Annotated in this window: 93 protein-coding genes and 3 tRNA genes (2 of these 96 running past the window's edge); 36 read left to right on the plus strand and 60 right to left on the minus strand. The window is 61.8% G+C overall.

Annotation, left to right across the window (positions count from 1 at the left end; genetic code table 11):
* The 5 genes in view from BLT26_RS02885 to wecB are tightly spaced (at most 20 nt apart) and all read right to left on the minus strand, a layout consistent with a single transcriptional unit that may run on beyond the window.
* A protein-coding gene (locus BLT26_RS02885) for an O-antigen ligase family protein (protein ID WP_091507933.1) crosses the window boundary here: on the minus strand, positions 1-121 show its beginning. 1178 nt of this gene lie to the left of the window's left edge; only the first 121 of its 1299 coding nucleotides appear in the window; its start codon is at positions 119-121; the stop codon falls past the left edge of the window.
* Complete coding sequence (locus BLT26_RS02890; protein ID WP_139169367.1) at positions 102-1295, minus strand: MATE family efflux transporter; 1194 nt, start codon at positions 1293-1295, stop codon at positions 102-104. Before BLT26_RS02890 ends, BLT26_RS02885 begins: the two co-directional genes overlap by 20 nt.
* Before the next feature lie 20 nt (positions 1296-1315).
* On the minus strand, positions 1316-2347 hold the full coding sequence (locus tag BLT26_RS02895) for a glycosyltransferase family 4 protein (RefSeq protein WP_091507942.1): 1032 nt from the start codon (positions 2345-2347) through the stop codon (positions 1316-1318).
* Entirely contained in the window at positions 2344-3609 is a 1266-nt protein-coding gene (gene wecC, locus BLT26_RS02900; protein ID WP_091507945.1) for a UDP-N-acetyl-D-mannosamine dehydrogenase, read from the minus strand. The genes BLT26_RS02895 and wecC overlap by 4 nt, the downstream gene beginning before the upstream one ends.
* The gene (gene wecB, locus BLT26_RS02905; RefSeq protein ID WP_091507949.1) at positions 3602-4720 is read right to left on the minus strand and encodes a non-hydrolyzing UDP-N-acetylglucosamine 2-epimerase; all 1119 of its coding nucleotides are present in this window, start codon (positions 4718-4720) and stop codon (positions 3602-3604) included. Before wecB ends, wecC begins: the two co-directional genes overlap by 8 nt.
* Positions 4721-5503: 783 nt before the next feature.
* Between wecB and BLT26_RS02910 the strand changes: the two genes are divergently transcribed.
* The 4 genes from BLT26_RS02910 (at position 5504) to BLT26_RS02925 (ending at position 9398) form a co-directional block, all read left to right on the plus strand.
* Positions 5504-6055 (plus strand): transglutaminase-like cysteine peptidase, encoded by a 552-nt coding sequence (locus BLT26_RS02910; protein ID WP_217631361.1) that lies wholly within the window; start codon positions 5504-5506, stop codon positions 6053-6055.
* 113 nt (positions 6056-6168) lie between these two features.
* Positions 6169-6870 (plus strand): LapD/MoxY N-terminal periplasmic domain-containing protein, encoded by a 702-nt coding sequence (locus BLT26_RS02915; protein WP_091507955.1) that lies wholly within the window; start codon positions 6169-6171, stop codon positions 6868-6870.
* Positions 6871-7073: 203 nt separating this feature from the next.
* Entirely contained in the window at positions 7074-7520 is a 447-nt protein-coding gene (locus BLT26_RS02920; protein WP_139169369.1) for a hypothetical protein, read from the plus strand.
* 408 nt (positions 7521-7928) lie between these two features.
* On the plus strand, positions 7929-9398 hold the full coding sequence (locus tag BLT26_RS02925; RefSeq protein WP_091507962.1) for an O-antigen ligase family protein: 1470 nt from the start codon (positions 7929-7931) through the stop codon (positions 9396-9398).
* Positions 9399-9629: 231 nt separating this feature from the next.
* Here BLT26_RS02925 and galU read toward each other — a convergent pair whose 3' ends face one another.
* The 6 genes from galU to gltX form a co-directional block, all read right to left on the minus strand.
* Complete coding sequence (gene galU / locus BLT26_RS02930) at positions 9630-10544, minus strand: UTP--glucose-1-phosphate uridylyltransferase GalU (protein ID WP_091507965.1); 915 nt, start codon at positions 10542-10544, stop codon at positions 9630-9632.
* 981 nt (positions 10545-11525) lie between these two features.
* Positions 11526-12584: a UDP-glucose 4-epimerase GalE gene (galE, locus tag BLT26_RS02935; RefSeq protein ID WP_091507968.1), complete on the minus strand. Its 1059-nt coding sequence runs from the start codon at positions 12582-12584 to the stop codon at positions 11526-11528.
* Between the two features lie 433 nt (positions 12585-13017).
* Positions 13018-13326, minus strand: a complete 309-nt coding sequence (locus BLT26_RS02940; RefSeq protein ID WP_091507971.1) for a hypothetical protein — start codon at positions 13324-13326, stop codon at positions 13018-13020.
* Positions 13323-13850, minus strand: coding sequence for a hypothetical protein (locus BLT26_RS02945; RefSeq protein WP_091507974.1), 528 nt, complete (start codon positions 13848-13850; stop codon positions 13323-13325). Before BLT26_RS02945 ends, BLT26_RS02940 begins: the two co-directional genes overlap by 4 nt.
* Before the next feature lie 621 nt (positions 13851-14471).
* Positions 14472-14547 (minus strand) — tRNA-Ala (locus BLT26_RS02950).
* 488 nt (positions 14548-15035) lie between these two features.
* A complete protein-coding gene (gene gltX / locus BLT26_RS02955) occupies positions 15036-16517 on the minus strand; it encodes a glutamate--tRNA ligase (RefSeq protein ID WP_091507978.1) in 1482 nt (493 codons plus the stop codon).
* Between the two features lie 327 nt (positions 16518-16844).
* Here gltX and BLT26_RS02960 point away from each other — a divergent pair, with 327 nt between their 5' ends.
* The 3 genes from BLT26_RS02960 (at position 16845) to BLT26_RS02970 (ending at position 21018) form a co-directional block, all read left to right on the plus strand.
* Positions 16845-17393: a hypothetical protein gene (locus BLT26_RS02960; protein WP_091507980.1), complete on the plus strand. Its 549-nt coding sequence runs from the start codon at positions 16845-16847 to the stop codon at positions 17391-17393.
* A gap of 210 nt (positions 17394-17603) precedes the next feature.
* Entirely contained in the window at positions 17604-19964 is a 2361-nt protein-coding gene (locus BLT26_RS02965; protein WP_245720560.1) for a TcfC E-set like domain-containing protein, read from the plus strand.
* On the plus strand, positions 19951-21018 hold the full coding sequence (locus BLT26_RS02970; RefSeq protein WP_091507987.1) for a hypothetical protein: 1068 nt from the start codon (positions 19951-19953) through the stop codon (positions 21016-21018). The genes BLT26_RS02965 and BLT26_RS02970 overlap by 14 nt, the downstream gene beginning before the upstream one ends.
* Here the strand turns inward: BLT26_RS02970 and BLT26_RS02975 are convergent, their stop codons facing one another.
* Entirely contained in the window at positions 21019-21702 is a 684-nt protein-coding gene (locus tag BLT26_RS02975; protein ID WP_483869221.1) for a fimbria/pilus periplasmic chaperone, read from the minus strand.
* A gap of 173 nt (positions 21703-21875) precedes the next feature.
* On the opposite strand from BLT26_RS02975, the gene BLT26_RS02980 reads away from it, so the two are divergent.
* Positions 21876-22127, plus strand: a complete 252-nt coding sequence (locus BLT26_RS02980; RefSeq protein WP_091507993.1) for a hypothetical protein — start codon at positions 21876-21878, stop codon at positions 22125-22127.
* A 210-nt stretch (positions 22128-22337) separates the two neighbouring features.
* Here the strand turns inward: BLT26_RS02980 and BLT26_RS02985 are convergent, their stop codons facing one another.
* On the minus strand, positions 22338-22655 hold the full coding sequence (locus BLT26_RS02985) for a hypothetical protein (protein WP_139169371.1): 318 nt from the start codon (positions 22653-22655) through the stop codon (positions 22338-22340).
* A gap of 241 nt (positions 22656-22896) precedes the next feature.
* Here BLT26_RS02985 and BLT26_RS02990 point away from each other — a divergent pair, with 241 nt between their 5' ends.
* The 5 genes from BLT26_RS02990 to BLT26_RS03010 all read left to right on the plus strand — a co-directional run bounded on the left by BLT26_RS02990 (position 22897) and on the right by BLT26_RS03010 (position 27441).
* On the plus strand, positions 22897-23586 hold the full coding sequence (locus BLT26_RS02990) for a glycerophosphodiester phosphodiesterase family protein (protein ID WP_091508000.1): 690 nt from the start codon (positions 22897-22899) through the stop codon (positions 23584-23586).
* On the plus strand, positions 23570-24778 hold the full coding sequence (locus BLT26_RS02995; RefSeq protein WP_091508003.1) for a glycerol-3-phosphate dehydrogenase/oxidase: 1209 nt from the start codon (positions 23570-23572) through the stop codon (positions 24776-24778). Before BLT26_RS02990 ends, BLT26_RS02995 begins: the two co-directional genes overlap by 17 nt.
* 90 nt (positions 24779-24868) lie before the next feature.
* Positions 24869-25846 carry a tRNA dihydrouridine(20/20a) synthase DusA gene (gene dusA / locus BLT26_RS03000; RefSeq protein ID WP_091508006.1) on the plus strand — a complete coding sequence of 326 codons (978 nt, stop codon included), beginning with the start codon at positions 24869-24871 and terminating at the stop codon, positions 25844-25846.
* A 166-nt stretch (positions 25847-26012) separates the two neighbouring features.
* Positions 26013-26996 (plus strand): transaldolase, encoded by a 984-nt coding sequence (gene tal / locus BLT26_RS03005; RefSeq protein WP_091508009.1) that lies wholly within the window; start codon positions 26013-26015, stop codon positions 26994-26996.
* Positions 26977-27441 carry a tellurite resistance TerB family protein gene (locus BLT26_RS03010; protein ID WP_091508013.1) on the plus strand — a complete coding sequence of 155 codons (465 nt, stop codon included), beginning with the start codon at positions 26977-26979 and terminating at the stop codon, positions 27439-27441. Before tal ends, BLT26_RS03010 begins: the two co-directional genes overlap by 20 nt.
* A 506-nt stretch (positions 27442-27947) precedes the next feature.
* Here the strand turns inward: BLT26_RS03010 and BLT26_RS03015 are convergent.
* From BLT26_RS03015 to hrpA, 7 genes are all read right to left on the minus strand, one after another.
* A complete protein-coding gene (locus tag BLT26_RS03015; RefSeq protein WP_091508016.1) occupies positions 27948-28466 on the minus strand; it encodes an STAS domain-containing protein in 519 nt (172 codons plus the stop codon).
* Between the two features lie 216 nt (positions 28467-28682).
* Positions 28683-29864: a PP2C family protein-serine/threonine phosphatase gene (locus BLT26_RS03020; RefSeq protein WP_091508019.1), complete on the minus strand. Its 1182-nt coding sequence runs from the start codon at positions 29862-29864 to the stop codon at positions 28683-28685.
* Between the two features lie 36 nt (positions 29865-29900).
* Positions 29901-31127 (minus strand): MlaA family lipoprotein, encoded by a 1227-nt coding sequence (locus BLT26_RS03025; RefSeq protein ID WP_245720561.1) that lies wholly within the window; start codon positions 31125-31127, stop codon positions 29901-29903.
* Positions 31128-31278: 151 nt separating this feature from the next.
* Positions 31279-32091 (minus strand): HvfC family RiPP maturation protein, encoded by an 813-nt coding sequence (locus BLT26_RS03030; RefSeq protein ID WP_091508021.1) that lies wholly within the window; start codon positions 32089-32091, stop codon positions 31279-31281.
* Positions 32072-32971 (minus strand): HvfB family MNIO-type RiPP peptide maturase, encoded by a 900-nt coding sequence (locus BLT26_RS03035; RefSeq protein WP_091508025.1) that lies wholly within the window; start codon positions 32969-32971, stop codon positions 32072-32074. The genes BLT26_RS03030 and BLT26_RS03035 overlap by 20 nt, the downstream gene beginning before the upstream one ends.
* Before the next feature lie 81 nt (positions 32972-33052).
* On the minus strand, positions 33053-33385 hold the full coding sequence (locus tag BLT26_RS03040) for an HvfA family oxazolone/thioamide-modified RiPP metallophore (protein ID WP_091508029.1): 333 nt from the start codon (positions 33383-33385) through the stop codon (positions 33053-33055).
* 462 nt (positions 33386-33847) lie between these two features.
* Entirely contained in the window at positions 33848-37813 is a 3966-nt protein-coding gene (hrpA, locus tag BLT26_RS03050) for an ATP-dependent RNA helicase HrpA (protein WP_091508035.1), read from the minus strand.
* A gap of 494 nt (positions 37814-38307) precedes the next feature.
* On the opposite strand from hrpA, the gene BLT26_RS03055 reads away from it, so the two are divergent.
* Positions 38308-39783 (plus strand): peptide MFS transporter, encoded by a 1476-nt coding sequence (locus BLT26_RS03055; protein WP_091508038.1) that lies wholly within the window; start codon positions 38308-38310, stop codon positions 39781-39783.
* A 130-nt stretch (positions 39784-39913) separates the two neighbouring features.
* Here BLT26_RS03055 and BLT26_RS03060 read toward each other — a convergent pair whose 3' ends face one another.
* The 10 genes from BLT26_RS03060 to dnaX form a co-directional block, all read right to left on the minus strand.
* Positions 39914-41095 (minus strand): vWA domain-containing protein, encoded by a 1182-nt coding sequence (locus tag BLT26_RS03060; RefSeq protein WP_091508043.1) that lies wholly within the window; start codon positions 41093-41095, stop codon positions 39914-39916.
* Between the two features lie 14 nt (positions 41096-41109).
* Positions 41110-41955, minus strand: a complete 846-nt coding sequence (locus BLT26_RS03065; protein ID WP_091508794.1) for an AAA family ATPase — start codon at positions 41953-41955, stop codon at positions 41110-41112.
* A gap of 131 nt (positions 41956-42086) precedes the next feature.
* Entirely contained in the window at positions 42087-42788 is a 702-nt protein-coding gene (locus tag BLT26_RS03070) for a YEATS-associated helix-containing protein (RefSeq protein WP_091508048.1), read from the minus strand.
* A 246-nt stretch (positions 42789-43034) separates the two neighbouring features.
* The gene (locus BLT26_RS03075; protein WP_091508051.1) at positions 43035-43424 is read right to left on the minus strand and encodes a hypothetical protein; all 390 of its coding nucleotides are present in this window, start codon (positions 43422-43424) and stop codon (positions 43035-43037) included.
* 29 nt (positions 43425-43453) lie between these two features.
* A complete protein-coding gene (locus BLT26_RS03080) occupies positions 43454-43912 on the minus strand; it encodes a YcgN family cysteine cluster protein (RefSeq protein WP_425435265.1) in 459 nt (152 codons plus the stop codon).
* Positions 43913-44200: a YcgL domain-containing protein gene (locus BLT26_RS03085; RefSeq protein WP_091508059.1), complete on the minus strand. Its 288-nt coding sequence runs from the start codon at positions 44198-44200 to the stop codon at positions 43913-43915.
* A 9-nt stretch (positions 44201-44209) separates the two neighbouring features.
* Positions 44210-45340: a ribonuclease D gene (gene rnd, locus BLT26_RS03090; protein WP_091508062.1), complete on the minus strand. Its 1131-nt coding sequence runs from the start codon at positions 45338-45340 to the stop codon at positions 44210-44212.
* A gap of 7 nt (positions 45341-45347) precedes the next feature.
* Positions 45348-45953, minus strand: a complete 606-nt coding sequence (recR, locus tag BLT26_RS03095) for a recombination mediator RecR (RefSeq protein WP_091508065.1) — start codon at positions 45951-45953, stop codon at positions 45348-45350.
* A gap of 56 nt (positions 45954-46009) precedes the next feature.
* Positions 46010-46354: a YbaB/EbfC family nucleoid-associated protein gene (locus BLT26_RS03100; RefSeq protein WP_091508068.1), complete on the minus strand. Its 345-nt coding sequence runs from the start codon at positions 46352-46354 to the stop codon at positions 46010-46012.
* A 4-nt stretch (positions 46355-46358) separates the two neighbouring features.
* Positions 46359-48743: a DNA polymerase III subunit gamma/tau gene (dnaX, locus tag BLT26_RS03105; protein ID WP_091508072.1), complete on the minus strand. Its 2385-nt coding sequence runs from the start codon at positions 48741-48743 to the stop codon at positions 46359-46361.
* Between the two features lie 245 nt (positions 48744-48988).
* On the opposite strand from dnaX, the gene BLT26_RS03110 reads away from it, so the two are divergent.
* The 11 genes from BLT26_RS03110 (at position 48989) to BLT26_RS03160 (ending at position 69164) form a co-directional block, all read left to right on the plus strand.
* On the plus strand, positions 48989-49513 hold the full coding sequence (locus BLT26_RS03110; protein WP_091508075.1) for an RNA polymerase sigma factor: 525 nt from the start codon (positions 48989-48991) through the stop codon (positions 49511-49513).
* A 441-nt stretch (positions 49514-49954) separates the two neighbouring features.
* Entirely contained in the window at positions 49955-50998 is a 1044-nt protein-coding gene (locus BLT26_RS03115; RefSeq protein WP_091508084.1) for a FecR family protein, read from the plus strand.
* A gap of 136 nt (positions 50999-51134) precedes the next feature.
* Entirely contained in the window at positions 51135-54038 is a 2904-nt protein-coding gene (locus BLT26_RS03120; RefSeq protein WP_245720562.1) for a TonB-dependent receptor, read from the plus strand.
* A gap of 217 nt (positions 54039-54255) precedes the next feature.
* Positions 54256-57030 (plus strand): TonB-dependent receptor plug domain-containing protein, encoded by a 2775-nt coding sequence (locus tag BLT26_RS03125; RefSeq protein ID WP_175453001.1) that lies wholly within the window; start codon positions 54256-54258, stop codon positions 57028-57030.
* Positions 57031-57360: 330 nt separating this feature from the next.
* Positions 57361-60291 (plus strand): TonB-dependent receptor domain-containing protein, encoded by a 2931-nt coding sequence (locus tag BLT26_RS03130; RefSeq protein WP_091508097.1) that lies wholly within the window; start codon positions 57361-57363, stop codon positions 60289-60291.
* 73 nt (positions 60292-60364) lie between these two features.
* Positions 60365-61384 (plus strand): class I SAM-dependent methyltransferase, encoded by a 1020-nt coding sequence (locus tag BLT26_RS03135; protein ID WP_091508100.1) that lies wholly within the window; start codon positions 60365-60367, stop codon positions 61382-61384.
* Positions 61384-62952, plus strand: a complete 1569-nt coding sequence (locus BLT26_RS03140; RefSeq protein ID WP_091508104.1) for a tetratricopeptide repeat-containing sulfotransferase family protein — start codon at positions 61384-61386, stop codon at positions 62950-62952. The genes BLT26_RS03135 and BLT26_RS03140 overlap by 1 nt, the downstream gene beginning before the upstream one ends.
* A 5-nt stretch (positions 62953-62957) precedes the next feature.
* Positions 62958-64025: a hypothetical protein gene (locus BLT26_RS03145; protein WP_091508109.1), complete on the plus strand. Its 1068-nt coding sequence runs from the start codon at positions 62958-62960 to the stop codon at positions 64023-64025.
* A 110-nt stretch (positions 64026-64135) separates the two neighbouring features.
* Complete coding sequence (locus BLT26_RS03150) at positions 64136-65284, plus strand: TolB-like translocation protein (protein WP_139169373.1); 1149 nt, start codon at positions 64136-64138, stop codon at positions 65282-65284.
* Positions 65285-65445: 161 nt separating this feature from the next.
* Positions 65446-66030 (plus strand): MarC family protein, encoded by a 585-nt coding sequence (locus tag BLT26_RS03155; protein WP_091508115.1) that lies wholly within the window; start codon positions 65446-65448, stop codon positions 66028-66030.
* Between the two features lie 518 nt (positions 66031-66548).
* A complete protein-coding gene (locus BLT26_RS03160) occupies positions 66549-69164 on the plus strand; it encodes a TonB-dependent receptor plug domain-containing protein (RefSeq protein WP_091508119.1) in 2616 nt (871 codons plus the stop codon).
* A gap of 162 nt (positions 69165-69326) precedes the next feature.
* Here the strand turns inward: BLT26_RS03160 and BLT26_RS03165 are convergent, their stop codons facing one another.
* Positions 69327-70544 carry a tetratricopeptide repeat protein gene (locus BLT26_RS03165; RefSeq protein WP_091508121.1) on the minus strand — a complete coding sequence of 406 codons (1218 nt, stop codon included), beginning with the start codon at positions 70542-70544 and terminating at the stop codon, positions 69327-69329.
* A 348-nt stretch (positions 70545-70892) separates the two neighbouring features.
* Here BLT26_RS03165 and BLT26_RS03170 point away from each other — a divergent pair, with 348 nt between their 5' ends.
* Positions 70893-72425 carry a peptide MFS transporter gene (locus tag BLT26_RS03170; protein WP_091508125.1) on the plus strand — a complete coding sequence of 511 codons (1533 nt, stop codon included), beginning with the start codon at positions 70893-70895 and terminating at the stop codon, positions 72423-72425.
* A gap of 230 nt (positions 72426-72655) precedes the next feature.
* Here BLT26_RS03170 and BLT26_RS03175 read toward each other — a convergent pair whose 3' ends face one another.
* The 6 genes from BLT26_RS03175 to BLT26_RS03200 form a co-directional block, all read right to left on the minus strand.
* Complete coding sequence (locus BLT26_RS03175; RefSeq protein ID WP_091508128.1) at positions 72656-73477, minus strand: sulfite exporter TauE/SafE family protein; 822 nt, start codon at positions 73475-73477, stop codon at positions 72656-72658.
* Between the two features lie 82 nt (positions 73478-73559).
* Positions 73560-74327 carry an MBL fold metallo-hydrolase gene (locus BLT26_RS03180; protein ID WP_091508132.1) on the minus strand — a complete coding sequence of 256 codons (768 nt, stop codon included), beginning with the start codon at positions 74325-74327 and terminating at the stop codon, positions 73560-73562.
* Positions 74327-75502, minus strand: a complete 1176-nt coding sequence (gene bamC, locus BLT26_RS03185) for an outer membrane protein assembly factor BamC (protein WP_091508135.1) — start codon at positions 75500-75502, stop codon at positions 74327-74329. The genes BLT26_RS03180 and bamC overlap by 1 nt, the downstream gene beginning before the upstream one ends.
* 74 nt (positions 75503-75576) lie before the next feature.
* Positions 75577-76452 carry a 4-hydroxy-tetrahydrodipicolinate synthase gene (gene dapA / locus BLT26_RS03190; protein WP_091508138.1) on the minus strand — a complete coding sequence of 292 codons (876 nt, stop codon included), beginning with the start codon at positions 76450-76452 and terminating at the stop codon, positions 75577-75579.
* 105 nt (positions 76453-76557) lie between these two features.
* The gene (gene lpxL, locus BLT26_RS03195) at positions 76558-77523 is read right to left on the minus strand and encodes an LpxL/LpxP family Kdo(2)-lipid IV(A) lauroyl/palmitoleoyl acyltransferase (protein ID WP_091508141.1); all 966 of its coding nucleotides are present in this window, start codon (positions 77521-77523) and stop codon (positions 76558-76560) included.
* Positions 77524-77706: 183 nt separating this feature from the next.
* Positions 77707-77940 (minus strand): DUF2789 domain-containing protein, encoded by a 234-nt coding sequence (locus BLT26_RS03200; RefSeq protein ID WP_091508145.1) that lies wholly within the window; start codon positions 77938-77940, stop codon positions 77707-77709.
* 403 nt (positions 77941-78343) lie between these two features.
* On the opposite strand from BLT26_RS03200, the gene BLT26_RS03205 reads away from it, so the two are divergent.
* A complete protein-coding gene (locus tag BLT26_RS03205; RefSeq protein WP_091508147.1) occupies positions 78344-80989 on the plus strand; it encodes a TonB-dependent receptor plug domain-containing protein in 2646 nt (881 codons plus the stop codon).
* Positions 80990-81087: 98 nt separating this feature from the next.
* Here BLT26_RS03205 and BLT26_RS03210 read toward each other — a convergent pair whose 3' ends face one another.
* A complete protein-coding gene (locus BLT26_RS03210) occupies positions 81088-82131 on the minus strand; it encodes an NADP(H)-dependent aldo-keto reductase (protein ID WP_091508150.1) in 1044 nt (347 codons plus the stop codon).
* Positions 82132-82290: 159 nt separating this feature from the next.
* Complete coding sequence (gene fabV / locus BLT26_RS03215; RefSeq protein WP_091508153.1) at positions 82291-83469, minus strand: enoyl-ACP reductase FabV; 1179 nt, start codon at positions 83467-83469, stop codon at positions 82291-82293.
* A 466-nt stretch (positions 83470-83935) separates the two neighbouring features.
* Here fabV and BLT26_RS03220 point away from each other — a divergent pair, with 466 nt between their 5' ends.
* The gene (locus BLT26_RS03220; RefSeq protein ID WP_091508156.1) at positions 83936-84355 is read left to right on the plus strand and encodes an acyl-CoA thioesterase; all 420 of its coding nucleotides are present in this window, start codon (positions 83936-83938) and stop codon (positions 84353-84355) included.
* Between the two features lie 48 nt (positions 84356-84403).
* Here BLT26_RS03220 and BLT26_RS03225 read toward each other — a convergent pair whose 3' ends face one another.
* The 3 genes from BLT26_RS03225 to BLT26_RS03235 all read right to left on the minus strand — a co-directional run bounded on the left by BLT26_RS03225 (position 84404) and on the right by BLT26_RS03235 (position 87644).
* Entirely contained in the window at positions 84404-85138 is a 735-nt protein-coding gene (locus BLT26_RS03225) for a sterol desaturase family protein (protein WP_091508159.1), read from the minus strand.
* 98 nt (positions 85139-85236) lie between these two features.
* On the minus strand, positions 85237-86151 hold the full coding sequence (locus BLT26_RS03230; RefSeq protein ID WP_091508164.1) for a universal stress protein: 915 nt from the start codon (positions 86149-86151) through the stop codon (positions 85237-85239).
* Positions 86151-87644 carry a SulP family inorganic anion transporter gene (locus tag BLT26_RS03235; RefSeq protein WP_091508168.1) on the minus strand — a complete coding sequence of 498 codons (1494 nt, stop codon included), beginning with the start codon at positions 87642-87644 and terminating at the stop codon, positions 86151-86153. The genes BLT26_RS03230 and BLT26_RS03235 overlap by 1 nt, the downstream gene beginning before the upstream one ends.
* A gap of 387 nt (positions 87645-88031) precedes the next feature.
* Here BLT26_RS03235 and BLT26_RS03240 point away from each other — a divergent pair, with 387 nt between their 5' ends.
* The 7 genes from BLT26_RS03240 (at position 88032) to BLT26_RS03270 (ending at position 95908) form a co-directional block, all read left to right on the plus strand.
* Positions 88032-89312 carry an efflux RND transporter periplasmic adaptor subunit gene (locus BLT26_RS03240; protein WP_091508171.1) on the plus strand — a complete coding sequence of 427 codons (1281 nt, stop codon included), beginning with the start codon at positions 88032-88034 and terminating at the stop codon, positions 89310-89312.
* Between the two features lie 39 nt (positions 89313-89351).
* Complete coding sequence (locus BLT26_RS03245; RefSeq protein ID WP_091508176.1) at positions 89352-90053, plus strand: ABC transporter ATP-binding protein; 702 nt, start codon at positions 89352-89354, stop codon at positions 90051-90053.
* 11 nt (positions 90054-90064) lie between these two features.
* Positions 90065-91384, plus strand: a complete 1320-nt coding sequence (locus BLT26_RS03250; protein WP_091508178.1) for an ABC transporter permease — start codon at positions 90065-90067, stop codon at positions 91382-91384.
* A gap of 10 nt (positions 91385-91394) precedes the next feature.
* The gene (locus tag BLT26_RS03255; protein WP_091508181.1) at positions 91395-92603 is read left to right on the plus strand and encodes an ABC transporter permease; all 1209 of its coding nucleotides are present in this window, start codon (positions 91395-91397) and stop codon (positions 92601-92603) included.
* 74 nt (positions 92604-92677) lie between these two features.
* Positions 92678-94027 (plus strand): sigma-54-dependent transcriptional regulator, encoded by a 1350-nt coding sequence (locus BLT26_RS03260; RefSeq protein WP_091508184.1) that lies wholly within the window; start codon positions 92678-92680, stop codon positions 94025-94027.
* Positions 94027-95355: a sensor histidine kinase gene (locus BLT26_RS03265; protein ID WP_091508186.1), complete on the plus strand. Its 1329-nt coding sequence runs from the start codon at positions 94027-94029 to the stop codon at positions 95353-95355. Before BLT26_RS03260 ends, BLT26_RS03265 begins: the two co-directional genes overlap by 1 nt.
* Positions 95356-95638: 283 nt before the next feature.
* Positions 95639-95908, plus strand: coding sequence for a high-potential iron-sulfur protein (locus BLT26_RS03270; RefSeq protein WP_091508189.1), 270 nt, complete (start codon positions 95639-95641; stop codon positions 95906-95908).
* Positions 95909-95926: 18 nt separating this feature from the next.
* On the opposite strand, the gene BLT26_RS03275 is transcribed toward BLT26_RS03270, so the two are convergent.
* The 12 genes from BLT26_RS03275 to BLT26_RS03330 all read right to left on the minus strand — a co-directional run bounded on the left by BLT26_RS03275 (position 95927) and on the right by BLT26_RS03330 (position 109569).
* Positions 95927-96886 carry an AraC family transcriptional regulator gene (locus BLT26_RS03275; RefSeq protein WP_091508798.1) on the minus strand — a complete coding sequence of 320 codons (960 nt, stop codon included), beginning with the start codon at positions 96884-96886 and terminating at the stop codon, positions 95927-95929.
* Positions 96887-97197: 311 nt separating this feature from the next.
* A complete protein-coding gene (locus BLT26_RS03280; protein ID WP_091508192.1) occupies positions 97198-97566 on the minus strand; it encodes a hypothetical protein in 369 nt (122 codons plus the stop codon).
* 135 nt (positions 97567-97701) lie between these two features.
* Entirely contained in the window at positions 97702-98022 is a 321-nt protein-coding gene (locus BLT26_RS03285; protein WP_139169375.1) for a cupin domain-containing protein, read from the minus strand.
* Entirely contained in the window at positions 98012-98281 is a 270-nt protein-coding gene (locus BLT26_RS03290; RefSeq protein WP_091508200.1) for a hypothetical protein, read from the minus strand. The genes BLT26_RS03285 and BLT26_RS03290 overlap by 11 nt, the downstream gene beginning before the upstream one ends.
* Before the next feature lie 137 nt (positions 98282-98418).
* On the minus strand, positions 98419-98688 hold the full coding sequence (locus BLT26_RS03295; protein WP_139169377.1) for a hypothetical protein: 270 nt from the start codon (positions 98686-98688) through the stop codon (positions 98419-98421).
* A gap of 230 nt (positions 98689-98918) precedes the next feature.
* The gene (gene aceF, locus BLT26_RS03300) at positions 98919-100598 is read right to left on the minus strand and encodes a dihydrolipoyllysine-residue acetyltransferase (protein WP_091508206.1); all 1680 of its coding nucleotides are present in this window, start codon (positions 100596-100598) and stop codon (positions 98919-98921) included.
* Between the two features lie 27 nt (positions 100599-100625).
* A complete protein-coding gene (aceE, locus tag BLT26_RS03305) occupies positions 100626-103295 on the minus strand; it encodes a pyruvate dehydrogenase (acetyl-transferring), homodimeric type (protein WP_091508209.1) in 2670 nt (889 codons plus the stop codon).
* Between the two features lie 473 nt (positions 103296-103768).
* A complete protein-coding gene (locus tag BLT26_RS03310; protein WP_091508213.1) occupies positions 103769-104350 on the minus strand; it encodes a class GN sortase in 582 nt (193 codons plus the stop codon).
* Positions 104350-106716 (minus strand): marine proteobacterial sortase target protein, encoded by a 2367-nt coding sequence (locus tag BLT26_RS03315; RefSeq protein ID WP_091508802.1) that lies wholly within the window; start codon positions 106714-106716, stop codon positions 104350-104352. The genes BLT26_RS03310 and BLT26_RS03315 overlap by 1 nt, the downstream gene beginning before the upstream one ends.
* A gap of 211 nt (positions 106717-106927) precedes the next feature.
* A complete protein-coding gene (locus tag BLT26_RS03320) occupies positions 106928-108031 on the minus strand; it encodes a phosphoribosylaminoimidazolesuccinocarboxamide synthase (protein WP_091508217.1) in 1104 nt (367 codons plus the stop codon).
* Positions 108032-108154: 123 nt separating this feature from the next.
* On the minus strand, positions 108155-109282 hold the full coding sequence (locus BLT26_RS03325) for an AI-2E family transporter (protein ID WP_091508220.1): 1128 nt from the start codon (positions 109280-109282) through the stop codon (positions 108155-108157).
* A gap of 8 nt (positions 109283-109290) precedes the next feature.
* On the minus strand, positions 109291-109569 hold the full coding sequence (locus tag BLT26_RS03330; RefSeq protein ID WP_217631362.1) for a sulfurtransferase TusA family protein: 279 nt from the start codon (positions 109567-109569) through the stop codon (positions 109291-109293).
* 248 nt (positions 109570-109817) lie between these two features.
* On the opposite strand from BLT26_RS03330, the gene BLT26_RS03335 reads away from it, so the two are divergent.
* The gene (locus tag BLT26_RS03335; RefSeq protein ID WP_091508224.1) at positions 109818-111341 is read left to right on the plus strand and encodes a M48 family metalloprotease; all 1524 of its coding nucleotides are present in this window, start codon (positions 109818-109820) and stop codon (positions 111339-111341) included.
* A gap of 49 nt (positions 111342-111390) precedes the next feature.
* Here the strand turns inward: BLT26_RS03335 and nadA are convergent, their stop codons facing one another.
* The 6 genes from nadA to ybgF all read right to left on the minus strand — a co-directional run.
* Positions 111391-112449, minus strand: a complete 1059-nt coding sequence (gene nadA / locus BLT26_RS03340; RefSeq protein WP_091508809.1) for a quinolinate synthase NadA — start codon at positions 112447-112449, stop codon at positions 111391-111393.
* A 328-nt stretch (positions 112450-112777) separates the two neighbouring features.
* Positions 112778-112853 (minus strand) — tRNA-Lys (locus tag BLT26_RS03345).
* Positions 112854-112991: 138 nt separating this feature from the next.
* A tRNA-Lys gene (locus BLT26_RS03350) sits at positions 112992-113067 on the minus strand.
* A gap of 149 nt (positions 113068-113216) precedes the next feature.
* The gene (queC, locus tag BLT26_RS03355) at positions 113217-113897 is read right to left on the minus strand and encodes a 7-cyano-7-deazaguanine synthase QueC (RefSeq protein ID WP_091508227.1); all 681 of its coding nucleotides are present in this window, start codon (positions 113895-113897) and stop codon (positions 113217-113219) included.
* 42 nt (positions 113898-113939) lie between these two features.
* On the minus strand, positions 113940-114599 hold the full coding sequence (queE, locus tag BLT26_RS03360) for a 7-carboxy-7-deazaguanine synthase QueE (RefSeq protein WP_091508230.1): 660 nt from the start codon (positions 114597-114599) through the stop codon (positions 113940-113942).
* A 162-nt stretch (positions 114600-114761) separates the two neighbouring features.
* A protein-coding gene (ybgF, locus tag BLT26_RS03365; RefSeq protein ID WP_091508234.1) for a tol-pal system protein YbgF crosses the window boundary here: on the minus strand, positions 114762-115343 show its 3' portion. Its footprint extends 198 nt past the window's final position; only the last 582 of its 780 coding nucleotides appear in the window; its start codon lies beyond the right edge, outside the window — the gene reads right to left on this strand; it ends in the stop codon at positions 114762-114764.

A 115343-nucleotide genomic window follows, 5' to 3' on the forward strand; every position in this document is an offset into this window, starting at 1 on the left:
CTATCCCTCTCGAAGCCTGCTCGCCATAGGGGAGAGCTTTGATTAATGGATATAAAAGATACCAGCTGACAATGATATTAAGCAGCCACTCAACTAAATTGTCACCAACTTTTAAACGCATCTTTTTTCCACGTTACAATTAGTCCGAGGCTCAAACCGTAGGTTGCTATATACAGCGCTGCCGCGCCCAATAAACCATAGAACTGAATCACCATCGAAGTTAGTGAAGCGAGAATTGCTACCGCAATCAGCGATGAGACCATTACAACACGGTATGAGCCCATGCCGAATAAGTAACTAGAGAGAACGCCATAGAGAAAATCAAATACGGCACCCAAGATTAGGATCGCGAGGCAGGTAAATGCCATTTGATATTCGGTTAGTTCAAAGCGCTCAAGGAGAAACAAGAAGTTTTTATTGCCTTGTACGTAGTAGATGGTCAGTGACAAAAAAGCTGAAGAAACAATCATCCACAATAATTTTTTCCCATAACCAGATAACTTTAGAGCATTAGTTCCAGCCAAGGGAATAATCGCTCTAGAAACTGCAGAAAAAAGCATTTTGGGTAATGAATAAAATACGATTGCCAGATCGAAACTCGCTGCGTAACCTTTATCTACCAAATAGAGGCTTTCTCTTAGAAAAAAGAAATACGCTAAAAATATAATAGAGCAGGCTACAAATTTACCCCCATCCATGAGTAAAAGCCATATCGCGCTGAGATACGGACCACATATCGATATTGCAAGCGTACTTTTACGAACGATAAAAAATAGAGTTATGACAGAAGCGAGTAGCTGTGCTGAAAATAGATACAGAGCATCTAAATAGCCACAAGCCAATATTATCACTGTGACTATTAGCTTGCATATAGCGTCTATAGATTCTATCTTCGCCACCTCATATGATTCACCTCTTGACAGCGCGCCACCCGCATATATCGCGATAAGCCCTTGGAAAAGAAAACCAAAAAATAACACAAACAAGAGAGCTTGCTTCGGCTTACCAGCTTGGTCAATATCAAGTCGGCCAGTAAAAAGGAATGAGCAAATAGCAGACAGAAAGACTACTAATATAATAGCCGCGGGGACGTATGCGGCCAAGCCTCGTGCCCTATAGTGCCCGCGGGAAAGGGTGGCAGCCATATTAAATGTGGAGAGAGGTAATAGCGTTAAAAATAATGCGAACATAATACTGTAGTCGGCATAGCTGCTGACGGGCAAGCAAAACACCAATAACAGTTTGGTGGAAAGTGCTATCGCTCTTACTGCAATCGAGCCATAAATGAGAGGCACTACTACTCGGGAAATCATGCTTATGCAGTTAACGTCAAAATTCGCTTGGTTATTTCGGACCAAGAATGCTCTGCGCCAACTTTTGTAGCCTGCCCGCCATCCTGCAGAACTAATTTTATTTGATAAGCAATCTGATCAGCATCATTTTCCACAACATATAAGCCTTCCGCATTAATCTCCGGTATCCCGCCGAATTTTGATGCGATAACGTTTGTTCCACTTTCTAATGCTTCCAGTATCACCATCGGCATGGTATCTTGATAAGTAATATGACAGTGTATCAAAGAATTTCTGTATATAGTGGTAGGATCCTGGAGACCTGAAAACAGATGAATTCGACCAACTAACCCCTTCTCGGAAATTAACTTAACCACTCTTTCCGAGAGGGCTCCACCTCCAACAACTACTAGATCAACGTCCACGGCCGGGTTTTCGGCTAGCTTGGCATAAGCTTGAATCAGGAGTTCGAGCCCCCTTACTTTTTCAGCGTACTCCATAACCCCAACATAACTTATATAGCGCTCGGGAAGTCTCAGAGCTAATTCCGCGCTGGGATTCTCCGAAACTGTTACTCCGGTCATCAGAACTTCAGCGTTACTGTATCGCCGAGAGAGCTCCCTACAGTATTTATTTTTCAAATATTGAGAAATAAACAACACTTGAGAAGCTGACATGTCCAAGGCGAGGAAAATTAGATTCCGTAACTCATTATTACCCAGTGGAATGTCAGAGTGCTTATATGCGAATACAGATACTTTCTTAAAACTAAAAACCCTTGCGTATAAAATCGCTGCCAACTGTAGGTACCAAGCGCAGTGACAATGTACGCTATCCGGCCGTTCCCTTACTAGCTCCCGTAGTGCCCTGTAAGTCTTCCCTAGCCTAGAGCTGGGCCATTTAACCAGTTTATCTTCTTTGTCTGGAGAAATGACTTTAACTTTGCTCCTGAACCCTACGACCATTTCACGCTCTATAGCCTTCACATAGGTAGATATACCGCCTAAACGCTCATAAAATGTTGACAAGAGTACAATTTTTGCTGGCGTTCTCATCGAAACAAACCACACGTGTCGATCACATATTTTTGAGCGAGCTTTGTAAGATCTAAGGATTTGAATTCACGATGAGCTACTAGCCCCACGACAATATTGGATTGTTCGACAGCTTCGTCAGGGGTGACAAGGTTGACTTTGTCGGCTAGAGAGTCAGGCAGGCTGTCAATATTAGGCTCCGATACCAGGATCTCGGCTATTTCCGTTTTAACAAGATGCTCAACGATTCTTAAGGCCGGGCTCTCTCGTAGGTCATCGATATTTGGCTTAAAGGAAAGCCCCAAACAAGACACCACTGGCTTCTTAAATTCGTCGGCTGCTTTAGTGACCAAATCAATTACGTGAGCTGGCTTTTCGTCATTTGTATGCCTGGCTTGCTTTATGAGCCTAGCCTCGTCAGGACAACTATCAACAATAAACCATGGGTCGACGGCGATACAGTGGCCACCCACACCGGGACCCGGTTTGAGGATATTAACTCGAGGGTGGCGGTTAGCGAGGCTAATGAGTTCCCATACATTAATTTTTAGCTTGTCACATATCATCGAGAGCTCATTGGCGAAAGCAATATTCACATCCCGAAATGAGTTTTCGGTAAGTTTTGCCATTTCGGCAGTGCGAGCACTGGTGACGATACACTCCCCCTTTACAAAGGTCTGGTAGAGCTCAATCGCCTTGTCACTGCAAGCCTTTGTCATACCGCCGATTACCCGATCATTGGCGACCAATTCCTGAAGCACATAGCCGGGGAGTACTCGCTCTGGGCAATGAGCCACTTTGATATCGGCGCTATCACTTTTTGTCTGAGGGAAACTCAGGTCCGGGCGTTCTTCCTGTAGCCACGCGGCCATCTGCTCGGTGGCACCCACCGGCGAAGTGGACTCAAGAACAATCAGATTCCCTTTTTCCAACACCGGCGCGATGGACTTGGCTGCGGCCTGAATGTAAGAAAGGTCAGGCTCTTTGGAGCCCCCTTCCGGTGTTTCTTTAAAAGGTGTGGGAACAGCAATCATGAACGCATCTGCCGGCTCGGGTTCCAGGGTGGCACGCAGTTTTCCGGTATTCACCACGCCGTGCACGATGATATCCAGATCCGGCTCGACAATATGAATACTGCCGGAATTGATGGTATCGATGACTTTCTGGCTGACATCCACACCTATGACGTCAATGCCGCGAGAGGCAATGACGGCGGCAGTGGGCAGACCAATGTATCCCAAGCCAATTACAGAGACACGCTTGAATTCGGATGCCTTAGCCATTGTTCACAATTTCCTCGATAATTCTTTGACAGGCTTTTCCATCACCATATGGGTTATGGGCAAAGCTCATCTTTTCGTATTCTGATTGGTCATCCAGCAGATCAATGGTACCGGTGACGATTTTCTGGATATCTGTGCCGACCAGCTTGACCGTGCCGGCCTCGACAGCTTCAGGTCGCTCGGTGGTATCACGCATAACCAGTACTGGCTTACCCAACGACGGGGCCTCTTCCTGGACGCCGCCGGAATCCGTAAGGAGTATATGGGCCTGGTTCATCAGGTAGACAAAGGGCAGGTAGTCCAGCGGTTCGATCAGGTGCACATTGCTCAGTCCGCTGAGATGGCGATTGACTGGTTCCTGGACATTTGGGTTCAGGTGGACCGGGTACACCACCTGGACATCTTCCCGACCGGCGATTTCCCGGATGGCGTGGCAGATGTTTTCAAATCCTGCGCCGAAGCTTTCACGGCGGTGCCCGGTAACCAGGATCAGCTTCTTGTTCCGGTCCAGGAAGGGAAACTGTGCTACCAGCTCACCCTTGAGGTGATCATCAGCCTCAATTTTGGTCACAACCTCCAGCAGTGCATCGATGACGGTATTGCCAGTGACGACTATGCGCTCTGCGCTGATGCCCTCAGCCATGAGATTTTCGCGAGCCCCCTGGGTGGGCGCAAAATGGTATTGGGCGATGGCACCGGTGAGTTTGCGGTTGGCTTCTTCCGGCCAGGGGCTGTAGATATTGCCCGTACGCAGGCCCGCCTCCACGTGGGCAACCGGTATCTGCTGGTAATAGGCCGATAGGGTAGTTGCCAGGGTGGTAGTGGTATCGCCGTGAACAAAGACTCGTTCCGGTTGGAAGTCAGCGAGTACTTCTCTCAGGCCCAGAAGGATACGGGATGTGATGTCGTACAGGTCCTGCCCGGCCTTCATAATGTTGAGGTCGTATTCCGGTGAAATCCCGAACAGGTCCAGAACCTGGTCGAGCATCTCCCGATGCTGGCCGGTGACGCAGACCCTGGCTTCGAATCGGGAATCTTTCTGCAGAGCATTGACCAGCGGCGCCATCTTGATGGCTTCCGGGCGCGTCCCAAATACAACCAACACCTTCATTCTTATTTCTTCCGTTTTCAGTTCTGCATCTCAACACTGGCTGTCGGCGCTAGTGGTGAATATCACACCAGCGGCACTGTGCGAGCACTCTTAACCGGTAATACCGTGAGCGGTAAGGAGAGGAAATAAGATTGGCAGTCCCGCACGTAAACTCAGCGCGCGCGGCGTGGTGATAGGATCTCAGCGGTGTTTCCCCAAAAAACACCCGCAGGCACACAGCTCAAAGGCTGAGCGAAAGGCATCCCCCAATCTTACCTCCCTTACCTGTCACTCATCCTTTTTCGTCTTTTTTGTGGCTTTGAGCGACCAGCTCCCCAAGCAGATCTCACCACAACTGTGACAGGCTTTGCACTTTAGCGGCTCACCGTTTTATTTCAATACATAGTGAAAGGTTTTAGCCCAGTGGGCCATGTTTTTCGGTGACTGCGCGCCCACGCCGGTCACACTGTTCTTTTTTTATCCAGCGCTTCTTCTTTCCAGCGCTTCTTCTTTAAGGTTTCCGGCGCATGTTTTTTGGAGTGGCGCAGCGAGCATTGAGTAACCCCCACTCGCCCGGTACTCCAGTGCCAAACTTTACTCCGTTCATTGCCATTTGCCAGACCCGGGTGCTTACAGAGGATTACATCAGTGGGGACCTGTTCCTTTTACAGGCTATGTTCCTGTTTAGGCGTGCTGCGACAGGCCCGCGGGTTTGGATTGCCGGCCGTTTTTTGTTCGCTGCTGGCGACCGGAATGTTGTGGGCATCGAGGGAGGCACTGTTACCGGCGGGACTGGCAGAGAATATGAGCACGCGCTATGGCGCCGGGGCCAGTGAACGGCTGCACCGGTGGGAGGCGGTGGTGCTGGGCGAGCGCGGCAGCCATGGGGCGGAGCGGCTCGGCTCGGTGAATCGGTTTCTCAATCGGATGACGTTCGTGAGCGATCGGGAACACTGGCAGCTGGCGGATTACTGGGCCACCCCGGCGGAGTTCCTGGCCACCGGTGCCGGGGACTGTGAAGACTACGCCCTGGCCAAGCTGTTCAGCCTGTACCTGGCCGGCACGCCACTTTCACGGCTGCGGCTGATGTATGTGGAGGCACTGCCGCAAGGGGAGCCCCATATGGTGTTGCTCTACACGCCGGAAGGTGGCGAGCCGCTGGTGCTGGATAACCTCAACGGTGAGATACTGCCGGCGAGTGCCCGCACAGACCTGCGGCCGGTATACAGCTTCAACGGCGCGGGGCTGTGGCTGAACAACCAGCCCGGTGGTGAGAAGCCGGTACCCCGCTACCGGGGATCGCGGCTGTGGGACAACGTGGTGGCACGGATGCGGCGGGAGGGGTTCGACCTCTAGACCGGTTCAGGCCAGCCCGTACCCCCGGGGGCGAGCTTCCGCATAACTGATGTCATGCAGGCCATCCATAAAGGAAGAAGGAACAGGGCCAGGATGAGACAGGAGAACAGATTTTGACCAGCGGCAGACTTCGACTGTTCGGCGGGCCGGCCGGGCGCGTAACCCTGGTGATGACCGCGCTGGTGGCCGCCTGCCTGTGGTTTGTGCTGGATAGCAGCCGCCAGCACCTGCAGGGGCGCGCCCTGGCCGCAGCGCAGGATAGTGCCGCTACCCTGACGCTGGCGCTGCAGCCGGTGCTTGCGGAAGACAACCTGCTCGGCGCGGAAACGCTCATCACTGCGATGATGCAGACCGGCAATTTCGGTGGAATTGCCCTGTACAGCGCGGATGGGGAAATACTGCTGGAGCAATCGCGGCGGGAAGTACAATTCGGGATTAATGGAATACCGGGCTGGTTCCGGCAGCTGTTCCCGCTGGAACCGCCGGTTGCCCAGGCACAGGTGAGCCGCGGCTGGGAGCTGGCCGATACCCTGCGGGTTACGGCGGATACCACACCCGCCTACCGACAGCTGTGGCAGCTGGCCCGGAGCATACTGGGGCTGGGACTGGTTGCGCTGGTATTGGTGTATGCGCTGCTGTGGCAGTGGGCGCACAGGGCACGCCGGCAAGTGGCTGCCCTGGCTGGGCAGCCCGGGCGGGCAGCGCCCCCGTCGCAGGAGCCACTCGTCTACCCCGCCTCGGGCTCTTTTACGCCAAAGGACAGGAAACCTCAGCGCGGCAAGGAGAAACGGGAAATTACCGAGCCGGTGGACTGAGCATACCTGTCCAACCTGCCAAGCTTTCACGCTGGCGGGCTTTCACATAAGGGGTGCATGCCTGGCTGCAACCGTTCATCGCAAAATTGGCCCGGGAAATGCGAAGCAGCACGTTGAGCAGCCTTCCCATTTGCGCTAGGGGCTGTACAATCCCGTGACTGGAACTAAAAACTTCCGCACAAAAATATTGGGGAATATTAAGAATGAAGAAGACCATTTGGGGGATGGCACTGGGTACGGCCGTACTCAGTTCTGCGGCGCTGGCCGATGTAAAAGAATATATCCAGGCCGGCTACACCATGGACCAGGTGCTGGACTACGCGATCGAGCGCGACGGCATGAAGCTGGACAAGGCCATGATGAAGGCGCTGGACGAAGCTCCGCAGCAGGCTGATGCCATCATCGCCGCGGCCGTGGCTATTGACCCGGACCGCGCACAGGAGCTGATCGACATGGCCGCAGCGGCCGGCGTTGACCCGGAGCAGGCGTTCACCGCTGCGCTGGTTGGCGGTGCCGACCCGTCTACGATTTCCAAGCCGACTGCGGCCGGTTCTTCGCTGGCAGCCAGACGAGGCGCCCCTGAGAACCTGCCGGCTCCGCCGTGGAGCAATGCCGGTGGTGTGGGTAACGGCCCTGCCTCTGACAATTAATCCAGTCACCTGGAATAGAAAAGGCCCGCTAGGGCCTTTTTTTATGGGTGGGGGTTCGGTCTCTAGGGCCCTGAGATGCCGAGCGATGTACGTCCCGCCTGCGGAGCTGGAGAGCTTTGGGGGTTTCTGGATCCCGGCCTGCGCCGGTGTGCCGGCCCAGCGGGATGACGCCGGATGAGGAGCTGTTAGTGGCAGGCCATACTCGGCCCGATTGGCATTGGCTGTAGGAGCCTGCCTTGCAGGCGAATCAGGGTTGGGGTGTTCGCCTGCAAGCAGGCTCCTACGGGAGAGCGTGGAGCTGTTCGGTCACGGGTGGGCGGTGTAAGTGGTTACCGACCCCGGTACAATGGATGCTTTACGCCGGTATGGATACCGCGATAACAAGAACCTGAAGAACCACGTTTTTCCATGCCTGAATTGAGTCCCGGTATTGCGCGCCTGGAGCGCGGCCTTTTCTATGCCCTGCTGGCGCTGCTGTTCTGGCTGCCCATTCCGCTGGGTTCGCACCGGCCCTGGGCCTGGGCATTAATGGAGGTGTGGGTGTTTGTAATGCTGGCCGGGTGGCTGGTGGTGAATACCCACTCACCGCGCATGGCCCGGCTGCGGCCCTACCTGCCACTGCTGTTGATATTTGGCGTGTTCCAGCTGTGGGTGGCCTTCCAGCTGTTGCCACTGCCCATGGGCCTCCTGGAAGCCCTGTCCCCGGCGAAGGCCGGCCACTGGCTGGCGACGGATCCGGGCGCGGCCAGCGCCACCCTGTCGCTGGATCCGAACCAGACCCATATCGGCCTGCTGAAGGGCCTGGCCTACTGCGGCATTTTGTTCCTGGTGCTGGCACTGGTGGATTCCCCCGCGCGGCTGAAAACCCTTGCACTCACAATTGTGCTGGCCGGTACCTTCCAGGCGTTTTACGGCGTTCTCATGGCCCTGTCCGGGTCTGACAAGAGCTGGGTGCTGGGGATGCCAAACAGCTACGGTAAGGCCGCCGTTGGCGGTTTTGTCTATAAGAACCATTTCGGCAATTTCCTGGTGCTGTGCCTGAGCCTGGGCACCGGCCTGCTGATTGCAGGGCTGGGGAAGTGGCGGCACACCTCGGTGCGGGAGTTCCTGCGCAGCTTCCTGGCCACCATGCTGAGCGGCAAGGCGGTGGTGCGGCTGTGCCTGGCGATGATGGTGATCGGGCTGGTGATGAGTCACTCGCGCATGGCCAACACCGCCTTTTTTGCCAGCCTGTCGGTCACCGGTGTGCTGGGGCTGCTGCTGATCCGCAAGAAGAGCCGCAGCCTCACGGTGCTGCTGGCCAGCATGCTGGTGATTGATCTTTTCATTGTGGGGAGCTGGTTCGGTGTGGACAAGCTGCGCGACCGCATCGAGAACAGCAGCTTCGCCCAGGAGACCCGTGACGAGGTGAACCAGTACGGGACGGCACTGGTGGAACAGTATCCGTTCACGGGTACCGGTGGCGGCAGTTTCTATTCCTCTTTCCCGAGTGTGAAGGGACCGGGCATCAATACCTTTTACGACTTGGCCCACAACGATTACCTTCAGTTCGCCATCGAGTTCGGCCTGCCGGCGACGCTGCTGCTGGGTGTGGTGGTGCTGTGGAGCCTGGTGCTGGCCCTGCAGGCGCTGCGCCGGCGGCGCCAACCGCTGATGCAGGGGATGGCGTTTGCGGCGGTGATGGCGATTGTGGCGGAGCTGGTGATGCTGTTGACCGATTTCCACCTGCAGGCGCCAGCCACGGCGGTTTATTTTATGTTGTGCCTGGGGCTGGCGTGGATGGCGCGGTATATGAAAGTGGAAGATGGGGAGCGGGTGCCGGGGGTGCCGCGGCCAGCGGCCGCTCCTACGGGAGGGGTTTCAAATTTTACGACGTAGGGTGATTTGCGTTGCGGCTCGATAGCGCGGGGTTTGGTGTAACGCTGGTGGTTCGGGGGTTTCGCGGCCATGGGCCGCTCCTACAGGAAGGGCTCCCGGTTTTACAGGAAGGGTTCCAGGTTTAATGGCGCGATAATCGCGGCCAGCGGCCGCTCCTACGGGGTGTTGATCATTAGCGCACATAAAAAAAGCCCCGCGGTGCGGGGCTTTTTTGTTGCCGGCGGTGTTTTGTTAGGCCGCCACTTCTTCTTTCTTCACTGCCAGGCTGGCGGCGAAGGCGGCCAGGTCTTCGCCCAGCTGCGGGTGCTGCAGGCCGTAGACCAGCTGGGCCTTCATGTAGCCCAGCTTGTTGCCGCAGTCGTGGCTGCAGCCGACGATGCGGTAGGCGTCTACCGGCTGGCGCTTCAGCAGTTCGTCGATGGCGTCGGTAAGCTGGATCTCGCCGCCGGCGCCGGGCGCGGTGCTTTCCAGCAGGCCCCAGATTTCCGCCGGCAGCACGTAGCGGCCCACCACGGACATGTTCGAGGGCGCGGCGTCGACATCGGGCTTTTCCACCATGCCGTCAATCTTCGCGGTACCGCCCTCGTGCAGCTTGGCGCCGAGGCAGTCCACCACGCCGTACTTGCTCACCTCTTCCCAGGCTACCGCCTCCACCATAATCTGGCTGTGGCCGGTCTGCTCGAAATTCTTCACCATGGCGGCCAGGTTGTGGGTGGTCAGGTCCGACTGGAACTCATCCACCAGCACGTCCGGCAGCAGCACTGCGAAGGGCTTGTCGCCCACTACCGGGCGCGCGCAGGCGATGGCATGTCCCAGTCCCTTGGCCTGGGCCTGGCGCACGGAGATGACGGTAACGTCTTCCGGCACGATGGAGCGCACATCGTCCAGGATCTGGCGCTTGAGGCGGTTTTCCAGCTGGGCCTCCAGCTCGAAGGAGGTGTCGAAATGGTTGGCGATGGCATTTTTGCTGGCGTGGGTGACCAGCACGATTTCCTTGATGCCGGCTTTTACGGCTTCATTGACCACGTACTGGATCAGCGGCTTGTCGACGATCGGCAGCATCTCTTTCGGGATTGCCTTGGTGGCGGGCAACATGCGCGTGCCCAGACCCGCCACCGGAATGACGGCCTTTTCCACTTTGTTCATTCTTGTTGTCCTCAGAATTCTTGGTACACCTATTCCGTGCAAGATCCGGGCTAACCCGTCCGTCCCACAGGAAATTCCCCATTGCAGAGGGGCCTATGCTCTTTGGCCTCAATTATTGCAGCGATGGCCGGGCTTTCCCATGCCTCCCTGGCGAGCCAGGCGCTCTCTTTCACCCGCTGGCCTGGTCGCTGTAATCGCACCGACAGCAGGACCCTGGAAGGCCCCGATACGCACCAGTGGCCATGACACCAGGTCAATGAGAGGGTCGGCAATATCCCGGCCGGGTGTCCGCCGCCGGGGCGAAAGCCCCGAAGAAGTGCATCCCCCATGATTAGCCACCGCCCCGACCAGCCAGCGCCTGCGGAATCATCCCCAAATGACCCGTCAGGCGCTGATTAGTGCTGTACCGGAGCGGTGGCTTTCCCCAATATGCGGCATCAGTTGTGCCGCGATTCCCCTGTGTGTTGTTCTTGCTTCTTAGTCGGGATGCCAGAGTATTCGATTGGCTCGAGGCCTCCCGCTGACATCCAATGTTACCTGTCTCAGCCGCCCCAGACAGCCTTAACCGATTACATTCCATTACAGCAACCGACACCAGTAACCCGGTGATGGCCCCCGGAATAAAAGCCCGCATATGCTGCGGACAATGCAACCTGGTTCACATTAAGAATGAGAATTATGCCACTCTTGAGACGCCTGTTCCATCATTTGGTCGAACATGCTCCGGCTAAAACTTGATCGGAAAGCACAAAGTGCTGGTAAGGTCGGCAACTATGAAAACTTAATCCTGAAAAGCCGCTGGGTGAACGTATTGGGGAGTACGAAGTTGCCGGGGCGGGAAGAATTTTTACCGAGAGTGCACCTGCTCACCGACAGGCCCTGGCAGGGAGCCGGCCGGCGCCCGGCGGAAGGAACAGGAAGTGGCGCCCCTTACCCTAGCGCCTCAGCAGGCGAGACAGACCGGGGAGCGCCGAACACTTGCTAGGCCGGCTCGCTCTCAAGCTGCCCCTCTTCGGCAGCTGAGCGATATCCGTCTGGGTTGCGGCTCTGCCAGCGCCAGGTATCGACCATCATCTCCGCAAGCCCCAGCTCGGCTTTCCACCCCAGGATCCGCTCGGACTTGGAGGCATCTGCCCAGAAAGCCGGAAGGTCACCGGGACGACGCGGGGCAATGCGGAAGGGGATCTCCACGCCGGCTGCGTCTTCGAAGGCACGGATAATCTCCAGCACCGACGAGGCCCGTCCGGTACCCAGGTTGAAAGCTTCCGCGCCCGTATTATTCGCCACCCAATCGAGGGCCCGTACGTGCCCCTTGGCGAGATCTACAACATGCAGGTAGTCCCGGCGGCAGGTACCGTCGGGCGTCGGGTAATCATCGCCGAATACCGAAAGCTCGGGACGCTTGCCCACCGCAACCTGCGCGATATAAGGCAACAGGTTATTGGGAATACCGCGAGGGTCTTCACCGATCAGGCCGGAAGGATGAGCCCCAACCGGGTTGAAATAGCGTAGCAGCGCGACAGAAAGTCCCGCATCGGCTCTGGCGGCGTCGATGAGGATTTGCTCCACCATCCACTTGCTGGTGCCATAGGGGTTGCTGGTATTTCCAGTCTGGAGGGTTTCCACATAGGGAACCGGGGCGTCGGTCCCGTATACGGTTGCCGATGAGCTGAACACCAGCTGCTTTACCGAAGCACTGCGCATGGCCTCGAGCAAAACCAGTGTGCCCGCCACATTATTGCGGTAATACTCGAGCGGCTTTTCCGAAGACTCACCCACCGCCTTCAGGCCGGCAAAGTGAATGACTGAACTGATATTGTTATCTTTGAAAACCTGGTCGAGCAGGACCCTGTCCCCGACATCCCCCTGATAAAAGCGTACCGGCTTACCGGTGATCTCAGAGACCCTGGAAAGCGCGACCTCCGAGCTATTACAGAGGTTGTCGATAACCACTACATCCCTTGAGGAGTTACACAGTTCCACAAGAGCGTGGGAACCAATGTAACCTGCCCCCCCGGTTACCAATACTTGTTCACGCATGACTGACCTTCCAGATATCCCCATTGGCATCGCCAAAAAACAAAAGGGTGAGAAGACGAGCCGCGCAGCGGCTCCTGAACTCCAGTCACCGTTGCTGAAAAACGTTCTCTCACTGCCCCAGGCTCACTACAGGCCCCAAAACCCTGCAGTTACGGACGCGGTATGATGCCATATTTGAGCGCGGGGGACTCCAATTGTCGGCTCGCAGAGTGACTCATCGGTTTAGCGGTGGTCACTATGGAAGGGAGCTTGTTGGCGGGGAGCTTGGCCCCAGGCCACGATCGATAGCGAGTCCCTTCCCTCCCGCAAGCCCCGCGATCAGGTACGAACATGGCCCGCAAGGTCACCGGGACAATCCAGGCTTCCCTCGTTACGCCCGGGTTTGGGCGCCCCCCGAACGGCCAATACTGCGGACCACCAGGGTTACGGTGCCTCAGGTGGCCGAGGTGAACAGCCCAATACCAAATAACATGCACACGAATACGGTAACCAAGGTAAAGGTATCCATTCTGGCCTCGTAGCTTCTCGCCTTCCTGGATACCTGTGACACGAGCACAAATAAGCCCGGGATTACCAATGCGCCGAAAAAAACCTGGACGAGCGTGTAATTGAGGTTGCCACCTGATCGCGGGAACCAGAACAACGCTAGCACCGATATGTTCACAAAGAACAGCAACCAGAAGACCACAACTTTAGCAGCGGCCGGCGCGGCGGCTTTCTGCGGAATAGTTTCCTCGCTCATGGTTCACCTGCTCCTTCCTCTGGTGGCCAGATTTGCCGGGTAGTGGTTTTCTTGACGCTGGATGGTGGGCCCATACACATCAAGTCACTGAACTTTCGATTGCGTGCATACGCCTTGATCAAACCCAGGCAGGTATTGTTGGCGTTGGTCGTATCGAGACCATACAGCACACTGAAGAATTTGTGGGTTTCATTGGTCAGTTCAAGCTTCCTGGAGACATAGTAAGCATCCTTCAAACCGACGCCGGTTGTGATTGCACCAAACTCCGCCGGCAACTCCGTACGACAGTCTTGCCGACCCGGACGGACCGTAACCTCTGCATCGCTTTCTTTGAGCCTATCTGCATAGCCCTCTTTTATGCCAGCCAACAAGTCTTCACACATCTTTCGGTCGCCATCCACGATAACTATCTCAACCGTCCGTACACTGCCCGCGGCCCCGGTTATAGTGAATTCAAACAATGCGTAAAGAGGATCCGCAGACACCCCGCGGGATGCCGCCGGGATAACCAGCAGCAGCCACATGAAAAGATTCTTTAACTTCAAATCAGCCCCCGAAATTTCTATTTTTTATAGCTCGCCTAGCGCCGACACAATGTTGCACTAAAACGAAAGGCTATAGGAAATATTTCCTCAGGCCAAATGAATATGGAGGCGGGGCTTTAAGCTCACCGCACTGCCTCCAACTACAAAAAGGCCGCATCCTTTCGGATGCGGCCTGGTGGCTCGCCTGATGTTTGGTGCCTGCTGCTCGCTCAGCCTAGCGCGATGATTCTCGGGCTGCGCCCGCTCACCCCTCCGGGGTCGCTGGTGCGCCAGCCCGACCTCCGGGCGCTCTGCGGCAGCGCCAAGGCGGTGCCTTGTGAACCGGAGCTAAACCTCAATCACGTTACGTTTCTTCCAAATACAAAAAGGCCGCATCCGAAAGGATGCGGCCTCTAGCTCGAGTAAACATTGGTGCCTGCTGCGAGTCCTGCCTAGCGGGATGATTCGCGGGCTGCGCCCGCTCACCCCTTCGGGGTCGCCCTTATGGGCGCTCTGCGCCACCGCTTTGCGGTGGCTTGTGAACCGGGGCTATGCCTCGATTTCGCAGTGAATCAGCCAAACAAAAAAACCCCGCACCTTGCGGTGCGGGGTTTTTTTGTTTGGTGGAGCCTAGCGGGATCGAACCGCTGACCTCCTGCGTGCAAGGCAGGCGCTCTCCCAGCTGAGCTAAGGCCCCAAATTGGGTGCTTTCCGTCGAAAGCGAGGCGCATTTTAACAGTGCGCAGTCCCCTGTCAACTAGAAAAACAACTTTTTAATCAAACAGTTACGACCGGGGCGTCAAGACTGGTCTGCCGGCCCAGGCAGTCGCCTGCAAGCACGAGGTTATCTGGATGCCGGCCTGCGCCGGCATGACGGCGGAAGTGGTTGTAGGAGCCTGCCCTGCAGGCGAGGACCTCGGGGGTTCACCAGGCGCCGGATTCGCCTGCAAGGCAGGCTCCTACGGACGGGTGGTATTGGCCTCGCCTCCCGGGGAGAACCTATGCCCCAACGGCTCGCCTGCAAGCAGGCTCCTACGGAGCGGGGGTGCGGCAAAGTCCAGCGGCCCTGCCGATCCCCAAAAGCAGCCCTGCCCTCACTTCGTCATTCCGGCGGATGCCGGAATCCAGTCATCCGGGGGCGGGCCGCCCCCGGGGTTACCGCCCTGGTGCCGCTGACGGGACAGCTCAGGCCGGCAGCAGGTTCGCGTATTCCTTCTCCCAGCGCTTGAGCACCTTCTTGCCGGCGCCGCCGAGGACTTCCACGGCGTGGCGCAGGCGGGCGCGGCTGAGGTCGGGGCCGAGCAGGACCATGGCATCCATGACCGAGAAGGACGCGGTGGTGCCGCTGATGGCCACGAACAGCGGCGCGTTGAAGTCCTTGAGCTTGATGTCCATGGACTTGGCCAGCTCCTTCACGGCCTGGAAAATGCTGTCGCGGTCCCAGGTGCGCAGGACCTCCAGGCGCCATAGGGCGAACTGCAGCAGCTTCTTCTGCTCGTCCAGTTCCAGCTTGTTGCCACTGAAGCTGTCCTCGGTGAGCGGCAGCTGGCCGGCGGCCAGGAAGCTGACCAGCGGCGCGAAGTCGCCGAAGGTCTCCATGCGCTCCCGGGCGTGCGGCAGTACTTTGAGCAGGTTGTCGCGGTTGAACATCCACTGGGTCAGCCGGTCGGCCAGCTGCTCGTTCTCCAGCTCACGGATCCACAGGCCGTTCAGCCAGGACAGCTTCTCCACGTCGAACACCGGCCCGCCCAGGGAGACGCGCATGATGTCGAAGTGCTCCAGCATCTCGGCCAGGGTGAACTTCTCGCGCTCGTCCGGCATGGACCAGCCCATGCGGCCCAGGTAGTTCAGCAGCGCCTCGGGCATGAAACCCGCGCGCAGGTAATAGAGGATGGACGTGGGGTTCTTGCGCTTGGACAGCTTGGTCTTGTCCGGGTTGCGCAGCAGCGGCAGGTGGCACAGCACCGGCATGTCCCAGCCGAAGTACTCGTACAGCAGCTTGTGCTTGGGCGCCGAGTTGATCCACTCCTCGCCGCGCAGCACGTGGGTGATCTCCATCAGGTGGTCATCCACCACGTTGGCCAGGTGGTAGGTGGGCATGCCGTCGGACTTGAGCAGGATCTGCGCATCCACCTGGCCCCAGTCGATCTCGATGGGGCCGCGCAGCAGGTCTTCCACCACGCAGGTGCCCTCTTCCGGCACGGTCATGCGCACCACATAGGGCTCGCCGGCCGCGCGGCGCTTCTCCACTTCCTCGTCTGGCAGGGCCAGGTCGCTGGGCTTCAGGGCCGTGCGGCCGGCCTCGCGCAGCTCCTCGCGCAGCTGCTCTAGCTCGTCGGCGGTGCGGTAGCAGTGGAAGGCATGGCCCTTCTCCACCAGCTCGTCACAGTACTTCTTGTAGATGTCGCCGCGCTCGCTCTGGCGGTAGGGGCCGTGGGGGCCTCCCACGTCCGGGCCCTCGTCCCAGTCCAGGCCCAGCCAGCGCAGGCTGTCCAGGATCGCCTGTTCAGACTCCGGGGTGCTGCGCTGCTGGTCGGTATCCTCGATCCGCAGCACGAACTTGCCGCCCTGGGCGCGGGCGAAGCACTGGTTGAACAGGGCGATGTAAGCGGTGCCTACGTGGGGGTCGCCGGTGGGCGACGGCGCGATGCGGGTTCTTACGGTCATGACAAACCTGATTGGCTGGAACGGGTGAATTTGAGGCGCGGCATTATATCGTTGTCCACCCGCGACGCCCAGCGGTGCAATTTACCTGACAATCATGCCCTTCCGTAGAATATAACGACATTTTGACGCTGAATGCCGCAAAATCACCGTGACTTATGTCACAGAAGCGGTATCATTTGCGCCATCTGTAATAACCTGTAATTTTCCGCCAGACGGACTTGGTACAGGTGTACAGCGCGCCGATTCCTAAAAGACCAAATAAGATCCAGGCGCCTCCCTGCTGCGTAACTGCACACAACATATTTTTGAGCTTATAAGGAAACCGGTATGAAACAGAGATTTCAGCTACTGGCGGCAGTCGCGTTGGCTGCCGTTGCGTTCAATGCTTCAGCCGCTAATCAAGGCACGGTAGGAACCACCGCGTCTTCCGGCGATTTTTTGATCAATCTGACAATCAGCCCCGCCATAGTGGTGGGGATGCTCGATGACATGGACCTGAGCGTGGACGGCGCAACGCCGGGCACTCCTATTGTCGGTAGAGAGAACATTTGCGTAGGCGGCATTGGTGCAACCACTTACACTGTTGCCCTCGATAGCGCCAACGGCTCCGACGGTTTCACACTGCTAGGCAATGGCGGCGATACAATGCCGTACAAAGTAAACTACGCCAACGACACCGATATAGCCTCGACAGGTGACGCCGCGACAGATAACACCGCTATTGCTCCGGCTGGTGGCGATTACACCCTCAATGAAACACTGGCCTGCGACACGGAGACCTCCCAGGTCATTGTGTCTGTTCCCCATACTTCCTGGGAAGCGGCAACTGACAGCAGCTACACGGACACCCTGACTGTCACCGTAACCGCGCTCTGAACGTGAAGGCCCTTGATCAAAAAAATAATCGAGGGCCCCTTCATCGTCTCCAGAAGGATGAAACGGGCAGCCGCAAGCATTGTTATCGCGCTTGGTTTTAGCGGTCTAGGCTGTATACCCTTAAAGGGTTACGGCGCGACCAGTGCCGCCTTTACATTGGAAACGGCCGCTCCCCCCGGGTTTGACGAACTCACCGCACCCCAGCCCCTTGTGGCTGATCTCTACTACGGCAACCGCTCACTGGGTTCTGTCCAGGTCACTGTTAGCCCCCAGTCAGTGCATTTCAGCGATCCACAGGGTGTGCTGCAACTGCTGCCACCCACCCTCAACCCTGACGTGGTGCTGCTAGCCCTGATCGGAGAACTGCCGCGCAATTCCCATCATGTCTGTCGTATCCAGCAGCAGCGCGATTGCGGCGTACTGCAGCCGGAGACCGTGGGAGTCATCTACGATGCGAGCCGTTTCCGGATCGACCTGTTCATTGCCCCTGCCCTGCTGCCCCAGCAGGCCGCCATCGAGGATCCCTACCTGCCGGACGCCAGCAGCGACTTCTCCTTTGCGCAAAACATCACCGGTAGCTGGTCGGGCGTGCGCAGTGAAAATGGCCCGGATGCGCAGAGCGCGTCGCTGTTCGGGCAATCGATACTGAGCTTCGGGGCCAGCGGGCTGCACAGCCAGTGGTCTGCCGGTGACGGCGGCGAGAGCCAGGTTTACCAACTGCACTGGTCGCGCGACTACCGCGGCAAGGCCTACTCGGCGGGACTGATCCAGCCACAGTTGAGCTTCAGCAGCTTCTCGGCCGCACCATATTTTTACGGCCTTGAGTACCGCAGTTCCAACAACAGCCGCGTGGACAGCAGCTACCAGCAGGGCGCACCGCTGGAAGTGAACATGCCGGTGCGCGGGCGGGTGGAGCTACACCGGGATAACCGCCTGCTGCACAGTGAATTGCTGGAAGCGGGCAACCAGATGCTGGATACGTCCACCCTGCCCGGCGGCGCCTACGAACTGGAAATCCGTACCTTTGACGAGAGCGGGCGACCCCTGGCGCAGTACACCGAGTTTTTTGCCAAGGATTCCTTCCTGCCCGCACCTGGCGAGTGGCGCTGGAGCCTGCAGGCCGGCAAGCCGGCCCGCCTGGGTGCCGACACCCTCCTGCCAGACCAGGCCGACGGTTATTTTGCCCAGGCGGGCGTGGCGCGCCGGGTGTTCGACAATACGGGGTTTTTCGCCAACACGGCCACTACCGGCCAACAGCACCTGCTGGAGCTCGGCGGGCGCTGGATCAGCGAGCACGTGGAATTGTCACCCAGCCTGCTGCAGGCCAGCGATGGGCGCAGCGGCTATCGCCTGAATGCCCTCATGCGCAGCCCCTGGTTCAGTCTCAGCCTGACCGAGGCGCACCTGGATGCGCCCGCTACCGCAGAGGCGTCCAATACCTATTCGTTGCTGGGCCGCGGTTTTCACCAGCGCAGCGCCAGCATGAACACTACCCTGGCTGGCGGGCAGCTGGCGCTGCGCTACAGTGAGCGGGATCGCGGTGTCGGCCTGTCCTCACCCGAATTCAACCTGGACGAATTCGGCACTGCTGGCGACCGGCTCACGACACTGGAATATCGCCGCAATGTTTTCCGCAACCGGCACTGGCTGGGCGAGGTGACCCTTGCCCACAGCGATGCCGACGGACAACAGCTCACCAGCGCCACTTTCGAGTTCCGCCGGCGCAGCACCCACTGGCATCACAGCGCGCGCCTGCGCAACGATATGGACGATGCGGGCGAGCAGGTCCTCCGCGCCGGGATGGATTCCAGCTGGAACGATCGCGACCGGTGGGCGCTGGAAGTTGACCAGCAGCTCTCCGCGGAAACCGCTGAAGATGAATATTACCTGGGCAGCAATACCCGCATCGCCGGGCATCGCGGTTTCCTGGCCTCGACCCTGGGCTACCTGGCCGGCGAGAACGACAGCGCCTTCAATTACCTGGGCAGTTTCTCCACTAACCTGATGACCGACGGCGAGGAATTCGCCTGGGGCGGCGAGCGACCCTATGACAGTGCGGTACTGGTGTCGATTGACGGTAGTGAGGAGCAGGATTTTGAGATCCTGGTAAACGGGGCCCGCCGCGGCTATGCCAAGGGTGGTGCCCGCTCGCTGATCAACCTGCCCGCCTTCGACAGCTACCAGGTGACACTGCGGCCGTTGCAGGATGGCTTCTACGATTACCGGGAACAGGGGGAGACGGTTACCCTCTATCCCGGCAACGTGGCGCGGACACAATACGAGATCCACCCCCTGATCCTGGCTGTCGGGCGGATCGTGCGCGACGGGCAACCGGTGGCCGAGGCCAGGATCTCCATCGGGAATTTCACCGCCGTAACCGACGACATGGGTGTATTCCAGATGGAGATGCGGGCCGACCCGCAAAGCCTTTCCTTTCCGCCGGTGCGCTGGAACGGGTGCAAGGTCGCCATCCCCGAACAGAGTTCCGGCGAACACTGGGTAAACCTGGGCGTCATTAACCTGTCGCAGGCACAGTGCACCAAGGAGGGCCCCGGCAATGCTGCCGACTAACCGCCCGGCCCTGCTCGTCCTGTTGCTGTGCCTGATGCTGCAGGCCGGACTCGTGAACGCCGAATCCACCAATGCACGCCCCTGCGACAACGGTGCCGGGCCGCCCGACGATCCCACGGAGCCGGGTTACGACGAGCGGCTGATTGGCGTGTGCTCGCTGGAAAACACCTCCACGACCTTACCCTACCAGCCATCGGCCAGGCTCCAGGGCGAGGTAAACTTCTCGGTCCGCAGCTGCTCACCGGATGGGAGCAGCAGCGTGTGCGACTTCGCCACTCCCTACACCGTCATGCTCACGGGCACCAGCACGAAGAACGGCAACAAGTTTGTGCTCCTGGGTGAGAGCGGCCAGGGCGACGTCACGGTTAAGCTCGCGTACCGGAGCGGTGGCAGGTCGGAGGAACTGGATTCGGGCAAGGAGAGCGCGCTGTTCCCCGGCGGTGCGAACGGCCAGCAGGTGCCGGCTGCGATCGAAGTTTCATTGCAGAACCTGGGCCAGCTCAAGGAAGGGAGCTACAGCGGCACCTTCTCTCTGGCCCTGGTTCAGTGCGGCTCAAAGGGACTGAGTGGCAGTGTGCCCTGTGACGGCAGCAAGCCGACGACACGCATCGCTGCCGGCGAGGAAATCACGTTTACGATCAACCTGGCGGTAGCATCTGCAATCCGTATCTCGGGCCTGGCGGATATGCTGCTACAGGACGACGGCAGCGGCACCTACACCGACAGCCAGGATTTCTGCGTATTCAGCAGCAGCGGCACACCATTCCGGATCACCGCCGACAGCCTGACCGGCAACGGCAGCTTCCTGCTGCAAGGCGGGGCCCAGGCCCTCGCCTACGAGACTACGGTAACGAATCTTGCCAGTGGCGGCACGGAACAGCTGCGGGAGGGTGTCATCTCATCCAGTACCTGGCCAGGACACCCGCTTGAGGACTGCAATGGTTACACCGAGGAGAACATGTCGCTCGTGATCAGTGTCCTGCCGAGCGAGATAGGCAATGCCACCGAGACGAACTATGTCGACACACTGACGCTTACCGTTGAAGCGCAGTAGTCAGCGCACGGGCAGTTTTTCAGTGCTGGAATTCTCTCCAGACCTTGCCACCACAGACAGGTAGCCACCCTCCAGCTCCTGCGGGACGACAAGGCCCGCACCGGCATAGATACGCCCGCTCAGTCCGAGGTCGGTGCAACTGCCTTCATCCCGGCAGTGCTGAATCTCGGCAACTTCCACATTGACACTGCCAGTGTTCTGCAACTGCCACTGGTCGCCTGCCCTGCTGAGGCCAAGTCGATATCGCCCCTCAGGCGGCTGCACGAACACCAGCGCCTGGTAGGCCACCAGGATCTTGAGTGCGGTGCGGTCGGTCTTGACGTCCCCCACCACCGGCTTGAAGGTCACCCGGTAGACTTTCTCCGTTTCCAGGTCGCGCTCGAGCGACATCAGCCGGAAGCGCTTCTGCTCCCCCGGCGCCAGCACCGCCCGCGCCGGGTTGACCAGCAACTTGAATTCCTTCGGGTCAACCACCCGCACGCGCTTCTCGTCCGGCTGGCCGGGGTTGTCCACCCGGTAGATCTCGGTCTGCAGGTAGAGGTTTTCCGCATCCGGGTTAGAAACGACGATATCGTCGCGGGAATTGGGCTGGTCGGTCAGGTAGACGATGATTTTGTCCAGCGACATGGCAGCCAGCGCCGGCTGGGCCAGCAACAGGAGCAAAGCGGCAATGACCGGGCTGATACGGTCGCGGGATACTGGAGATGATCTGGGGAAGTTCATTGCGCCATTTTATGCCGATCGACAGGCCGCGCAAGCAAATGACGGGCCGCGGTATCGTAAACAGGTGAGAGTCAGGTGGCGATGATGGTCACGGACCTTATTTCACGCCGGGAGGAGACGGTAAAGCAACCGGCATGCCTGCCTGCTTCATGGGCCTGGTGCCGCCCATCCGCGTACTCCACCTCTACGGTTACGCCTCGCCGGGGGATCCCGGTGAAACACAGTCGCCGGCCCAGCCGCTTCAATTTACCGGATACCACTTTCACGGTGATGGGGATCCGCAGGAGGATTTTCAGCTGGCCACTTGCCGAACCACCCTGTGCCAAGACGACCAGCGGGCAGGCCATCACCAGCGCTATGACCAGAAGGGCTATTTTGGTGCGTGACGCCGCCCGTTTTTCCGGGTTAAACCGGGAAGCCTCCCGCCAGCGAGACTGAAGCCGGGTATGAGCAGACCAATCGGAATCGATACGAGGCACACCCATAAAAAGCACTTATTATCAATTTCTTTTGTCTCATATTACGCAGAATGGCGCCTAAAGCAACGCATGAGAGGGACATTCGGCCTGGCATTTTATTACACGTCATTACACCCGCTATTCAGCTATGACAGTCACAACTGTCGGCTCACTTCCCGTGACAACAGCGATACAGCCGTCCACGTATTTGCCGATCTCGCGCCTGGCGCTCGCCTCGCCTGCGCGCACAACCTCCAGGGAGTAGTGCTGTGCCGGTACCCGCACAAAGCACAGGCGCGGCGGGGCGCCGGCCTCCCCTGCCTGCGAAGGGACAACAGCGGCGGGCAGCCGCAGGGTGATGCGCAGCTGGCCACTGGCGGAGGCCTTATCCGCGGCAATACCGGGCAGGCACGGGAGAGCCAGCAGCGCGATCACAAGGGCGGCTGTCGTGCGCACGGAATATACCTCCTGCCCCGCTTCCGCGGCGTAACCCAGATACTCTGCCTGAGTCTAGACGGGTGTTGCGGCTCCCCCCTGCAGGTGGCTTCAGCCGCCAGCACAAGGGCTGCCATATGCTTGCAACCGCCACCGTAGGGTCTATTTTTTCAATGGGGCCGCTCCCCCGGAGCCAGCGCCCGGCCGGCACGCCAACGTCGCCAGCCACGGAAAATAACGCCGCCACTCAGGTCTGAAGCCCATGCTTATTGCCCATCGAGGCGACACTGCGCGCCAGCCGGCAAACACCATCGCCGCCTTTGAGGCGGCCCATGGCCTCGGCGCCTGTGCCATCCATACCGAGATCCAGTTCAGTGTCGATGGCACACCCTGGTGCCACCAGAGTGACCACCTGGCCGGCGAGAGCGAAGACGCTATTCCCATCAGCCAGCTCACCGACCGCGAGCTGCGCCGCCTGGCGCTCAACAGCCTCGCCGACGTGGTGGACTGGGCCAGCCGCCACCGTCACCTGGACTGGTTTGTGGAACTGGACCTGGCGCTGCTGGAACGCGCCGGCACCGAGTGGGCGGTGGAGAGGGTGGTGCGGATAATCCGGCCCGAGAGTGACTCCTTTGCCCTGCTGAGCCGCGATATCCGCAGCCTGCGGATGGCGCGGAGCCTCGGGTGTCACCAGGTAGCGCTGAAGGTGGGCAGCGTGGCCGAGTGCCTGTCCATGGGCGTGCTGACCCTGGCCCCCGACTACCTGCTGATACGCGACAGCCGGATCGACTGCCCGGAACTGCCTCCCGGCCCCTGGCAGTGGGTAGTTTACGAAATCAATTCCGCAGAGGAGGCCGTGCGCTGGCGTCGGCGCGGCGCGCACCATATCCTGACTGGCAACCTCCCACTGTTGATGCGTTCACGGGAAGCCAGTGATGTCTACGGATTTTGATGTACTCGTTGTCGGAGCCGGCATCCAGGGTGCCGGCACCGCCGAGGCCCTGGTGGAGGCCGGCTACAGCGTTGCCATCCTCGAGCAGTCCGGCATCGCCGCGGCCACCTCATCGCGCTCCTCGAAACTGATCCATGGCGGGCTGCGCTACCTGGAGACCGGCCAGTTCCACCTGGTGCGGGAGTGCCTGCGGGAGCGACAGTGGCTGCTGGACCACAAGCCGCACCTGGTGCGCATGGTGCCCTTCTACCTGCCGGTGTACCGCCACAGCCGGCACTCCCCCTGGCAGATCCGCCTGGGCCTTAGCCTGTATTCACTGCTGGCCGGTGTGAGCCGCGAGTACGCGCGCTTCCGCAAGGTGCCCCGGGAGCAGTGGCACACCCTGCAGGGGCTCGACCAGGAGGGCCTGCTGGCCGTCTACCGCTATTTCGACGGCCAGACCGATGATGCGGCCCTCACGCACGACGCCATCAACGCGGCCCTGCACGGGGGCGCGCGACTGGTCTGCCCGGCCAGCCTGGTGGGCGCCGAGGTGCACGCCGGCCGCGTGCTGGTGGATTACGTGGCCGACGGCCAGCTCAACACCCTGCATGTGCGCGCGCTGGTCAACTGCAGCGGCCCCTGGGTCGCGACTACCAACGAGCGCTGCAGCCCCCCAGCCCCGCTGCCGCCACTCGAGCTGGTGGCGGGCACGCACATCGAGCTGCCGGTGATGCTGGGCGACTGCATCTTCTACCTGCAGGCCGAGGACGGCCGCGCGATATTCGTGATGCCCTGGCGCGGCCGCACCCTGGTGGGCACCACCGAGCGCAGCTACAGCGGCGAGCCCCAGGACGTGGCCCCCACGGTTGAGGAAGAGCGCTACCTGCTGAATACGGTGCAGCACTACTTCCCCCGCACCCGCAACCTCTCCCTCAACGACATCTGCGACAGCTGGGCCGGCCTGCGGGTGCTGCCCGGGAGCAACGCCAGCCCCTTCTCGCGCCCGCGGGAGACCCTGATTGCCTGCGACAACGAGCGCCGCCCGCGGGTGCTCGCAGTCGCCGGGGGCAAGCTCACCAGTTACCGCGCCACCGCGCGCAAGGTGGTGCGCCGGCTGCGGCCAACCCTCGACGGTGACCAAAGCGGCAGCAACCCGCACACCGCGCGCAGCGATGCACCCAGCACCTCGGAGAAAGAGCGCAACCTCTGACCGCGCCGCTGGCACCGGGGTTTTACGCACTGGCGGCCGCTTCCCCTATAATGCGCGGTTTGACCATGCCGCAAACCGACACGCTGTTTTATGCCTGCAAGTTTTACCCACCGTTTCTGTACCGCACCGCTGCTCGACTGGAGCGATCGCCACTGCCGCTATATGTGGCGACTGCTGAGCAAGCGGGCGGTGCTGTACAGCGAGATGGTGACCACCGGAGCCATCATTCACGGCGACCGCCAGCGCCACCTGCAGTTCGATGCCGCCGAGCAGCCGGTGGCGCTGCAGCTGGGTGGCAGTAACCCGGCGGAGCTCGCCGAGTGCGCGCGTATCGCCGAGGACTGGGGCTATGGGGAGATCAACCTGAACTGCGGCTGCCCCAGCGACCGGGTGCAGTCCGGCCGCTTCGGCGCCTGCCTGATGGCGGAGCCGGAAGTGGTGGCCGAGGGGCTGGCGGCGATGCGCGCGGCAGTGTCCGTGCCGGTGACGGTAAAGCACCGCATCGGCATCGACGATATGGAAGATTACGCCGGGCTGACGCGCTTTGTGGAGGCACAGGCGGCCGTGGGCGTCACCACCTTTATCGTGCACGCCCGCAAGGCCTGGCTCTCCGGGCTGAGCCCGAAGGAGAACCGCGAGATTCCGCCGCTCAAGTACGAGATGGTGTACCAGCTGAAGCGGGACTACCCGCAGCTGGAGATAGTCCTGAACGGTGGCATCAACTCGATCGACGAATGCCTGCAGCACCTGGAGCAGGTGGACGGCGTGATGCTGGGGCGCGCGGCCTACCAGACCCCCAACCTGCTGGCAGAGGTCGACAGCGCCCTGTTCGGTGAGGCGCCGGGGCCGGGACCGGTGGAAGTGGTGCAACAGATGCTGCCTTACATCGAGCGCGAGCTGGTCTCCGGCCAGCGCCTGAATCACATCACCCGCCATATGCTGGGCCTGTTCCAGGGCCTGCCCGGCGCGCGCCGCTTCCGTCGCCACCTGAGTGAGAATGCCCACCGGCCGGGCGCCGGAATCGAGGTGGTGGAACACGCACTGTCGCTGGTGACCCAGGCGGCCTGAAGTGTGCCGCGGCATTGGCGCACCGGCGACCCCGCAGGGGTTGCCGCGCGGCCGAATCGCTTCCATGATGGTCGGCCGCAGAATTGCCTGTCCCGGCGCGGAACGCCGGGCCGCCATGCAACTCACGCACACGCACCAGGGAAAGAGTGACACAGGGAGAACGACCATGAACAAGCTTGAGCAACTCAGGCAGCGCAGCCAGGTGGTGGCCGATACCGGCGACATCGAGGCGATCCGCCGCTACCGTCCGCACGACGCCACCACCAACCCGTCGCTGCTTTACAAGGCGGCGCAGCTGCCGCAGTACCGTGGCTTTATCGACGACGCACTGCAGTGGGCCGACCGCCAGACAGGCGACCGGGAAAGGCTGGCGGCGATGAAGCTGGCGGTCAGTGTCGGCAGGGAAATCCTCAACCTGGTGCCCGGCGTGGTTTCCACCGAAGTGGATGCGCGCCTGTCCTTCGATACCCGCGCCTCCATCGAATACGCCCGCCGGCTGGTCGCCCTGTACGAGCAGGCCGGGGTCGAGCGCGAGCGGGTACTGATCAAGCTGGCCTCCACCTGGGAGGGTATTGCCGCCGCCTCCGTGCTGGAGCGCGAGGGCATTCACTGCAACCTGACCCTGCTGTTCAGTTTTTCCCAGGCGGTGGCCTGCGCCGAGGCGGGGGTTACGCTGATCTCGCCATTTGTGGGCCGCATCCTCGACTGGCACAAGGCCAGGAGCGGACGGGACGACATCCCCGCCGACGAGGACCCCGGTGTGGCCTCGGTGCGCAGGATCTACGATTACTACAAGTCCCGCGATTACCCGACTGTGGTGATGGGTGCCAGCTTCCGCAACACCGGGGAGATCGAGGCACTGGCGGGCTGTGACCGGCTCACCATCAGCCCACAGCTGCTGGACGAACTGGAGCAGGACCAGGGCCAGCTGGCCGCCGGCCTGCCGGCCGCTACCGCTCGGGAGCCCCGGCCGGAACAGGCACTGGATGAGGCCGCGTTCCGCTACCAGCTGAACGGCGATGCCATGGCCACGGAAAAGCTGGCCGAGGGCATCCGCAATTTCGTGCACGACCAGGAGCAGCTGGAGGCCATGCTCGCCGGGAAATCCACCACCGGAGAACGGAAAGAGAATGCTGCGACAAATTCGTAAGCTGTTCGAGCAGATCGGCCATGGTGACGACGTCGAGGTGCGCAACCAGAAGGACGTGCGCATGATCAGCGCCGCGCTGCTGGCCGAGGTGGCCACCGTGGACCACAAGCTCGACCAGCGCGAGCAGGACACCCTGGTGCGGGTGCTGCAGGAGCACTACCGGCTCGAGGAGGCGGAGGCCCGCGAGATGGTCGAGCACGCCCTGTCCCACCGCGAGCAGGCCACTTCACTGTACGAGTTCACCCAGGTGGTCAACGACCAGTTCGACGAGCGCAACAAGTACCTGCTGGTGCGCCAGATGTGGGAGGTGGCCTTCTCTGACGACGTCATCGAGGCATTCGAGGAGCACCTGATCCGCCGCGTGGCGGAGCTTATCTACCTGCCCCACGGGCTCTTCACCCGCGCCCGCGCCGAGGCCCGCGAGATGGGCCGCGGGGAGAGTTGAGGGGAGAAAGTTGAGCAGGGACGGCTGGCCCCTTTCCCGCACAAAAAACATCGGGAGATCGCGGCCAGCGGCCGCTCCTACGCGTTCCCCGCGCCGGCCATGCCCCCCCTCCCGTAGGAGCGGCCGCTGGCCGCGATGGGAAATAGTCCCGCACATGGGCCGCAGTGCCCAGCGCCCTCGCCTGTCGCGGCCAGCGGCCGCTCCTACGCGTTCCCCGCGCCGGCCATGCCCCCCTCCCGTAGGAGCGGCCGTTGGCCGCGATGGGAAATAGCCCGGACATGGACGGTAGTGTGCGACGCCCTTGCCTGTCGCGGCCAGCGGCCGCTCCTACCGGTTGTTCACGCCAAGTTCCCTCCTAACCACGCCCCTGTAGGAGCGGCCCATGGCCGCGACAGCCGGGCACCGGCGCGCTTCTGGGGCACCGAAAGCGGGTTTCAGCAGGTATCGGAATTACGAAATTGGGACGGGCTCGCGTGGAGAGGAACTTTCGAGAGGGAAAAAGGGAGTCAGTGCATGCGGGCGGAGGGCTTGCCGACGGGATCGCATTCGCGCTCGAGGGTGTGGACCAGGTCGCGGAAGGTCTCGGCATTCTGCTCGTTCATGCTCATCAGCACCCGGTGGGCCTCGAGCACTTTCTCGCGCGCGGCGCACTCGTCCGGGGTACTGCACTTCAGGGGCCTGGGTTCGGCGCCGTAGGCACGCTGCTCGTCACTGATCTCGATCAGGGCATCGAAGCCCATGGCATCGAGCAGGTGGCGGATGCCGGCATCGGCGCTCAGCGCCAGGGGTTTCTGGCAGCCCCGCTCGAGCGCGCGGATGGCCACCTTGGCCATCAGGCCGAGGGTCGTGCTGTCCACGCCCTGCGCGCCGTGCAGGTCGAACACCACATCACTGAAGTCATCGTGCGCGAACATTTTATCGATAAAGGTATCGAAAGATGTGCACAGGTTCAGCCGGACGTCGCCCACCAGCTTGATAACGTAAACACCCTCGTGGGCGCCGACCATAATTTGCCCGGACTGCATAAAAACCTCTGGCACGCCGGACCGGGGGGTACTAGACCCGCGCAACCTGGCGGCGAAAGTTCATTGACAGCGCATCATTGCCAGTGCCCTTTCACGGGAACGTAACCACAATGCAACTTTGGTGCATGAATCGAGCGGAGCTTACTCCTGCACACCGGCAGTGACAAGTTTTGTGCGCCTGCACAGCGGACCATATGGTCACCTGAGCGGAGGGGTTCAGTCCTGGCGAACCGTCAGGATGGTGACATCGTCCGGGAGATCATTGCAGGTATCCACGTGCAGGGCCGCGCAGAGGGTATCCAGGTCGCCTCGGCTTTCGTCTATCGACTGCAGTAGCTTGGCCTCACGCTGCAGCAGGTCACCCTGCAACAGCTCCAGCACACCATCGGAACAGGCCACCAGGCGCCAGCTGGCGGGCAGGCTGGCTTCCAGCACCTGCCAGTCACCCCGCTCGAACAGGCCCAGCGGGCGCCCCTTGCCCGGCAGCCACTCGGCGCCGCTGGAGGTGACGAGCGCCGGCATGGGGACCTGCCCGGCCACGGCGTAGTGCAGCTTGCGTGCGCGACTGTCGATCACCCCCACAAACATACTGGCGTGCTTGTCGAGGCTGGTGGAGAGCAGCTCCCGGTTGATCAGCTGCAGGATCTCCAGCAGGTCGCCGGGGACGGCGTCGAGGCTGGCGAACAGCGGTTTCTCCCGCAGCAGGTGCATGATGCTGTGCTTGATAAGCGCGGTCACCAGCGCCGACGAGACGCCGTGGCCGGAGACATCCACCAGGTAAAAAGCGATAAAACGCTCACCGAAGAGCCCGTAATCGACGAAATCGCCGCTCAGGTACAGGGAGGGGACCAGGCGGTATGCGGCCTCGATATGACCCGGGTATTCGTAGGGAGTGCGGGGTAACAGGTGCTGCTGCAACAGGCGCCCGGCCTGCTGGTCGCGCTGTAACACCTCGATATGCTCGTGCAGCTCGCGGTTGCGCGCCTCAAGCTGCTCGCGGTATTCGCGGTTCTCGCGCGACAGCGCCTGGGATTCGGTAATCCGCTTGAGGGCGTGTTCGATCACCGCCGCATCCTCAACCGGTTTCAGCACATAGTCGCTGGCGCCCAGGCGCAGCGCCTGGACCACATCGCTCACCTCGCTGTTGGAGGCGATAACCACCACGGCGGATTCCGGGGCCAGCTGCTTGATCTTGCGCAGCACCTCCAGACCGCCCATATCGGGCAGGTGCAGGTCGGTGACCACCAGGCGAAACAGCCCCGGGGCAAACACGCCGATGCCCTGCAGACCCGATTCCGCCTCTGTCACCTCGAAATTGAGGCGCAGGGCCGCGCGCCGCACGCACTCGCGCGACGCGGGGTCGGCTTCAATCAATAGCAGGCGCTGGCGCTCGGACATATTGCAGGAAGGTTGAGGGCCCGCCAAAAGCGGATTTTAATTGCTGAATACATCGGGCTCACTGTCGGAGTCGATGCCATCTTCGGTATCCGGGCTGTCGTTACCGGCATCATCGCCGGTAGCGGCCGGCTCCCCGTCGCCAGTGCCGGCATCACCGAAGGGATCGGCTTCGCCGCCGCCCAAGGGGTCGGCTTCGTCGGCATCCGTTCCGGCGTCACCGCCGCCACCGAACGGGTCTTCCTCACTGCCGAAATCGTCGGAAACGTCGCCGTCGCTGATCAGGTAGTCACGCCGCTGCAGGTAGGCGTCGCGCAGCAGCACGTAGCGATCCCCCTGCAGCAGGGCCTCGGTTTTCAGGAGGCTGGCCCGGGTCTGCACCAGGTCGGTTAACTTGAATGCATAGCGGGTCTGGTCGTGCTCGATATAGGTCAGGGGGTTGGTGTACCAGTCCACCACCTGGCCCGGCACGCCGCGCACGGTGGAGGGGCCCATGAACGGCAGCACCAGGTAGGGCCCGGAGGGCACGCCCCACACCGCCAGGGTCTGGGCGAAGTCCTCGCCCTCGGTCTGTTCCAGGCCCACGTGCTGGGCCACATCGAACAGCCCCGCCACCCCCACAGTGGAGTTGATCAGGAAGCGGCCGGCGCCGTTGCCCGCATGGTCCCACTTCCACTGCAGGACACTGTTGATGGTGGTGGTGACTTCACGCAGGTTGCCGAAGAAGTTACTGACGCCGTATTGCATGAAAATCGGCGTAACCTGGCGGTAGGTGGTGGCGACAGGCTTCAACACCCAGCGGTCCGCAGTGTCATTGAAACGGAAGACCGCGCGATTGAACCCCTCCCAGGGATCGCGCTCGCTGGAGTCCTGCCCCCCGGCGAACTCCTCCGCGGGGTCAAAACCGTATTCATCTTCCAGGCTGGTGCCGCCGGCGCTGCCCGCGGTTGCACCGTCCGTCCCGTCAGCTGCGCCGGACTCCGCAAAGGGGTCGGCATCGGCGTCGGCATCAGTCGCGTTATCGGCGGGGGCGGGTTCACTGCCGGCGGTTTGGGGATCGGCGGCCTGTGCATCGGTCCCTGCCGGGACCTGCCCGGCAGCCGTGGCGGGGGCGGCCTGTGCATCGGTCCCTGCCGGGACCTGCCCGGCAGCCGTGGCGGGGGCGGCCTCTGCAAACGGGTCCTCCTGGGCAGCCTGTACAACCAGGGGACTGGCCGCCAGCACAGCGGCCAGCAACCAAGGCGAATTCAATTTGCGTCCAAGCAAACCACAGCTCCTCTTTCGATCTCGATCACCTTGAAGTTGCGCAAATTCTACCGCCCCCCACTGGGGCAAACCACCCTTGGCAGCATAGCAGTTGCCCTGTTTTACCGTATCCGCCAACGATCGGGGAGTTTCGGGCAAGTACCCTGCCCGTTCACGCCCGGGGCCTGAGACCCGCGATCACCCCGGCTCGCAGCAATTGTTCCAGCAGCGACTGGCCGAACCCGAGCAGGGCATCCACGTCCCCGTGCCCGAGCTCCGCCGCCAGCAGCTCGAGCAGCTGCCGGCCGGTGTGCTCGCCGCCGTCGGCCAGCTGCAATAATCGCGCGGTCACCGCATTGATTTCCATGAACCCCACCTCATCCTGGCGATTCCGGTAGACCAGCAGGAAAGTGGGTGTTTCCGGGGGCTCCTGGGGCTGGAACGCCGGGCCAATTCTGTGCACGGGAAAGCGATAGCTGAGGCTCCAGGCCAGGGGCGAGACCACCGGCACCTGCTCGAGCACGTCGCCTTCGGCCGCCAGGCCCGTGGGAAGTTCCGCCGGATTCACATCCAGCGCCAGCTCTACCCATTCGTAGTGCGCCAGCTCCAGCAGGAAAGGGGGATCACCTTCCCGGGGGCCGCGCTCCTCCTGCAGGTAGTGCAGGAATTCCTCACTGATCTGCAGGAAGTAGGGGCTGCGGGAGGCATGGCGATGCACGAAATCCCGCACCATTGCGTGCCAGTCTGCATCCCGGTAGATACTGCGCAGCACCGGGAATCCATTGGCGATGAACGATTCGATATTGTTGTAGATGAGGTCGCGGTAGATGCCCATCCGGCGATCCTCGACGCCTGCGGGTGCCGGGTTGGTCTCGGGGCTGCGCAGGTGCGCGGCAAAGCGACGCTGATGCTCAGCGAAGTGCGACTTTTCCCCCGCGTCCCCCGCGGCTACCTGCCGGGACTTCTCACCGGTACGCGTGGACACGGGCCACCTCCGGCGCGGGTTCTTTGGCCGACCCACTGGGACGGGAGACAGTCGCTGCCTGCTCCTGCAGTTGGCGGATATGCCCTACTTCCCGCACCAGCTCGGGCAGCGGCGGGATATTGAAGTCCCGCTCGAGCAGGGTGGGGAAAACCCCGAAATGCGCGTAGGCTTCCTGTAGCAGCTGCCAGACCGGGTCGATCACCGGCGCGCCGTGGGTATCCACTTTCAGGTCGTCGGCCTCATTGAAGTGGCCGGCCACGTGCGCGTAACGGATCCTGTCCGCCGGCAATCCGCGCAGGAATTCCCCCGCATCATAGCGATGGTTGATTGAATTCACGTAGATGTTATTGACGTCCAGCAACAGGTCGCAGTCCGCCTCGGCCAGCACTGCGTTGAGGAACTCCAGCTCGCTCATTTCACGGGCGGGCGCCGCGTAATAGGAGACATTCTCCATGGCGATGCGCTGCTCCAGCACATCCTGTACCTGGCGGATACGGCCCGCGACGTACGCCACCGCCTCTTCAGTAAAGGGAATCGGCAGCAGGTCGTACAGGTGGCCGTGGTCGGAACAGTAGCTCAGGTGCTCGCTGTAACAGCGGATGCCGTGCTCCCTGATAAATCCTTTCACTGACTTCACCAGCTCCAGGTCAAGCGGCGCCGGCGAGCCGATGGAGAGGGAGAGACCGTGAATTACGAACGGGTAGCGCTCCGTATACTCGCGGAACCAGCGGCCGTAGCGCCCGCCCACATTGATCCAGTTTTCCGGCGCCACCTCGAGGAAATCCACCGCCCCGGTGGGCATCTCCTCTCCCATCATGGAGCGGCGCAGGCCGAGGCCTGCTCCTTCGACAGGGTATTCAACGGTTTTAGAAATCGTCATTTCGTTTCTTCTGCTGTCACCAGCGTCAGGCGACGGGGGCAGGGACCTCCACCCTACCCCCGCACCGGGGATACGAGGCTATCAAGCCCCGCACTTGCCCTCACCACATTTACCTTCGCCTTCCTTCATGCCTTCCATGCCTTCGTGCTCGCCTTCCTCGCCGCACTTCCCTTCGCCGCACTTACCTTCGCCTTCTTTCTTCTTGCCTTCTTCGCCGCACTTACCTTCGCCGCACTTGCCTTCTTTCTTCTTGTCGTCGCCGTGCTCACTGAGCATGGCCAGGTTGTAGCCGGAAGAAAGCTCTTCGGCTGCGAAGGGGTTGGCATTGCCCACGCCCGCAGACACGTTCAGGGAAGCAGACGCGATAAAGGCCGCACCGACCGCCGCAGCGAGGGGTAGATTCTTCTTAGTCATAACAGTTCTCCTCATTAATACTTTAGCTTCTATAAAGGCTCGCGCCGACTGGCGCTCCTCCGTCGCCTGCCAGCATTATAACGACCACGCGGGGCAGGCCGTCACAGGTTGAGACCGGCCGCATTCTCCCGGCGTTCAATACCGGAGAGTACGTTTTTCCGGCTCTCATGGATTTGGTCGCGCCCGGGCTGCAGTTATTACACATAACCATCGCAGTTGCACGGGCAGGAAACGTGCTCCAGTTCAAGTTTCGGCCGGAGGGAGGGAAGCGGCAGGAAAAAGGAAAGCCGGCGCGCCCAATGGACCAGGCGAGCCGGCCACCGGAAACCCGGTGGAAGCGGAAGGACTTGCCATGAAGAAAACCCACACACGGAGGGCGCGCCTGGGCCAGCGACACCCGCCTTCCCTGGCGGGTCACGCTATCTCGCCCGACGGCCGCCTGTCCGTCCCTGTTACCTACGCTCAGGCGAGCGGATTGGATTGATCGATTTCTGCCCAGAGTTTGTTCAGGCGCTTGCTGGACACAGGCATCAGGGTTTTCAGGGACTGGGCAAACAGGGAGACACGGAATTCCTCCAGCATCCAGCGGTACTGTGCCAGCTCTGCCTCGGCGGCGATGACCCGGGGACCGTATTTCTCCCAGAGTGCGAGGAGTGGGTCTGCGGCCTTGTGCCATTCCGCCTGCAGGCGGCGATCGCGGTTCGGGTCCAGCACCGCCTTTTCCAACCGCAGCTCGATGCCCTTCAGGTAGCGGGAGTACTGGCGCAGCCACTCGAGCGGCGTATCGAACAGGAGGCCGCGATAGAACAGCAGCTGCAACTGCTGCTGGATGTCGCCCACCGCCATGGCCACCGCCAGGTTTTTCTGCTGCTTCATCTGCTTGCGCAGGGGCACCAGCTGCGCCAGCGCCTTGACCAGCAGCGCGGCGATTTCCTGGGCCATGCCCACCAGCTCACCGCTGCGCTCGAGAGCCTGGCGGAATTCCGCCTCGCTGCGCGGCCACTGCTCGCCTGGCCAGAACAGCTCCCGCACCGCCGCCATCAGGATATCGTCGGCCACCTCTTCCCGCCGGCCGAGGTCCGCTGCACTGAGGCCCAGTTCCTTGCCGCGCAGCAGCTCCTTGCGCAGGTATTTCACCGGCTCCGGCAGGTGCAGCAGTGCCAGGCGGCAGGTACCGGCGCGCGACAGTCGCCAGGCCTCGCGGGGGTTGTCGAGGAGCTTCAGGGCTACGCTGTCCCCCTCATCCACCAGCGCCGGGTAGGCGCGCACCTTCAGCCCGCCCTGCTCCAGGGTATGGGTTTCCGGCAGGTCGCCGAAATCCCAGCTGGTGATGCCGCTGCGCTCGAATTCGTCGCCGGCGCTCGCCAGCTTCTGTTGTACCCGGTCCCGGTAGCGGGCCTGCAGGGTAGCCAGGTCCCGGTCCTGGTCGATCAGCTCACCCTCTTCATCCATCACCTGGATATTGAAGCGGTAGAAATCCTCCAGCGACTGCTCCGCGGACTCCCAGGCCGCTTCCGGCAATTCCTGTGCGGTCTGCCGCTTGAGTTCGCGCGCCAGTGCCTGCCACAACGGTGTATTGTCGGCGAGCATACGCGGCAGCGCGCGGTCCACGGCCGCCGGCACCGGCACAAAATATTTACGCCACTGCTTGGGCAGTGCCTTTACCAGTGCAATGCACTTGTCGCGCAACAGGCCGGGCACCAGCCAGCTGAGCCGCGCTGCCGGCACCTGGTGCAGGGCTCCCACCGGCACCTGGATGCTGACCCCGTCATCCACCGCACCGGGCTCGAAGTGGTAGCCGAGCGGAAACTCGATCCCACCCGCCTGCAACGTGTCGGGAAACTGCGCCTCGCCCACGTGATCGGCGCTCTGCTGCATCAGCAGCTCGCGGGGAATGAACAGTAATTCCGGATCTGCCGCCTCGGCCTTTTTCCGCCAGTGCTCGAAGCCGGCCAGGTTGACGATATCCGCGGGGACGCGCTCGTCGAAAAAGCGGAACACCACCTCGTCATCCACAAGGATGTCGCGCCGGCGCGACTTGGCCTCGAGATCGCCCAGCTCCTCCAGCAGGGCCTGGTAGTGCCGGAAGAACTTTCCCTTGCCGCGGCGATTCTTGTCGTAGCGCTGCTCCACCAGGGCCTGGCGGATAAACACTTCGCGCGCGGTTTTCGGGTCCAGCTTGCCGAAGTGGATACGCCGCTTCTCCACCAGCACCAGGCCGTAGAGGGAAATTTTCTCGTAGGCCATCACCTGCCCCGCACGGGCGTCGTAATGGGGTTCGAAATAGTTGCGTTTCACCAGGTGCTCGGCTGCACCCAGCGCCCAGTCGGGCTCGATCTTTGCCACCGTGTGCGCGAACAGCCGGCTGGTTTCCAGCAGCTGGCCGGCCACCACCCAGCGGGGCGGTTTCTTGAACTGGCCCGAGCCCGGGAAAATGTGGAAGCGCCGGTTGCGGCAGCCCAGGAATTCCTTGTTCTCGTCGCGCACGCCGATATTGCCCAGCAGGCCCGGCAGGATCGCGCGGTGCACCGCTGCGTAGTCGGCCGGCTCGCGGTTTTCCTTCAGCTTGATATCACTGCCCAGGTCGCGGCTGGCCACCCGCAACTGGTGGTGGATGTCCCGCCACTCGCGCATGCGCATCCACGAGAGGAAATTCTTCTGGCACCACTTGCGCAGCTGGTTCTGGCTGAGCTCCTGGCGCTGTTCCTCAAAGGCATCCCAGAGCTGCACATAGGAGAGGAAATCGGATTTTTCGTGCTGCCACTGCCGGTGCTTCTCGTCCGCGGCCTGGCGCTTTTCCGCCGGGCGCTCGCGCGGGTCCTGCACCGCCAGCGCACTGACAATAACCAGCAGTTCCCGCAGGCAATCGTGCTCGCGGGCGGCCAGTAACATGCGCCCCAGCTGCGGGTCCAGCGGCAGCCGCGACAGGGCACGGCCCAGGGGCGTCACCCGGCCGCGACTGTCCACCGCCTGCAGTTCCTCCAGCAGCTTGTAACCGTCGTTAATCAGGCGCTGGTCGGGCGGGTCGACAAAGGGGAATTCGCGGATATCGCCGATGCGCAGCTGCAGCATCTGCAGGATGACCGCGCCCAGGTTGGTGCGCAGGATCTCGGCATCGGTGAACTCCGGGCGCTGCAGGAAATCGCTCTCCTCGTACAGGCGCACGCAGACCCCGGCACTCACCCGGCCACAGCGCCCCGCGCGCTGGTTGGCGCTGGCCTGGGAGATGGCCTCCACCGGCAGGCGCTGGATCTTGCTGCGGTAACTGTAACGGCTGATGCGCGCAGTGCCCGGGTCGATCACGTAGCGGATGCCGGGCACGGTGATGGAGGTCTCGGCCACGTTGGTGGCCAGCACTATGCGCCGGCCCCTTCGCGAGGATGAAGAGTGGCCACTGAAGACCTTGTTCTGCTCCGCCAGGCTGAGGCGCGCATACAGGGGCAGCACCTCCAGTTGCGGGATATGGGCATCGCGCAACGCCTTCGCGCACTCGCGGATCTCGCGCTCGCCGCTCATGAATACCAGGATGTCGCCGCCGCGCCGGGAACTTTGCTTCTCCTCCTGCAGCAGTTCGTCCACCGCCGCTATGACCTGGTCGCTGAGGTCCGCATCGCTGTCCGCGGGCGGCCGGTAGTGGATCTCCACCGGGTAGGTGCGGCCGGAAACCTCGATGATGGGTGCGTCGTCGAAGTGGCTGGAGAATTTCTCCAGGTCGATGGTGGCCGAGGTGATGATCAGCTTCAGGTCGGGGCGTTTCGGCAGCAGGGTCTTGAGGTAACCGAGCAGGAAGTCGATGTTGAGGCTGCGCTCGTGGGCCTCGTCGATGATCAGGGTATCGTACTTGTTGAGCAGCGGGTCCCGCTGGATCTCGGCCAGCAGGATGCCGTCGGTCATCAGCTTGACGTGGGTGTGCTCGGTACTGTGGTCGGTAAAGCGCACCTGGTAGCCCACCGACTGGCCGAGCGGCTGCTGCAGTTCCTCGGCGATGCGATTGGCAACCGTGCGCGCGGCGATCCGCCGCGGCTGGGTGTGGCCGATCTGGCCATAGACGCCCCGGCCCAGTTCCAGGCAGATCTTGGGCAGCTGGGTGGTCTTGCCGGAGCCGGTCTCGCCCGCCACCACCACCACCTGGTTGGCCGCGATAAGCTCCGCGATTTCCTCCCGCCGCGCCACCACCGGCAACTCTTCCGGCCAGCTGGCCCGGGGCAGCTTCTCCCGGCGCGCCGCTGCCAGCGCCTGGGAGGCCTGCAGCTCTGTCTCCAGCTGTGCCAGCATCCGGTCCACGGGCTTGCCGTCCTGCAGGCGCCGGCGCGCGGTCCCGAGGGTCTTGCGCAGGCGGTGGCGGTCCCGCCCCATGCACTCGGCCAGGAGGGACTCAAACTGCGCGCTCAGGGCTTTGAGGGCGGCGGTGGTGTCGGTATGACTCATAATCCGGGGAACTGACTGCAAACCCGCGATTATACCTGCTGGGCGAGCCGCGGGCTAAATGCCCCCGGGACAGTCAAACGGAACGCACCGGTCCCCGTGGCCTATCGAGGCTCCTGGAACAACCGCAGAACCTGTCTCCGTGCCACACCTGGGCTTCACAACTCCCGTGGAGCGTACCGTGGCCACTGGATGCCGGCATGACAACAGAGATAGGGGGCCGACGGCCTGAGCGGTCAGGACGACCGCGAAGGCCTCCAGGTAACGAGCGGCACAGGAACGTGCCGCCGCCGGCAGGGCCGGCGCAAGCCCGGGGGGGCCAGCAGGTCCGCGCACCTGCGCCAGTATCCAACGGGCGACGGAGTGCCCCGGTCAGGACGACCGGGGCACTCCACTAGGTAAACTGGCGCTCAACTATACTCATGGAAATCCCGTCCCCAGTTCTGCTGGAGAGGCGGCACATTGTCCTATGCCCGAGGCTTGCCAGAGGTACCTTCATGCAAGATCTCAAGCCCAGACCGCCCTCCTCCGCCGGCGAGATGCTCGGCCACCCCAAGGGACTGTTCCTTCTGTTCGGCACCGAAATGTGGGAACGGCTGAGTTACTACGGGATGCGCGGCATTTTCGTGTTTTACCTGACCTCAGCGGCCGCCGCCGCGGCATTTGGCTGGGAGCAGCTGTCGGATGTGGAGCTGCAGTCCAAGGCCCTGAGTTACCTGGGCTGGTACGCGATGCTCGTGTACCTGACGCCCATCATCGGCGGCTGGATGGCCGACAACAGCTGGGGCCAGCGGCGCTGCATCATGTTCGGCGGCACCCTGATGATGCTGGGCCAGTTTGCACTCGGCTTTCCCCACGGCTGGCTGCCCGACGGTACCCAGATCTATATGCTGTGGCTGGGGCTCGGCCTGCTGATCGTCGGCAACGGCTTCTTCAAGCCCAACATCTCTACCATGGTGGGGGACCTCTACGAGGAGGGCGACCGCCGGCGCGACACCGCCTTCACGATTTTCTATATGGGTATCAACCTGGGCTCGATCCTGGGGTACCTGGTGATCGGCTGGATCGGCGAGAAGATCAATTACCAGCTGGCTTTCTTTACTGCGGGTGTGGGTATGCTGCTGGGCCTGCTGCTGCAGATGACGCAGGCGAAGAAATTCCTGGGCGATATCGGCGTGCAGCCCTCGGCCAAGCTCGGGCTCAAGAAGGAAGCCGGGGACAGGCACAAGCCACTCAGCCCGGAGGAGCGCGACCGCATCAAGGTAATCCTGATACTGGGTGTGTTCACGGTAATTTTCTGGGCCGGTTTCGAGCAGGCGGCGGGCTCGATGAACCTGTTCGCCAAGTACCAGACCGACCTGAATGTGATGGGGTACGAGATCCCGGCCAGCTGGCTACAGATGGTGAACCCGCTGTTTATCATCATCCTGGCCCCGGTCATGGCGAGCATCTGGGTCGGGCTGGGTGCCCGCGAGCCGAGCTCGCCCGGCAAGTTCAGTATGGGGCTGGTATTCCTGGGCCTGGGCTTTGTGGCCATGTGCGGCGCGGCGTTGCAGATCGGCGATTCGGAAACCATCAAGGCCAGCATCTGGTGGCTGGTGTTTGCCTACATCTTCCACACCATCGGCGAGCTGTGCCTGTCGCCGATCGGCCTGTCGATGGTGACCAAACTGTCGCCGCTGCGCTACCTGTCGCTGATGATGGGGCTGTGGTTCGCCTTTATCGGCATTGCCAACAAGGGCGCGGCGGAAATCGGTAAGCTGGTGGGCGAGACGGGTCCGCTGGCAACTTTCGGCGGCGTGGCCATCGCCGCGATCGGTGCCGGGATCATCCTGTTCTTCATCCGCGAGAAGCTGGTGGACTGGATGCACGGCGCCGAGGAAGCGCACGTGGAGCTGGGCCCGACCACCCAGGAGGAGTACGGCATCACTGCCGACCACGAGGGCGCCCCACGGCGGCACTTCAAGCAATAGGATGCCCTGGCCGGAGTGAGCTGTAGGAGCGGCCCATGGCCGCGACCGGGCCGACGGGTAATTCGGAATTACCGGACGGCCCGCGACCGCCAGCCCCGCTTCCAGGCCGGCGCGCCCGGGCGCCCTGGGCTCAGCGCCCCTTCACCAGCCGGGCAATGGCCCGGTCGAGCCCCTCCAGGGTCATGGGGTACATGCGGTCGCCGACGAGCTGCCGGGTCATGCCGATACTGGGCGTGTACTGCCAGTATTCCTCACCCACCGGGTTGAGCCACACCAGTTCCGGCCAGGTATCCGCCACCCGCTCCATCCAGGCCGCGCCGGGCTCCTCGTTCATATGCTCGACACTGCCGTAGCGGTGCGTGATCTCGTAGGGAGCCATGGAGGCATCGCCGACGAAGATTACCTTGTAATCGCGCCCGTAGGTTCGCAGCACTTCCAGCAGTGGGGTGGTTTCCCGGTAACGACGCTGGTTGTCCCTCCAGACGTGCTCGTAGATGAAGTTGTGGAAATAGAAATATTCCAGGTGCTTGAACTCCGAGCGGCAGGCGGAGAAGAGTTCTTCACACGACTGGATATGGGAATCCATCGAACCGCCGACGTCGAAGAAGATCAGTACCTTGATGGCGTTGTGGCGCTCCGGGACCATCTTGATATCCAGCAGTCCCGCGTTGCGGGCGGTGGAGGAGATGGTATCGTCCAGGTCCAGTTCCTCGGCGGCGCCACTGCGGGCAAATTTGCGCAGCTTGCGCAGCGCCACCTGGATGTTGCGCGTGCCCAGTGACACGCTGTCGTCCAGGTTGCGAAACTCGCGTTTCTGCCAGACCTTGGCAGCCGAACGATTGCGACTGCTACCGCCCACGCGGATGCCCTCCGGATTGTAACCGCCATTGCCGAACGGGCTGGTCCCCCCGGTGCCGATCCATTTGTTGCCGCCGCTGTGGCGCTCCTTCTGCTCGTCGAGCCGCTTCTGGAATTCCTCCAGCAGCTTTTCCAGCCCGCCGAGACTTTCTATTTTTGCCTTTTCCTCTTCGGAGAGCTGCTTGAGGAATTCGGCCCGCACCCACTCCTCCGGGATCATCTGCTCGAGCAGGTCATCCAGGGTTTCCAGGTCCTTGAAATAGGCATCGAAGGCGCGATCGAACTTGTCGAAGTGCTTCTCGTCCTTCACCAGGCAGGTGCGCGCGAGGAAATAGAACTCCTCCAGGTCGGCGAACACCAGCCGCTGCTGCAGGGCTTCCAGCAGGGCCAGCAGCTCGGTGATAGACGCCGGCAGTTTGTAGCGACGCAGGTTGAGGAAGAATCCAATCAGCATGGGAAAGGATCAGCTCAGCGATTTTCGCGACGCGCCATAAAGGCGAGACGCTCCAGCATGTGCACATCCTGCTCGTTCTTGAGCAGCGCACCGTAGAGCGGCGGGATGGCACTGGTGCTGTCGCGGTTCTTGAGCACCTCCTCGGGAATATCGTCGGCCATCAGCAGTTTCAGCCAGTCGATCAGCTCGGAGGTGGATGGCTTTTTCTTCAGCCCCGGCACCTCGCGCAGCTGGAAGAAGATATCCATGGCTTCTTTCACCAGCTGCTGCTTGATGCCCGGGTAGTGCACGTCGACGATACGGTGCATGGTGTCCCGGTCCGGGAAGCTGATGTAATGGAAGAAACAACGGCGCAGGAAGGCGTCCGGCAGCTCCTTCTCGTTATTGGAGGTGATGATGACGATCGGGCGGTGCCTGGCCCGGACGGTCTCGCCGGTTTCGTAAACGAAGAATTCCATGCGATCCAGCTCCACCAGCAGGTCGTTGGGGAACTCGATATCGGCCTTGTCGATCTCGTCGATCAACAGTACCACGCGCTCGTCGGAGGCAAAGGCCTCCCACAGCTTGCCGCGCTTGATGTAATTGGCGATGTCATGCACCCGGTCCACCCCCAGCTGGGAGTCCCGCAAGCGGGAAACCGCATCGTACTCGTACAGCCCCTGCTGGGCCTTGGTGGTGGACTTGATATGCCACTGGATCAGTTTCAGTCCCAGGCTGCCAGCCACCTCTTCGGCCAGCAGGGTCTTGCCTGTACCCGGCTCACCCTTGATCAGCAGCGGGCGCTGCAAGGTGACCGCCGCGTTCACCGCCATCTGCAGGTCATCGGTGGCGACGTAGTTGTCGGTGCCGGTAAATTTCATGGTCACTCCCATCGAGAAAATCCAGAGATGGGGAGCATGGTAAGGGATGGCGGCGGGAGATCAATGACAAATCAGCAGCTATGAATTGCCCGGAAAAAGCACGGCAGAAGGCGATGGCAGCGAACAGCCGGTCATTCACCCACGCGCTCGTCAGCGACGGCCTGGGAACTGCGCCGGCGCACCACCTGCCGGCCCTTGTCGGTGATATACCAGCGGATGCCCAGGTGGGTGTGGATCTTACCCACCATTTCCAGCACCAGCAGGCTGTTGAGTGCCCGTGCGGCAGAATTGGTCTCCATGCCACCCTCCTGGACCATGCCCCCCAGGGAGCGGAACACGCATTCGCCGGTGTTCAGCAGCTTCAGTACGTGGAGGGCATTCTCGTCCAGCTTGCGGATCTCGTTGAAGTCCAGCGAGGGCCCGCTGTCGGGGTCGCCCTCGATCTCGTGCTCGAGCAGCGGCATCATTTCCAGCTGCATGGCGCGCAGCTCCTGCTCCAGGTTTTCCACCCGCGCGCGGGCGATACTGGCGTCGCGCAGCTGCCGGCGCGCAGCGTTGAAGACAAACATGCGGGAGGCGATGGCAGCCAGCAGGCAGTAGCCGGTGAACAGCAGCAGGCGGGAGGGATCGCCCTGGATCTCGATGAGCAGGTCGCTCTGGGTAAACTTGAGGAAGATGGGCACCATCAGCGCACCGCACAGGCCCATGATCAGGCAGCGGGCCAGACCGGCGGGATCCTCTTCCGTAAACAGCATCTGGTAATAGTTCACCAGGCCGCCGAGGATACCGGAGACCAGCATGACAGCGGTGAGAATGAGCAGATGATCGAGCATCCGGATTCCTCTGCCTGGCATCGGCGCGCAAATCCTGTACTCCCGGAGGGCCGCTGGGCGGGTTGGAAGGGCACGGATTCCCGGATACCAGGCCAAATTCTTGTAGTGACGGGACCCCGCCTCGCCGGGGGGCCAGCCCTATAGATATAGCAGCTGTCCGCCCGACGCGGACCGACCCATGTGGAATTCGGTGTCTTTGCTCGAACGGCCGAGGCCCGGCGCCCGGGCCCGCCCGCCAGTCCGGCGCTACTGGTTGCTGTAGTAGGGATCGTCCTCGTACTTCTGGCGTTTTTCCCGACGGTGGCGCAGAACCAGGGTGATAAGGCCCCACAGGGATACCAGTACCAGTGCCCCCGCAGTAGCGAACACCAGGTTGGCTGTCACTTCGGGCGCCGGTCCCTCTTCCTCGAATAGCAGCTGGTAGACGAACATGGGCAGCACCGGCATCGCCGGCCCCTCGGGGGTGCGACCGACAGTGGGTACCAGCAGGGCGGCGGCGGCAACCAGCAACAGGCCGCGACGCGGCCACGACCAGCGCCACTTGCGCATAAACCACCAGCCCGCCAGCAGCAGCACGAGGGTGCCGCCGGTATAGATCATCCAGGCAATTCGAAATTCTTCCGCCATATCTGACATAGTTGTTCTGTACTTACTTGGTTACTTGTTTAGTTCGGATCGTCACCCACCCAGGTGACGATGTGTTCTTCAAAATCGTCCGGATGCACCAGGTCCTCGCTGACCACGCAATCCTGCACCGAGATCCCGGCCTCGTGCACTGATTCGGCTCGCCCCGATACCAGTGGATGCCAGTCCTCCAGCGACCGCCCCTCGGAAAGCGCCCGGTAGGCACAGGTGCGCGGCAGCCAGTGGAAATCGGCCAGGTCCGATACGCGCAGCTGGATGCAGTCCGGCACCTCCCGCTTGCGGTTCGGGTAGTCACTGCAGCGGCAACTGTGGGTATCCAGCAGGCGGCAGGCGACGTTGGTAGTGTGGATCTCGCCGGTGTCCGCGTCCTCGAGCCGGTGCAGGCAGCAGCGCCCGCAGCCGTCGCAGAGCGATTCCCATTCGCTGTCGCTCATCTCGGCCAGCGTCTTGCGCTGCCAGAAGGGTTGCCCGTCCACGATTCAGTGCTGCAACTTGCTGTTCTGGGCTGCAATCGCACGCATCTCGTCATCCCTGGCCGGCGGCATCTGCAGGTAAAAACCGCGCTCGCGGATTTCCTCGAGCACCTTGCCCGCCTCGGCGCGCGCCAGCCGCTTCTCCGGTGTCAGCACCATGGTCACCAGGTGCTGTGGCTGGCCAAACAGTTTCAGCAGCGCCTCCGGCACCCGCGCGGTACCCTCGCGCTTGTCCACGTAAAGATACATTTCCTCTTCCCGCGGGCTGCGGTAGATGTCACAAACCGTCTTCACTCTGGTTATCTAACCTGTTTTCTCTCCGCGAAGTTCCCGCAGCTCCTGCATCAGGGCCTCGCCGACTACATCACCGCGCCAGCCTTCGAGGCGCCCGTCCAGCCGGGGGTCCTCCGCTTGCACCAGCGCTTCCAGTTCTTTCTTGCGCACCAGGATCTCTGCCGGCAAGTCACTTTCCTCGGCGACTGCCCTGACCCGCTGCCGCAATTGCTTGAGCCACTCGCCCTCGCGCCGGCTCAGGGGCTGCGGCATGGCAGGCGGCGCATCCGGGCGTTCGGCGGCACGCTGGATAATCCCCAGCAGGGTATCGCCGTATTCCCGCAGGCTCCTGCCCTCCAGCCCCGGCTGTGCCATGGCGGCGGCATGCTGCGGCAACTGTTGTGCCAGGTTCAAGCAGACGCTCTCTTTCAGCAGGTGGTTACGCGGCATGTCGCGCAGCCGCGCCTCGCGCTCGCGCCAGGCGCAGAGGTCCTGCAGCGCGGCGAGCTGCGGGCCTTTCAGGCGCCAGGCGCCCTTTACCCGCTGGTAATAAAGTTCTGGGGGCTGGGGGTTGCGGGCGGAGCGGACCATGCCCGCACAGTCTTCCTCCAGCCACTCCAGCCGCCCCCGCTCCCGCAACCGCTTCAGCAGTACGCCGTAGACCATGGGCAGCCAGGCGACGTCCAGGGCCGCATAGTTTTTCTGTGCGTCGCTGAGCGGCCGCTGCAACCAGTCGGATCGGGTCTCGCTCTTCGGCAGCTCCACGCCCAGCAGCTCGCGCACTGTTGCCGCGTAGCCAAGCCCCGAGCCGAGGCCGGCCAGCGCCGCAGCCACCTGGGTATCGAAAATGGGCTCCGGCACCGCGCCCAGCAGGCGCTCCAGGGTTTCGAGGTCCTCACTGCAGGAATGCATGATCTTGGTAACGCTGGTATCCAGCAGCAGCTCGCGCAGCGGCTCCAGGTTGTCGATGGCCAGGTTGTCGATCAGGTAACAGCGCTCGCCGTCGCCCACCTGCACCAGTGCCGGCTGGGGGTAAAAGGTGCGGCTGCGCATAAACTCCGTGTCGAGTGCGACGGCTTTCTGGCCGCGCCACTTCTCACACAGGTGCGCCAGCTCTGCGCTGTCATCCACCCAGACGGGTGTGGTATCCACATTCAGCATCAGTGTCTCAGTTACCGGAGAAAAAAGCCGTACGGCTGTTGAAGGCGTGCGCAAGGGTACCGCCGTCAATATATTCGAGCTCACCACCGATGGGCACGCCATGGGCAATGCGGCTCACGGCGATGCCGCGCTCGCGGGCGCGCTCGGCGATAAACTGCGCGGTGGCCTCGCCCTCGACGGTCGGGTTGGTGGCAATGATCAGTTCCTTTACCGGCTCACCGGCAAGCCGCTGCTCCAGCAGGTCTATGCCCAGGTCCGCCGGCCCAACCCCGTCGATGGGCGACAGGTGACCGTGCAGGACAAAGTAGCGGCCATGGTAATTGCCCGCCTGCTCGATGGCGAGCACGTCGGCCGGGGTTTCAACCACGCACAGGGCGCTGTCGTCGCGCCGGCTGCTGCCACACAGGGCGCAGAGATCCTGCTCGGTGAGGGTGCGGCACTGGCTGCAGCGCCCGACTTTCTCTACGGCCATCTCCAGGGTGCGCGCCAGCAGGCCCGCGGCATCGCGGTCGCGCTCCAGCAGGTACATGGCCATGCGCTGCGCGGACTTGGGCCCCACGCCGGGCAGGCAGCGCAGCGCGCGTATCAGGTCTTCAATCAGGGGGCTGAACATCAGGTGCGCTTTCTCATGCTAAATGTCGTGAACCACTGGTCGTGCACCACTGGCCATCAAAACGGGAACTTGAAGCCTTCCGGCATGTTCATGCCGGAGGCGAGTCCACCCAGCTGCTCCTTCTGCAGCTGCTGCGCCTTTTCCTCGGCACGGCGCACCGCGTCGTTGACGGCTGCTGCCAGCAAGTCCTCGAGCATTTCCTTGTCCTCGCCCATCAGCTCCGGGTCGATCTCGACCCCGGTGACGTCGTGGCGACCGTTCATGGTGACCTTTACCATTCCGGCCCCCGCCTCGCCGACCACGCGGAGCTCATTGAGCTGCTCCTGCATCTTCTGCATCTTTTCCTGCATGTCGGCCTGCATTTTCTGGGCCTGCTGCATCAAATCGCCCAAACCTTTCATCGTCTCACTCACTCTCTTTCAGGTATTCAACTGACTCGGCCACTAACTCGGCACCGAGCTCTTGCTGCAGGTCCCGCACCAGCGGGTCCTGCGCCAGGGCGTCGCGGGCCGCCGCGGCGCGTGCCTCGCGGGTCGCCTGTATCAGCCGGGCCGGCGTGGTGCCCTGCACCGAGCCCACGTGGATGTTGACTGTGACCGGCTGCTGCACGAAGTCACTGATCACATCCGCCAGGCGACGCTGGTGCACCTCGTCGTACAGGCTGCTGTAGGACTCGTCGAGGGTAAAGGAAAGTATATTGTCCTGCCGTCCCACCAGTTCCAGGTGCAGGGCGATGGAATGGAGGATGCCCGCCACCCCCAGCTGCGGGTAAAGCGCCGGCCAGTTTCCGGGCGTCAGGGCCTCGAGGCGTGCCCGCGGGGCCTTCACCTCCTCCGCGGAAGGCCCGGAGGGGCGCCCGGCCGGGGGATGTTCAGCCGCAGGGGCCGATTCAACCGCAGCCACCTGCTGGCGAAGTTGTTCCCGCAGCAGCGCGCGCTGGTCGTCGCCGCTGCCCTGCGGGCTTCCGGCTGCCGTACCTCCCGCAGCCATTCCTGCAGACGCCGGTTGCGGATCCGGGGATGCGAGCCCGGCCGCGCCGCCGTGTGGTTGCGGGGCTTGTCCCGGGGCGGGATTGGCCTCCGGCTGGGGGCTTTCCATTTGCTGAGAGCTTTCCACCGGCTGGGTGCTCTTTTCCGGCTGGGTGCTCTTTTCCGGCTGAGGGCTCTCTTCCGGCTGAGGACTCCCTTCCGGCTGAGGACTCCCTTCCGGCTGAGGGCTCCCTTCCGGCTCAGGGATGACTTCAGGCTGAGGGCTGCCCATCCGCTGGGGACCGCCCATATGCTGAGGGCTCTCCTCCCAGGGAGGGGTATCGTCAACTGGCGGATGCGGGGCCACGGGTCGCGCGTGAGCCGGCTCGCCCTCACCTTCAGTATTTACTGCCGGCTGTGGCTGGGCGGCTTGCTGAACCACGGGGCTGTTTACCGGCTGAGGGCTGTTTACCGGCTGAGAGCTTTCCATGTACTGAGGGCTCTCTGCAGGCTGGGAGTCCACCCCCAGGGAGGGGACTCCTGGCGAAGCTGTGGCAGGTTGCCCGGGGCCGGCAGACTCCGGCGGCACACCGCCTGCCGGCTGGACAGGGGGCACGCCGGCATCAGCCGGCGCCGGGTCCGGGAGGGGCTTTTTTGCGGCGGGTCCCTCCCCTGCGGAAGCTGCCGGCGGGTTGCCGGCACCGGCATCGAGCCTGGCACGGGGAATTTCGGCTACCCCCTGCGGCCGGAAGGCCAGCATCCGCAACAGCGCCATTTCAAAGCCACTACGGGGGTCGGGCGCCAGCGGCAGGTCGCGCCGCGCCAGCAGCGCCATCTGGTAATAGAGCTGTATATTCTCCGGTGCCAGCTGGCCGGCATACTGCTGCAGCCGCTCACCGTCGCCCAGGGCATTGTCCACCGACTGGGGTAACACCTGGGCCACCGCGATGCGGTGCAGGCTGTTGGCCAGCTCCGCGAGGGCGGCACTGTAATCGGGGGCCTGCTCGGCCAGCTCTTCCACGGCGGCAAACAGCGCAGGGGCACTTTCCGTCGCCAGCGCCTCCAGCAGCTTCCATACCAGCCCGGTGTCGATACTGCCCAGCATGGCTCGCACCTCGGCCTCGGCCACCTTGCCACCGCCAAAGGCGATGGCCTGGTCGGTCAGGCTCATGGCATCGCGCATACTGCCATCCGCGGCGCGCCCCAGGTGCCACAGTGCGCCCTCGTCAAACGGGACCATTTCCTGCTCGAGCACAAAGCGCAGGTGTTCGACCACCCGCTCCGGGCTCATGTTCTTGAGATTGAACTGCAGGCAGCGGGACAGGACCGTGACAGGCAGCTTCTGGGGATCGGTGGTGGCCAGCAGGAACTTGACGTGGGGCGGGGGCTCTTCCAGGGTCTTCAGCAGCGCATTGAACGAGCTGTTAGACAGCATGTGCACCTCGTCGATCAGGTACACCTTGTAGCGCCCGCGTGTCGGTGCGTACTGCACATTTTCCAGCAGCTCGCGGGTATCCTCGACCTTGGTGCGCGAGGCCGCGTCGACCTCGATCAGGTCAACGAAGCGTCCCTCGGCAATTTCCGTACAGGCGGCGCACTGCCCGCAGGGTTCAGAGCTGACCCCGCTCTCGCAGTTGAGGCACTTGGCCAGGATGCGCGCGATGGTGGTCTTGCCTACCCCGCGGGTACCGGCAAAAAGATAGGCGTGGTGCAGGCGGCCATTATCCAGGGCGTTGATCAGGGCCTGCAGCACATGCTCCTGCCCTACCATCTCCCGGAACAACCGCGGCCGCCACTTGCGTGCCAGTACTTGATAACTCATCCGCTCTCCAGCGCCCCCGGGCGCCCTGTTGAAATCTGTCAGCTTCGGCGCCCCTGGCGCGCCCCCCCATTATACCGGCATAGTCGGCGACGCATAGCGCCGCGCCGACTAAGGCGGCCCGGGCCGCGACTACTCCCTTTTATTACCTCCGGGGCCTCGTCGCCGGGGAGAGGGCTGTGATATAAATGTGCGCCAGCCCGCAAAACAACAACCACAGCGAGCTCAGTTAGGAACCCCACTTATCGATGAATAAAGGTCGGAAAACGCTTCTGGAAAAGCTGTTTGCCGAACACGGCCAGGCACTGGTGCGCTTTGTGGCAAGGATCGTCAGGAACACTGAGGACGCCGAGGACATTGCCCAGCACGCCTACCTGCGCCTGCAGAAACTCAGCGACGAGAAGGAGCTGGAAAACCCCCGCGCCTACCTCTACCAGATCGCCAACAACCTGGCCGTGGACCAATTGCGGCGCGGCAGGCTGCACATGGACTATGTCAGCCAGGTCAGCCCTGCCGAGGGGGAAAGCCCGGCAGATGACCACGCGGACCATCAGTCCCCGGAACGGGTGCTCGCTGCCCGGCAACAGTTGCAGTCCATTTACGAAGCCATGGACAGCCTGCCCCTGAAGTGCCGCCAGGCCTTCCTGCTCCACCGCACCCGGGGCCTCTCCTACAGCGAAATCGCGCAGGAGATGAACACTTCGGTCAGCAGCGTGGAGAAGTACATTCTCCAGGCCCTGAAAGCCTGCCGGCGCAAGGTGAGCAGCCACTAGCTACCGCACACTGGCGCCCCCCTGCCTTATCGCGAATCGGGACCGAGTCCGTCAAACAACCTTCACTGTTAACCCCCATACTGCGACCCAGCAGTCTCTCCCACCGCGAACCGATGCCCTGACGCGAGCGAGCGCACAATGACAGTGCGTACCCGGTTGGATTTTTTGCAAAATTTGTTGAGGGATCGGAGCTGCCGGTCGTCTCATCTCAGAAGCCGGTCATCTGAACTAAAAAAACCGGTCACATGACGCAGGAAAAGCTAAGCTTGCGCAAAATTGATAGAAGTTATTGCGCGAAACCCCACCCTGTTGGGGAAAAACGCGCCAACGGGGCACTTTAGGGATAGAATGCGCCGTTTTTGGGCACCGGGGTGCCCGCACAGAAGCTGACAGAGTTCAGAGTAAAGCGACCAACAGGAACACGAATTAAGGTAACCAGCGGTGAATGCAACGGGCGGACATACATCCCCAGGCGATGACCAGCTCGACCAGGCCTGCGCCTGGATCGCGCGCTTGCGCTCGGATGCAATCTCCGCGACCGAGAAGCGCGAGTTTGCCAGCTGGCTGAATGCCTCCCCCCTGAATCGTCGCGCATTCGACGAGATGACTGAGCTGTGGGGCGACCTGGGTGCACTGGGACATATGCCCGTGGACGAGCTGTTCCCGGAGAGCCGCCCGTCCACTCCCCCTTCCCCCAGCCGTGCGCCACGCAAGACTGGCGACTTCAGCGGGTCGGGTTTCACCCAGTGGCTGCTGGGTGGCGGACTGGTAGCCGCCTGCCTGGTGGTGACACTGTGGGTAGGCAACCAGTGGCTGGCCGGCGATGCCCGCAGCCAGCAGGTCTACGCCACCGCGGTGGGTGAGACGCGCACCGTGACTCTCGCTGACGGAACCAAAGTCCAGCTCAATACCAACAGCGAGCTTAGGGTCTCCTACAGCCGCGACGAGCGGCAGACCGCCCTCCTGCGCGGCGAGGCCTACTTCGACGTTGTACGCCAGACTGCCCGCCCTTTCACGGTTACTGCCGGAAAGGCCAGCATTCGGGTACTGGGCACTGAATTCAATGTGGAGCGCAACCGGGACAACACCCGGGTATCCGTTACCGGCGGCGTGGTGGCCGTGAGCGAATCCTCCAGCGCCAGCGGCCTGCAGCCCGAGTCAGTGAAGCTGGCCAAGAACCAGAAGGTCAGCGTCTCCGGGCGGGGCATCAGCCCGGTCAGCAGCACCTCCGCCGACGAGGCCCTGGACTGGACCCGCGGCGTGCTGGTATTTGACCGCACTCCACTGAACGAGGCCCTGGAGGAACTCAACCGTTACCTGAAGGTACCCGCCGCAGCCGAAAGCAGCGTGCGCGAGCGTAAGGTCTCCGGCACTTTCGAATTGTCCGACCCGGACAACACCCTCACCGCAATTGCGGCAGCCATGGACCTGCGCGAGGACCGCAGCGATCCCAACCTGACTCTCTTGTCTCCCGCGTCTAACTGAGTTATAAACTCCCCCCCGGCGGACAATTATTGAACAGCACCCTCGCTGCAACCCGCCATTCCACAAATAAAACCAGATAAGGAACAGCAGCGGTCCCGGCACCCGCGATCCTGCTGGCGTGAAACGGGCGAGTAGATTGATTAGACGGCTCTGGGCCTCTCTTCCACTGGCGACACTGGCAGCGCTTCCCGCGACTGCAGCGGCTGCCGCCTGCCCGGAATCTGCCGTCCACCTGCCCGCCGGCAACCTCGCCAACGCCCTGATCTCTCTCGGCCGCGAGTGCAAAGTTTCCGTTCTGGTGGAGGCCTCTGCGGTCAGTGGCTACGTGGTCCCGGAGCAGCGGCTCGCAGCAACCGACGGGGACTTTACTGCCGCCCTCGCACAGCTGCTTGAGGATTACCCTTTCACCTATCGCCGTATCGGGCCGGCAGCCGTGGCAGTGATTGCCAGCAATGGCCAGCCGCAGGTGGACACCGACCTCACGCCACCCTCAGCGACCGAGGAGGTCACCGTAACCGGGCGCAGCCTGACCGGTACCCACCTGCGCCACAAGCGTCTCGGCAGCTATGCACCGATCGACATCCTCGCCCAGCCGGAGCTGGAGATCACCGGCGCACAGACAATTTCCGAGTTGCTTAAATTCCTCCCGGCCGTTTCCGGCAACTCTACCAGCACCTCGGTCAGCAATGGCGGCAACGGAACCGCCAACGTGACCCTGAGGGGCCTGCCCGCAAGCAATACCCTGGTGCTTATCAACGGCCGGCGTATTGTGAGCAACGGTTTCGGCGGCGAGACCGCAGACCTGAATACCATTCCGCTGTCGGCGGTGGACCGGATTGAAATCCTCAAGGACGGCGCTTCCGCCGTCTACGGCTCGGACGCCATTGCCGGGGTGGTCAATATCATCCTGCGGCGCGACTTCGAGGGACTGTCCGCAAACACCTACTTCGGTACCGCCGAGCGGGGCGACCAGCGAACCACCTCGAATCACCTGACCTGGGGACAGACCTCCGAGAGGGGGCACCTGATGCTGAGCCTGGCCCACTACCGGCAGGGCGAGCTGAAAAGCCGGGACCGGGAACTGTCAGCCACCGCGGACAACCGCAGCCGGGGCGGTACAGACCTGCGCTCCGCCGCATCTCCCAACGGCTACATCACCCTGGCCGACGGAGAGATCGTCACCAACAGCGAGGACGGCGGCTATCGACAGTGGAGCCAGGCGGACCGCTACGACTACAGCGAATTTACCACCGCCCTGGTACCTTCGGAGCGCTGGTCGGCCTACCTGGCGGGCGAGCTCGCCCTGAATGATGACAGCCTCCTGTTTGCGGAAGTCATGGGGGTACGCACCGAAGCCAACACCACCTTCGCACCAACGCCGGTTTTCACGCGGTTCGACAATGGCGACCTGGAAATCAGCGCGGACAACGCCTACAACCCGTTTGGGCAGCCCCTCACCGATGTGCGGAAACGGGTACTGGAGCTGGGCCCCCGGGTACAGTGGAACCTCACCAATACCTGGCGTGCCAACACCGGCCTCAAGGGCGCCTGGGACAGCTGGCAGTGGGAGCTAACCCTCGCACTCCACCACACCAGCGCCGAGGAATCCCTCAGCAACCTGATCGACCCTGACCGCCTGGGTGCCGGCCTGAAAGCCCCCGACAATTGCGATCCGCAACAGGGATGTGAGCCAATTAACCTGCTGGGCCCGAGCGGGAGCATGGACGAGCGCCAGCTGGACTTTATTCGCGCCCGCAGCCTGGTGCGGGGCGAGACTGAAATGCTTGCCATCACCTATATCACCGATGGCATCCTCGGCAGCTACCGCGCCGGTGATATTCCCGCGGCCGCAGGTATTGAGCTGCGCAGCGAGGCGATCGACTTCCGCTCCAGTGATGCGGGCGGCCTGTCCAAAATCGGCGGTATTGCAGCCGGTGCGGCCGTGGGGGACCGCCTGGTGGCAGAGGCATTCAGCGAAATTTCAATTCCACTGATCGCGGAACGCGTCTGGTTCGATGCCGCCATGCGAGTTTCGGACTACAGCGATTTCGGCAGCTCTGCCAATCCCAAGGTCGCGCTGCGCTGGAAAGCTGCGCCAACCGTCATGCTGCGGGCCACCTACGCCACCGGATTCCGCGCACCAAATCTCGTGGACATGAACCAGACTGGCTACCAGAGCCAGGAATTCCTGTTCGACCCCTGTAGCCAAACAGATTCCGGCGCCCTCCCCGGCTGCACCGGCAAGGCGGACAGTTCGCGCATCCAGTTCCTGACCGAGTTCGGCGGCAACAGCGAACTGCAACCGGAAACCTCGGACAACCGGACCCTCGGCGTTGTCTGGACTCCGGAAACGCTGGACGGGTTCAGCGCCACGCTGGATCTGTTCGACATCCGCCAGAACGATGTGATCGATACCAGCCCGCAATACCTTATCGACCAGAATGCCAGCCGCGGGCTTTTCGCCGACCGGGTAATACGTGACGGCCAGGGCGACATTACCAAGATTATTGCCACCCGCCTGAACATCGGAGCCCGCGAAGTGCGGGGCCTGGACCTGGCTTTGCGTTTTGAGCGCAGCTCCGAGCGCCTCGGGCAGGTTCGCTGGTCTTTCAACGCCAGCCACCTGCAGCGCTACCTCAACCAGGCAGCGCCCGGTGCACCAATCGAAGACCTCACCGGCACATTCGTCGACCCGGCCAGTGGCGGCGCCGGCTCACTGCCGGAATGGAAAGCCAATACCGGCATATACTGGCAGCGCAAGCGTTGGGAAGGCGGCTATACCATTCACTACGTTGACGCACTGCAGGAAACTTTCGTGCGCGGCGCCACGCCTGTGACAAGGGAGATCGACAGCTGGAGCAGCCACGACATGCAGCTGGCTTACGCCCTGCCCACGGGGTTTCGTTTCGCCCTTGGCGTGGACAACCTGCTGGATCGGGCCCCTCCCTTCGCCGCCACGGCATTCAATGACAACCATGACAGCCGGACTTACGACCTGAGCGGCCGCTACTGGTACGCCACCCTCTCCTACAATCTGTAAATCCAGTCCCACCCGCCGAACATTGACCGGAACACCGACGGCTGGCACCCCAATAATCTGCCTCAACCGTCATAGGCGTACGAATGTTCGAAGCAACCTTTCCATGCGGAAAAAATGTTCTAGTGTTTTAGCAAGCCTCTGTTGATAGTAGTTAGCAGTTGTCATGGAGGGCACTGCCGAACTCGGCGTAAGGAACCGGTATCAGGAGAGGTATACCATGGACAGATCCCGTCTTTCCCGGGCAATTAAGGGCGCTATTGCAGCCACCGCCGTATCTACAAGCTTCGCCACTTTGTCGTTTGCTCAGGAAGTGGAAGAAGTCGTCGTTACCGGTACACGCATCCAGCGTGCAACCGATGCCACCAGCGCAACCCCGATCAGTGTTTTCGACGCCCAGGCGCTGGAGGCATCAGGTGAGACCACGCTGGAGGATTTCCTCCAGGAAGTGCCATCCATGACCGGTGGCCAGCTTGGCTCCTCGGTGAACAACGGTAACCCCGGCCTCGCCACGGTCTCCCTGCGCGGCCTCGGCTCTTCCCGCACGCTGATCCTGCTGAACGGGCGCCGCCTGAGCTCGGCGGGCCCATCCACCGGCGTGGTCGACCTGAATACCATTCCCACCACGGCAATCGAGCGGGTGGAAGTCCTCCGGGACGGTGCCTCCACCATCTACGGCTCAGACGCTATCGCCGGTGTGGTCAACATCATCACCAAGAAGAACTTCTCGGGTGCCGAGGCATTCTTCGACGCGGGCACCTCGCAGGAAAATGATGGCCAGGAGTACCTCGCCGCCTGGACCTTCGGTGCCGAGTCCGCGGACGGTGACGGCCATGTCATGGCCAACATCCAGTACACCAGGCGCCACGACATCTTCCAGGGCGACCGCGACTGGTCCGACTGCCCCCTGTTCGAGAGCGGCGGTTCGGTGCTCTGTGGCGGCAGCAGCTACACGGTCCCGCCGAGGTTCTTCTCGGAAAGCTTCCCTGGTGGCCCGATCCTCGATGCCAATACCGGGGTGATACGACCGTTCAACCCGGCCGGTGACGCATTCAACTACGCCGAAGTCAGCTACCTGGTCACGCCTCAGGAAGTAGTGACTTTCTACGGTTTTGGCGAGAAGGAGCTGTGGGACTGGGAGAATTTCACCACCTTCGGCACCTTCGGCGAGCTCCTGTACGCCAACCGCCAGTCGGACCAGCTCCTGGCCCCCGAGGGCACCTTCTTCCAGCCCACCGTACCGGCCACCAATCCCGGCAACCCCACCGGCGAAGACGCGATCATACTGCGTCGCCTGGTGGAGACCGGCGGCCGCTCCTTCAACCAGGACCTGAGCATGTGGCGGGGCGTGGTGGGCTTCGACGGAGAGATCTGTAACGAGTGGACCTGGGACATTTCATACAACTACGCGCGCTGGGTCGATTCGCAGATCGACCGCGGCCGGGCAAACCCTGGCCGCTTTACCACACTGCTGGACCCCGCACTCTGCGCCGCCGATGAGGACTGCTCCGCCGCCGTTGCCGAGGCCGGTGTGACCGCCTGGGATCCCTTCCGCCCCGGCACCTTCACCGACCCACTGCAGGATTATGCGCTGGTGGTGAACTCCCCGGTTGAGAAGGCCACATTGAATAGCCTGCAGGCCAACCTGGTGGGCGATCTCTACGACTACGCGTTCCCATGGACCAGCGAGGCCGTGGCCTGGGCAATGGGCTATGAGCGCCGCCGCGAGCGCACCGAGATTACCGTCGATGGCGCCGCCTCCCTGGGTCAGATCTACTTCGTCAGCGGCGAGGACTGGGGCGGCTCCTACGATGTGGACGAATTCTACGGTGAGGTGCGCCTGCCCCTGGTCGACGGCCGCGACTGGTTCGACCTGTTGGCAGTGGAGCTCTCATTCCGTTATTCCGATTACGACACCATCGGCAGCGACACCACCTGGGCCGGGGTTGTTGAATATGCGCCCCTGGAACAGCTGCGCTTCCGCGCCACCTACGCCGAGGGCTTCCGCGCACCGGGCCTGGATGACCTGTTCCTGCCCCCCACCCAGTCCGCTGAAACCTATACCGACCCCTGCGTCAACTACGGCGGCAGCGGCGACCCGGTGCTGCGAGCCAACTGTGCGGCCGACGGCCTGCCGCCCGATTTCGAGCTGGGCAACTCTCAGGCCACCGGCCTGTTCGGCGGCAACGAAGACCTGAAGGAGGAAACCTCCGAAAGCTGGACCGTCGGCATCGTGTGGACCCCGACCTTTGTCGAGGACCTGAGCTTCTCGGTCGACTACTTCGACATCAGCGTTGACGACGCCATCGGTACCTTCAATACCAACACCATTGTCAGCAACTGCTACACCAGCCCCGACTTCAGCTCGCCGTCATGCGACCTGATCACCGGTGCCGGCGCCGTCGGCCTGACCCCGCTGCCCACCAGCCCGCGCCGGGACCAGAGCGGCACCATCGCCGGTCAGCTGCTGAACGCCCAGAACATCTCGACCTTCGAGACTTCCGGTGTCGACCTTGGGGCAGAATACAGCCAGGACCTCGGCCCGGGTGTGTTCAACTTCAGCCTCAACGCCACCTGGCTGGATGAGTGGAAGTTCCAGGCCAGTGAGTTCGAGCCTGAGGTGGACCTGGCCGGCTACTACGGTGTGGACCCGGTAACCACCCGGATCGCCGCTTTCCCCGAGTGGAAGGTCTATACCAGCTTCGGCTATGAGTATGACTGCTGGGCATCCACCATCATTGTGCGTATGGAAGGTGAGGTGGACGATATCGACCCGCGCGACGTCGACCTGGCCACCCACGTGGACAACACCTGGTATACCGACTTCAACTTCCGCTACTTCCGCTGGGAGAACGTCACTCTGTCAGGCGGTATCCGCAACCTGTGGAACCAGCAGCCGCCCTATGTCACCAATTACGATGACATGAACACGCTGCCCCTGAACTACGACACCGTCGGCCGCTTCTACTATGGCCGGGTAGCCTTCCAGTTCTGATCCCTCGCCTCCCCCACTCCGTGCCAGCCGCGGAGTGGGGCCCCGCCCCTCCATCTTCCCTGCGTCTTCCCTGCATCTTCCCTGCATCTGGCCCCGCACCGCATCCGGCGACAGATAGACAGGTCACTATTTGCACCTTTCGATCACTTTTCAATCAATCCAATCCTCCCCCACCTGACAATGTAAAAAAATCGAATTCTTTTTGAGGGGGATGCCACCCCGTTCGTCTTTATCTGTGTTGGGAGGGAAGTGGCCACTTGGGGGTAGCCACTTCCATCATCGCCCTCCGTGGCAAACACTATAAATCCAACGATCAAGAGAGGATTTACAATGAAAAAGAACCTCCTGTCCGTAGCTGTTAAAGGAGCCATCGGCTTCACCGCAGCTGCAGTAATGGTTCCCGCTATGCCGGCCTTCGCTCAAGAAGACGCCACCATGGTGGAAGAGGTTGTTGTTACCGGTTCGCGTATTAAGCGTGCTGACCTGGATAGTTCCAGCCCGGTAACTGTTCTCACTGCTGAGGAAATGCAGGCTACCGGTATCACCGACGTCGGCGACCTGCTGCAGCGCCTGCCCGCCATGTCCGGCTCCCCGATCGGCACCACCACCAACAACGGTGGTAACGGCTCCGTTCAGGTGGACCTGCGTGGTCTCGGCCCGATCCGTACCCTGACCCTGGTCAACGGCAAGCGCACCGTAGACGGTGGCGACTACCAGACCATCCCGGCAGTGATGATCGAGCGTGTTGAAATCCTGAAAGACGGCGCCTCTGCCGCTTACGGTGCCGACGCGGTCGCTGGTGTAGTTAACATCATCACCAAGAAAAACGTTGACGGCATTACCCTGCAGGTACAGAACTCCGACTCCTTCGAGGCGGACGCCGGTGCCCAGGACAGCGTAAGCTTCATCGCTGGCAAGACCTTCGACGGCGGTAACGTCACCTTCGGTGCCGAGTACGTCAAGCAGGAAGAGATCTACCAGTCCGACACTCCGTGGGACTTCTTCCAGAACTCCTACTACATCTACCCGGACGCCTCTGTATTCGAGCGCGAAGGCCCGACTTCCGGTTACCCGCTGGGCTCCTCACGTATTCCTGAAGGTCGCCTGACCTCCGGTGAGCTGGTTCAGCGCACTGACAGCAGCGGCGCCCCGCTGTTCCTGGATGCGGATGGTGAATTCACCACTACCAACACTGGCCAGCCGGCCTTCCGCAACCCGATCTACATGAACCCGGGTGATGGCCTGACTGCCTTCGACGGTCGTACCTACAACTACGCTCCGGTGAACTACATCCAGACTCCTTACGAGCGGGTGAACATCTTCTCCGAAGCCAACTTCGACCTGACCGAGAACACTCGCTTCTACTCCGAGTTCCGCGCCAACCTGCGTAGCTCCGCCCAGGAGCTGGCTCCGCAGCCCTACAACTCCCCGACCGATCCGGCCTATCTGGGTACCTACACCCCGATCGACCCGCTGACTGGCGAGCCGCTGCGTGAAGTCAACGTTGGTACCGCGGACGAGCCGGACTGGGTTTACACTGCCGACCAGACCATGGGCCAGGTAGTAGATCCCATCGCTTACAGCGGTATCTCTGAGGACAACTACTACAACACCCTGGGTGCTCCGATCATCGACGCCCGTCGTCGCGTAGTGGAAACTCCGCGTCGCTTCGAGCAGGAGATCACCCAGTTCCAGGCCATCGCCGGCCTGCAGGGTTCAATCCAGGATTGGGACTGGGAAGTTGCCTACAACAAGGGCTTCCGTGAGCGTGCCGATGCTGACTTCGGCCAGTTCTACGGCCCGAACCTGCGCAACGCCATGGGCCCGTCTGCGGACCTGGACGGTGACGGCACTCCCGAGTGTTACACCGACATCAACGATCCGAGCACTCGCATCAATGGCTGTGTGCCGATCGACCTGTTCAGCGGTGCCGGTGGCATCACCGACGAAATGCTGGCCTACGTCGGCACTACCGTTGTTGACACCTTCACCATGGAGCAGGATCAGTTCAACGCCAGCATCACCGGTGACCTGATCGAGATGCCGGCTGGCGCACTGAGTGCAGCATTCGGTTACGATTACCGCCGCGAGCACATGGTTTACAACCCCGATTCCGCCAAGGTAGCCGACGAAGTAACCGGCAACACCGGCGCGGGCACCGAGGGTGGCTACACCGTGAACTCCGTGTTCTCCGAATTCTTCGCACCTCTGTACGACAACGGTACCCAGGCTGTGGACATGACTCTCGGCCTGCGCTGGGACGACTACAGCACCTTCGGTTCCGACACCGTCTACCAGCTGGGTCTCGAAGCCCAGATCATTGAGGGTGTGAAGTTCCGTGCTACCCAGGGCGAAGTGTTCCGTGCACCGAGCATTGGTGAGCTGTTCGCCGGTCAGGTTGACTCCTTCCCGTCCTACTCTGACCCCTGTACTCCGGACACCTCCGGCAACATCGCGCCGGGCTGTGCCCAGTCTGTACCGCAGGGTGACACCCAGGTACTGGCCAAGGTTGGTGGTAACCCGAACCTCGAGGCCGAGACTGGTGACACCCTCACCGCTGGTTTCGTGATCACTCCGGAACTGCCGGTTGGCGACCTGTCCGTCACTCTGGACTACTGGAAGACCGAGATGGATAACCTGATCACCTCCCTGGGTGCTCAGTACATCCTCGACGACTGCTACGTGAACGGCAACGCCTCCGCCTGTGACCTGGTGACCCGTCGCTCCGACTACACCATTGCCCAGGTTGTGGACGCTGGCCTGAACGCAGCCTCCCTGACCGCCGAAGGTGTGGATACCGAAGTTCGCTACGGCTTTGACACCGAGTTCGGTCGCTTTGAAACCAACGTCCTGTGGGTACACCAGCTGGAAAACAGCCGCGTCGCCTTTGATGGCGCCGAGTCTGAAGAGCAGGTTGGCACCATGGCCGGTAACGGTCAGATCTACGCCCAGGACAAGGTCAACTACTCCGTCAACTGGTACTGGAACGACCTGAGCGTTTCCTACCTGGGTGAGTACATCGGTGAAATCGACGCTCCGGCTAGCTTCATCGACTACACCCAGACTGTAGACGCCCAGCTGTACCACGACCTGGCAGCGGCTTACACCTTCCCGACTCAAACTCGAGTTTCCATGGGTGTAACCAACCTGACCAACGAAGAGCCTCCGTACATCGACTTCGGCTTCAACGCAAGCACCGATCCGTCGACTTACCGTCTCTTCGGTCGTTCTTACTACCTGCGTGTATCCCAAGAGTTCTAATACTCGAAGGACCGCAAGTAGCTAACATCTGAAAAGATGGGAAACCCACACTCCGGTGTGGGTTTTTTTTTCCATGAAAAAAGGACAAGCCAACGCAAGCAGAGGCCTCAGTAATATGTCCATTAAAGAGCCTGAAAGTAGTCACCCCCGCGATGTAAAGGCAGCATGGAATAGCTATTGGAGTGGTGCCTCAACCTCGAGCCGACCCAAAGCCCCTGAAACCAGCCATCCCGCGTTACTGGAACTTTGGTCCGCGTTTTTCGCTTCGACCGGCAAGGCAAACCCACGGTTACTGGATATTGCCTCCGGAGACGGCATTGTGCCCCAGGTCGCATTTGAGGCCTTAGCCACCAGCTCCCCCGATATAACCTGCTCCGACGTGTCCCCGGTGGCCCTCGCTGCTATTGAAAAGCGGATGCCAAGTGTCCAAACTTGCAGCTGCGATGCCGCCCAGCTTCCATTCGGAGCAGGTGAATTCGACCTGGTCACGAGCCAGTTTGGCATCGAGTATGCGGGCCGGGATGCAATCCCGGAGGCCGCCAGGGTGCTGCGTCCGGGCGGACGTCTGCAGTTAGTCCTGCACTTGCGAGGGGGCGACATTTACCAGAAGTGCCGCGACAACCTGCTTGCGGCCGAGGAGTTCATGGAATCCGGCTTTATGCAGCAGGCCCAGACAGTGTTTGACAACCTGTTGGCGACGGGAAAGTCGAAAGGCCGGGACAGAGAGAACCCAGTCGAGATCATGACGCCCGGCATCGAGAAGACAGTGGGTATCATCAACCGTTTCGGACGTCATGTAACTGACGGGACCATTGATACCATCTTCATGACCGTTGCCCGGATCTGCCGCTCTCCCTCGCGCTTTGACTTAGCCGAGGCTCAGCACTGGCTGAAGACCATGTGCGAGGAGATGCCCGGCTACGCAACCAGAATGCGCTCCATGTGTGATGCGGCTCTGCGAAAGGAAGATGTGGACGCGCTGGTGTCCGAACTTGAAAAACATTCGCTCGAAGTGGACTCCCCGAGGCCGATATCCCTGTCAGGAAAGGGGGCGGACTCCGCCTGGGTCATCAGGGCAACTAAAGTCGTTTAATGATGAATGATGTAGAACAATTAGCCAGGCAATTCTTTCAGCAGAGGAACTGGCCAAAAATATTGGAAACCTGCCGGGCGAGCGGGTACCGACAGGGCCTCAGTAAAGAGGTTGATTTTTACGCCGGCGTCGCCCTCTTCCACCTGGGCGAAATCGACCAGGCACAGGCGCTGTTTACCGGCATTCTGGGAGTTGATGCCACCAACCATGAGGCGGGCATATTCCTTGCACGCTGCCACCTTTCCAAACTTGAAAACCACCTGGCCTATCGACTCGCTGTTGCACACAGCCATGGAGTCAGCGACCCCTACTACCTGGATATGGCCGCTACAATCCTGAGCCATGTGGGCATGCCGGAGCTTGCCCTGCCACTGCTGGAAAGCGCGCGCAAACTGGACCCGGTATCGGCGAACGCGCTTTCCAATGAGGCGACTTGCCACCTCCACCTGGGAAACCTTGACCGCGCCCGCAACCTTTTCCATGAACTGCTTACGCGGGAGCCAGACAACCAGCGCGCCTACTGGCAAATGGCAAAGATCACCCGGGCCAAAGATGAAAGCCTCATCGATGCAATGAAAGAAAATATCCAAAAGCGCAAATTGACCGAGGCGCACGCCATATTCTTCAATTTCGCCATCGGAAAGCAATATGAGGACCTGGGCAAGTGGGAACAGTCTTTCTCTCACTACTCCCTCGCCGCTGGCGCGGTAAGAGAGCACCTCAATTACAACGTAGAGGATGACATCAGGACAATCGACGAGATCATCGCCCAGAGCGCTAAAGAGGAACTCGGGGCCCCACCACCCACTGCCCTGTCCACACCGGGCACTCCAGAGCCCCTCTTCATTACCGGCCTACCACGCTCCGGCACGTCACTGGTCGACCAGATTGTCACGGCACATTCCCAGGTAAGAAGTGCTGGCGAACTGCAAGCGGTTGAGTACGCGATCAGGAAAACAGCCGGGACTCACCCCCTGGCACCTATCTCGGCGAATGAATTTAGCGAGGCGCTCGCCAAGCGCGACAAGTTCCGAGACAGCTATAACGAAGCTACGGAATTCCTGAGGGGCCAGGAACCCTGGCTGGTAGACAAGATGCCCCATAATTACCTCTACCTCGGGTTACTGGCAAAAGCCTTCCCGCATGCGAAGCTGGTGCTGGTCAGGAGGTCCCCCCTCGCCTCCTGTTTTGCCATGTACAAGCAGCTGTTCGCGTCGAAGTATCAGTTTTCCTACTCCCTGCAGGACCTCGGAAAATACTACCAGGCCTATTCCCGGCTGATCGACCACTGGAGAGAGAAACTTGGATCGCGCCTCGTGGAGGTTTGCTACGAGGACCTGGTCAGCACACCGGAACCACAGATCCGTGCGCTTCTGGAGAATCTGGGACTGCCATTTGAAGCAGAATGCCTCCGTCCACAGGAGCAGAAAAGAAATGTTATGACAGCGAGCTCTCACCAGGTCAGGGAGAAAATTTACACTTCATCAATAGACCGCCACGAAAACTTTTCACACCAGCTGTCGACTCTTAAAGAATTTTTCAAGCAACACAGAATCAACACACAGTAGAAAACATGAAAGAAGTAGAAGCCTCAAAAATCCTGACCAGTCCGGACTACCTGCTGACCCGGCTTGACCTCAAGCAGGGTAATTATATTTTCACCCAGGTTGAGCCTCGCACCTACACCGACTCGCCGATTCTCGATATGCGCGTGGAGTCTCTTCGCGACAGGGAGATTGCCTTGAAGTTTTCTCATGTCGATGCACTGCTGGAGCAACACGAAGGACCGAGCACCGCGCCGAGATATATCTTCCATCCCGCCTTCACAGGTTCCACTCTGCTCGCCGGCGCACTCCAGAAGCCCGGCGAAGTGCTCAGCCTGCGGGAGCCCTCGATCCTGAGGGAGGTGGCCGACCTAAAGCGTCAGATGATTTTCCATAATAACTTTGACGAGCGAAACTGGCCCGCTTTCGTCGCCAGAATCGTAAAACTGCTATCCAAGACTTACAGCGGTGCAGAAAAGCCGCTGATAAAGCCTACCAATATTGCCAACAACCTGATCAATGACTTGCTTCGGGCCCATCCGGACTCGCGGGGTGTCTACCTCTACACAGATATGGATTCCTTTATCTGTGCCAACCTCAACCAGCCTGAGGAAACCAAGCGCACCGTCCACGTACTCGCCACTGTCTTTGGCCGGGACCTGGGACTGGAAGACTGGATGAAGGAGACTGATTTCTACCGGCTCGGTCACCTGCAGGCTGTAGTGGCACTCTGGTATATCCAGCACCGGCAACTTCTGGAGGAGCTGAAACACAGTGTGGGACGCTTGACGCCCGTTTATTCAAAAGATCTTTTTGGCAAGCCCAGCGACACCCTGAAAAGTATAAATCGCGACCTGAATTTAGGTCTGTCGCAGGAATTCTTATCGGGCGTCTCTGATTCCGACTTGTTTCAGAAGGAGGCCAAGCACACCGCCTCTTCATACGAGGGAAACTCTCGGGCAGAAGGCTACGAGGCACTGGCGCACCAGTTCAGCGAAGAAATCGCCCAGGCGAAGCAGTGGTTCGACGAGGCGACTGGCCGCAAGATGAGCTCCGATGCCATCATGGAAAAGATCGCGACCTACCGGGAAAGCTAATCCAGAAGTTTTTCACTCCAGATGCATCCAAACGGATCCGGGGGCGCGTCATAAAGGCAGCCCCCATTTTTAGTTCTGCTTAGCTTGATTCGTTGGATGAGAGAAAATTTATGATTAGCTCCCCCCTCTACGCCAGATCTCTGGTCGTATTTGGCACTATTTTCCTTTTTGCTTTTTGCTTGCCCGTCAGTGCGGCCTCCGTGCGCTACCAGGATATGTTGATTTCCCCTGACGGAGAATACCTCTCTGCCGTTTCCCACAGTGATGGGAGTGATACCCTGGTAATCCTTAACAGGGACACCTTCAAACCAAACCATGTCGAGGCATTCCCGGAAGACGCGAGAATTATCAGGCATGTCTGGGCGACAGACTCCAGACTGATTGTGGAGTTTGAGCGATCTGGCGGACACGGGGCCATCCCCCCGACCTACACCGAACTCTTCGCGCTTGACGCGGATGGAGGCCGTAAGTTGCTGCTTTACGGCATCAATGCCGGAGAGCGGCAGACCGGAAGCCACATCAAGAAAAGGGAGTTTGCCCGCGCCAATCCTGAAATCTTGAGTATTCTTCCCGACGATAAAAATAATATCCTTATCGCCTACCAGCCCTGGGGGAGAACCGGTGTTTGGGAGGAGCGGGAAAAGATCGTCACCGAGATCAATATCCTGACAGGCAGAACAAGTAACTTCTCACTTGAAGCCCCAACGCTTGGCGCCAGTACCCTGACCACTTCCGAGGGCAAGCCCCGGTTCGCCTTTGGAACTGATGAGACAGGCAGTGCGAATGGATACGTGCGTGCCGGGGCCGAGTGGCAGCCATTTGACCTCGGAAACAACCGCAAAGTGACCCCTGTTGCTGTCTCCGATGATACCCTGTTCGCCCTCAAGGACACCGATGGCGAGCGCGGTATGGACGCCCTGGTTTCATACTCCCTGGCAACCGGCGACGAAATACAGCTTTATTCGTCAAAGGACGCACAGATCTCAACTGTGCTGAAGCCCCTGGACAACGGAGTTCCTTTTGGCCTGGTTCTGGAGGGCAATCCCAAGTCCTATGTGTTCCTGAAGGGCGGAAGCCCCGAGAAGACAATATACAAAGACCTACTGGGTCAGCTGAGCGGCTATGAATTCCGTCTCCTCAGTGCCGACGAAACCCAATCCCACTGGACTCTATCCCTGGATCTGGGACAGGGAAAGCGGCGCTTTTACCTTTACGACAGTAACTCAGCGGAGTTGAAACTGATCCTCGCAGACCAATAGGCACTTTTCACTGCCTGCCCAGGTCGGCGCCGCGCTTGTCCCGGCATGCCGATCTGGGTAACATCCCCCCGCCTTTACCCTCTCCTTTTTGAAACCTCTGTTACCCTGGGGCTAAGCTTAAGTTCTGGCGCCAAGCCCTCACCAGCCCTGGAATTGTACCAATGGATCTGACGACTGCTTTCCTCACGCTTTTGTTTGTCATGGACCCGCTGGGCAATATTCCCGTATTCCTGTCCGCGCTGAAACATGTATCCCGCCGCCGGCAACTTTACGTGATCATGCGCGAGCTGGTTTTCGCGCTCATCGTACTGCTCGCCTTCCTGTATGGCGGCCGTTTCCTTCTCGCGTGGCTTGGTCTTACGCAGGAAGCCATACGTATTGCCGGTGCAATCATCCTGTTCCTCATCGCCATTCGCATGGTATTCCCGATTGAAGGCGGAATCATGGGCGAGCGGCTGGAAGGAGAGCCTTTCTTTGTACCGCTGGCGGTACCATTGGTTGCAGGACCTTCAACCATGGCGATCCTGATGTTGATGACTAACAGTGAAGGCCAGCGATTAATGGACTGGACCATCGCGCTTCTGGGCGCCTGGGGCGTATCTGCCGCTATCCTGCTGGCCTCGGCCCCCCTGGCGAAACTGCTCGGGAATCGGGGACTGATTGCCGTGGAGCGCCTGATGGGAATGGTGCTTGTCATGCTGTCTGTGCAGCTGTTCCTGGACGGCGTGAAACAGAGCCTCACTTGACCCAATAGTGCTTTTCCCTTCCGATAAAGGCCCTTCCGGTACGGCCCGCCGGGCGTAATTTCCCTATTTTCCCGTCCACCCGGCGGCCCCCCTCTGACCGCCTACTTTTTAACCGATGCGATAAGTTGTTTGGATTTTCAAAAAAGAAAATGTACATACCAATATTTAATTTTAAATAGGATGGCATTTCACTTTTATTAACTGAAAAATATTTTCATCCCTCCTTGTCGGCCGTTTTTTATCCTGATAGCACAATTTCTGACCGAGCCCGCCTCATAGTCAACCTATGGACGAGAGTCAGGTAAGTTCCATTAATGATTTTCATGCATTAGAGTCAGCTCGCGCATTAAAGGCACAAACGCTCAAGGCCTTTCAAAATAACTGGCGCAGAGCAGGCCGCCTGTTGAGACAGGTGGCAACAACGGCAAGCAGTCCTCTCTGTTCGGGGTGCCGTTTTGTTCAGTCGCCTTCACAAGGCCGAAGCAATATAAGTCCAACGATTCGAAAGAGGATTTACAATGAGAAAGAACCTCCTGTCCGTAGCTGTAAAAGGCGCTATCGGCCTTACCGCAGCCGCAGTCATGGTTCCGGCGATGCCCGCTTTCGCACAGGGTGACGCCACTCTGGTGGAAGAGATTGTAGTGACTGGCTCGCGCATCAAGCGCACCAACTTCGACCAGTCCGCCCAGGTTGTCAGCATGGACCGCCAGGCCATCGACGCAACAGGCAGCCTGATGATCTCCGACACCCTGCGCTCCACCCCGCTGAACTCGCTGGGCTCCTTCAACGAGCGCTCCGGCAGCTCTGCGCAGTCCAATGCAACCATCAACCTGCGCGGCCTGGGCGCACAGCGCAGCCTGGTTATGATCAACGGCCGCCGCATGCCGGGTTCCCCGAACCTGGGCGCAGCTTCCGTCAACCTGAACATGATCCCGATGACCGCCGTTGAGCGTATCGACATCCTGGCTGACGGCGCTTCCGCTGTTTACGGCTCCGACGCTGTAGCAGGTGTTGTCAACCTGATGATGCGCGAGAACTTCGAGGGTCTCGAATTTACCGCCCGCCGTGGCGAGCGCGCCAACGACGATGGTATCGAGGAGTCCTTTGGTTTCATCTCCGGTATCACCAGCGACCGCGGCAACGTAACCTTTGCCGCAGAGTACAATCGTCGTGACCCGATCTTCGACGCCGATCGCGACTACACCGCAGCCTGGATCCGCGACGATGGCGACGGCCGCCTCGATTCCTACGTGGATACCGATGGCTACTCCTACTACGGCAAGTCCATCCAGATCTCCGATCCGAACACCAAGTACTACGACATCCAGGCCGCCAACGGTTGTGCCGACGATTCCGCGTTTCTCGAAACCGGCGCCCTGGCATTCGACGAGCCGGAAGGCACCCTGTGCAACTACAACTACGCCAACATCTCGGCCAACAAGGCCGAGCTGAACCGCGTTAACACCTTCCTGAGCGCAAATTACGATATTTCCGAGAGTGTCGAGTTCTTCACCAACATCCTGTTCTCGAAGGTGGACTCCTTTGGCCGTTACGCGCCGCCGGCTGCCAAGTGGGAAGACATGCCTGCCGACTACCGCGACGTGCCGTTCGATGTTGATGCCCTGCTGGCCAGTGGTGACATTACCGAGGATTACGAGATCACAGGTTACTACCGCTGGACCAATATCGGCCCGCGCGACAACTTCGTGACTGATACCCAGTACGACTTTACCGCCGGTTTCCGTGGCGACCTGGCCAACGGTGTGAGCTACGAGACTTACGCCCAGAAAGGTCGTTACGAGTCCAAGGAAAACGGTATGTACTACCTGTCCTACCCGGGACTGGATTACATCCTGGCCCAGGGCAAAGACCCGTTCTCCGCCGAGGGCGCGGCCGCCATGCGTGCCACTACCTCCCAGGACAACTTCACTTCCCTCTCCAAGGTTTACGGTCACCTGCAGTTTGACGCCGGCGACTGGTTCGGTGCGGGTGAGACCATCGTCCTGAGTGGTGCTGAGGCTTACCAGATCGAGTATGCCAACCAGTACGACGCCGCTTCCGAGGCCGGCCTGGTGGGTGGCAGCTCCGGCAACTCCGCCGCCGGCGAGCGCGATGTCGCCGCGGTATTCGCTGAAGCGATCATCCCGGTTACCGACCTGGTTGAGATGAATGCGGCTGTCCGTTACGACAACTACAGCGACTTCGGTTCCAACGTGGCGCCATCCCTGTCCGCTACCTACAACGTAACCGACACCCTGAGCCTGCGCGCACGCGCCGGTAAAGGCTTCCGCGCGCCGGCCCTCGACGAGCTGTATGGCCCGTCCGCCTTCTCCGCGGAAAGTGCCACCGACCCGGCCTCCGGCGTCTATCGCCAGTGGGACACCTACTACTCCACCAACGAAGACCTGGATGCGGAAACTTCCACTTCCCTGTCTATCGGCGGTAACTGGGAGTTTGTCAGCGGCTGGAGCCTCGACGTGGGCGTATGGAACGTGGAAGTTGAGGACGTCATCGTCCAGCCTTCTACCCAGGAAATCTTCTGGGCTCGCGCCGGCGGTGTAGCGCTGGATCCCTCCACCGGTATCTACGTCAGCGGCACCGGTGCCGATACCGAGGTGTTTTCCAAGACCACCAACGCGGGCATCCTGGACGTGACCGGTGTCGACGTGAAGCTCGACGGCGGCTTCGATACCGAGTTCGGCATGATCACCGTGGGCGGCCTGGTAAGCCAGCAGCTCTCTTACGAGAAAGACGCTTTCTACCTGGGCCCGGTGCAGGACGTATCCACCTTCAACCTGTACCCCGACATGCGCGGTCAGTTCATGCTGGGCTGGAGCATGGGCATGCATGCAGTTGACCTGACCGTCGACTATGTCTCCGCCCACGACGAACTCACCGAGATCGCCGACAGTGGCTCGCTGTCCAAGAGCGGTGAGGACCTGGACGACTGGACCACCCTGAACCTGGCCTACCGCCTGGATACAGCATCTTTCGGCTCCATCAAGGTCGGTGCTCGCAACCTGACCAACGAGGATCCGGTGCTGGACAAGGATGGCAAGTTCGCTCGAGAGCACTTCAGCCTGTACGACAATACCGGTCGCACGGTTTACGCCGAGTACACCATGAGCTTCTGATGAAGCAACGCTATTCCTGAGTTATCTCGGGAAGGAAAAGGGCCAACTCTGTTGGCCCTTTTTTTTAGCTGTGCTGTCCGACCTGCCGCCGCCCGCCACTCCTGCTATTCCGCATATCCTGGACACAGTATCGAGGTGGCTAAATCATCCGATAGCAGTCGATCAGTTACTGATAAAGGTTTCGGGATCCACTACGCGCACTCCCAGGTCGGGAGTTGCAGCGCCGCGCCTTCCCGGGGACTCAAACCGGAGCTCGCCACCGGAGATCGCCCGCAGTTTACGGGCATAAGCGTTTTCGGTGGCAGGATTACCTGCGAGCAGGAAGGCCTGGGTGAAATGCTCGCGCGAACTTTTGACATCCCCCAGGCGGAAGCTTGTGAGTCCCATCAGGAAGTGAAAACGATGGTCGTCTTCGTGCTGCCGTAAGGCACGTTTCAGCTGTTTTTCTGCGTCCGCGTAATTCCCGTCCTCATAGGCGCTACGTGCCTGGTAGTACAGGAAGTAAGGATTGTGCGCCCGGTGGTGGCGAGCGCGTTTCGCATAGGCGTCTGCCAGCCCGGTTCGACCACTGACGCGATAGAGCCGCTCGAGGTTACTGATTGCCACGAGGTGGGCGGAGTCCAGGGCCAGGGCCTGTTGGTAGCTCTGCTCTGCCTCGCTGACATGCCCTGCGCGACTGTACAGCGCACCGAGGTTGGACCAGAGATCGCTGCTGCCGGGCTGCAGGTCAATGGCCTTGCGCAGGTGCCTGAAGGCCGCACCGTGGTCCCCGGCCTGCATCAGTTCGATACCGCGGTTACTGTAATACTGGGCAAAGGCCTGCCGGTCCGTGAGCCGCCGCTGGTCGTAAACCGGGTCGTAGGCCTCCAGGTTGAAATCCACCACCCGCCGGCCGAGCCTGCTCTCGGACACCATGTTGATGTGCCGGTAAACTACAAAAGTCTGCTCCTCGGCACTATCCCACACCGGTGGAATATCCACCTCATTGAAATAGGCCGCCGCACCCAGCTCCCGTGTCATCGCCACCATCATCAGGGTGAAAGCGAGGCAGTTACCCCGCTGCTGGTGCCAGGTTTCACTGGCCGTGAGGGTACTGCCGGCGTGGTAACTGACCTGGAAGCCGTTGTTGCCAAAGTCACGGACCAGTGCTGCCAGGCGCAATGCGGGACGGGCTTGCGGCGCTACCGTGGCCAGGTAGTCGCGCATCCCTGGTGAGAGCGCCAGCAGGTCCCGCTCGGGCAATTCGGCGCTCGTGACCGGACGGCCGACAATCGCTTCACCGGAGAGTAGGGAAGAGAGATCAGCCGGGGCAGCCGGCTCAGGCAGGCTGGCACACCCGCCCAGACCGAGCAGTACCAGCACGAGCAGTGGGGTTTTCATTGTCATTTTCCCCTGTGAGATCACTTTCTTACAGGATTAAACACTAAATTCGCCGCCTGTGAATACCTGAATGGCAAATTGGCCGGTTTCAAATGCAACCATTCGCCTGCCCCAGAGACTGCTGTTAAACTCAAGGACTTGTGCTGGAAATGCCGCAGGTTGAAACACCGCTTCGGCGGGAATCGGCCAGTGCCGCGGAATTTCCACAACCAACGCGGACCGGGAAGTACCACGCTTTCGCAGAGTGCCGGCGCAGTTGCGACCACCACCGGCATATTGGTCGAGTTTTCGACCGCCCCGTGAAAGCCGGGCCCCCAACTAAAGCTATAACAACTGGAATTTCAGGTTATGTCGTCCAACACACACCAGAACAGCGATGGCTTCTTTGGCCATCCCAAAGGGCTCTCCACCCTGTTCTTTACCGAAATGTGGGAGCGCATGAGCTATTACGGTATGCGCGCCCTGCTCGTACTGTTCATGACCGCGAGCCTGCAACAGGAAGGCCTGGCGTTCACCGTGGCAGCAGCGACTGCCATCTATGGTCTCTATACCGGCGCAGTTTACTTCCTGGGCCTGCCAGGTGGCTGGATCGCCGACCGCCTGCTCGGCGGGCAGCGCACCGTCTGGTACGGCGGCATCATCATCATGTGCGGCCATATCGTGCTGGCCATACCCAGTGACAGCACCTTCTTCGTGGGCCTCATCCTGGTGGCCACCGGTACCGGCCTGCTGAAGCCCAATATCAGCGCGCTGGTGGGCCATCTGTACTCGTCTGACGATGTACGCCGCGACAGCGGCTACGCCCTCTACTACATGGGCATTAACATCGGTTCTGTACTCGGCTACCTGATCTGCGGCTACTTCGGTGAGAAAGTTGGCTGGCACTGGGGCTTCGGTGCCGCGGCCGTGGGCATGGCCATCGGCCTGATCCAGTACCGCAAGACCATCGGCAACCTGGGCGATGCCAGCCTGAAGCCGGAACACCCCATGACCCCCGCGGGCGAGAAGAAGGCCTGGGGCACCATCTGGGCGGTTGTCGCGGCAGTGGCGGCGATCACCGCCCTGACCATGACCGGTGCCATCGCCATCAACCCGGTGGCCGTGGCCCAGTATGTGGCCGTGGCCTTTACCCTGATTTTCTTCGCCTACTACGCCTACATCTATTTTGGCGGCAACCTGACCGAAGTTGAGAAGAAACGCATGTGGGCCCTGTTCCTGGTATGCGTGGCGTCAGCCTGCTTCTGGTCCGGCTTCGAGCAGGCGGGTTCCTCCCTCAACCTGTTCGGCCGTGACTACACCGACCGCATGATCGGCTCCTTCGAGATCCCGGCCTCCTGGTTCCAGAACGTCAACCCGATGTTCATCATCATCCTTTCGCCGTTCTTCGCCGCCCTGTGGATCAACCTGGGCAAGCGCATGATCACCCCGTCCTACGGTATGAAGTGCGCCATCGGCCTGATCATCATGGCCAGCGGCTTTATCGTCATGTTCTTCGCTGCCCAGTACGCTGCCGAGGGCCTGAAAGTGGCGCCCTACTGGCTGGTAACCACTTACTTCCTGCATACGGTGGGTGAACTCTGCCTGAGCCCGGTGGCCCTGAGTGCGGTCAGCAAGCTGTCCCCGCGCCGCTTCGCCGGCCAGATGATGGGCGTGTTTGTACTGACCTACTCCATCGGCAACATCATCGCCGGCCTGCTGGCGGGCAACTTCGACCCCAACAACGTATCTGAGCTGCCGAACCTGTACCTGCAGATCGCCGTATTCAGCATCGGCATCGGTGCCGTGATCGCGCTGATCAGCCTGAAATCCAAGAAATGGGAAGGTCACAGCGAGGTGTCGCAACCGGTAGAGCCGGCCGAGACTGCTGCCAGGACTGTCTGATACCAACAGTATCAGGCAAGGCAGCGTTACCCTAAACGCTGAAATCAGGGCCACTGGCAACAGTGGCCCTTTTTTATGTCCGCACCATACAGCCAAGCCTGCGTCTTGCCCCCTGGAGAGTCCCTTTCCCTCCACTGCACGGGCCACAATCAAGCGCCGGCCTGCACCGGGTAGCAGGCAGTCCTCCGGGAGCCGGTGAAGGGAACTACTGCCCCAGAATCATTCTCCGCTCAGGCAAGCAGGTGAATATTGAGCCAGATGAAGCGGGCCCCGATCACGAACAGCAGGCCGCCGAAGCAGTTCTTGAGCATCCGGGGAGACAGGCGGTGTGCCAGCAGGGCACCGAAGCGCGCGAACAGGGCGCTGGCCAGCACTATGCCGAGAAACGCCGGCCAGTAGACATAACCGCTGCTCCAGGGGGGCAGCAGCGGGTTGCCCCAGCCCTGGATCGCGAAGCTGATCGCCCCGGCCACGGCAATCGGCAGGCCGCAGGCGGCGGAGGTGGCCACCGCGCGCTGTATCTGGACGTGGCTGCGGGAAAGGAAGGGTACGGTGAGCGAGCCACCCCCGATACCGAAGATCGCTGACGCCCAGCCGATGACGCCGCCGGCTGTGGTAAGGCCGGCGGCGCCTGGCAACCTGCCGCCGTCCTCCGGCAGGGGCGCCGAACGCAGGCCGTCCAGCCACATCTTGGCGGCGATGAGGATTGCGAATACACCGATCAGTAACTGCAACCAGGGCCCCGGCAGCAGGTCTGCGGTGACCCCACCCAGCCAGGAACCCAGCAGGATTCCAGGGACCATCACGCGGAAGATACGCCAGTCCACAGCCCCCTTGAGGTGGTGGGTGCGAATGGAGCTGACGGAGGTGACAACGATGGTCGCCAGTGAGGTGGCCACCGCCATATGGGTGAGGATGTCCGGGGCGATACCCCGGGCAGTGAATACCAGCACCAGCGCCGGCACAATAATCAGTCCGCCGCCGACACCGAACAGGCCGGCGATGGTGCCGGCCACGGCGCCAACGGCCAGGTAAACCAGGAGCGTCTCCATTCCCCTCCCCTTCTCCCCTCCCTGCAGCAGGGTGGGAAATCCTTGCGCAAATAAAAGGGTACCCGGCATTCCCGGGTCAACCCTAGGTTTCGATAGCGAGCCAGTCGAAGCCCTGCTGCTGGCAGGCAAAAATGCAGTTGGCCACGCGCCCGGCCGGCTCCGCCAGTGCGGCCCGGGCCAGGTCCACGGTATTGTTTTTCTCGCTGATATGGGCCACGACGAGGTGCTGCAGTCTTTCGTAGCCCACCCGCTGCAGGAAACCGGCCGCCTGCTGGTTGCTCAGGTGCCCGTAGGCGCCGCCCACACGTCGTTTCAGGGATGGCGGATAGGGCCCGTGGGCCAGCATGCGCGGATCGTGATTGGCCTCGAGTACCAGTGCATCACAGCCACTGTAGTGCTCTTCCACGTGGGGTGTCACGGTGCCAAGGTCGGTAAGGATACCCAGGCTGCGCCCGCGGCAGCGGAACACAAACTGCGCCGCCTCCCGCGCATCGTGGGGTACGGCCACCGGCGTGACCTGGATATCAGCCACATCAAAGGGCCGGTGACCCTCGATCAGGTGGACGGCCGGCAGCTTGCCAATGTCGCGGGCACGAAGGGTACCCGGGGTAAGGTAGACCGGAAGCCCATACTTGCGGGCGAGTGGAGCGACCCCGGAAAGGTGGTCGCTGTGCTCGTGGGTGACGAGGATGGCCGACAGGTCCGCAGGAGTCATGCCGAGCCGCGCCATGCGCCGCTCGGTCTCCTTGATGGTGAAACCACAGTCCACCAGCAGGCAGTGCTCGCCACTGGCGACGAGGGTGCCATTCCCCCTGCTGCCGCTTCCCAGTGAAGCGAACCGCAGCGCCATCAGATCAGGTTCTGGCGAATGGCCATCAGCATTTCGGCGGCCCGCGCCCGCTTCAGGGGCTTGCCACTGGTGTCGCGCACCCGCACCTCGACCGCGTCGGGCGTGCTGCGAACCACCACGATGTAGCCGGGAATCTCCGCGCCGGTAGCGCCACCCAGGCCGGTCATGCTGCCGAACAGCGCGGGATCCGTGGCCGGGTCCAGGTTGGCGAGCAGCTGTTCCAGGGTCACCCTCGACGCTGCCTCCGCGCGTTTGTCTTCCTTCTCAGAGCCACCCCAGGAGAACCAGCCACCATCTTCCTCCTCGTCGGTCAGCTCGCGGCTCTCATCATACGTAACGTAGAAGAGGCGCCGGCTATCGTCCTCCAGGTGCATACGGTATGCACCGGAGTTCACCGCATGGGCCACAGTGGCCCAGGCCCGGTCCATGGACAGGTCGAGGGAGATGAAGGGATCCCTGTTCGCCGGTTCACGCAGCTGCACTTTGACAGAGCCGCCCCCGATTGCCTGGGCCACCAGTGACGCCGCCGCGCCCGATGATTCGGCTGCCAGGGCGGTGGACATCTCATCGATCATCCAGCCCTCACGTTCCGGGCTCGATGAGCGTGCGGGCCAGGCCACCTCAGTGCGCGGGTCCTCCCGAGGCAGGGAAAGATGGCGCACGTGGATCTCGGTGGTGTCCGGCTGTACGCCGGACTCGACGCGCAACCGGTACTTGTCCTTGGTCTCCGGGCTGTCCCGGAAACTCAGCCAGGTGGTTTCCATAATGCCTGCTGTGGCATCGGAGGTTGCCAGCTGCAGGCCGGAGGTGCGCAGGAAGAAATGCAGCTGCGGCCAGACCTCCTCGGGCGGCTGCGAAACCAGGACCCAGCGACGGTCGCCGAGCTTCTGGATCTTGACTCGATCCAGGCCGACGTTGACCGCCAGCGCCTGCGGCCGGGGCACTTCGAACTCCTCCGGCTCCCCATTACCGCTGCTGCTGATCTGGGGCACCTCGTAAAGCTCTTCCTGTTGCTTGGGCGTCACACCCTCAGGCATTTGCAGCGGCGGCAGGCTGTCCGCCTGCTGGTAGTCGTTGCTGCGGTCGCGAAAGTAGCCGTCATCTCCAAAGATACCGCAGCCGGAAAGGGCCACGCCGGCGATACAGAGTGCAGCCCTGGCAGTCAGTCTTGTCATTATTGGTTCCTATGCTTCAAACCTTTCGGTCCCGGATTCCCGGCCGCCCCGGGCCTGTCGCCGGGGACATTTATTCAAAGTACGCCGGCACTGCGCAGGGCCTCCCGCAGGGCCCCGTGGTGTTGTGCCGAAAGCGGGGTCAGGGGCAGGCGGATGCCGCTGTCGATACGTCCCATTTCACACAGCGCCCACTTGACCGGGATGGGATTGGACTCCAGGAACAGCGCCCTGTGCAGCACCTGGATCCGCTGGTCAATAGCCCGCGCCGTCTCGGAATCGCCCTTCAGGGCTGCCTCGCACATCTGCGCCACCGCCGCTGGCGCAACGTTGGCAGTTACGCTGATGTCGCCATGGCCCCCGGCCAGCATCAGCTCCAGGGCAGTGGCGTCATCGCCAGAATAGACCGCGAAATCCTGCGGGAGTATTTCGAGCAACTCCCGGGCCCGGTCCAGGTCGCCGGTGGCCTCCTTGATCCCCACGATATTACCGATCGAGGACAGGCGGCGGACGGTTTCCGGCAGCATGTCGACCGCGGTCCGGCCGGGCACGTTGTAGAGAATCTGCGGGATCGCCACGGCCCTGGCAATGGCCTTGTAGTGCTGGTACAGCCCCTCCTGGGTGGGCTTGTTGTAGTAAGGGGTCACCAGCAGGCAGGCATCCGCCCCGCACTTGGCGGCATTTTCCGTCAGCTCCACGGCTTCGGTAACCGAGTTGGCCCCCGTCCCCGCAATCACCGGGATACGGCCGGCCACCTGGTCCACCACGCGGCGGATAACCTCCAGGTGCTCGTTCACGCTCAGGGTGGCAGATTCACCGGTAGTCCCCACGGCCACGATCGCGCGGGTCCCCTGCTCGATATGCCACTCCACCAGGTTGTGCAGGCTGTCCCAGTCGAGGCCGCCGTCTGCATACATCGGGGTGGCCAGGGCCACCATACTGCCGGAAAACATCCTAACTCCTTAACTTATGCCCCTTTGGGCGTGGGGAGACCGCCGTGAACAAACCGGTATGTTACTGATGGCGCCCTGAGGATGCCAGAGCCGGGCTTGCCAACCTCAGCGCCGGTCGCGGCGGCGTTTCTTCTTGCGCTTGCGCACACCGTCGTAAATTCCGGCCTCGCCCGGCGGACGCGTCTTGAAGCGCCGGTGCACCCACATGTACTGCTCGGGCAGCTCGCGAATCCGCGATTCCACAAACTGATTGACCAGCATCGCGTCCCGCAGTTCGTCGCCGGAGGGAATTTCGCCGATCGGCGGGTAAACCTTGACCAGGTAACCGCTGCCGTCCTCCAGTCGCCGGACGGTATAGGGCACCACCAGGGCACGCCCAACCCGGGCAAAGCGTGAAGTGCCGGTCACTGTAGCCGCCTGCTGGCCGAACAGGGGGGCAAAGACTCCCTGCTTGATGCCGTAGTCCTGGTCCGGGGCGTACCAGACGGCCCGGCCGCGCTTGAGCGCCCGCAGCATGCCGCGTACATCCTTGCGCTGGAAAACCTCGGAGTCCTCTCCGTGGCGCTCGCGCCCCTTGCGCTGCATATAGTCATAAACCGCATTCTTGTGCGGCCGGTACATACCATCCACCGGGTGGCTCAGGGACATGAACTGGGCGCCGATTTCCAGGGTGGTGAAGTGCATGGCCAGCATAACCACGCCCTGCCCCCGGGCTGCAGGGTCCTGCAGGTGCTCCAGTCCCTCGATCGTAAAGCGCTGGCGCAGCCATGCGCTGCTGCGGAACCAGGCCATGCCGGTTTCCATAAGGGCGATGCCATTGGACTCGAAGTTCCGCCGCAGCAGGGACTCCCGCTCGGCAGCGGACCATTCCGGGAAGCACAGGGCCAGGTTGCGCTCGGCAATAAGCCGGCGGCTTGGCGCCAGATGCAGCATCGCGCGGCCCAGTACGCGGCCGATGGACAGCTGCCAGCGATATGGTAGCTGGGCGACAAGGTACCAGAGCCCGAACAGCAGCCAGGTGAGCCAGTAGCGCGGATGCAGCAGCGCCGCGCGAAAATGCGGTTTTTCCATGAGTCAGTGGGATTTCGTTACCGGCAGAATGGTAGAAAGCGGCGCATTATAGCGGATAAAAGCCACCCAATGCGCCGGAGGCAGGCCGATTTTGGCGATCGCTGCCGGTATCCGCCAGGGAAACTGGCCAGCAGTGACTACTGGCAGACAGGCAAGCCCGGATGAACCCGGGGCGGGACAGTTTTAGTGGCGCAACAGCGTATCCAGCTCGTCAACCACCTCGCACCAGTCCGAGTCATCCTCAATCGCCTGCTCCAGGAAGCGACGCTGGTTTTCTGACCAGAAAGATGCCTTGGCGAGCTTTTCCTCTCCGGACAGGTGGTGACGCCCCAGGAACTCATCGATGGCGGCATCCTCGGACGCGAGTCCCAGCTGGGCAAACAGGTCGTTGAGCGAATGATGGGTGGAAGTATCCATTGTGACTCCGGCTGCAAATTGCTTTCGAAAATCGACTGTGCTGCACCAATCTACTGATTATAGTGGCTGTCCGTAAAGGGCTACCGGACCCGCAGATGCAGATTGGGGCCCGGCGAACCTCCTACGCCTGCAACAACGCGCGCCATCTTTGCCTCCCTGAATAGCCCGGGGACTGCCCCTGACCTCCCGCAGGGATGACTGCGGAGCAACATGCCCAGCCCCCGCCACAAACCCCAGCCAGGCATCGCCCAGGATGTTTGGTGACCCAGGTCACACTAACTGACGCTTCAGGTCCCCGATCCGCGCTTCGATGATTCCCCGCGCATGGACAGACTGATAGTCTCAATACCGCTGTAAAAATAAAAACTATTCCCAATAAAAGCAAAAGCATGAGGATCGCCCCATGGAAAGAAAATTCTTCAAAAAGACACCCCTGGCCCTGGGCCTGTCAGCGCTGCTGGCTGCCTTGCAGGGCTCTCCGGCCCTGGCGCAACAGGGCCAGGACGCCGGCGAGCGGGAACTCGAGCTGGTGGAGGTCACCGGCTCCCACATCAAGCGCGCACAGATGGACGGCCCCTCGCCTGTGGCCAGCCTCAACGCCGAGGATATCGCCGCCACCGGCGTGACCGACCTGATCGGCCTGTTTACCAAGCTGCCTATCTCCGGCCAGGGCACCTTCTCCACCCAGGCCAACAGCAGTGACGATACCGCCAATGGGGGCTCCAGTGTGTCGCTGCGCGGGCTGGGTGCCGACTCCACCCTGATCCTCGTCAACGGCCGCCGGGTTTCCGTGAGCCCGTTTGCCAAGAATATCGACACCTCCTTTGTGGATATCAACAATATTCCCCTCGCCGCCATCGAGCGCGTGGATGTGCTCAAGGACGGCGCCTCGGCCACATATGGCTCCGACGCCATCGCCGGGGTAATCAACATTATCCTGCGCGACGATTTCGACGGCGTGGAACTGTCCGGCAAGGTGGGCGGCACTTCCGCCGGCGGCGGCAGCGAGAGCAACCTGAGCATGGTGTGGGGTAATGTGACGGACAACAGCAGCCACACCGTTATCGTGGATTACTTCAACCGCGAGGAAACCCTCTACGCGGATCGCGATTATGCCCGCTCCGCCAACCAGGCCGCCCTGCGCCCGGATGACCCCTTTGCCACGGACTTCCGCAGCTCCGCCGGCATCCCGGGCACCATCGCCCTGGCATCCGATCCCACTGTGCGCCTGGCGGACACCTTTGGCAACGACGTCTGTGCCCCCGAGGATATCGACGCGGCCAACAACCTCTGTCGCTACGACTATGCCCCGTTCATGAGTATGGTGCCGTCCACCGAGCGGGTCAGCTTCAACTACCTCGGTCGCTACACCGTCACCGACCGTGTGGAGGCGTTTGCCGAAATCAGCGGACAGAACTCCAAGACCACCGTCAAGGGCGCCGGCAGCCCGAGCTTCAACGAGCTGTTCATGTCCGGCGACAACCCGAATCACCCGTTCGCCGATATGCCGACTCATCCTTTCTATGGGCAGGACCTGACCATGCGCCGGCGCACGGTGGACATCGGTAACCGCCGCAAGGAGGTGGACTCGGACTACTTCCGCAGCGTGTTGGGCCTCGAGGGCGAGCTGGGCAGCAGCTGGAACTGGGAGGCGGCCTACAGCTATATCAAGAGCGATGCCGTCGAGCGGGGCGTGGACGGTTTCCCGAACTCGCGCCGGGTGCAGGAAGCGATCGACAGCGGCCTGTGGGATCCGTTTGAACCCTCGTCCAACTCAGCCGAGGCGCTCGCCTATATCGAGACCACCACCACCCGGGTGGGCAAATCCACCACCCGCTCCGTCGATGCGCAGTTCTCGGGGCCCTTACTGTCCATGCCCAGTGGCGACCTGATGCTGGCTATCGGTGCAGAGCACCGCCAGGACAGCATCAGCGACAACCCCGATGACCAGTTCCTGCGCGGCGACATCTTCGGTACCGAGGCCACCCAGGCCAACGGCAGCCGTGACAACACCGCCGTTTTTGCCGAACTGGCGGTGCCGGTGCTGGAAACGCTCGAATTGCAGGTGGCGGCCCGTCACGAGGACTACAGTGATTTCGGCACCACCACCGACCCGAAGGTGTCCTTCCTCTGGTCACCGCTGGACAGCGTCTCCTTCCGCGGCTCCTGGGGTACGGCCTTCCGCGCACCGTCGCTGTCGCAGCTGGGCCTGGGCCGCACCGATGAATCCCCCAACCTGGTGGACAGTATCCGCTGCGAAGCGGTGGGCAATATCAACAAGGCGTGCGAGCCGCAGGAGTACACCGCAGTCTTCGCCGGTAACCCCGACCTGGGCCCCGAGGAATCCGAGAGCTACAACCTCGGTATGATCGTCAACCTGGACGAGCAGCTGCTCCTGACAGTGGACTACTACAGCTACGATATCGAGAACATCATCGATTCCGACACCCAGTATGTGTTCAGCAACCTCGGCAGTGATCCGGAAGTGGTCGTGCGCCTGCCGTCCGCCGATCCCAATGACCCGGGCGAGGTAGTGACCATTTACGATTCGTTCCAGAATATCGGTGACCTGTCCACCAGTGGCATCGACCTGGACCTGCGCTACAACCTGGACACCGACTACGGCAGCTTCGGCTTTTCCTATGTCATGAATTACATGCTGGAATATGAGGAGCTGCGTCCGGCCGCGGACGGCGGAACGCGCATCAACCGCGAGGCTGGTGATTACGAGCTGCCGGAATTGCGCTGGACCACCGCTATGGACTGGAGCCGCGATAATGTTTCCGCGCGCGTGGCGGTGAACTTCATCGACAGCTTCGCGCAGGATGCTGCGGTGGCACAGCCGGGCATGGGCGATATCGATTCCATGACCACGGTCGATACCACGGTGAACTATTTCGGCTTCGAAAGCGTTACAGTCACACTCGGGGTAACCAACCTGTTCGACGAGGAGCCGCCGATGGATTACGCGGACTTCATGGGCTTCACCCCGAGCGTACACAGCGGTCAGGGGCGCTTCGCTTACCTCTCGTCCACCTACAAGTTCTAATCGCGCCAAACCGCCCGGCCGGTGTGTCGGGCACCAATAAAGAAACCGCCGTTGCCAGCTGGCAGCGGCGGTTTTTTTCTGCCCTTGCGATAACCGGCTCAAGGAGCCGGATTGGGATTGTCCGAATGTATTGCCTCAATCGCCTGCAGCAGGTCGTCACCGAGTTCCAGTTCGGCGCTGGCGATGTCACTCTGCAGCTGGTCGACATTGGTCGCGCCGATAATATTCGAGGTGACAAACGGCTGCCGGTTGACGAATGCCAGCGCCATCTGGGCCGGGTCCAGCCCCGCCTCGCGTGCAAGCGCAACATACTTTTCCGTGGCCAGCACGGCACGCTTCCCGGTGTAGCGCTGGAAGCGCTCGAACAGGGTCAGCCTGGCACCAACCGGTTTGCGCCCCCCCAGGTACTTACCGGACAGGGCGCCGAAGGCCAGTGGTGAGTAGGCCAGCAGCCCGCACTTTTCCCGGATGGCCATTTCCGCACACCCCACCTCGAAGCTCCTGTTGAGCAGGTTGTAGGGGTTCTGGATACTGGCGATACGGGGCTTGCCGCGCGCGGCAGAGAGCTTCAGGTACTCCATCATGCCCCAGGGCGTCTCGTTGGAAACGCCAACCTGCCTTACCTTGCCCGCTTTCACCAGCTCTTCCAGGGCGTCGAGGGTCTCGGCGATTGCAACGCCGTCATCGTCGCCGTGCTCGTAGCCCAGTCGCCCGAAGAAATTGGTCTGGCGCTCCGGCCAGTGCACCTGGTACAGGTCGATATAATCGGTGCGCAGCCGTCGCAGGGAATCATCGCAGGCCGCCAGCACCTGCTCGCGGGAGAGGCGCGGCCCACCGCGCACATGCCCCACCCCCGAGTTCGCCGCACCGCGCCCGGTCACCTTGGTGGCCAGCACAAACCGGTCCCGGTTGCCGCGCGCCGCCAGCCAGGTGCCGATGTACTCCTCCGTACGGCCGAAAGTCTCGGGCCGCGGGGGGACCGGGTACATCTCTGCGCAGTCGATGAAGTTCACCCCGTTGGCCAGCGCATAATCCAGCTGCTCATGGGCCTCGGCTTCGGTGTTCTGCTCGCCAAAGGTCATGGTGCCGAGGCAGATCTCGCTGACCCGGATATCGGTGGTGCCGAGCTGGCGGTATTCCATGGGAGTGCTCCTGCAATTTCTCCAAAAGGGAGATTATGCAGGTTCAGGGAAGGTAAATGTAGGAGCGGCCGCTGGCCGCGATCGCACCCCCCAAAATAACCCCGAGCACGATCGCGGCCAGCGGCCGCTCCTACAAAAAGATCAGGGGGGAACGCGGGATTACTTGAAATCCGCTTCCACCACCGGGCTGGTGTCCGCATCGTAATCGACACCCCTGGCGCCGAAACCGAACAGTTTCAGGAAGTCCGCCTGGTAACCCTTGTAGTCGGTGAGGTCGAACAGGTTGTCCTCGGTAACCTGCGGCCACAGCTCCTCGATGCGGGCCTGGGTCTCCGGGCGCAACTCCTTGTCGTCCATGCGGTAGCGGTTTTCGCTGTCCAGCCGCGGATTGTCTGCGTACAGGCCCTCGGTGTAGAGGCGATAGAGCTGCTCGATACAGCCTTCATGGGTGCCCTCTTCCTTCATCACCTGGTACACCAGGGAAATATACAACGGCATCACCGGGATAGCGGAGCTGGACTGGGTCACCAGGGCCTTGAGTACCGCCACGTGGGCATCGGCCTGCCCCTTATTGCTGATCTCTTTCGCCGCGCGATCGAGGTCTTCCTTGGCCTTGCCGATGGTGGCGTGGCCATAGATCGGCCAGGTAAGCTTCTCACCGATGTAAGTGTAAGCCACGGTCTTGCAGTCATCGGCCAGTACACCGGCGTCGCCCAGGGCCTGCATCCACAGTTCCCAGTCCTCGCCGCCCATGACCTTCACAGTTGCGTCTATCTCCTCCTGGTTTGCAGGCTCCAGGGTGATATCGGAAATCTCCAGCTTGTCGGTATTGAGGTTGCGGGCGGTATAGGATTTGCCCACCGGCTTCAGCACGGAGGAATGGAGCTCGCCGGTTTTCGGGTCCTTACGACGCGGGGAAGCGAGGCTGTATACCACCAGGTCCACCTTGCCCATGTCTTCCTTGATCATCTCGATCGCCTGGGCCTTCACCTCGTCCGAGAAGGCATCGCCATTGATGCTCTTCGCGTACAGGCCCGCCTTGTGTGCCTCGTCCTCGAACGCGGCCGAATTGTAGTAACCCGCGGAGGCGGTGCGCTTTTCCGTCGGCGGCTTCTCGAAGAACACACCCAGGGTGCCGGCGCCGCAGCCAAAGGCGGCGGTGATGCGCGAGGCCAGGCCGTAGCCGGTGGAAGCGCCCACAACCAGCACATTCTTCGGGCCATTTTCGATCGCGGGCTGGGACTTGATGTACTCGATCTGCTCGCGCACGTTGGCTGCACAACCCTCGGGGTGGGCATTGGTGCAGATGAATCCGCGTACTTTGGGCTGGATAATCATGCCTGTCTCTCTCCCTTCTGCTCTGGGATACGGGGGTGGCGGGCAAGCGCCCGCACACCGCGATTGTTCTCTTCTCGGTTCTTTGCCTTGTCCGGCCGCGGCCGGCCCGGCGCACGCACAGCGCCCGGCTTTCAGTGACCGGACATTCTAAAGGCGATGGGGTAACAGTCCATAGGGGGAGCGGCAGCCGCAAACCGACAGTGTCCAGAATCTCCCGAGTCGCGGCCAGACTGGCCAAGATGCCTGCCGCCGGTGCAGAGGCCCGGTCCCACTGCCACCGGAGGGGGCGCCCCGGGTGGCCTGGCGACGGCGAAAACGCCCGCTGGCGTCGCCAGGCCTGTAACCTGGTGGTTGGCACACTCTATGCAATATCAGGGGCAGTTGTCGCAACACCTGCGGTAACGGGACATCCAGTCTGGAAGCTCCCCGGATTGTCCGGGGTCACTGGCGCCACAGAGAGGTAACCATGAAATATTACTCCCGTCACTTCGTAAAACCCGGAGATCTCAACCCGGCCCAGCGCCTTTTCGGCGGACAGCTGCTGGCCTGGATCGACGAGGAAGCGGCTATCTTCGCCGGCTGCCAGATGGGCACCCCCATGGTGGTCACCAAGCTGATGTCGGAGATCAATTTCGTCAGCTCCGCCTTCTGCGGCGACGTGGTGGAGTTCGGCTTCGAGGTGGTGGAAATCGGTCGCACTTCGCTGACCATTCACTGCGAGGTGCGCCGGAAGCAGGATCACGCACTGATCCTGCGGGTGGACCGCATTGTGTTCGTGGCCCTGGACGCAGAGGGCAGGCCCACCCCCCACCAGAAGGCCGGCATGACTCTGGAGCAGGCCCGCCAGGCAACCGAGGAGAACCGCGAGCGACGCCTCGCGGGCTGACACCTTGCCTCCGGGCAAGCCGGCATCGCCCCGGGGACGGAATACCCTCTATCGCTGGGCCACCCCCGCCACCTCCCCGCCCGGGCGGGGGCTATCCCGGTACAGGGTCCCGAACAGCCAGTCGCCGATGGGGTAAGTGATATTGAAGTTGTAGCGGTTCATCAAGCGCGGATCGTGGTGGCAGGTATGCAGCCGCCGCAGTGCGGCCATGCCCGGCAGCCGCCCGAGCGGACCGTCCTCCCGCGTATGGTAGGCAAAGTGCAGCAGTTCGTAATTCAGGAAATAGGCGAATACCGTGGCGGCGTACAACCAGGCCACATTGGACCCGAACAGCCAGGCTACGAGCAGCCCCGACGGCAGTACCGTCACCAGCAGGAAGAAGGTCACCAGCACCGGCGGAAACAGCACGGCGTGGAAGTCGCGACTGCCATCGAAGGCCATCGCATCCTGGTGAAAGAAACGGTGATGGCGCAGGGTATGTCGCCGGTAGACTCCTGACAGCAGCCGCCTGCGCCATCCCGTCGGCGGGTGGTGCATGGGTCCCCGGTGTCCCCAGTACTCCATCAGGTTGATATAGACAAACGCCACTGGAACCACGAGCCACTCGTACCAGAGAACCTCCTGCAGCTGGAGCAGGCTGAGGGCACAGACGGCAATGGTCGCGCAGGTGGTGAAGGCAAGGTGGAGCCAGCCGCTGTAGTACCTGCCGATATGGCGCTGGCGATAGCGGTGGCGGAAGGATGCCACGCGTGGCGGGCATGGGCCGGACTGCGAGTGGTTCATGGTGACCCCCTTTGGCGGTCTGGCCGGCCCGGGCAGCCCGCGGCCGGCGGCTCAGCGCATAAACCTCAGCGCGTGGTGGCGACTTATATGGTGGCGGCTTAACGGAGCAACAGCACTGGCTGCCGGGTTTTCAACAGCATCTTGGCGGTAATGCTGCCCATCAGCAGGTCACGCAACCGGTTGTGGCTGAAAGCGCCCATCACCGTCAGGTCGATATCGTTTTCCTGCTGGTAGGCGATCAGGGCCTCGACGGTATTGCCCTTTAGATTGCTGGCGGTCACCGCAAGCCCGGCCGCGTCGAGTTCAGCACTGGCCCCGGCCAGCAGTGTCTCGGCCCGCTCAGGGTCGCCGACGAATACCAGGTGGCAGGAGATATCCCGGAAGGCCGGGCTGTCCGCCACCATACGCAGGGCCTTGCCGGCGGCCTCACTGCCGTCGTAAGCCAGCATGATGCGGCGCGGCTCGGAAAACTCGCGGTTCACCACCAGGATCGGCTTGTGCAGCGAGCGCACTACATTTTCCAGCTGGGAGCCGAGTCCCTGCTCGGAATCGCCATGCTCCTCGCCGCGGATCCCCAGCACCAGTACACGGATGCTGTCTTCCAGCTCAATCAGCGACTCGGCCAGGTTGTCATGGCGCTGGCAGGTCTCTACCTGTTCCACGCCGGTCATGGTGGCGCGCTCGCGCGCCGCCTGCAGCATCAGCTTGCCTTGCTGCACCATCAGGCGCGAGCGCTGCTGCTCCAGCGCGGTGAGTTCTTCCAGCAATTCCTCCTGGCTACCCAGGCCGATACTGCCGGTCAGGTCCGCTACCGCCGGCACGTTGCCACGCTCGATATTGTGCAGCAGTTTCAGCGGTGCACCGGTGCGCAGTGCGATCCATGCCGCGTAATCACATACCGCACTGGTGTGGCGGGAGCCGTCGATGCAGGAGAGCACCACCGGCTCGCGTTTCTTGCCGTTGACCAGCCCGTTACCCGGGTTGTGGTTATTGTTATGCAGACTCTCGGTCATCAGTGTCCTCCCAGGACCCTCTCGATTTCTTCCGGCTTGTCGTGAACACCGAAGCGGTCGACGATCGTCTCGCTGGCTTCATTCAATCCTACCAGCTCCACCTGGGCACCTTCACGGCGGAATTTCACCACTGTCTTGTCCAGCGCGTGGACAGCTGACACATCCCAGAAATGCGCCCGGCTCAGGTCGATCACCACCTTGTCCACCACTTCCTTGAAATCAAAGGCGGCGACAAACTTGTCGGCGGAATTGAAGAACACCTGCCCCACCACGCGGTAGGTGCGGGTGGAGGCGGGCTCATCCAGCTCCGAAGCCACATACATGAAGTGACCGACTTTGTTGGCGAAGAACAGGGACGCCAGCAGTACGCCGACAAATACACCATAGGCCAGGTTGTGCGTCCACACTACCACAACCACCGTCGCCAGCATGACCAGGTTGGTGGACAGCGGGTGTTCCCTGAGATTGCGGATCGAATCCCAGTTGAAGGTGCCGATGGACACCATGATCATCACTGCTACCAGCGCGGCCATCGGAATGACAGCCACCAGGTCGCTGAGGAACACCACCAGGGTCAACAGCCCGACACCGGCCACCAGCGTGGAGAGGCGGCCACGCCCCCCGGATTTCACGTTGATCACTGACTGGCCGATCATTGCGCAACCCGCCATGCCACCCAGGCTACCGGCGGCAATATTGGCGATGCCCTGGCCCTTGCACTCCCGGTTCTTGTCGCTGGGCGTGTCGGTCAGGTCGTCCACGATGGTGGCGGTCATCAGTGACTCCAGCAGGCCCACCACCGCCAGTGCGGCGGAATAGGGGAAGATGATCTGCAGGGTCTCGAAATTCAGGGGCACCTCAGGCCACAGGAACACCGGCAGGGTGTCCGGCAGGTCGCCCATGTCACCCACCGTGCGGATATCCATGCCCAGGTATACGGCCACCCCAGTCAGGGCCAGGATGCACACCAGTGGGGAGGGCACCGTTTTCCCGACGACTGGAACGTAAGGGAACAGGTAAATGATGCCCAGGCCAGCGGCGGTCATCGCGTACACCTGCCAGTTGGCGCCGGTCAGCTCCGGCACCTGGGCCATGAAGATCAGGATCGCCAGTGCGTTGACGAAACCGGTCACCACCGCCCGCGACACGAAGCTCATCAGGCTGCCCAGCTTCAGGTAGCCGGCAATGATCTGCAGCACCCCGGTCAGTAGGGTGGCCGCCAGCAGGTACTGTAGCCCGTGCTCCTTCACCAGGGTCACCATCAACAGCGCCATGGCGCCGGTGGCGGCGGAGATCATGCCCGGGCGCCCGCCCACGACCGCGGTCACCACCGCAATACAGAAGGAGGCATAGAGACCCACGCGCGGGTCGACCCCGGCGATGATGGAGAAGGCAATTGCCTCGGGGATCAGTGCCAGCGCCACCACCAGGCCGGCCAGGACATCGCGACGGATATTGCCGAACCAGTCGGCTTTTGTGGAAGAGAGGAGCATAGGAGGGATTTACCGAAGTAAAGAATCTGGTCAAAAAAAGGCCGCGAACTCTATCACGGCGGACGCCGGCAATAAAGGCAGGAACTGTCCGGCCCCTGTCCGCCCGGACAGCGGACACCCCCAGCGGACACCCTGGCTCTGCATCAGGCCCACTAACCACCCATAAAAACCCTTTAATTTCATGGGCTTATGTCAAATTCAAGAAGTTGGCACAGCGCTTGCGATAGAGCGGACAACACCGCAAAGGCAAGCCCGAAAACCGTACCCGCAGCAAGAGCGCGGGAGTGCATCCACACCGGGTGGTCAGGGCGTCACAGAGAGGATAGACGCTGCGGGTGCAACAAGAGCCATAGCGAAAACCACAGCGATCAGTAACGGAAAGCAGCAATGATCAGAGACACATCGGGACAGGACATACAGCTGGAGCGCAGGCCCGCCTGGAAAAGTCCACGGCTGCTGCGCCTCGCGGGCGCCGGCGCCGCGGCAGCGGCATTTCTTTTCTGGGGAATCAGCTCCTGGTGGAGCACCAGCTCGGTGGACGGCACCCTGTCCCTGTCCCGGATCAACGTCGCACAGGTACAGCGCGGCGACCTGGTGCGCGACCTGGTGGTACAGGGCCAGGTGGTGGCCGCCAACAGCCCCACCCTGTTCAGCCCTGCCCAGGGCATCGTGAAGTTCGCGGTCAAGGCTGGCGATATCGTCGAGGAGGGCCAGCTGCTGGCCGAGGTGGACAGCCCCGAGCTGTCCAACCAGCTGGCCCAGGAGCGGGCGCTGCTGAATAAGCTGACCGTGGAACTGGAGCGCCAGAAGATCCAGGCCAAGCGCCAGCGACTGGAAAACCAGCAAAAAGCCGACCTGGCCAAGGTCAACCTGGCCGCGGCGCGGCGCGAGCTGAGGCGCGCCGAGCTGTCCATGGAAAAGCAGATCATCTCGCAGCTGGACTTCGAGAAGGCCAGCGACGACCTGGCGCGCGCCGAGCTGGAGTATCGCCAGGCGGTGCAGAACTCCGAGCTGGAAAAAGAGGCCCTGGCCTTCGAGACCCAGACCCTGCAGCTGCAGGTCTCGCAGCAGACGTTGCAGGTGGAGGAGCTGGAACGCAAGGTACGCGACCTCAGGATCGTATCCCCGGTCAATGGCACCGTCGGCAGCCTGGCGGTTGCCCAGCGCAGTGCCATCCCGCCGAATGCGCCGCTGATGACGGTCGTCGACCTCACCAGCTTTGAGCTGGAGGCCGCGGTACCGGAAAACTACGCCGACGACCTGGGCCTCGCCATGGAGGTGGAGATCAACCTCGGCGGCAGGAAGCTGCCCGGCGAGATCACCGCCATTTCACCGGAGGTTATCAACAACCAGGTAATCGCCCGCGTGCGCTTTACCGACAGCCAGCCGGAAAACCTGCGCCAGAACCTGCGCCTGACGGCGCGCATCCTGCTGGAGAATCGCGATGACGTAATGCTGGTCAAGCGCGGCGCCTTCCTCGACCAGACCGGCGGCCGTTACGCCTGGAAACTGAATGGCGAGCAGCAGGCAGAGCGGGTGCCGATCCAGATCGGTGCGCTCGGTCTCAACCAGGTAGAGATCGTCTCGGGCCTGAGCGAGGGTGACCAGATCATCATCTCTGCCGCCGAGGAACTCGATAACGCGCAGGTCATCGCGCTCAAACAATAAATCGCATTGCAACAAATCACACAAAAGGGAACCAGAACCATGCTGAAGATGCACAACATCCGCAAAAGCTACCGCACGGACACGATCGAAACCCACGCCCTGCGCGACTTCAACCTGGAAGTGAAGGAGGGAGAGTTCGTCTCGGTAACCGGCCCCAGTGGTTCGGGCAAGACCACTTTCCTCAATATCGCCGGCATGCTGGAGACCGCCTCTGGTGGCCAGTACCTTCTCGATGGCGAGGACGTCAGCGGGCTCAACGACCGCGACCGCTCGCGCCTGCGCAATGAGAAAATCGGCTTTATCTTCCAGGGGTTCAACCTGATTCCCGACCTTAACCTGTTCGACAATATCGACGTGCCGCTGCGCTACCGGGGTTTCAACGCCAAGGAGCGCCGCCGCCGGATCGAGAAGGTGCTGGAGCAGGTGGGCCTTTCTGCCCGCGCCAAACACCTGCCGGCGCAGCTCTCCGGCGGCCAGCAGCAGCGCGTAGCCATCGCCCGCGCCCTGGCCGGCGAACCCCGCTTCCTGCTCGCGGATGAGCCAACAGGGAACCTGGACTCATTGATGGCACGCCAGGTGATGGAGCTGCTGGAATTCATCAACGAGTGGGGCACCACCATCGTGATGGTAACCCACGATCCGGACCTGGCTCGCCGCGCGCACCGCAATATCCAGATCGTCGATGGCCAGGTATCCGACCTGCAGCACGCCGTCGCCGCAGCGGAAGCCGCTACGGCTTAAGGAGAGCAGCTATGTTTGGATACTACGTTTCACTCGCGATCCGGAGCCTGCGCGGCACACCGGTCCTCAGCGCCCTTATGGTGGCCGCCATCGCCGTGGGCGTGGGTGCGTCGATGACGGTACTCACGCTCAATTACATGATGTCGCAGAACCCGCTGGCCCATAAAGACAATGTCCTCTACGCCGTCCAGCTGGACAGCTGGGATCCCAACGAGGCGTACCAGCGCAGCAATAACGAGATTCCCTACCAGTTGACCTATCGCGATGCCATGGCGCTGCTGCGTTCGGACATCCCCACCCGCCAGGCTGCGATGCATCGCTACGGGTTCACAGTCAGCTCGGACGATTTCGAGCTGCGCCCCTTCAGCGCGGAAGCGCGTATCACCACGCGGCAATTTTTCGCGCTGTTCGACGTGCCCTTTGTCTACGGCGGCACCTGGGACGCTGACGCGGACAGGTCGCCGGTACAACAGGTGGTCCTGTCGAAAGCCACCAACGAGAAGCTGTTCGGAGGCGAGAACAGCGTCGGCCGGTCAATCGACCTCAACGGCGAGCCCTTTACCGTGGTGGGAGTCCTCGATCACTGGAATCCGTCACCGAAGATCTACGACCTCAACAACGGCCCCTTCAACGAAGCGGAGGAGATCTACATACCCTTTGGCCTCCATCGCAAATTCGAAATTTACAGCTGGGGCAACACCAACGGCTGGGCCAGTGGCGACAGCGGCGAGGGCTACGAGGGTCACCTGCAGAGCGAGAGCGTGTGGATCCAGTACTGGGTGGAACTGCAGGACGAAGAGCAACTGGAGAATTACAGGGACTTCCTGACCGGCTATATCCGTGAGCAGAAGCAGCAGGGCCGCTTCCAGCGCCCGCTGAAGTTCGCCCTCACCAACCCCTCGGAATGGCTAGTGCTGAATGAAGTACTCAGTGACGACAACCGCGTACTGGGCTGGCTGTCACTGTCATTCCTGCTGGTATGTGTGGTCAACGCGGTGGCGCTGATGCTGGCCAAGTTCCTGCGCAAGGCGCCGGAAGCCGGTGTACGCCGTGCGCTGGGGGCGAGCCGCCATGCAGTGTTCGTGCAGCATCTGATCGAGAGCGGCTGTATCGGCGTGTTCGGCGGCCTGTGCGGCATCCTGCTGGCGCTGGTCGGCCTCGGCACCATCCGCCAGCTCTCTTTCGGCTACATCGACCAGGTTGCCACCATGGACTGGCTGATGATGCTGGCCGCCGTGGGCATGGCGATTCTCGCCAGCCTGCTGGCCGGTATCTACCCTGCATGGCGGGTCAGCCGCACCAACCCTTCCCTTTACCTGAAAACCCAGTGAGGACAGCACCATGTTGGAACTGAAACCCATGTTGTCCGCCCTTTGGCGCAACAAGATCTCGGCGATGCTGATTGCGCTGCAACTGGCCCTTACCCTGGCGATTGTCAGTAATGCCAGCGTTATCGTGCAGGACCGCATCGAGAAGATGGCTCGCCCTACGGGCATGCCCGTTGAGGACCTGATCGCGGTCACCTTCCAGCCAATCGCGCAGGATTACGACATGCATGGAGCGGTGGTCGCAGACCTCGACCTGCTGCGCTCCATTCCCGGTGTGGTGGATGCCACCCACACCAACCAGATCCCGGTGTCGGGCTCCGGATCGGCCAGTGTGTTCCACAGCCAGCCCAACCAGGAAATTGGCGGCGAGGTGTCCAACTATTACGAGACCGGCCCCCACTTTATGCAGACGCTGGGTATGAACCTGGTCGCCGGTCGCAACTTCACCCCGGCTGACATGCGGGTAGTCCAGCCCAACGAGGATGCCCGCACCCAGGTGGCCATCATCACCCGGCAGATGGCGGATGCGCTCTACCCCGACGGCGATGCCCTGGGCAAGTCTTTCTACAACTCCAATGGCACCGACCCGGTCGAGATTATCGGCATAGTCGAGCGTCACCTGGGCGCCTGGGTGAGCTGGTCCAAGGCGGGGAACGTGATCTTCTTCCCGCGCCTGCAGGAAAACAACTTCAAGCGCTACATGGTCCGTGCCGAGCCCGGCCGGCGCGACGAAGTACTGAAAGCGGTGGAAAAGCAACTTGCCGAGCGCGACCCACAGCGAGTGATGCATATCGAGACGCTGTCCGAGCGGCTCGAGCGCAGTTACATGAGCGACAATGTCATGGTCAAGGTGCTGTCGGCAGTCGTGACCCTGCTTACCTTTATCGTCGCGCTGGGGATCGTGGGCCTGACAGTGTTCTGGATCAACCAGCGCCGCAAGCAGATCGGGGTGCGCCGTGCGCTGGGTGCCACCCGCGCCAACATCAGCCGCTATTTCCTGGTGGAAAATAGCCTGATTGCCGTGACCGGACTGGCGCTGGGCATGGCCGGGGCGCAGATCGCCAATCACTTCATGGTGTCCTCCTACTCGCAGCCCGCGCTGTCGTTGCCCGTGCTGTTGGTCTGTGCGTTAATACTGGTGAGCGTCAGCCTGGTGGCCGCCCTGGTCCCCGCCCTGCGCGCTGCCAATATCTCGCCGGCCACGGCCACCCGCAGTGTGTAGTTGAGACCCTCCAGGCTAACTGGACAACGGGCGCTCGCGCCCGTTTTTTTATGTTTGACCAAGCGATACCGGTAATGGACAAGATCCTCATTATTGACGACAACCCCGGCGTGGTCTCCGCGCTGGAGCTGCTGCTGTCGCTGCACGGCATGGAGACAGTCAGCGCGGTCACGCCGACCGCCGGCATCCAGCTCCTGCAGCAGCACCGGGATATCCGCCTGGTAATCCAGGATATGAACTTCACTGCGGACACCACCTCCGGTGAGGAGGGGCGGGAACTGTTTTTCGCGCTGCGGGAGATAGAGCCGGACCTGCCGGTAATCCTGCTCACCGCCTGGACCCAGCTGGAGATGGCAGTGGAGCTGGTCAAGGCGGGGGCAGCCGACTACCTGGGTAAGCCCTGGGATGACAACAAGCTGATTGCAACAGTCAACAACCTGCTGGAACTGCGCGAGCTGCAGGAGCAACAGCGCCAGGCGCAGAGCCACGCCCGGCGCGAGCGCCAGGAGCTAGAAGAACAGTTCGACCTGCAGGGCATCGTCTATCGCAGTAACGCCATGCAGAAGCTGCTGGAGATGGCCACCCAGGTGGCCCGCTCGGACGTGCCGGTCCTGATCACCGGCCCCAACGGCGCCGGCAAGGAGAAAATCGCCGATATCGTGCAGGCAAACTCTCCCTTGCGGGACGGCCCCTTCCTAAAGGTGAATGTCGGCGCCCTGCCGGAGGACCTGATGGAAGCCGAACTGTTCGGTGCCGAGGCCGGCGCCTACACCGGTGCCGGCAACCGGGCGCGCGTGGGGCGCTTCGAGGCTGCCGACGGCGGCACCCTGTTCCTCGACGAGATCGGCGAGCTTTCCGCCAGCGGCCAGGTGAAGCTCCTCAGAGTGCTGCAGACCGGGGAGTTCCAGCGGCTCGGCAGCAGCCAGACGCGCCGGGTAAAGGTCCGGGTAATCAGTGCCACCAACGCCGACCTGGCGCGCCAGATCGGCGCTGGGGAATTTCGCCAGGACCTGTTTTACCGCCTCAATGTCATCGAGCTGAAGCTCCCGCCCCTGTGCGAGCGCCCCCAGGACATACTGCCGCTGGCTCGTCGGTTCCTCGGCGAGACGGGGCAGAAAAGCCTCTCGCCGCAGGCGGAAACGGCGCTGCGGCAATACGACTGGCCGGGCAACGTGCGCGAGCTGCAAAACACCATGCAGCGCGCCGCCGTGCTGAGCAAGGGGGACACCATCGATCCGGATACTCTCTCGCTACCCGAACCGAGCAGCAGCACCAGCGTGGACCTGAGCTTCGAGCCCGACCGCGAACTGCTGGAGCGCACCCTGGCTGGCTGTAACGGGGTCATCGCGCAGGCCGCGCGTGAGCTCGGCCTCAGCCGGCAGGCGCTCTACCGGCGCCTGGACAAGTACGGGATTTCCTACTGATGCGGTTGCAGCTTAGTCTCGAAGCCCGCCTGTTCGCTGTCGGTACGATCGCGGTACTGGTCGGCGCAACCCTGCCGCAGTTACTGCAGGGGCTCGGCGCCGGTCTACGGCTTGGCTGGAGTGCAGGGCTGGCCGCGGCCCTGGTCGTACTGGTCCTTCTCCTGCGGCTGGTGATCCGGCCGCTGAACCAGACCCTGCAGGCGCTCGAGGGTGGCCTGCTGAATTTCCGCGACGGCGACTTTTCTGTATCCCTGGCCATCAAGCGCAACGATGAACTGGGCCGCCTGGCGCTGCTGTATAACGACGCGGGCGAGATACTGCGACGTGAACGCGCCCATATCTACCAGCGCGAGCTGCTGCTGGACACCATGATCCAGAGTTCACCCCACACCCTGCTACTGGTGGACCAGGGGGGGCATATCATCTATGCCAATGCCAGCGCCCGCCACCTGCTGCACAGGGGCAAACCCATCACCGGCATGCTGCTGGCGGACCTGCTGGAAACCTGCCCGCCCGAACTGGGACGGGCAATCCGCAGTGGCGAGGACGGCCTGTACAATTACAGCGACGAGCACGGCGGCCACTCCCAGCACGTCAGCAACAGCGTCTTTGTGCTGAACGCCCAGCGGCACCGGCTGGTCCTTATCCGCGAGATGACCCGGGAACTCACCCGCGCAGAGGTGCAGGTCTGGAAGAAGGTCATTCGCCTTATCAGCCATGAACTCAACAATTCCCTCGCCCCCATTTCCTCCATGGCGCACAGCGGTAAGCTGCTTGCACGACAGCCCGACAAGCAGGAGATGCTGGAGCGGGTCTTCGACACCATCGCCGAACGCTGCCAGCACCTGACCGAATTTACCCAGGGATACGCGCGCTTCGCCAAGCTGCCGGCGCCGAGCCGCGAGGAAGTCGACTGGAAAAAACTGATCGAGCGGATCGAGCCTCTCCACCACTTTACCCTCTACAACAAATTACCCAGCCGCCCGGGCTTTTTTGACCCGGTGCAAATTGAGCAGGCCCTGCTGAACCTCTTCAAGAATGCCGCCGAGGCCGGCAGCAGCCCGGAGGACACGGAGCTGGAGATAAGAGCCGACCGCAATGGGCAGACCATACTCGTGCGCGACCGCGGCGCCGGGATGGGGGAGAAGGTCCTGCAACAGGCGCTGTTGCCCTTCTACTCCACCAAGCCGGATGGGATGGGGCTGGGGCTCGCCCTGTGCCGGGAAATAGTCGAGGCGCACGAGGGCAATATACAGCTGCACAACCGTGCGGGTGGCGGCTTGCAAGTGAGCCTGTTCCTCCCCTGGCCCCAGTCTCCCCAACCCTGAGAGTTCTCTCTGGTGGCGGCCCCAGCCAGGGCTTTTTCTTTCGCGATCTGCTGCCCCGCAGCCAGTGGAGGTAACAGCGACGGCAAAACCCGGGGCTCCGGCCACACACTCCTTGGATACGCACTGCCAACAGGGATGCGCCCCCTGAAGCCTGAACGCAAGTGATTCGCACCTGCACCGCCTTTCTCAGCCACCCGATTGCGCTACTCTGCGCCCCTGCCCTGGACTAACCTGTTAAGCGGAACGCCATTGTTAGGTCATTTTCCGAAGAGGTTATTCGATCATGAGCAATGACAAGCGGAACATCTCGCGGCGCAAGTTTCTCAAGCTCAGCGGCTGCGCCGCAGTGCTGATACCGGCAGCAATCATCGCCACCGATCGCAGTGTGGCCCAGGGCAAGGCCAGTAAGGAAGCAGTGAAATACCAGGACACGCCCAAGAACGGCCAGAAGTGCAAGGACTGCCAGTTCTGGGTAGATCCGGATGCCTGCCAGGTGGTGGAGGGGACTATCAGTCCCGATGGCTGGTGCAATCTCTACGTCAAGAAACAGTAGCCGGAGCCGGCCCGGCCGTCACGCCGGGATAGACTGCCCACCCCGCAGCTTGTTGATATCCGCCCGCGGCGGTGCACCGAACATGCGGCTGTATTCGCGGCTGAACTGGGACGGACTCTCGTAACCCACACGGTAGCTGGCAGATGCCGCCTCAAGGCCCTCTGCCAGCATCAGGCGACGAGCCTCGTGCAGGCGCAGCTTCTTCTGGAATTGCAGCGGGGACAGGCGCGTTACCTGCTTGAAGCTGTGGTAGAGCGACGACTCACTCATGTTTGCGATTCCCGCGAGTTCGCGCACCCGTAGTGGCTCGGCATACCGCTCCTGTAGTATCCCTATCACCCGGGCGATACGGCTCGACTGGCTGTCCGCCACGGACAGCTTGCGCAGGTGAGGGCCCATTTCGCTCACCAGCACCCGATAGATCAGCTCACGACGGGCGAGCGGTGCCAGGATCTTTGCGTCCGCGGGGGTATCCGCCAGCTCCACAAGCCGCGAAAGCGTCCCCAGAATACCCCGGTTGATCCTCGCAACCCGCAGCCCGCATGAGCTGTCGTCGCAGTTGCCTCCACTCTCCAGGGCCGGAGCGCGCTCGCCCAGCTCCAGCACCAGCTCTGACACCTCGGCGGGATCGACGGTCAACTTGATTCCCAGGTGGGGAGACTTGGGGGAGGCTCCAAGGACATGGCCAGTCACCGGCATATGCACCGAGCAGGCGAGGAAGTTGAGGGGCCCGTAAACCATTTCCCGGTCCCCGAACTGCATCAGTTTGTTGCCCTGCACGATAAAGCCGAGGCAGGGCTCCAGCACCGACGACGTACAGTTGAGATCACTTTCCGCGCGGAATAGCGTCACGCCTTCCACGGGGGCCTCCAACAGTCCCTCACCAGGCAACAGGCGCTGCATGGTCGACGCCAGGCGCTGGCGAGCGGGCTCCAGGGTAGCATCGGCCACGGCCGGCCCTGAGTGCAGTGTTGGCATTGCGCCCATCTGAGGCTCTCCCGGCCGGCATTCCGGCCCTTCTACTCAAGGCCCCCAGTATACGGAATTTTCACTGACTCATTCACATGAATTGCAGGATCGGGCAACCACTGGGAAGAATCAAGCAAATGCCAGCCTTTTCGCGAAATCCAGTCTAAAAACCACTTATCAGGAGAATTTTTTTGCACCACTGATCAGGGTGGTTGTACAGGGCAACCACTGGGCAGAAGCGCACAAGGAGGATCGGGCAATTCAGCCCTGACCCGTTCATTCTTGTAGGCCGACCCCTTCCACTCCCCGGGGAGCACAAATCAGGGCTTGTTCACCCCCTCAAACCTGGCGGAAGGAAAGACGAGCACGTAAAACCTGGTGAGCAGAGCGAGAGGCAGACAGGTGAACAGGATGATCAGGCCGAGCATCCCCCGCATAAGGTCACTCCCCTCCTCGTTACGCTCTTGGCTGTCAGCCAGGTAAGCGCGGTAACAGTGATCCCGTCCGTCGAGGGGATAGAAAGTGAAGTCGATTATCGACTCCATCAATTCCCAGTAAGGCCGCACCGGCGTCTCGCTGACGCGGGCGAAATAGCCTGTCCGGGCAGATATTGTGGAGTCCGGGTTACCGCCGGCAATCGCATTTCCGAGCTGGTCGATGGCGACCAGCACACCACCTATCCAGCTCATTGTGCTGCCCCGGTACTCTTGCACTGATTATCCGCGACCCGCCCAGCTGATTCGCTGGAGGCTTCCTGCTCGCGCCGGGAAACAGCCGGTGAGGACAGAAGTACTGCGCTCACCCTTCAAGCGGCAACAGAAAAGTTATTTCGACCAATCGTAGAAGCCGGCGTGATAAACCGGCTTCAGGACAAATGGCGAGTAGGGACCCGCGCACCAGGCTCCGGTGTCGAGCTGGTAACAGTGGACCCCGCCGGCGAAACACTGGGAGGCATCCGCCACCAGAGGATCACCTGTCAGGCAGGTGCGCGGGAATGCCGGCGTCTCTTCGACCGGCACGGAGCGGTAGCCGTACATCGGCGGTGCCCCACACAGGTCGCCCCAGAAACCGTCCAAGCTGGTGCCAGCACAACCAGCCAGCAGGCAGCCGGCCGCAAGCAAACCCATGGCTGGTTTATTTCTCATAGACTATGCACCGTTTGCCCCCGGATATATCGAAGCACTGTGCCGTGGGCGGACAGATCGATCCCTCTGCGAGCTCCTCGGCATCGCCCGGACAGGAGCCGTAATTGGCGCGCGGCTCCGGCGCGGGTGCGCGGTACTCTGCAGCCCGGGGTACAGGGGGGTTGTAAGGATAGACGACCTGGTCGCGGGGATCGGGAGTACCGCAACCAGCGAGCAGGGCTGCCGAAACGGCGGAAAACAGGATGCTGCGCTTTAGCATAAGAAGATCACCTCAATATTGCTGCGGTGGTCGATTTCCGGTTCCTTCCGCCGAATTGCGGCATCCTTTCCCGGCACTCCCCCGGGCTCGCGGCCAGCGGGAATACCCGTTTACAACAAGCTACCTTCCGCTCTCTGTCAGTAAACCCGCATGATCGGGAAAAACCAACAGGGCGAACCGACTTTTCTCAGCTCCGAGTCCACCGAACATTGCCGACTGCTGGATGGCGGCAGGTAAGCGTTGGGCTGGTAGTACCCCACCTCGACAAAGTTTGCGCTGGGTCGGACATCGTCCGGGTCGAAGAAGAAGGGGTCATTCCGGCCATCGGATTCGACCGGGGCAAAGATGCATCCCTGCAGTGCCGAGGCCAGCATCGCAGAAAGAGCGAACATCCCTATGCGCTTCATTTCCGAATACCTCACAGTTTCGATCTGCGCTTTTAGCGGTCACACCCCAAGTTTAGCTGGCGTGTGATTGTGCTTGGCCGCGGACGGGAAGATATGCGCGCGTTTCAACATCAAGCGGGGGAGGCGGGGCGGAAAAGCGGGAAGGATGCAGGAGAAGGGGAATTAAATGACAGGAGGGAGAGGAAAAAGGCGACCGGCCCACGCCGGTCGCCCGAAACGGTCACCCGTTTTTACAACAGCAGGCGGCGCACGTCTGCCAGCATGCTGACGAGGTAGGTCAGGAAGCGGCCGGCATCACCGCCATTCACGGCGCGGTGATCGTAGGACAGTGCCAGCGGCAACATCTTCCGCGGCACGAACTCCTGGCCATTCCATTCCGGTCGCACCGCGAGCCTGGACACGCCGAGGATACCCACCTCGGGCGAATTGACGATGGGCGTAAAGCCGGTACCGCCGATAGCCCCCAGGCTTGAAATGGTAAAGCAGGCGCCCTGCATATCCCGGGGCTTCAGCTTGCCATCGCGGGCGGCTGCCGCCATGGCACTGGCTTCCTCAGCCAGCTCGTACAGCCCCTTCTTGTCCACGTCGCGGATGACCGGCACCACCAGCCCCTTGGGCGTATCGACGGCCATGCCAATGTGCACGTAATCCTTGCGCACGATGTGCTCGCCGTCGTTGTGCAGCGACACATTGAAGCTTGGCTCCGCACGCAGGGCGGCGGCAGCCGCCTTCAGCAGGAACGGTACCGGTGTCAGCTTCACGCCGCGTTTTTCGGCTTCCGCTTTCATGGACTTGCGGAAATCCTCCAGCTCGGTGATATCCGCATCGTCGAACTGGGTGACGTGGGGCACATTGAGCCAGTTGCGAGCCATATTGGCAGCAGTGAGCTTGTGAATCTTGCTCATCGGCTCGACATCGACCGGGCCGAACTGGCTGAAGTCGATTTCCGGCATCTTGGCGATACCCAGGCCACCGCCGACACCTACGGCACCGCTCTCAGCCTTCTTCACCTGCTCCTTGATATAGGCGTGCAGATCGTCCTTGGTGACGCGGTTGCGCGGGCCGGACGGCTTCACCTTGGTCAGGGTGACGCCCAGTTCCCGTGCCAGCTTGCGCACTGCCGGGCCGGCATACACTTCCGCGGCGGCGGTCAGGTCGCGCTCCAGGGAATGATCCTTCTGCGGCGCGGCGGGCGGCTCGGTGGTGGCGCCGGACTCCGGCGCCGGAGTGCTGGCCGGTTCCTCCCTGGGCGCTTCCTTTTTCTCGGGCTTTTTTTCGGCCTTGGCCGCGGGCGCGCCGCCGGATACCACTTTCATCACACCCAGCTTGTCGCCAGTGGAAACCTTGTCACCTTCCTTGACGTCGATGGAAACCACGGTGCCGGCGAAAGGTGCCGGCACGTCCATGGAGGCCTTGTCACCTTCCACGACGATCAGGGAATCCCCCTCGGCCACCTCATCGCCCGCCTGCACGCTGATCTCGATCACGTCCACGGCATCGGCGCCGCCCAGGTCGGGCACGGTTACGGTCTCTTCCTTTTCCTCGCCGCCGGTCGCAGGTGCCTCTTCCTCTTCAGCCTGGCCGGATTCATCGGCCGGCTGGTCCCCTGACGATTCTTCCGACTCCTCCTCCGCGGCCGACTCCTCTTCGGCCGCACCGCTGTCGTCACCGGCATCGGTTTCAATCTCACCGATTACATCGCCCTCGGAGACCTGGTCGCCCTCGGACACGGAAATACTGAGGATCTTGCCGGCGTATGGCGCCGGCACGTCCATGGAGGCCTTGTCGCCCTCCACGACGATCAGGGAATCCTCTTCCGCAACAGTGTCCCCCACCGCTACGGAAATTTCGATCACATCTACCTGATCGGCACCGCCGAGATCAGGCACCTTAATGACTTGTTTTGCCATGCTTCTGCCTTCCTTATCCGGCGTGCCTTACGCCAGGCGCGGGTTTGTTTTTTCCGGATCGATGTTCAGTTTCTTGATCGCGTCAGAAACTTCTTTTTCATCGATCACGCCCTGTTTTGCCAGGCCGTTGAGGGCGGCGATAGCGACGTAATTGCGGTCCACCTCGAAGAAGCGGCGCAGCTGTTCGCGGCTGTCACTGCGACCGTAGCCATCGGTACCCAGCGTGGTCAGGTCGCCGTCGATAAACTCACGCAGCGGCTCGACATAGGAGCGGATATAGTCGGTGGAGGCAATCACCGGGTTTTCGTTACCGTCGAACTGCTCGGTAATCCACGCCTTGCGCGGCTTCTCGCCCGGATGCAGCATGTTCCAGCGTGCCACGTCCTGTCCCTCGCGGGCAGCCTCAGTGGCGGAAGTCAGGTTCCATATGTCGGAGGTCACACCGAACTGGTCGGCGAGGATATCCGCAGCCGCGAGTACCTCGCGCAGGATGGTGCCGGCACCGATCAGCTGCACGTGTTTTTTGGCAGCCTTGCCCTTGCCCGGCTTCCGGGAGTTGCCTTCCAGCTTGTAAATACCGCGGATGATGCCCTCTTCCACGCCCTGCGGCATTTCCGGCTGGAGGTAGTTCTCGTTTTCGATGGTGATGTAGTAGAAGACATTCTTCCTGTCTTCGTACATTTCCTTGAGGCCCTGCCGGACAATCACGGCGAGGTCGTAGCCATAGGCCGGGTCGTAGCTCTTGCAGTTGGGGATGGTGGAGGACAGCACATGGCTGTGGCCATCCTGGTGCTGCAGGCCCTCGCCGTTCAGGGTGGTGCGGCCGGCGGTTGCCCCGATCAGGAAGCCGCGCGCCTGCATGTCGCCGGCAGCCCAGGCCAGGTCGCCAATGCGCTGGAAGCCGAACATCGAGTAGTAGATGTAGAAGGGCACCATGGGCACGCCATGGTTGCTGTAGGCGGTGGCCAGTGCCATCCAGGCGGACATGGCGCCGGCCTCATTGATGCCCTCTTCGAGCACCTGGCCCTTCTTGTCTTCCTTGTAATACATGATCTGGCCGTGGTCGACCGGCGTGTACTTCTGCCCCTGGGATGAGTAAATACCCAGCTGGCGGAACAGGCCCTCCATACCGAAGGTGCGGGCTTCATCGGGCACGATGGGCGCCACGTTCTTGCCCATGTTCTTGTCTTTCACCAGCGCAGAGATCAGGCGCACGAACGCCATGGTGGTGGAGATTTCCCGGTCGCCGGAGCCCTTGGTCAGTGCACTGAAGGCATCCAGTCCCGGGATTTCCAGCTTCGCCACCTCGGTGCTGCGTGACGGCACCGGGCCACCCAGGCTCTTGCGGCGCTCGGCCATGTACTTCATCTCCGGGCTGTCCGGCGCCGGGCGATAGTACGGGACTTCCTCGATTTCCTTGTCGGTAATCGGGATGGCAAAGCGGTCGCGGAAGCGCTTCAGCGCCTCGGTGTCCATTTTCTTGACGTTGTGGGTATCCATCGCCGCTTCACCTGCGGCTCCCAGGCCATAACCCTTGACGGTCTGCGCCAGGATCACGGTGGGCTTGCCCTTGCTGGCCATGGCCTCGGCATAGGCCGCGTAGACCTTGTAGGGGTCGTGGCCGCCGCGGTTCAGCTTCATGATCTCGTCGTCGGACATGTCCTTGACCATCTCGAGCAGCTCCGGGTATTTGCCGAAGAAATGCTCGCGGGTATAGGCGCCGCCGTTGGCCTTGAAGTTCTGCATCTCGCCATCGACCACCTCGTCCATGACTTTCTGCAGCAGGCCCTTGTCGTCCTTCTCCAGCAGCGGGTCCCACAGCCGGCCCCACAGCACCTTGATCACGTTCCAGCCAGCGCCGCGGAAGACTCCCTCCAGTTCCTGGATAATCTTGCCGTTGCCCCGCACCGGGCCGTCCAGTCGCTGCAGGTTACAGTTGACCACGAACACCAGGTTCTCGAGGTTTTCGCGGCCGGCCATGGAAATGGCACCCAGGGTTTCCGGCTCGTCACACTCACCGTCGCCCAGGAAGGCCCAGACCTTGCGATCACCGCGCGGGGACAGCCCGCGGGCAGACAGGTAGCGCATGATGTGCGCCTGGTAGATGGCCTGGATCGGGCCCAGGCCCATGGATACGGTGGGGAACTGCCAGTACTCCGGCATCAGCCAGGGATGCGGGTAGGAGGACAGGCCGTTGCCGTTCACCTCGCGGCGGAAATTATCCAGCTGCTCCTCGTCGAAGCGGCCCTCCAGGTAAGAGCGGGCGTAAATGCCCGGGGCGCTGTGGCCCTGGAAGAAGATCAGGTCGCCCCGCTCCTCGCCCTCATTGCCGCGGAAGAAGTAGTTGAAGCCCACGTCGTAAAGGGTGGCGGCGGAAGAGAAGCTCGCAATATGGCCGCCCAGGCTGTCACTGTTGGAGTTTGCCCGCACCACCATGGCCAGCGCGTTCCAGCGGATCAGCGAGCGGATGCGGCGCTCCATGAAGAGGTCGCCCGGCATGCGCTTCTCGGCAGTGGGGGGAATGGTGTTGCGATAGGGCGTGGTGATTGCCGCGGGCAGCTTCACCCCCACATCGGTGGCGCGGTCAGACAGCTGCTTGAGGATGAACGCGGCACGCTCCTTGCCGCTGTAGCGGATCACCGCCTGCAGCGCGTCCAGCCATTCCTGCGTTTCCTGGTTGTCGGTTTCTTCGTGCATCAAGTGCTCCTCGGCGATTTGTGCGACGTCGAGTCGGTCTCTGTTCTTTTTCAGATAGTTTCAGGCAATCGGGCGTAAACGGGCAAAAGTACCGCGCGGGCAGAAAATTGCTTCCTTTTTTCAGCAAAAGCGCCAATTTGCCGCCGTTCCTGGCGTAAATGCAGAGTCTAGTATTAGCGACTCCTGCAGCGGCGATAGAGGGTAGTCCTGTGCCAGCCTGCCGGCGTACTTGTCAAATTCTTCAGCGAAGCGGCCCCGTCCCGGGCCGCCTTCAGTGGCCAGCCGGTCAAGCGGGAGCCGGAGTGCGGGCGGGATTGTAGTATTACTACAAGTTTTTTTCCAGACAGGACATTTAGTAACAATTAAAACCAGTTTGCTAAACAATTATTCTCTTTATAGGGGCATTTCCGGAGTAAGTAGCGGCAAAAAAAAGGAAATCAATTACAAAATGCAGTCCAAATTTGTCATTTGAGTCACGCTTCGTTATGGCCACCTTCGGGGAGATATTCGGCGAAGACGACAAAGCGCTGCGGTCCGCCGGCAACCAGGGCATCGAACGGATAGCAGGTCACCAGCATCAGGCCGGGACCGGCCAGTATGGGCAAGCGCTCGCGCCGGCTGTCCACCACACGGGTTTCCCGCACCTGGTAATGGTGCCAGCGTCCATGGCGGTCCTGCAGACCGAGCCGCGCCCCGGCCCTGACCTTCCGCAGGGGACCGAAATGGGTATCGCGATGGGCGGCGATCACCGTGGTGCGCTCCGCCGATCCCGGCTCCCCCGAGTTCTCCACCAGGCCCGGCCCGAATGCCAGGGCCTGGCCGCTGCTGCCGGCCAGCACCACCAGCGGGCGGCCTCCACCCAGCCGCAACCTCGCCACCGGCCAGGTATCCGCCCATGGCCAGGGCCGCACTACCTCCCCGTTATGCACCTGTCGCTGCCAGGCGGCATCGATCAGGTACTGCGCCAGCCTGGCCTTTGCTATCAGCCAGGCGGAATCGAATAGCAGCCAGGCGGCCGCCAGCACCAGCACCCCGGACCCCAGGCGGCGCACCATCAGTTAACCCGCACCAGCAACCGCTCCAGCTCACCCCGGGCGCGCCCGGACGGCGCACGGCGCGGGTCCGGCAACCACCGACGCAGCCAGCGGCGCAACTGCCTGTTTACTGTCCCGCGCCAGCCCCGGCCGCGCCGCAACAGGCCGCCCAGGCCCAACAGCGCCAGGCCCAGGAGCAGCTGCCCATAGAGTCCCGTTGCCGTGGCGGGATATGCCTGCTGTTGCAGTACCTGGCCGCGGGCCACCGCATTCGGCACCGCGCTGCTTGCGAGCGCCTCCCCTACCGGGCGCACGGGCTTTTCCTCGACCGCAACAAAGCTGGTGTAAGGGCTCGCCAACTGGAAAGCCAGTGCCAGCCCGAGGATCTGCGTACGCAGTTGCTGCCCGGCCGCACTCTGCTCCCCGACCGGCCGTTGCCGGTCGCGCAGCGCCTCGATACGGCGTCGCGCCCAGAGGCTGCCGAGTCCGCCCGAACCATCCTTGCCCCCGAGCTCCAGCTCGCGGTGGAACTGCCGGCCTGCAAGGCGACCGCTCACCCTCAGCTTGCCGGTGACATCGGCACCGCGGACCCTGGCCACCAGCCGCAGGGGTTCACCGCGATAAAGGTCTGGAATCTTCTTCGGGTAGGCATCTACATGCAGGCCGCGGGGCCAGGTCACCCGGAGGTCAGTCACCAGCGGGTTTTCCAGCTTGGAGAACAGGGCCTGCATCTGTGCCCCGACCTCACCCACATCGCCGATGGTGACCGATGCACCACGACCGAATTGCGCTGCCTTGCGCATGAAGTGGCGGTTGGGGGCAGAGCCGATGCCGACCGTGAACAGGCGGGCATCGCCGAGGGACTGGCGGATCAGTTCGAATAACGCCGATTCGTTGCCCACCGCGCCATCGGTAATGAAAACCACCTGGCGGACGAGGGTTTCGTCGCCGGGCAGCTGCTGGCTGAAGGCCTTGCGCAGCGCGGGGGCCATCTCGGTGCCACCGGTTGCCCGCAGGGCCTCGACCTGCGCCCTCGCGAGGTGGAGGTTCTCGGCCCGCGCCGGCACCGGCCGCGGGAAGAAGGCCCGGGTGACGCTGTTGAACTCGATGATATTGAAGCGATCATCCGGCTGCAGGCGGGCAAGGGCCAGCAGCAGGCCGTCGCGCGCCTGGCGGATGGAGCTGCCTCCCATTGAGCCCGACGTATCGATCACAAAAACTACCTCGCGCGGCAATCGCCGCGTGCCGCCTGCGGTATCCGGGGGCAGCAACAGCAGCTGCAGATAGGTTCCGGAAAGGTCGGCATTCCTGTCATCGCCCTCCTCCTGGTCCGCCCCGCCGGCCTTTGCCTCAAGGACCTCGGCAAAGAGCGCCGCCCGCGGCATTGCGGAGGGGCGCGGACGCCAGCGCAGGACGAAATCCCGGTCCATCAGCGCCGTCCCCCCGCGCAGCGTGATGCGATAGTCGCCGCCGGAAAGGCGGCTAGAATCGATATCGTGGTAGGGACTGCTGATGTCCGCCAGCGGCAGGCCCCCATCGAGTTCCACCGAAACCGCGATACGATGGCTGTCCAGCGCCGTCAGTTCGGGCGCTGGCTGCATGAACGGACTGATCTGGTGGGCATCGGGCACCTGGTCGGTGGGCAGCGCCCAACCATTGCCATCCAGCTTTATTGCCCGCGCCTCCCCCGCCGGCTCGATCGGCTCTCCCGGCATGTAGCGCGGGGTCAGGCTGGTGGGCAGGCGCAGGCTGAAAGCTCCCCCCTCGTAGGCGACCGGGGCCAGGAAACGTATCTTTGCCGTAACCTTCTCGCCCGGCCCGATATTGGCCACGCGGCTGGTAAACAGGTTCGGGCGCTGCTGCTCCAGCAGCGCTGCGCGCTTTCCCGCGGCGCGGGCCTCCCGGTAGATCCTCGCGGCCTGCTGGCGCTCCCGCACACGGCCCACGATCCGCCGCTCGCCGACCCGGATTTCCAGTCCGTTGACGGCCGCTTGCGGTGGCAGGGGCACCACGTAGACAGCCTCTCGCCAGTCGGGTGAGGCATTTTCAAACACCTGCTCCAGCTCCACTTCCGCCAACAGCCCCCGCACCCGCACCGTAGCTCGGCTGTTGAGGTGAACCGCCGGCCGGTAATTTGCCTGGCCGGCAGCGCGGAACAGCAGGTCGCCGCTGCCCACCTGGTCGGGGCTGACGGCGCCCGCAGGCACTCGCTCCGGCCCGGCCGCGCGCGCGCCGGCGGCGGCAACCACCACGGCGAGCGCGGTAACCAGCAACAGCAGCCAGCGTCCGCGACGGTCATTGCGATAGCGGCGCCGGTAATACTCCTCGGTGGGCAGCACCACCAGCTCGCGCGGTATTCGCTGTCCGGAAAAAATTGTCCTGTCCACAGGCATCCCTCCATTCAATTTTCTGTATGGAGAGCATTTAACCTGGACAAACAGGCAGTTCCGGGGCGGAATTGTGGCGGTCTATGAAGAAATAATGGCGAATTGTGGCAGGAGCCCAGATCTTGCAATTGCGGCAGGAGCGCAGCTGCTGCCCCAGGGCACAAAAAAACCGGCGCAAGCGCCGGTTTTTCTGTGCAGGCCAGGAGCCAGGTCAGTCGACCAGGCCGTACTGGTCGCGCAGGATTTCGACCAGCTCGGCACGCGGGTTGTCAGACAGCTCGAGCTTGCGGCCGGTGATCTTCTCGGCGATACCCACGTAAGTGGCGGAGACATCCATCAGCATGGACTCCGGCAGCTGGTTGTCCCGCGCCAGTGCCTGGCGCTCGTCCATGCGGTCCTTGTTCAGAAGGATATCCGGGTCCGGGAAGTAATCCAGCAGGGCCTTGCGGAAGCCTTCCTTGGAGTTCTCGACGATATTGCCGCGGCGATACTCTTCACCATCCCAGATACGTGAGGAGTCGGGCGTACCGACCTCATCCATATAAATGAGTTTCTCGTTGCCAGCGGCATCGGTGACGTAACCGAACTCGAACTTGGTGTCGACGAAAATCTGGTCGAGCTTGGCCAGCTCGGAAGAGATCACATCGAAGCCCTCTTTCAGCAGCTTCTCGTAGAGATCGATATCGTCAGTGCTGCGGAAATTGAATGCCTCGTAGTTGTCCTCGATGTCCTTGCGGGTGATGTTGACGTCATCCGCCTCCGGTACACCGGGAATACCCTTGAGCACACCCTTGGTAGAGGGAGTGATCAGCAGCTCGGGCAGTTTCTGGTCTTTCTGCAGGCCGTCCGGGATCTCGATGCCACAGAATTCACGCTCACCTTTCGCGTAAGCCCGCCACATGGAGCCGGTGATGTACTGGCGCGCGATAGCCTCGATCATCACCGGGCGCGCCTTCTGCACAATCCACACCAGCGGGTGCGGGATATCCAGGATATGGCTGTCGGCCAGGCCCTGTTCCCTGAACAGCCTGAACCAGTGGTTGGAGATTGCGTTCAGTGCCGCGCCCTTACCGGGCACGCCGCGCATGCCGCCCTCGCCTGTCCAGACGCAGTCGAAGGCAGAGATGCGGTCGGAAATCACCATTACCGCCAGGGGCGCATCCGGGGCCACCGGGTAGCCCTTTTCCTCGATCAGGCGACGACTGTCGGCCTCAGTCAGCCAGTAAACCGAGCGGACTTTTCCGCTGTGGACTGGTTTATCAGTGCGAATCGGCAAATCGTCGTTGACCGCCAGTACTTTGTCAGCAAGGCTCATGGGTCTTTCCTGTTACCTGTGCATGGTGGGAAGAAATGAAGCGCGGCATTCTAGCAAAACTCCGCTTGCCAGGCAGCAACCCGGATAACTGCAACGACGGGGAAAACCATGCCCGCAGTGCGGTTACTCTGCAGTATCCGCCTTTTCACGGGACTCATCCTCCTCTGCCTGGGCTTCGTCCCGCGCCTGCCACTCTGCCTGGTGCTCGGTAGTGGGCCAGGCATTCATGATCGCCTTGGCCAGGGTGGCCAGTGGAATCGCGAAGAATACGCCCCAGAACCCCCAGATCCCGCCAAACACCAGTACAGCGAGGATAATGGCCACCGGATGCAGGTTAACCGCCTCCGAAAACAGCAGCGGCACCAGCACATTGCCATCCAGCAGCTGGATGACGCCGTAGGCCAGCATCAAGTAGAGGAATTCGCTGCTCCAGCCCCACTGGAAGAGGCCGATGACCGCTACCGGGATGGTCACCACTGCGGCGCCGATATAGGGAATCAGCACACTGAGGCCAACTGCCACCGCCAGCAACAGCGCGTAGTTCACACCCAGGAACAGGAAAGCGATATAGCTGACCACGGCGACGATACCGATTTCGATCACCTTGCCGCGCACGTAATTCGCCACCTGGTCATTCATTTCATACCAGATCTGGCGCAGCATCGGGCGATGGCTCGGCAGGAAGGAGGCACACCAGTTGATCAGGCGATCCGAATCCTTGAGGAAAAAGAATACCAGGATCGGCACCACCACCGCGTAAACCAGGATGCCGGCGAGGATGGGGAGGTTGGCGAGGGAGAACGTCAGCAGGGTCTGGCCGATAGTGCCAAGCTCGCTGCCAAGGGTGCTGAATATCTCCTGGATCTGCGCCGCGGAAACCAGGGTGGGAAAGCGCTCCGGTAACAGCAGCAGCAACTGCTGGCCCTGCTCCACCATATTGGGAAGCTCAGCGAACAGCCGCACCAGCTGGCGCCAGATGATCGGCAGGACGATAAAGCAGAGTGCCGCGATGATACTGACCAGCACCATACATGCGATGGTGACCGCGGCCCAGTGCGGGGCCCCCGCGGCCTTGAGGCGCTCCACCATGCCCTGCATGAGAAAGGCGATGATCAGCGCCGCCATTACCGGCGCCAGCACCTCTCCCAGGGTAGCCATCACCACCAGGGCGCCCACCAGCAGCAGCACCAGCAGGACTACCTCCTCCTGGCTGAAATAGCGGTTAACCCAGTTGCGTACGATCGTCAGCATAAACCCTCTTAACTTCCGGTCAGGTCACCGGCGCGCAGCCAGTAGCGGAACTCACCGGCGGTGCGCTCGGCGCGCAGTAAACCGCGGCCGCTCAGCCGCGCAAAACTGTGAAAATCACGCCACGAGCCCGGGTCACTGGCGAGCACGCACAGCAGCGTGCCCGGGGGATGCTCGCGGAGCGCCCGTCGCATGGCCAGCAGCGGTTGCGGGCACGCCAGCCCGCGCGTATCCACGGCTACCGCGGGCTCGCCATCCAGGTCGAGCGCACAGGCACCAGCTGTCATCATCTCTATATCCGGCTATCGGTGAACCCGGGGCGGAGTATAACGCGGATTCCAGCCCGCCATCCCGCTACGCCGGGCATTCCGGCCTCTCAGGCCCGCCCCCTACCCGGCCCCTAGACAGACCACTGGGTCGGCTAACCGGGAACCGCGAACCATTCACCGTCTGACTGGTCAAAACCTCGACAGTTCAACCGGGTTGCGTATAGAGTTGACCCTGTAATCAAGCGCAAGCGAACGGGCAGTATGCACCAATGACCGAGTTTCCCTCCTCCCGGCTGATATCCCACCCCCCACGTCGCGGCGCGCTGCGCTCACTGTGGCGGCGCCTGGGCGCGCTGGCCGCCCCGCTGGGCCTGGGCCTGGCGCTCGGCAGCGCCCCCCTGGCGGCAGTGACAGAAGACAGGGAAATCCGGCTGCCGGAACTCGGGGACGCGAGCAGCGGCGTGGTTTCCAGGGGGCGCGAGAAAGAACTGGGCCAGATGTGGCTGCGAATGTTCCGCAGCCAGGTGCGCACCTCCAACGATGCCCTGCTGCAGCAGTATGTCGAGAATACCCTGACCCAACTCGCCGAGCACGCGCCACTGGAGGACAAATCCCTCGACGTGGTAGTGGTTAAAAACGACACCATGAATGCCTTCGCGGTCCCCGGCGGGGTCGTGGGTGTCCACACAGGCCTGTTCCTGTTCGCCGAAAACGAGGACCAGTTCGCCTCGGTGCTCGCCCACGAACTCGCCCACCTGAGCCAGCGCCACTACGCGCGCACCCTGGAGGCCAAGCGTAACAGCACCCTGCCGACCCTGGCCGGCATGCTGGGCGCCCTGGTGCTGGCCGCCACCGCCGGCGGGGACGCCGGGCTCGCAGCCATGACAGCCACCCAGGCCGCGGCACTGGACAGCCAGCTGCGCTTCTCCCGCCAGAACGAGCAGGAGGCCGACCGCGTGGGGATCGAGACCCTGGCCAAGGCTGGAATGGACCCGGAAGCCGCCGGCGAAATGTTCGAGCAGATGCTGAAGGCCACCCGCTACTACCGCCGGCCACCGGAATTCCTCCTCACCCACCCGGTGACGGAAAAGCGGATTGCGGACGCCAAGCTGCGCGCCAGCCGCATGCCGGACGTGCGCGCCGGCAACAGCCGCGAATACCACCTGATGCGCGCCCGCATCCGCGTGGCCGCAGAACCCACCCCGCAGCAGGCAGTCAAGCGCTTCCAGGCCGAGCTGCGCGGCATCAATGACAACGAGGACGCGGCACGCTATGGACTGGCCCTGGCCCAGACCGCAGCCGGCAAGCCCGACAGTGCGCTGGAGACACTGCAACCGCTGCTGGACCGCGAGCCCGACAAGGCGGCGTTCGTGCTCGCCCGGGCCGACATCGACCTCGCCCGCCAGGATTATGACAGTGCCACCCGCCGCCTCCAGGGGGCCCTCAGGCGCAATCCCGGCGATCACGCCCTGACCATGGGCCTGGCCAACGCCCACTTCAAGGCCGGCAACTACCTGACTGCCGAGCGCCTGCTGGAGAAACACAGCCGCGTGCGCCGCAAGGATCCCGCCGTCTGGTACCTGCTGGCCGAAACGCACGGCCTCGCCGGGGATATCGTCGGGGTGCACGAGGCACGTGCCGAGTACTACATCCTGAACGGTGTCTTCGACAAGGCCCTGCAGCACCTGCGCCACGGCATGCGCCTGGCGAAGAACAACTACCAGACCCACGCAATCCTGGAGCAGCGCTTCAAGGATGTCGTGGGCATGCAGCAGAAAGCCAAGGAACTCTGATACCGGAACGGGAGGGCGTAGCCCCCCTGCCCCCTGGGCCGGGCGGCGGTCAGTCGAGGGGCTTGCGGAAGTCGAGCATGCGCTGCAGCGGCTTCATGGCGCGCTTGCCCAGCTCGGGATCGACGAGGATTTCATTGTCGCCGCGCTCCAGTACCCCGCACAGGTTTTCCAGCGAGTTCATCGCCATCCACGGGCAGTTGGCGCAGCTGCGGCAGGTGGCGCCGGCGCCGGCAGTCGGGGCAACAATCAGCTCCTTGTCCGGGCACTCTTTCTGCATCTTGTAGAAGATGCCCTGGTCGGTGGCGACGATGAAGCGCTTCTCGGGGCGTGTCTTCGCGGCCTTGATGATCTGTGAGGTCGAACCCACCACATCTGCCAGCTCCACCACGGCCGCCGGTGATTCCGGGTGCACCAGCACCACGGCGTCTGGATAGAGCGCCTTGAGGTCGGCTACCCCCTTGGCCTTGAATTCCTCGTGAACAATACAGGAACCGTTCCACAACAGGACGTCGGCCCCAGTCTCGCGCTGGACATAGCTGCCCAGGTGCTTGTCCGGAGCCCAGAGGATCTTCTCGCCACGCTCGTCCAGGTATTCCACCACGTCGAGGGCAATACTGGAGGTAACGACCCAGTCGGCACGGGCCTTCACTGCGGCGGACGTGTTCGCGTAGACCACAACCGTGCGGTCCGGGTGGGCGTCACAGAAGGCAGAAAATTCTTCCGGCGGGCATCCCAGGTCGAGGGAGCAGGTCGCCTCCAGGGTCGGCATCAGGACCCGTTTGTTCGGAGTCAGGATCTTGGCGGTCTCGCCCATGAACTTGACACCGGCCACGATCAGCGTGTCCGCCTGGTGTTCGGCACCGAAGCGGGCCATTTCCAGCGAGTCGGACACACAGCCGCCGGTCTCCTCCGCCAGGGCCTGTATCAGCGGGTCTGTGTAGTAGTGTGCCACCAGTACCGCATTCTGCTCTTTCAGCAGTCGCTTGATACGCTCGCGCCACAGCTCCAGCTCCTGCTCGCTGTACTGGTGCACGGCCGGCTCCGCCAGGTGCGCCTGCACCACGGAGCGGGGATCGACATTCGGGGGGAACACTGACTTCTGGCTCATAGTCACCTTCAGGCGGCAGATCGCGCGCGATAGTACGGCGGCCGGCTCTTTCGGGCAGCACAGGCCCATTTTAACGTACGCTCCGCGCTTGTGGGCCGGCAGCCCGGCTGGGGGCGGATACACAAAGGGCCGCCGTGCGGCAGCCCTCTGGAATATGGTGGGTCGTGCTGGATTAACCGTTGCGGCTTAGGCCGCAACGACCCGCGGGGCGGGCTTCGTCGCTGCGCTCCTCGTTGCTGACGCGCTTCGCCGCGCGTCGAGTCGAACCCGAGGTTCTCATCCAGCAGGACTTATACAGCCGGCACCCCGTCGGGGTGCCGGCTTAATATGGTGGGTCGTGCTGGATTCGAACCAGCGACCAATTGGTTAAAAGCCAACTGCTCTACCAACTGAGCTAACGACCCGAAATTGGTGCGTATGTTACTGATCTGCGGCAAAAAAACAATTTTTTCTGCCGTCGGCCAGGGGGCGCGACCGCCCTGTTGTCACGACAAAGGCGTCGCAACAAAAAAGGGCCGCCTGCGGGCGGCCCTTCCGAAATATGGTGGGTCGTGCTGGATTCGAACCAGCGACCAATTGGTTAAAAGCCAACTGCTCTACCAACTGAGCTAACGACCCTTAATTCCCGCATCGAGTGCTGCCTCGATGTGAGGAGGTGCGTATCTTACTGATCTATTTACGAAACACAATACCTGAGCCGAAAAAATATCTAACAATTTTAAGGGCTTACGGCAGGGCCCGATACGAGGCCGGACACGCACCCCGGGTCAGCCGCCGGCATAGACCGTGGGATCGGCGAGCCCTGCCTCAATGAAGCCGGCGGCCCGCAACCGGCAGCTGTCGCAGCGGCCGCACGCGGCGCCGTCTGCCTGCGCCTGGTAACAGGACACAGTTAAACTGTAGTCCACGCCCAGCCCACTACCGACCCTGACGATTTCGGCCTTGCTCATGTGCATCAGGGGTGTGCGAATGTGCAGGCGCCTGCCCTCGACGCCCGCGCGGGTAGCCAGGTTGGCCATTTTCTCGAAGGCGGCGATGTACTCCGGGCGACAGTCCGGGTAACCGGAATAATCGACCGCGTTTACACCGACGAAAATATCCTGCGCGCCCAGCACCTCTGCCCAGCCGAGGGCGATCGAGAGGAACACGGTATTGCGGGCCGGGACATAGGTGACCGGAATCCCGCCAGTCTCTTCTTCCGGCACAGCGATACTGTCGTCGGTGAGCGCGGATCCCCCGATCGCCCGCAGGTCCAGCTCTACCACCTTGTGCTCGGTCGCACCCAGGTCTGCCGCCACCCGACGGGCCGCCAGCAGCTCGGCCCGGTGCCGCTGCCCGTAATCGAAACCGAGCGCATAGCACTCATAACCCTCTGCGCGGGCCATGGCCAGTACCGTGGCGCTATCAAGTCCGCCCGAGAGCAGTACAACCGCTTTTTTTGCCGTCATCTCGTCCTCATGTGTTCATCGCATTCCCGCTGCAGATGCCGATCAGACCCCGGGGACATCGCCCCAGAGCAGCTTGTGCAGCTGCAGCTGCATGCGCACTGGCAGGCCATCCTCCAGGATCCACTCCGCCAGCTGGCGGGCCGGAAGCTGCTCGTAACTCGGGGAGAAGAGCACCTCGCCCACACGCTCCGGCAGCCGGTACTGGTCCAGGGTGAACTTTGCCCAGTCGTAGTCCTTGCGGTCGCAGATCACGAACTTGACCTGGTCGTGGCGGGTCAGGGCATCCATATTGGCCATACGGTTGCGGTGCTGCTCACCGGAGGCCGGCGTCTTCAGGTCCACCACCCGCGATACCCGCGGGTCCACTTCCTCAACCGGCATGGCACCGCTGGTCTCCAGCGACACCTGGTAGCCGGCATCACAGAGCGTGGCCAACAACGGCAGGCAATTGGGCTGTGCCAGGGGCTCACCGCCGGTGACGCAGACATGGCGAGCCGGATAGCTCGCCACCTTGTCCAGTATCGCTGCAAGAGCCATGCGCTCGCCGCCATAGAAGGCGTACTCGGAGTCACAGTAGGTACAGCGCAGGGGACAGCCGGTGAGGCGAACAAATACGCTCGGCAGCCCGGAATCGCGCGCCTCTCCCTGGAGGGAGTAGAAAATCTCGCTGATACGAAGTGACTCTTTGGACAAATCAGTCATGTTAACTCGTGAGTAGGCCCGCGTTATCGAATCCTGCGGATGTGCCCGCCGGCTGATAAACAAAAACGCCCGGGCGGCCAAGCCGTCCGGGCGCGGAATCATAGAGCTTTTGTGGTCAAAAAACCAGCGGTGGGAAGGGGTGAAGCCCCCGCCACTATCGCCTCAGAGGTTCTCTTCCAGGTACTTCTTCGCCAGCCTGGCAGCGCGGGCATCACTGGCCGCTACCTGCTCCAGGAGCTCGCGGGCCCGGTCGTTATCGCCGAGCTGGTGGTAGACGGTTCCCAGCTTGTAGCGGCCGTCCCACACCTTGGAGGAGTTCGGGTATCCATCCAGCAGCGCGGTGAACCATTCGCGGGCTTCCTCGAGGTCGCCCTGCACCAGCGCTATTTCCCCCAGCCAGTAGTTGGCGTTGGGGGCGTACTTGCCGTTCGGGTAGTCTTCCAGCAGCTGCTTGAACTTGGCGCTGGCGCCATCGTAGTTCCCCTCGCGGGCCAGGCCGAAACTGGCCTGGTAGCGGTCACGCTCATCCGCACTGGCGGAGGCACTGCCGCCAACCGCTGCAGGCTCTCCGTTGCCCTCAGGCTCAGCCTGCGCGTTGCCCGCGGGCGGCTGCTCTGCCGGGGCCACACCGGACAGGCGGGAAATCCTGCGGTCGAGGTCCATATAGTCCTCGGTCCGCTGCTGCTTGAGTCGCTTGACCTCGTGGCGCAGCTCTTCCACCGCACCGCGCAGCTCGGCCACTTC

The organism is Microbulbifer yueqingensis (genome assembly GCF_900100355.1).
Lineage (GTDB): Bacteria > Pseudomonadota > Gammaproteobacteria > Pseudomonadales > Cellvibrionaceae > Microbulbifer > Microbulbifer yueqingensis.

What these genes read in the sequence shown, in the direction of transcription:
- BLT26_RS02895 (WP_091507942.1), bottom strand. Translation starts at nt 2,347, where the DNA reads ATGAGAACGCCAGCAAAAATTGTACTCTTGTCAACATTTTATGAGCGT.
- wecC (WP_091507945.1), bottom strand. Translation starts at nt 3,609, where the DNA reads ATGGCTAAGGCATCCGAATTCAAGCGTGTCTCTGTAATTGGCTTGGGA.
- wecB (WP_091507949.1), bottom strand. Translation starts at nt 4,720, where the DNA reads ATGAAGGTGTTGGTTGTATTTGGGACGCGCCCGGAAGCCATCAAGATG.
- BLT26_RS02910 (WP_217631361.1), top strand. Translation starts at nt 5,504, where the DNA reads ATGAGCACGCGCTATGGCGCCGGGGCCAGTGAACGGCTGCACCGGTGG.
- BLT26_RS02920 (WP_139169369.1), top strand. Translation starts at nt 7,074, where the DNA reads ATGAAGAAGACCATTTGGGGGATGGCACTGGGTACGGCCGTACTCAGT.
- BLT26_RS02925 (WP_091507962.1), top strand. Translation starts at nt 7,929, where the DNA reads ATGCCTGAATTGAGTCCCGGTATTGCGCGCCTGGAGCGCGGCCTTTTC.
- galU (WP_091507965.1), bottom strand. Translation starts at nt 10,544, where the DNA reads ATGAACAAAGTGGAAAAGGCCGTCATTCCGGTGGCGGGTCTGGGCACG.
- galE (WP_091507968.1), bottom strand. Translation starts at nt 12,584, where the DNA reads ATGCGTGAACAAGTATTGGTAACCGGGGGGGCAGGTTACATTGGTTCC.
- BLT26_RS02940 (WP_091507971.1), bottom strand. Translation starts at nt 13,326, where the DNA reads ATGAGCGAGGAAACTATTCCGCAGAAAGCCGCCGCGCCGGCCGCTGCT.
- BLT26_RS02945 (WP_091507974.1), bottom strand. Translation starts at nt 13,850, where the DNA reads ATGTGGCTGCTGCTGGTTATCCCGGCGGCATCCCGCGGGGTGTCTGCG.
- gltX (WP_091507978.1), bottom strand. Translation starts at nt 16,517, where the DNA reads ATGACCGTAAGAACCCGCATCGCGCCGTCGCCCACCGGCGACCCCCAC.
- BLT26_RS02960 (WP_091507980.1), top strand. Translation starts at nt 16,845, where the DNA reads ATGAAACAGAGATTTCAGCTACTGGCGGCAGTCGCGTTGGCTGCCGTT.
- BLT26_RS02970 (WP_091507987.1), top strand. Translation starts at nt 19,951, where the DNA reads ATGCTGCCGACTAACCGCCCGGCCCTGCTCGTCCTGTTGCTGTGCCTG.
- BLT26_RS02980 (WP_091507993.1), top strand. Translation starts at nt 21,876, where the DNA reads ATGCCTGCCTGCTTCATGGGCCTGGTGCCGCCCATCCGCGTACTCCAC.
- BLT26_RS02990 (WP_091508000.1), top strand. Translation starts at nt 22,897, where the DNA reads ATGCTTATTGCCCATCGAGGCGACACTGCGCGCCAGCCGGCAAACACC.
- BLT26_RS02995 (WP_091508003.1), top strand. Translation starts at nt 23,570, where the DNA reads ATGTCTACGGATTTTGATGTACTCGTTGTCGGAGCCGGCATCCAGGGT.
- dusA (WP_091508006.1), top strand. Translation starts at nt 24,869, where the DNA reads ATGCCTGCAAGTTTTACCCACCGTTTCTGTACCGCACCGCTGCTCGAC.
- tal (WP_091508009.1), top strand. Translation starts at nt 26,013, where the DNA reads ATGAACAAGCTTGAGCAACTCAGGCAGCGCAGCCAGGTGGTGGCCGAT.
- BLT26_RS03010 (WP_091508013.1), top strand. Translation starts at nt 26,977, where the DNA reads ATGCTGCGACAAATTCGTAAGCTGTTCGAGCAGATCGGCCATGGTGAC.
- BLT26_RS03015 (WP_091508016.1), bottom strand. Translation starts at nt 28,466, where the DNA reads ATGCAGTCCGGGCAAATTATGGTCGGCGCCCACGAGGGTGTTTACGTT.
- BLT26_RS03020 (WP_091508019.1), bottom strand. Translation starts at nt 29,864, where the DNA reads ATGTCCGAGCGCCAGCGCCTGCTATTGATTGAAGCCGACCCCGCGTCG.
- BLT26_RS03035 (WP_091508025.1), bottom strand. Translation starts at nt 32,971, where the DNA reads ATGACGATTTCTAAAACCGTTGAATACCCTGTCGAAGGAGCAGGCCTC.
- BLT26_RS03040 (WP_091508029.1), bottom strand. Translation starts at nt 33,385, where the DNA reads ATGACTAAGAAGAATCTACCCCTCGCTGCGGCGGTCGGTGCGGCCTTT.
- hrpA (WP_091508035.1), bottom strand. Translation starts at nt 37,813, where the DNA reads ATGAGTCATACCGACACCACCGCCGCCCTCAAAGCCCTGAGCGCGCAG.
- BLT26_RS03055 (WP_091508038.1), top strand. Translation starts at nt 38,308, where the DNA reads ATGCAAGATCTCAAGCCCAGACCGCCCTCCTCCGCCGGCGAGATGCTC.
- BLT26_RS03060 (WP_091508043.1), bottom strand. Translation starts at nt 41,095, where the DNA reads ATGCTGATTGGATTCTTCCTCAACCTGCGTCGCTACAAACTGCCGGCG.
- BLT26_RS03065 (WP_091508794.1), bottom strand. Translation starts at nt 41,955, where the DNA reads ATGAAATTTACCGGCACCGACAACTACGTCGCCACCGATGACCTGCAG.
- BLT26_RS03070 (WP_091508048.1), bottom strand. Translation starts at nt 42,788, where the DNA reads ATGCTCGATCATCTGCTCATTCTCACCGCTGTCATGCTGGTCTCCGGT.
- BLT26_RS03075 (WP_091508051.1), bottom strand. Translation starts at nt 43,424, where the DNA reads ATGTCAGATATGGCGGAAGAATTTCGAATTGCCTGGATGATCTATACC.
- rnd (WP_091508062.1), bottom strand. Translation starts at nt 45,340, where the DNA reads ATGCTGAATGTGGATACCACACCCGTCTGGGTGGATGACAGCGCAGAG.
- recR (WP_091508065.1), bottom strand. Translation starts at nt 45,953, where the DNA reads ATGTTCAGCCCCCTGATTGAAGACCTGATACGCGCGCTGCGCTGCCTG.
- BLT26_RS03100 (WP_091508068.1), bottom strand. Translation starts at nt 46,354, where the DNA reads ATGAAAGGTTTGGGCGATTTGATGCAGCAGGCCCAGAAAATGCAGGCC.
- dnaX (WP_091508072.1), bottom strand. Translation starts at nt 48,743, where the DNA reads ATGAGTTATCAAGTACTGGCACGCAAGTGGCGGCCGCGGTTGTTCCGG.
- BLT26_RS03110 (WP_091508075.1), top strand. Translation starts at nt 48,989, where the DNA reads ATGAATAAAGGTCGGAAAACGCTTCTGGAAAAGCTGTTTGCCGAACAC.
- BLT26_RS03125 (WP_175453001.1), top strand. Translation starts at nt 54,256, where the DNA reads ATGGACAGATCCCGTCTTTCCCGGGCAATTAAGGGCGCTATTGCAGCC.
- BLT26_RS03130 (WP_091508097.1), top strand. Translation starts at nt 57,361, where the DNA reads ATGAAAAAGAACCTCCTGTCCGTAGCTGTTAAAGGAGCCATCGGCTTC.
- BLT26_RS03135 (WP_091508100.1), top strand. Translation starts at nt 60,365, where the DNA reads ATGAAAAAAGGACAAGCCAACGCAAGCAGAGGCCTCAGTAATATGTCC.
- BLT26_RS03140 (WP_091508104.1), top strand. Translation starts at nt 61,384, where the DNA reads ATGATGAATGATGTAGAACAATTAGCCAGGCAATTCTTTCAGCAGAGG.
- BLT26_RS03145 (WP_091508109.1), top strand. Translation starts at nt 62,958, where the DNA reads ATGAAAGAAGTAGAAGCCTCAAAAATCCTGACCAGTCCGGACTACCTG.
- BLT26_RS03150 (WP_139169373.1), top strand. Translation starts at nt 64,136, where the DNA reads ATGATTAGCTCCCCCCTCTACGCCAGATCTCTGGTCGTATTTGGCACT.
- BLT26_RS03155 (WP_091508115.1), top strand. Translation starts at nt 65,446, where the DNA reads ATGGATCTGACGACTGCTTTCCTCACGCTTTTGTTTGTCATGGACCCG.
- BLT26_RS03160 (WP_091508119.1), top strand. Translation starts at nt 66,549, where the DNA reads ATGAGAAAGAACCTCCTGTCCGTAGCTGTAAAAGGCGCTATCGGCCTT.
- BLT26_RS03165 (WP_091508121.1), bottom strand. Translation starts at nt 70,544, where the DNA reads ATGAAAACCCCACTGCTCGTGCTGGTACTGCTCGGTCTGGGCGGGTGT.
- BLT26_RS03170 (WP_091508125.1), top strand. Translation starts at nt 70,893, where the DNA reads ATGTCGTCCAACACACACCAGAACAGCGATGGCTTCTTTGGCCATCCC.
- BLT26_RS03175 (WP_091508128.1), bottom strand. Translation starts at nt 73,477, where the DNA reads ATGGAGACGCTCCTGGTTTACCTGGCCGTTGGCGCCGTGGCCGGCACC.
- BLT26_RS03180 (WP_091508132.1), bottom strand. Translation starts at nt 74,327, where the DNA reads ATGGCGCTGCGGTTCGCTTCACTGGGAAGCGGCAGCAGGGGGAATGGC.
- bamC (WP_091508135.1), bottom strand. Translation starts at nt 75,502, where the DNA reads ATGACAAGACTGACTGCCAGGGCTGCACTCTGTATCGCCGGCGTGGCC.
- dapA (WP_091508138.1), bottom strand. Translation starts at nt 76,452, where the DNA reads ATGTTTTCCGGCAGTATGGTGGCCCTGGCCACCCCGATGTATGCAGAC.
- lpxL (WP_091508141.1), bottom strand. Translation starts at nt 77,523, where the DNA reads ATGGAAAAACCGCATTTTCGCGCGGCGCTGCTGCATCCGCGCTACTGG.
- BLT26_RS03200 (WP_091508145.1), bottom strand. Translation starts at nt 77,940, where the DNA reads ATGGATACTTCCACCCATCATTCGCTCAACGACCTGTTTGCCCAGCTG.
- BLT26_RS03205 (WP_091508147.1), top strand. Translation starts at nt 78,344, where the DNA reads ATGGAAAGAAAATTCTTCAAAAAGACACCCCTGGCCCTGGGCCTGTCA.
- BLT26_RS03210 (WP_091508150.1), bottom strand. Translation starts at nt 82,131, where the DNA reads ATGGAATACCGCCAGCTCGGCACCACCGATATCCGGGTCAGCGAGATC.
- fabV (WP_091508153.1), bottom strand. Translation starts at nt 83,469, where the DNA reads ATGATTATCCAGCCCAAAGTACGCGGATTCATCTGCACCAATGCCCAC.
- BLT26_RS03220 (WP_091508156.1), top strand. Translation starts at nt 83,936, where the DNA reads ATGAAATATTACTCCCGTCACTTCGTAAAACCCGGAGATCTCAACCCG.
- BLT26_RS03225 (WP_091508159.1), bottom strand. Translation starts at nt 85,138, where the DNA reads ATGAACCACTCGCAGTCCGGCCCATGCCCGCCACGCGTGGCATCCTTC.
- BLT26_RS03230 (WP_091508164.1), bottom strand. Translation starts at nt 86,151, where the DNA reads ATGACCGAGAGTCTGCATAACAATAACCACAACCCGGGTAACGGGCTG.
- BLT26_RS03235 (WP_091508168.1), bottom strand. Translation starts at nt 87,644, where the DNA reads ATGCTCCTCTCTTCCACAAAAGCCGACTGGTTCGGCAATATCCGTCGC.
- BLT26_RS03240 (WP_091508171.1), top strand. Translation starts at nt 88,032, where the DNA reads ATGATCAGAGACACATCGGGACAGGACATACAGCTGGAGCGCAGGCCC.
- BLT26_RS03245 (WP_091508176.1), top strand. Translation starts at nt 89,352, where the DNA reads ATGCTGAAGATGCACAACATCCGCAAAAGCTACCGCACGGACACGATC.
- BLT26_RS03250 (WP_091508178.1), top strand. Translation starts at nt 90,065, where the DNA reads ATGTTTGGATACTACGTTTCACTCGCGATCCGGAGCCTGCGCGGCACA.
- BLT26_RS03255 (WP_091508181.1), top strand. Translation starts at nt 91,395, where the DNA reads ATGTTGGAACTGAAACCCATGTTGTCCGCCCTTTGGCGCAACAAGATC.
- BLT26_RS03260 (WP_091508184.1), top strand. Translation starts at nt 92,678, where the DNA reads ATGGACAAGATCCTCATTATTGACGACAACCCCGGCGTGGTCTCCGCG.
- BLT26_RS03265 (WP_091508186.1), top strand. Translation starts at nt 94,027, where the DNA reads ATGCGGTTGCAGCTTAGTCTCGAAGCCCGCCTGTTCGCTGTCGGTACG.
- BLT26_RS03270 (WP_091508189.1), top strand. Translation starts at nt 95,639, where the DNA reads ATGAGCAATGACAAGCGGAACATCTCGCGGCGCAAGTTTCTCAAGCTC.
- BLT26_RS03275 (WP_091508798.1), bottom strand. Translation starts at nt 96,886, where the DNA reads ATGCCAACACTGCACTCAGGGCCGGCCGTGGCCGATGCTACCCTGGAG.
- BLT26_RS03280 (WP_091508192.1), bottom strand. Translation starts at nt 97,566, where the DNA reads ATGAGCTGGATAGGTGGTGTGCTGGTCGCCATCGACCAGCTCGGAAAT.
- BLT26_RS03285 (WP_139169375.1), bottom strand. Translation starts at nt 98,022, where the DNA reads ATGAGAAATAAACCAGCCATGGGTTTGCTTGCGGCCGGCTGCCTGCTG.
- BLT26_RS03290 (WP_091508200.1), bottom strand. Translation starts at nt 98,281, where the DNA reads ATGCTAAAGCGCAGCATCCTGTTTTCCGCCGTTTCGGCAGCCCTGCTC.
- BLT26_RS03295 (WP_139169377.1), bottom strand. Translation starts at nt 98,688, where the DNA reads ATGAAGCGCATAGGGATGTTCGCTCTTTCTGCGATGCTGGCCTCGGCA.
- aceF (WP_091508206.1), bottom strand. Translation starts at nt 100,598, where the DNA reads ATGGCAAAACAAGTCATTAAGGTGCCTGATCTCGGCGGTGCCGATCAG.
- aceE (WP_091508209.1), bottom strand. Translation starts at nt 103,295, where the DNA reads ATGCACGAAGAAACCGACAACCAGGAAACGCAGGAATGGCTGGACGCG.
- BLT26_RS03310 (WP_091508213.1), bottom strand. Translation starts at nt 104,350, where the DNA reads ATGGTGCGCCGCCTGGGGTCCGGGGTGCTGGTGCTGGCGGCCGCCTGG.
- BLT26_RS03320 (WP_091508217.1), bottom strand. Translation starts at nt 108,031, where the DNA reads ATGAGCCTTGCTGACAAAGTACTGGCGGTCAACGACGATTTGCCGATT.
- BLT26_RS03325 (WP_091508220.1), bottom strand. Translation starts at nt 109,282, where the DNA reads ATGCTGACGATCGTACGCAACTGGGTTAACCGCTATTTCAGCCAGGAG.
- BLT26_RS03330 (WP_217631362.1), bottom strand. Translation starts at nt 109,569, where the DNA reads ATGATGACAGCTGGTGCCTGTGCGCTCGACCTGGATGGCGAGCCCGCG.
- BLT26_RS03335 (WP_091508224.1), top strand. Translation starts at nt 109,818, where the DNA reads ATGACCGAGTTTCCCTCCTCCCGGCTGATATCCCACCCCCCACGTCGC.
- nadA (WP_091508809.1), bottom strand. Translation starts at nt 112,449, where the DNA reads ATGAGCCAGAAGTCAGTGTTCCCCCCGAATGTCGATCCCCGCTCCGTG.
- queC (WP_091508227.1), bottom strand. Translation starts at nt 113,897, where the DNA reads ATGACGGCAAAAAAAGCGGTTGTACTGCTCTCGGGCGGACTTGATAGC.
- queE (WP_091508230.1), bottom strand. Translation starts at nt 114,599, where the DNA reads ATGACTGATTTGTCCAAAGAGTCACTTCGTATCAGCGAGATTTTCTAC.